The organism is Aminobacter aminovorans (genome assembly GCF_900445235.1).
Classification (GTDB): domain Bacteria; phylum Pseudomonadota; class Alphaproteobacteria; order Rhizobiales; family Rhizobiaceae; genus Aminobacter; species Aminobacter aminovorans.
The window spans coordinates 4,502,672-4,612,743 of sequence record NZ_UFSM01000001.1 but is presented as its reverse complement, the minus strand read 5'-3'; the positions used below and the strand labels follow the sequence as shown (position 1 = coordinate 4,612,743).

Here is a 110,072-nt window from a genome sequence, read left to right as displayed (position 1 = left end):
CGCTAACGGTGTCTGCGCCGTCAAGTAGGCGTTACCCCAACCTGCAGTTCGATTGAGCACGAACACGCGCGACATGCATCGTCATTATGCCGCGTGTTTGCCTTGGCCGTTGGTCTGCAGCCGGAACCAACGCGCCACCGCATCAAGTGGCGCTTCGGAGCGCCGGCTTTCCTTGATGCAGAGATAGTAGTCTTCCTTGGTAGCGACGCCACCATCGGAGATCACTTTCAGAGCGCCATCCGCCAGTTCTCTTTCAACCAGAAAGTCCGGGACCAGAGCCGCGCCCAGGCCTTGCCGGACCATTTCGAGCGCAACGATGTAGTACGACGCAAACAGCCAGTCCTGGCTGCCAGCAATTTCGAACGGCAGGATTCCTTGCTCTGCGCCGACTTTCCAATCAGCGCCGATCCTGGCCGGCTCCAGATCGGTGGTGATCAACCGTGGCGCGATCTGATCTAGAACGGGCTTTCGGCTTGATACCACCGCGACGAGCACTTCTCGCCTTACGAGCAGTGACCAGAAGCCAGGTACTTCAGGGAATGTCGTGACAAACGCATCCGCGACGGCATCGGTAAGCACGGGATCGCGCGCGTACATACACAATTGCAAGCCCACCTCGGGATTGGCGTGATGAAAGCTCGCCAGCCGCGGAACGAGCCAACCTGGAGCGAAGCTGCTGCAAACAGCCAAGCGGACAAGCTTGCGATTCCGACCGATAACCTCCGACAGCGATCTGTCGATATCGCCAAAAGCTGCCCCAAGCTTTCGCGCCAGCGCCTCTCCCGCGGGCGTCAGTACAATGCTTCTCCCCGACTTCATCATAAGGCGTTCGCCAACCTGATCGGTTAGGCGACGAAGCTGGTGGCTTACGGCACTCTGGGTTACTCCGAGTTCAGCCGCCGCCTTCGTCAACGAAAGATGACGCGCCACGGATTCGAACGTTTGAAGCGAGCGGAGATTGTTCTGCTTGCTGGTCGACATGAAACCTCGCCAACGGCATGAGCGCTGAAGCAACGTACACCGAATTTAAGCTATGGTTCGAACATACCGTCTATTGTTGCGCCGGACACTGTACGATTTAGGTCAGACGACGACATGCTCACTTAGATGTCCGCTTTTTGTGCCGGGGAAGCTGCCAGGCCGCTTCCGTGAAGAGTTTGGGGCGCCGGTAAGTATACGAAAGTCCATGAGGCAAGAACCCTCGGGCTACAGGCGATGCCTATGGTGATTTCGATTTGCGGTTGGCTTTGGCCATCACACGACCGCCGCTTGGAAGCGACAAGTTTGATGCGGTCGGACCGCTTTGCCTTTCAACCATGTGGTGTTGTCGGCTCATCGCGCGGCCGGACGCGAACCCTTCGGCGGCGATAATCAGCACAGGCACGCGTGTGGGGCCGCTGCCGGCTGAGTGCTTGCGGCTGAAGGCTGGATCAGCCCGTGCCGGGTCGTGGGGCGTTGTCTCGGTTCGTCGCCGTTTTGCCCGGTGGTCCGCGCGGTTGGTTCCATCGTTGGAACACCTCGATGATGATCATGCCCCACTGCAGCACGAACAGGGCGGGCGACAGTCGTCGGTTTCCACCGATGGTTCGTTCAGGACGGCGGGACCGCGAGCAAATGGCTGGCAAGCACGAGGCTGCCCTGGCGAGAGGAGCCGGCGAGCAGACCGCAATGGCGGATGCGGTGGAAGCCGCGTGGCAGGAGATGGAGCAGATGAACTCGTAGGTCGTGAGCGCCATCATCTGCTGCCGGTCGGCGCCGGAGCGGCGCCAATCCTAATAGCGGAAGGTGACACTGCGCTCGTCTAAGGCGATCTACCGGCGGTTCGAGATCGCGATCAGGTGCGTGTAGCGCGACAGGCAGGCGAGCAGCGCCTCCGGCCCGGCGAAGGGCGCCTTGGCGTAGACCACCCAGTGTTTTTCCGGACCGGCGACAGGTGCCGCAGGAATGCCCGCCGCTCGGCCAGGTGTGCCAGCGATCCGAAGAAGGCGAGCCGCCGGGCATCGTGCAGCGCGCGACCAGCCGGGTCAGGAACAACCGGCGGAATAGCTTGCCGAGAACCCTCATCGGGAACAGGAAGGCCGCGCGCGGTGATGTTTAACGCCTTCCGTCCGGCGCGATGCCGCCGCCCGGTACGATCATGTGGACATGCGGATGTTGTGTCAGTGCCGAGCCCCAAGTGTGGAGCACGGCGGTGATGCCGATGCGCGCCAAGGTGCTTCCGATCCGCCGCGATCGTCAGCATCGTCTCCGTTGGCAAGTTCGGCGCGAAGTGCGCCGATAGGGGAGAGCACACGCACGATGCTCCGCTCAATCTTCGAGCGCGATCTGTTGCCGGTCTGGCGAAACCGCCTGCTCACCGAAATTGCGCCCCACGACAGCTTCCTGCTCACCTCGCAATCCGCGATCAATGCGTAGGGTTTTGATCCGTGGGTTACCGAAATGGCTCTTCCGGTGGCCCACTCGAATTCTCGCCCGAAAGCAGGCGGGCCATGGCATCCTTGATCGTGTGATCATCATAGGGTTTTGAAAAGAACCTACTCCCCACAGGCAGATTGCTCTCTTCGAGAATTGTGGCGCCTGATGCAACGATCAATTTCACTGGCGGCCATCGCTCGCGGATGTAATGGGAAAGCTTGATGCCATCCATCGTCCCAGGCATCTGAACATCGGTGAATACAAGATCGATATCGGAGCGCGACTCTAAAATGCGAATTGCCTCGTCCGCATCGCGCGCCTCAAGCGCTTGGTAACCCGCAGAGAGCACCAGATCCACGGCACCCATACGAATGATCGGGCTATCTTCGACGACAAGGACGACCGCTATGCCGTTGTTCATGGCTCACTCGGTAATGAAGGGGGCCTCGCAGGCCGCAAGGGTACAGCGCTTCAGAACCAGTTCGGTTCCTAGGCTGCAGCAGAAAGGTCGGTTCGCAGGCCGGAACTTTCCTGGTGGCTGATTGTCACGACGGTGCCTGGGTCAGCGTCACTCACTTGGATTATGCTCTGCAGGTTCTTTGCGAGGGCCTCGACAATGCCAGACCCTAGTCCCGCCTTTGGTGCATCGCTCCCCACAGGCATGCCGATGCCGTCGTCGGTAACCGAAAGGGTCCAGTCATTGCCCGACGAGCGATAGTCGGTCACGATCGTGCCCGATCGCTCATCGGGAAAGGCGTGCTTGAGGGCGTTGATCACCAGTTCAGTAACGATAAGTCCCAGGCTCACGGAGACGTCCGCTTCTACCGCGCTGTTGTCAACCGAGACCTGGATCGAAAGCCGGTCAGGGTCAGCTATCATCGACGCACCGAGGCTTTGGCAAAGCTGAGTCAAATAGGTGCCGAGTTCAACCTTGCCGCCGTTGGACGTAGAGAGTTGCCGCTGAAGGGCTGCAATCGACATGACCCGGTGATGTGCGTTGTGAAGATGCCCGCGCGCTTCTTCCGACTGGACCCGACGTGCACTCTGCATCAGAACACTTGCGATGATCTGGAGGCTGTTTGCCACCCGATGCTGGACCTCCTGCAGCAGGATCGCTTTATCGCGAACCAGATCGTCTTTCAGTCGAGCCTCGGCGCGCGCATCGGTCACGTCGGTTACGGCGAGAAGCAAACGAATATGATCGATGTCACCGTCATCGAGCGTTCGCGCATTGACGACCAATTGCCGTGTCTTCTGGTTTGGTCGCTTAAGTTCGATTTCGTAGGCTTCGATATGTGCACTTCCTGAAGCGGTCGCCTTCAGCAATGACGCAAGCTTGGGCATCGCCCACTCGCCGTTCCCGAGCTCGCTGAGGCGTCTTCCGGGAACTGTAGCGGGGTCGATCTCGAAGGCCCGGCAGAACGATGCGCTCGCTGCAATGACTTTCTGGTCGTCGGACAGGAAAAGCAACGGTTCGTTAGATGATACTACAACGGCAAGGGTACTCGCCGCTTCAAAATGAACAGTCGGGGTCTTTGACATGATGTGGCCCTCAAGGGCCGAAGACTCACGGAGCAAGTCATCACTCGGCAGGAACGCCGCCGAGCAGGAAGGGCAAGCTCGACGAACACACAATAGCATCTCTGAGGCGTATCCGCGTCATATTAGTTACAGCGCTGGCGCCGGGCGCGGCGAGGGGCCGCCAGCACCGCGACCGCGGCATCGCCAAACCGACAAGCATAGTGCAAGCACAGTGAAGGAAGCCGTAGCTTTGGCACTTGCCACGGTTTGGTCCGAACCCGCTTTGCGTTCAACGAGTGATCCAGCCGGGCTTTGGTGCCGTATCAAGCTTTGAGTTCAGGTTCTCGAGAGGCTGGAGGCAAGCGATGTACGGCGGGAAATTCGGCTTGCCAGGCTTGGCAATGACACTTCTGCTTGGCTTGGCACCTGCGGCCGCAGGTGACTTTACACTGGAAGGCTATTTTGCCGGAAAAACATCGGCCGTTGGCAGCTTCAGCGCTATCAACGGCGTCAAGCGCAAGTTCACTGTCGATCTCATGGGCAAATGGAACGGCAAGACGCTGACGCTGGTTGAGGACTTCGCCTATGACGATGGCGAGCGCGACAGAAAGACCTGGCGCTTCGAAAGGGTCGCCCGGGGCAAGTACCGCGGCACACGCGAGGATGTGATCGGGGAAACGCTGGTGACGATCAGCGGCAATACCGCACGCTTCAGCTACCTTGTCGATCTCGATGCCAGCAACAAGAGCAACCGAGTGCGCTTTTACGACACGATGAGGCTGCAGGACGATGGCACAGTGCTCAATAAGGCACTTGTGACGAAGTTTGGGCTGCCCGTAGCGCTGACACGGGTGGAGTTTCGTCGCCGCTGACCGTGCAGATTCCCAGCCGGTCAGCTTACGCCCTGCCGGGCACTGTCAAGAAACAGGGAGTGGGTCTTGTCAAATCAGACACCAAGAACCCTCGCATGGGGTCTGCTGGCCACGTTGAGCCTGGCTGCCGGCGCAGCGTCGGCCGACGAACTGGATGGGCCCAAGATCAAGAAGCTGATCGCGGGAGAGACCGTGCGGCTGGACACGCCGTTCGGCATTGCCTTGCCTTTGCGCTATCGCACGGATGGCGTTGTCGTCGGGGATGTTTCGGGAATTTCGGCGGCAAGCATGTTCGCGCCAAAGGAGGAAGGCCGCTGGTGGATCGAGGGCAACTCTCTCTGCCAAAAATGGCCAAGCTGGTACAAGGGACGCCAGTTCTGCTTCAAGATCACGTCGCTCGGTGAGCGAAGGATTTCCTGGGTCCGTGACGATGGGGCCAAGGGCACCGCACGCATAGGCGACTAGATGGCCAGTGCAGAATGCCGCGTTTCGAGGCAGGCCGTGACGCTGTTGTGCTATGCATTGCCGGCTATTCCGCTGGCAGCAGTGGCACTGCCTCTCTATGTCATCGTGCCGACTTTCTATGCGCAGAATCTCGGGATTCCGATCGCTGCCGTCGGAACGGTTCTGCTAATGATCAGGCTGCTTGATGCAGCATGCGATCCGCTGATCGGCTGGCTCTGCGACCAAGTATTCATCAAATCCGGGCGCAGGCGCACATTCTTTCTGATGTCCGTACCGTTGACGGCCGTGGCCGCATTCATGGTCTTCTGGCCGCCGTCGGGCGCTGGTGTTGGCTATCTCGCCTTTTGGGGCACTCTGCTTTCGGTCGGTTATACCGCAACGATGTTGCCCTATGCGGCCTGGGGGGCGGAACTGTCGACGGACTATCGCGGGCGTTCGGTAGTGTCAGCTTTTCGCGAAGGGGCGACGCTGGTCGGAACGCTTATCGCGGTGGTGCTGCCCTTTGCTGTTGGCCTGGACAGCATAGACGGCCTCCACGGCTTGGCCGCCGTCGCCGTCTTGACGATCGTGCTCCTGCCTTCTGCCGGCTTGCTTGCCGTCAAGACCGTGCCGGAGCCGGCCAATCGTTCGACAAGGAAGCTGAGCTTGGCGGCTAGCCTGCGCTTCGTTGTCCGCAACAGGCCGTTCGTCCGGCTTATTACCGCGTTCCTTCTCAATGGCTTTGCCAACGCAATCCCGGCGACGCTGTTTCTCTATTTCGTATCCGAACGGCTCGGCGCTGCCGAACTGCGCGGCCCGCTGCTCTTCCTCTATTTCCTGTGCGGGATGCTCGGTGTGCCTTTGGCCGTCTGGCTTGCAGCAAAGGCAGGCAAGCATCGTACGTGGTGTGGCGCGATGACCGTCGCCTGCGCGGTGTTCGCCTTTGCCGGTTTCCTTGGAGTTGGCGACATCGTGCCTTTCGCCATCATCTGCGCGGCAACGGGGGTGCTTCTGGGCTTCGATCTCGCCTTGCCGCCGGCCATACAGGCCGATGTCATCGACTACGACACGGCAAGTTCGGGCGAGCAGCGTTCGGGGCTCTATTTTGCCGCCTGGGGGCTGGCCACCAAGCTATCACTCGCTCTCGGCGTCGGCTTGGTATTCCCCATTCTTGCCTGGTCGGGTTTCGACGCTACAGGCGACCAGGCCATGCCGGAGACAGCCCTCGCTACGCTGTCTGCGCTCTATGCCTGGCTGCCTATTCTGCCCAAGGCCGCAGCCATCGCCGTGATGTGGAATTTTCCCCTCGGCGAAGATGCGCAACGATCTTTGCGAGCCCGCATCGACAGCACAGGTCGAGCACATCAAGGGTCATAGCGAAGAACCAAGCGCGCCTGCGATAGTCGTCCGCTTTCCCGTCTTCACCTGCCGATGGAAAGGACCCCTGACGTCGAAAACTTTCTCCTTGATAGGCCTGTGTCCATAGGCGAGCGCTAACTTGCTCTCAGAACTCCGCCCAGCCTTCCTGCATTCCAGGAGCGGGCTTGGCCGGCTTGACGATACGCAGCGACGGCTGCTGCCGGTGTTGCCGCGCCTGGTGTGCTGCTGCCGGCATCCTTGCGGTGATCTCGAAATGCGCGACGCTGGTGGCCAGCGCCGTCGCTTCCTCGGCCAGCGCGTGCGACGCGGCGGTCGATTCCTCCACCATCGCGGCGTTCTGCTGGGTCATCTGGTCGAGCTGGTTGACGGCGTTGTTGATGCCCGACAGTCCGACCGACTGCTCTTTCGCCGAATTGGCGATATCGGCGACGAGCACGCTGATCTCGGTTACCTTGCCGGTCAGCACCTCAAGCACCTCGCCAGTCTGGCCGACGAGCCGCACCCCGGCGGCGACGCGTTCGCCTGACGAGGCGATCAGCGTCTTGATCTCGCGTGCCGCGTCGGCCGAGCGCAGCGTCAGGCTGCGCACTTCGGCGGCGACCACCGCAAAGCCCTTGCCGGCGTCGCCGGCGCGTGCCGCCTCGACGCCTGCGTTGAGCGCCAGAAGATTGGTCTGGAAGGCGATCTCGTCGATGACCGAGACGATCTGGCCGATCTGCCTTGCCGAACTGTCGATGTCGCCCATGGCGACGATCATGTCGCGCATCGCCTGGCTGCTCGACTGTGCGCTTGCCCTGGCATCCTGGGCCACCCCGTCGGCGCGCATGGCACCTGTCGTCGTCTGCGCCGTCGTCTCGGAAATCTCGACCAGCGCTGCGGCCGTCTCTTCCAGGCTCGCCGCCTGGTGCTCGGTGCGGCGGGCCAGGTCGTCGGCCGCCTGCACCAACTGGGCCGAGCCGTCGCGGATGGCACCGGCGTTGCCGTGGATGCGCCCGACGGCTTCCTCCAGCAGCTCCATGGCGCGGTTGAAGTCGTCCCTGATCTGTTCGTAGTTCGACGCGTCGAGCCCGTCGATCCTGTGGTTGAGACGGCCCTTGGCCAACTGGTCGATGGCCTGCGCCAGCGAAGCCAGCGCGGTGCGCTGCTCCTTCTCGGCGGCGTCGCGCGCGGCCTCGGCCGCGAGCCGTCTTTGTTCGGCGGTTTCGAGATAGGTCGAGATCACCAGCTCCATGTCGAACAAAGAGGCCTTGAGCAACGCGCTCAGTGCCTGCCGCGCCTTGGCCAGCCCCGGCGCCTGCAGCCCGAGCGCCTTCGGCCAGGACTGCTCGATGATGACGGCCACAAGTTGTTCGATGATCAGCGTGTAGCCGCCGACATACCAGCGCGGCTCGAGGCCGATGTCGGCATGGATGCGGCCGATCCGTTTCGCCGACTGGGTGTAGGCGTCGCCAAAATCGGCGGCAGCGATGGCGCTCCAGTGCTTCATCTGGCGCCCGTTGGCGACCTGCATCTTCTCGCGTCCGCCTGTGCCTACCCCGAAGAATTGGCGTGCCTCCTCGAAACCGGCAATGTGGTTGTAAAAGCTCTCCATCACCTTGGGCAGGGCCGCCTCGATCGCCGGCCGGACCGCGTTCAGCGCCTCGCGGGCATCGGCATCGAAGCGGACGAAGGAGAGGCGGCGGGCAATTGCGGCGTCCGCGGCGACGGAATGTTCGGACATGTTTTTCCCTCAGGTGGCAGGCAGTTGTCGGCTCTGCGTTTGCGCAAGGAGCTGCCGGCGAATGCTGTGTGGGCCGCTGGCTAGGCCCCAAATGGTTCACAATTGGTTTCTGCCAACGCATTGAAATCACATGCGAAATAATGACGCGCCAGCGATGGTTGTCATGCTGTGGCAATGCTCGCCATATGCTGGAAGCATTGTGCTTCCGCCAATGTGCGAGATGCCTGGCCCGTTGCACGGTTGGCCTCGGCTGCTTATCTCTGCCGGGCCATGTCCGACCAAGATGCCGCAAGCCTGACATCCGAACCACCCGCCAGGGGCGATCTCCGTGCGGCCTACAAGATCGACATCATTGTCATCGGCGCCGGCCAGGCGGGGCTTTCCACTGCCTACAATCTGCGAAAGCTCGGACTTCAGCCGGGTCGCGACTTCATTATCCTCGACAAGTCGCCGGAAGCCGGCGGCGCCTGGCAATATCGTTGGCCGTCGTTAACGCTGTCGACGGTCAATCGCATCCACGACTTGCCCGGCATGCAGTTCGCCGACGTCGTCGAGGAGGGCGCCACCGAGGTCAGGGCGTCGGTCGCGGTTCCGAAATACTTTGCCGCCTACGAGCGCGAGTTCGACCTGCCGGTCTATCGCCCGGTGACGGTCAAGGTTGTCTGCGATCGTGGCGAGAGGCTGCGCGTCGAGACAGACCGCGAGACCTTTTCCGTCCGCGGCATCGTCAACGCCACCGGTACCTGGGAAACGCCCGTCATCCCCGCTTTTTCAGGCGCCGAGCGCTTCAAGGGGCGGCAGCTGCACACCCGCGACTACCGCAACGCCCAGGAGTTCGCCGGTCAGCGTGTCGTCATCGTCGGCGGCGGCATCTCGGCGCTGCAACTGCTCGACGAGATATCCCAAGTCGCTTCCACCATCTGGGTAACGCGCCGGGAGCCGCAGTTCCGCGACCGTCCATTCACGCCGGACGACGGCCGTGCAGCCGTGGCGATCGTCGAGGACAGAGTGCGGCGGGGCCTCGTACCCGGCTCGGTCGTCTCGGTCACCGGCATCCCGTGGACGCCGACGCTGAAAGCCGCACGCGACCGTGGTGTGCTGAACCGCTTGCCGATGTTCAGCGAGATCACCGAGGATGGTGTGCGCTGGCCCGATGGCAGCGAACAGCGCGCCGACGTCATCTTGTGGAACACCGGTTTCCGCAGCTCCCTCGACCATCTGGCGCCGCTGCTTATCCGCGAGGAGGGAGGTGGCATCACAATGTCGGGTCGTCTGGCGACACAAGTTTCGAGGGACCCGCGCATCCACCTCGTCGGCTACGGCCCCTCGGCATCGACCATCGGCGCCAACAGGGCCGGCGGGGCCGCCGCGCGCGAGCTTGCCACCTATCTCGGGCTCGCCTGACGGACTCCTCCCTGCCAGCATGCCGCATCGAATTGATTTTTCTTCTGTTGACCTCAATTGCGCTTGAGGTTTTATGGATCGTGTCGGCTCGTAAAATGGAAAGGCCGACATGAACTTCGATTCTGAACAGCCGGCTGCTGTGGCTGGCAACGCGGCGGCTGCCGTCGCAGCGAAAACCGCCGGCTCGGGCGACCTCTTCAGCGGCAAGCATGGCATCTACACTTTCGCGCTTGCTGGCGGCGTCACGCTGCACGCCATCAACATTTACATTGCAACGACGGCCATGCCGTCAGTCGTTGCCGACATCGGCGGACTCGACTTCTATGCCTGGGCAACGACCCTGTTCGTGGTCGCCTCGATCCTCGGCTCGGCGCTGACGGCAAAGCTGCTCAACGGCAGCGGGCCACGCGGTGCCTATGTACTCGCCACGTCGATCTTCGCGCTGGGTGCGCTGACCTGCGCGATCGCACCCAGCATGTCGGTCATGCTCGTCGGCCGTGCCACCCAGGGTCTCGGAGGCGGCTTCCTGTTCGCTCTCGCCTATGCCCTGACGCGCATCGTCCTGCCCGAACATCTCTGGGCCCGCGCCATCGGGCTCGTGTCGGCGATGTTCGGCATCGCCACGCTTGTCGGTCCCGCCATAGGCGGCGTCTTTGCCGAGTATGGTGCCTGGCGCCTGGCGTTCTCGTCGCTGCTTCCTTTCTCTGTCGCCTTCGCCGTCCTCGCCTATGTCACCTTGCCGAGGAAAAGCTGGGACACCAACGAGCGCGTCGCCGTTCCCTATCTGCAGCTTGCCTTGCTCACGACTGCCGTGCTTGCGGTTTCCGCCGGCAGCCTGTCATCCGGGATGGCGTGGAACCTGACCGGGCTCGGCGCCGGCCTCGCCATCATCGTGCTGATCGCCGGCGTCGAGGCGCGTGCCGAAGCGCGCCTTCTGCCCAGAAGGGCCTTCAACGTCTCAACGCCGCTGGGCGCGCTCTATCTCACCATTGCGCTGCTGATGCTGGCAATACAGCCCGAGATCTTCGTGCCCTACCTGCTGCAGAACCTGCACGCCCAGTCGCCGCTCTGGGCAGGCTATATTGCGGCGATCATGTCCATCGGCTGGAGCCTGGCGTCGTTCCTGAGCTCGCGCTGGCAGGGACATGGCGATCGCCTCATCGTCCTTGGTCCTGTTCTGGTGCTCGCCGGCCTCGTGCTGTTTGCGCTGTTCATGCCTATCAACGGCGCCGGCGACTGGTCGCTGCTCCTGCCGATCGGCGTTGGCCTGCTGCTCGCCGGCTTCGGCATCGGCGTCACCTGGCCGGGGCTCGTAACCCGCATCTTCCAAAATGCCCCGCCGACCGAGCAGGATCTCGCCGCCGGCGGCATGACGACAGTGCAACTGTTCTTCATGGCCCTCGGCACCGCCTGCGCCGGTATGGTTGCCAACTTCGCGGGCATCGCCGATCCAGGCGGGAAAGACGGTGCCGCCAACGCCGCCGTCTGGTTGGGGGTGATCTTCGCAATCGCTCCCTCGCTCTGCGTGCTGGTAGCAGTTCGCGTCGTGCGCCTGACCGGAAAGAGGGGCTGACTGCCCAAATCTATCGGAGCGATCCTCGACAGAACTGCCTTCGATATCCTGGCAAAGCGTGCTTCTCACCTTCGCGTTCTGGACGTGCGGACTGGCCAAGCTCATCGACTTCGGCGGCAACGGGGCGATCATGGAAGGCTTCGGGCTCACGCCAGGCTGGCTGTTCAACAGGGGCAAGTCTTGCAGATCGGCGCCTCGCGATGATCATCTTCGACCGTGGCACCTGCCTCGCCATTGGCGCGCTGGCCGTCTTCAGCGTGCTGACCATTCCGATTGCCGTTCTGGGCCAAGGCGGAGAAGCCTTACGCGACATCACGGTAGCGTGGAGCATGTCTCGGCCACCGGCGGCCTTGCCTTCTACGCCATCATGTCGCGCCGCGCGACCTGGCGCTGGCCGGTCGTTGCCGGAGGAGGGTCGGCATCCGCCGGCGGTTAGGCCTGGTCGATCAGTACCTGTTCCAGCCCGGATTCGGGTGCCGAGCAGATGCATAGGATCGTCGCTTCGCCGGCGCCGACCGAGACGTAGCCATGGCCCATGGTCGAATCGATGTAGACGCCGTCACCGGCGGCAAGCCGGGTCGGCGCATAATGGTCGGTGTGGATCTCGATCTCGCCGTCGAGCACATAGGCGAATTCCTCGCCGACATGACGGACGAGCGGGCCGAATTGCTCCAGCGTACGGGCATGGATCCTGGCAACTATCGGCACCATGCGCTTGTTGACCAGATCGGTGCACAGATAGCGGTAGTCGTAGTTCCGAGTCGCCAGCTGCAGCGTGTTGGTGCCCGACACGACCGAGCGCCGCGTCCGCTCCACGCCCTTTGCCGGCTCGAAGTTGAGCAGCTCTGTGACCGGGATATCCAGTCCCGTGCAGATCTGCAGGATCTTGTCATAGGTCAGCGACATCAGGTCGTTCTCGACCTTTGACAGCGTCGAGAGTGCGAGCCCGGTGCGCTCGCTGACCTCCTGCAACTTCAGCCCATGGCGCTGGCGCATGGCGCGCAAACATTCGCTCAGTCGCGGTTGGTGGGTCACATGGTCTCCGGTCTTGGCGGCATGAGCGGCTCCATTTTCTGAAAATGGCAGGGATTTAGTGTTTACGCAAACGACTTGACGTATGCAAAAAGAAATCTTACCGATTGCATCACAAAAAAGCGGGAACGGCAAAAGTTTTGATTTTCGCAGGATAACACCTGCGTTGCAGGGCGCCTCGGGCGTGCTGCCACGGCCACTGCGGGAGGGCAGCACCATGCGTTGCGACAGCCATCAGGACGACACGGCATCGACGCCAGTCGAGATGCGCTGCGGCAACGTCTTTCCACGCACATCCGGCGCAGCGCCCAGCGCCGCCGGCAATCCGAAAACTGTAAGGGAGTGACCGGCATGACCAAGGCACCGGCCGATTTTGCCGCGCGCATCGATGCGCTGTTTCAGGATTTCACCGGCCCAGACAGCCCCGGCGCCGTCGTCGCTGTCACCGAGAACGGACGCGAGATCTTCGCCAATGCCTACGGCCTCGCCAATATCAACAATGCGGTGCCGATGGGCCGCAAGACCATCATTCGCATCGGCTCGCAGACCAAGCAGTTCACCGTCCTGCTGATCCTGATGCTGGAGGCCGAAGGCAAGCTCAGCCTGTCTGACGAGGTACAGAAGCACCTGCCTTACGTACCGCGTCTCGAACAGCCGGTGACGCTCGCGCATCTGGCGTCGAACACGTCGGGCTTCCGCGACCATCTCGAAGCGATGATCTTCGCCGGCTTGTCGATCTTCACGCCGTCCGATCGCCAGACCGGCCGCGACGTCATCTCTCGTCAGGACGCGCTGAACTTCAAGCCTGGCAGCGCCATGACCTACTGCAATGCCGGCTTCTTCATGCTGTCGGAGATCATCGAGCAGATCGAGGGCGCGACCTTCAACGAAGTGCTGCGCAAGCGCATCACCGGCCCGCTCGGCATGGACGACACCTCGCTTTTGATCCGCGACGGCGCGGCGATGCAGCGGCTCGCTGCGCACTACACCAGGCGCGAGGAAGGCTGGGCCAATCTCAACTGGGGCCTCGATTTGGGCGGCGAGGGCGGTATGATCTCGACGCTCGACGACATGATCGTCTGGCAGCAGAACCTGTTCGATCCCAAGGTCGGCACGCCCGACATGTACGAGCGCATGGCAACACCCTGCGTGTTCGACAACGGCGCCACAGGCTTCTATGGCCTCGGCCTCGTTACCGACGTCTATCGCGGACGCCGCGCCGTCGGCCATGGCGGCACGGTTGCCGGCGGCAAGTCGGAATCGACCCGCTTCGTCGATGATGGCTTCGGCGTCGTCATCATCGCCAACAACGACCAGGTCGCCTCCTTCGCGCTCGGCCGGCGCATCGCCGATATCTATTTCGGCGACAAGCCACCGGCGCCGATCGCACTCGCCCCCGGTCGCTACCGGCAGGAGGGCGGCCCCGACGTCTTCGAGATCGTTGCCAAGGATGGCGTTGCGACCTTCCTCAACGCCGGCGGCGTCGGCGGTTTCGACTTCGGTCACCAGGGTGGCGCCAAGCCCGAGCGCGCCATCACCGATCTGGTGCTCAGCCCGCGCGCCGACGGCAAGGTCGATGGTGTCTTCTGCGGCACGCCGCGCCTCTACGCGCCGCTTCTGGCCGGCGTTGCCGCCGCGCGCCCGCTGGCCGGGCGCTACGTCAACAGGGCGCAGGATCTCGAGGTCGAGATCACGGGCGACGCCTCGAAGGGCGAGTTCCGCCTGCGCTCCGGCCTCGGCGCCATGGCCGCCCCCATCGTCGCGGCCGATGTCGACCTGTGGTTTCTGCTTCAGCCCGGCACCGATATGCGCCCCGGCCTGCCGTGGAACGCGACGCTGGCGGTGACTGCCGACGGCTTCGAAATGAACTCCGACCGCATCAAGAAACTGGCCTTCAAGCGAGCCTGATCATCCACTCTACGGCGAGGTCCACCATGTCCCTACGCACTCTCACTCCCGAACAGTTCGACGCGCTGGCGCGTTCCCATCTGCGCCAGGCGACCCTTACGCGCCGCGGCTTCCTCGGTGGTGCAGCAGCCATCACGGCTGTTGCCATGCTTGGCATGCCCGGCAAGGCGCTGGCTGAGCAGACCGGCGGCACGTTGCGCGTCGGCCGTGCGGAGGAGCCTGACACGCTCGATCCGCATAAGACCACCTTGTCGGTCTCCTCGACCACGATGGACCTGATCTACGAGCCGCTGGCACGCGCCGGCTATGACGGCGAGGTCCTGCCGGGCCTGGCCGAGAGCTGGGCCTTCAGCAACGACAACAAGACCCTGACCTTCAAACTCAAGCCCGGCGTCAAGTTCCATGACGGCACGCCCTGCGATGCCGAGGCTGTCGCCTGGACAGTCGCGCGCCATCTGGCGCCCGAGGCCGCTTCGCCCAGCGCGTTCTTCCTCGGACCATTGGAGCGCGCCGAGGCGGTCGACCCGCTGACCGTCGCCTATCACTTCAAGGAGCCCTTCGTTGCCGTCTGGGTCGGCCTGACGCTCGGCTATTCCGCGCCGATTTCGCGCGCCGCCGTCGAAGCGGCAGGCGACCAGTTCGGCCGCAAGCCGGTTGGCGCCGGCCCGTTCAAGTTCGTGTCCTGGTCGACCGATCGCGGTATGCGGCTTGAGCGCAACGACGACTACGCCTCCGTTGCCGCGCCCGCGCGCATCGATGCGGTCGAGCTCTCGCACTATCCCGAGGACTCCACCCGCATCGCCGCCTTCGAAACCGGCGAGATCAACGCCATCTATGGCGGCTCCTCGGTGCCGCTCGACAGCGTGCGGCGCCTGCGTGGCAATCCCGACGCGATCATGCTCGAGCGCCCCGCCCAGATGATGCGGGCGCTGGTGTTCAACCAGAAGCGTCCGCCCTTCGACAATCCGAAGGTGCGCCGGGCCTTTGCGCATGCCATCGACCAGAAGCGGCTGATCGCCTTTGCGCTCGACGGTTTCGCCGTGCCGGCGACGTCGCCGATCGCAAGCTCCATATCAGGCTATTCGCCCAAGACCGCCGAGCTTTCCTATGGCTACGATCCGGAGAAGGCCAAGGCGCTGCTGGCCGAGGCTGGTTTCGACAAGGGCCTCAAGGTCAAGCTCGTTGCCAATGACACGCCGGTCATCCGCCGCACGGCGGAGGTAGTCCAGGCGCAGCTGCGCGAGATCGGCGTCGAAATCACAATCGAAACCCTGCCGATCGCACAGTGGGCGGCCATCACCGCACAAGGCGGGCAGGACCTGGTCATCTCGACCTATTCCTACACCGACGCCGACATCGTCTACCCGGTGCTGCACACCAAAGGCGCGCTCAACCGTGCCTTCCACGAGAATGCCGAACTCGACGGCATGATCGCCGAGCAGCGCGTGACCTCCGATCCGGCGGCGCGCCAAGCCATCCTCGACAAGATTCAGGCCAAGGTCGTCACCGAGGCTTACTGGAAGCCGCTGTTCGAACCGCTCAACTTTGCCGTCGTTGCCAAGGACGTCGTCGACGCCCGCATGAACCCCGCCGGCGAGCTGCGCATCGACCATCTCGGCATGGCCTCGTGACCCGCGCCGACGGATGCTGAGGCTGGTCGTATCGAGGCTGCTTTATGCGGCCGTCATCCTGCTCGGGGTCATCCTTGTGGTGGCCTCGCTGGTCAAGCTCGTGCCGGGTGATCCGGTCGACGTGATTGCCGCCGGCAATCCCGGCATGAGCGTCCAGGACATGGACACGCTGCGCGAGAAGATGGGGCTGACGCGCTCCGTGCCCGAGCAGTTCGTCGCTTATCTCGGCAATGCCGTGCAGGGAGACCTCGGCACCTCCATCCGCCAGGGAGTCCCGGTCACCAGCCTGATCGCCGACCGCCTCCCGGCGACTGGCGAACTCGCCTTCTGGACGCTGCTCCTGGCCTTCGTCATTGCCATCCCGCTCGGCATCGTCACCGCACTCAAGCGCAACAGCTGGCTGGATTATGCCGGCACGTTCATCGCCGTGCTCGGTGTGTCTATGCCGGGCTTCCTGCTCGCCGTGCTGATGATCCTGTGGTTCTCGATCGAGTTGCGCTGGCTGCCCGCCTCTGGTTATCGCGGCTCGGCCCTGGCCAGCATCGGCCGCGCCGTCGCCGAACGCGACATCGGCATCTTCTGGAACGCCTTCCGCTACTTCATCCTGCCGTCGATCTCGCTCGCCTTCGTTCTGGTGGCGGTCAATGCGCGGCTGATCCGTTCGGCCATGCTGGAAGTGCTGCAGCAGGATTACATCACCTTCGCCACCGCCAAGGGTGCACCGCGCCTCACCATCATCCTGCGCCATGCCTTGCGCAACGCACTGTTGCCCATCGTCACCCTGGCCGGCCTGCAGATGGGCGCGCTCCTGTCGGGCACTGTGGTCATCGAGACGGTGTTCGCCTGGCCCGGCATCGGCCGGCTCGCTGTCGATTCCATCCATGTCCGCGACTATCCGATCATCCAGGCGGTGGTGTTGGTGTCTGCGGCGCTGTTCATCTCGCTCAACCTGATCGTCGACATCCTGTACCGCTTCATCGACCCGAGGGTGCGCAATGACTGAGGCCGTGATCGTTCCCGCTGCAACGAGGCCCGTCCCGGAGCGGCGCTTCCTCGGCAGCCTCGGCCGCAGCGCCAAGGGCCTGACCGGCCTGTTCCTGATCGCCATCGTCGTGCTCTGTGCGCTCTTTGCGAAATCCATCGCCCCGCACGATCACGCCAAGCAGGTCATCGAATGGCGCTACGCCCCTGTTGTCTGGCAGGAGGGCGGCTCGACCACCAACCTGCTAGGCGGCGACAATATGGGCCGCGACATACTCAGCCGCACCGTCATGGGCGCACAGGTGTCGATCCAGGTAGCGCTGATCGTGGTGTCGATAGCACTTGTCGTCGGCGCGACGCTCGGGGCCCTTGCCGGCTATTTCGGCGGCATCGTCGACACCATCATCATGCGCATCGTCGATTTCCAGCTCGCCTTTCCGTTCCTGCTTCTGGCGCTGATCTTCATGGCCGTTCTGGGCGCCGGTTTCGCCACGCTGGTCATGGCGCTGGCGTTTGCGCTGTGGATCAATTTCGCCCGCATCGTGCGCAGCGAAACCATGCGGATCCGCACGCTCGACTATGTCGACGCGGCGATCACCATGGGCGTGTCGCAGATGCGCATCATCTTCACTCACGTCCTGCCCAACGTGCTGCCGGCGGTGCTTGTCGTCGCCACGCTCGACATCGCGCTGGTCATCATCTCCGAGGCAGCCTTGTCCTTTCTCGGTCTCGGCGTCCAGCCGCCAACGGCATCCTGGGGTGTCATGATCTCGGAAGGTCGCGACTTCCTCTACGAGCAGCCATGGATCGTCATTGCGCCCGGCATCGCCGTGTTGATCTCTTCGGTCGGCATCAACCTGTTCGGTGATTTCCTGCGCGACTATTTCGATCCCCGACTGGAGCGGATGTGACCATGACGGCCTCGCCCTTGCTTTCCGTCCACGAGCTGACAGTCGACTACCCCAGCCGCCGCGGTCCGGTCCGCGCCGTGGGCGGCGTCAGTTTCGAGGTCGCGCCCGGCTCGGTGCTCGGCGTCGTCGGCGAAAGCGGGTCGGGGAAATCCTCGATCGGCTATGCGCTCATGGGGCTGACCGATGCGTCGCATGCCATTCTCGGCGGTGCGGTCACCTTCGAAGGTCGCGACCTGTTCGCTTTGTGCAGGCGCGACTGGCGCCGGTTGCGCGGCAACCGCATCGCCATGGTGTTCCAGGATGCGATGGCGACGTTGAACCCGGTCATGCCGGTCGGCGACCAGATCGGCGAGGTGTTCCGTTTTCACCGCCCCGACATGTCGCGCAAGGCGATCCGCGCTGCCAGCCTTGAGCTGCTCGAACGCGTCGGCATCCAGGACGCTGCCCGCCGAATCGACGCCTATCCGCATCAATTGTCGGGCGGCATGCGCCAGCGCGTGGTCATCGCCGCGGCGATCGCACTGAAGCCTGCTCTGCTGATCGCCGACGAGCCGACAACCGCGCTCGACGTGACCGTACAGGCGCAGATCCTCGGGCTGATGCAGGAGCTGAGCCGCGAGCAGGGCATGGCGATGATCCTGGTCAGCCATGACCTCGACGTCGTCGGCGATGTCTGCGAGGACGTCGTGGTTATGAAGGACGGTGTCGTTGTCGAGGCGGGTCATGTCGACGACGTGCTGAGCCGTCCAAAGCATGCCTACACCATGCAATTGCTCAATGCGCGGCCGAGTTTCGGCGCCGGTCACATGCTGGCGGAGGCCGCTCATGGTTGATGACGTCCTGCTCGAAGTCAGCGGTCTTGTCCGCCATTTCACCCTGTCCGGGCGCCTTTTCGAGAAGCCGCGGCAGCTCACCGCCGTCAACGACGTCAGCTTTTCCATCCGGCGCGGCGAGGCCTTCGGGCTCGTCGGCGAAAGCGGTTCGGGCAAGTCGACGATCGGCCGCATCATCGCGCGGCTGACCGAGCCGAGCGCCGGCTCGGTGAGCTTCGATGGCGTCGACTGGCTCGCTTTGCGCGGCAAGGCTCTGCGCGACAAGCGGCGCGACGTGCAGATGGTATTCCAGAGCCCCTATGCCTCACTCGATCCGCGCTGGCGCGTGCGCGACATCCTGGCCGAGCCGCTCAAATCCTACACCGACCTCAAGGGCGCGGCACTGACCAAGCGCGCTGCCGATCTGATGCAGCAGGTCGGCCTCAACCCTGATTGGATCGAGCGCTTTCCGCACCAGTTCTCCGGCGGCCAGCGCCAGCGCATTGCCATCGCCCGTGCCCTGGCATCGGGCCCGAAGCTCCTGATCGCCGACGAGCCGGTGTCGGCACTCGATGTCTCCAGCCAGGCGCAGGTGCTGCAGCTGTTGCGCAAGATCTGCACCGAACAGGGGCTGGCGATGCTGTTCATCTCGCATGACCTGTCGGTCGTCGATCATCTGTGCCAGCGTGTCGGCGTATTGAACCACGGCGTGCTCGAAGAGGTCGGCCCGACGTCAGAAATCTTCCGCACGCCGAGGTCCGATTACACCCGCCGGCTGATCGATGCCGTTCCGGGCAAGAAGCGCCGCGCCGCCGAAAGGGCTGTCCATGCATGACATCGTGATCAAGGGCGGGCGCGTCATCGACCCCGAGACCGGCCGCGACGAAATTTCGGACATTGCCATTTCGGCCGGCCGCATCGCTGCCATCGGTGCCGATCTCGGCTCGGCGCTTGAGGTGATCGACGCAAGCGGCCTGATCGTTGCCCCCGGCTTCATCGATCTCCATGCGCACGGCCAGTCCGTGCCCGCCGACCGCATGCAGGCCTTCGATGGCGTCACCACGGCGCTCGAACTCGAAGTCGGTGCCTTGCCGGTCGCCGGCTGGTACGAGGCGCAGTCAAGGACCGCGCGCCTGCTCAATTACGGCACGGCGTCAGCCTGGGTCTTCGCCCGCAAGGCGGTGATGATCGGACTGGAACTCAAGCCCGGCGAAGCGCCGATCACAGTGATGGGACGCGGCTTCGACGATCCGCGCTGGTCGACGGACGCTGCGACCGAAGCGCAGGCAGACGAGATCGTGGCACTTACCCGTCAGGGCATCGACGAGGGCGGCCTCGGCATCGGCATTCCCGCCGGCTACGCGCCCGGCGCCGGCGCCAAGGAAATGAGCCTGATCTGCGATCTCGCCGCCGAAACCGACACGCCGACCTATACCCACATCGCGCAGATGTCGAACATCGACCCCAAGAGCTCGATCGAGGCCTATGTCACCTTGATCGGACTGGCCGGCGCCACCGGCGCGCATATGCACATCTGCCACCTCAACTCGACCAGTCTTCAGGACGTCGAGCGAGCCGCGGCGATCATTGCCCGGGCGCAGGCGCAAGGGCTCAGGATCACCACCGAAGCCTATCCCTATGGCACCGGCTCGACAGTCGTCAGCGCCGGCTTCTTCGTCGATCCGGCCTTTTCCGCCCGCACCGGCACCGGCTACGACGCCATCGAGCTTGTCGCCACCCATCGCCGCCTCGACGGCATCGACGACCTCAAGCAGGTCAGGCAGTCCGATCCCTCGGCGCTGGTGCTCTGGCACTTCCTCGACACCGAGGACAATCCGCGCCACCGCGCGCTGCTCGACGTCTCCGTCACCTATCCCGGCGGCGCCATCGCCTCCGACGCCATGCCATGGAGCCAGCCCGACGGCTCGCCCTACGAGGGCAATGAGTGGCCGCTCGGAGCCGACAAGACGGCGCACCCCAGATCCTCGGGCACCTTCACCCGCTTTCTCCGCCAGTGGGTGCGCGAGCGCGACGCCATCCCGCTTGCCCAAGCGATTGCCAAATGCACGCTCATCCCGGCGCGGATCGTCGAGAGCTGCGCGCCGCTGTTCAAGCGCAAGGGGCGGCTGCAGCCGGGCTGCGATGCCGACATCGTCGTCTTCGATCTCGCCGCCGTCGCCGACCGCGCCACCTTCGCCGAGATGAACCTGCCCGCCCAGGGCATTCGCCACGTGCTGGTCAATGGCCAGGCGGTGATCTCGGACGGCATCCTCAATCAGGCGGCAGCACCTGGGCGCCCGATCAGGCGGGGTGACCGGTGAGCGTTCCTGTCCTCGTCGTCACCGGCTTTCTCGGTGCCGGCAAGACGACATTCATCAACCAGTTGCTGCAGCGTGCCGCAGGCCGTCGGATCAGCGCCATCGTCAACGACTTCGGCGCCATCAACATCGACGCCGAATTGATCGCGGATGCCGCCGACACCGTCGTCGGGCTCAAGAACGGCTGTATCTGCTGCTCGCTGCAGGGCGACCTTCTGCGCACGCTCAAGATGGTGCTGTCCCAGCCCGTCAAGCCGGACCACATCGTCATCGAGGCCAGTGGGGTCGCCGACCCCAGGGGCATCACCGAAACGCTGATGGACCCGATCCTGTGGCACGACATCCGCCTCGATGCTGTCGTTGCCGTGGTCGACGCCGATGAGGTCGCCGCCAATCCGACCCGCCTGCGCGACGAGCTCTGGCGCGCCCAGGTCGAGGCGGCCGATTTCATCGCCCTGTCCAAGACCGGGTTGAGGGAAAGCTCCGATGAAGCACTCCGGGCGGAACTCGTCTGGCTCAACAAGACGCTGGTCTTCGAAACCGATGGCGATGCCTTGCCGATCGAGGCGCTGCTCGTCACAGACCGGACGCAGCCAGCGCCGGGCCAGGCCAAGGTCGGTGCATCGCGCTTCACCTCGATCGAATGGCAGTCATCAGGACCGGTCGCGCTCGACCGCTTCCAGGCTGCCATCGACCGGCTTGCGCCCAGGCTCATCCGCGCCAAGGGCATCGTCAGTTTCGTCGAGCGGCCGGGGCAGAGCTTCCTGCTGCAACTCGTCGGTCGCCGCGCCACCTTGCGCCCGTTCCCGAAATTCGAGCCCGATTGCCGCCTCGTCCTGATCGCCGAGGCCAGAGTACTCGACACCGAGACGGCGCATGCCGGCCTCGCCGAAATTATTGCCTCTTAATTCGCAAGCGGAGTTATCCATCATGCGTGTGTTCAGTGCCGTCCTTGCGACCGAGACCAACACCTTCTCGCCCATCCCCACCGGCCTCGGCGCCTTCGTGAATGGCGGCGACTACTATCCTGCCGGGAAGCATCCGGACCACATGACGCTTTATGGCGGCCAGCTCTGGGCAGCACGCGAACGTGGCCGCCGCGAGGGCTGGACTTTGTTCGAAGGGCTGAGCGCCTCGGCCGAGCCAGGCGGCACGACGACCCGGCACGCTTATGAGACGCTGCGCGACCAGCTGCTCGACGACCTCCGTGCCGTCCTGCCGGTCGACATGGTCTTGATGTCGCTGCACGGCGCCATGGTCGCCGATGGCTATGACGATTGCGAAGGCGACATCCTCGCCCGCATCCGCGCGATCGTCGGCCCAGACACGGTCGTCGGCTGCGAGCTCGACCCGCACTGCCACATGACTTCAGAGATGATCGACAATGTCGACATCCTGCTGACCTACAAGGAATACCCCCACACCGACGTCTATGAATGCGGCGTCCAGCTTGTCGACCTCTGCCATCGCATCGCCACCGGCCAGATCAAGCCCAAGGCAGCGCTCGTCGACACCGGCATGGTCACCTTCATCCGGACCACCACCGAACCCGGGCTGTCGATCATCAACGGCATCCGCGCCATGGAGCAGAAGGATAAGGTGCTGTCGGTGTCGATCGCGCAAGGTTTCCCCTGGGCCGACGTGCCCGAGATGGGAACGCGCGTCGTTGTCTACACAGACGACAACCAGGACCTGGCGCAGTCGCTGGCCCAGCGGCTGGCAAACGATCTTTACGTCATGCGCTCCGAGATCGTGCCGCCGATGCCCTCGATCGACGAGGCGCTCGATCAGGCCCTTGTTGCACCAGCCGGCACGGTCGTCATTGCCGACACCGCCGACAATGCCGGCGGCGGTGCCGCCAGCGACTCGACCTTCTTCCTCGCCCGCATGATCGCGCGCGGCGTCTCGGATGCCGTGATCGGCCCGTTGTGGGATCCGATCGCCGTTCGCCTGGTGTTCGAGGCGGGTGAGGGGGCGGTGCTACAGCTGCGCGTCGGCGGCAAGGTCGGCCCGCGCTCCGGCGATCCCGTCGATGTCACCTGCCGCGTCAAAGCTCTCAAACGCGGCCTCGTCATGACCGGCCTTGGCGGCGTGCCGTCGCCGATGGGCGATTGCGCCCTGATCGACTGCGGCGGCGTCGAGGTGCTCTTGGCCTCCGAGCGGTCGCAGGCGATCGACACCGACCTGTTCACAAATATCGGCTGCGATCTCGCCGACAAGCGGATGGTGGTGGTCAAGTCGACGCAGCATTTCCGCGCGTCCTACGAGAAGGTTGCCAGCGCCGTGATCTACGCTGCCTCTGAAGGCACCGTCACCTCCAATCTCGCCAGCCTGCCCTACACCAGGATCAAGCTGCCGAAATGGCCGGTGACCGCGTAGCCGGGCTGGAACAGCGGGGGATCTAGATCGCCCGCTGCAGCTTCTCGTAGCGCTTGACCAGCCGGTCTCGTTTCAGTTTCGACAGCCGCTGAATCCAGAACATGCCGTCCAACTGGTCGATCTCGTGCTGGTGGCAGACGGCGAGCAGGCCCTCCGCCTCTTCGGTGCGTTCGATGCCTTGGAGATCCTGATAGCCGATGCGCACCCGTGCGTGGCGCCTGATCTCGTCGGTCACGCCGGGCATCGAGACGCTGCCTTCGGTGTGCAGGAGCGTCTCCTCCGAGGTCCATAGTATGCCGGGGTTGACGTAGGTCCGGGCGCTTTCAGGGCCTTCGAGCTGGAGGACCACCACCCGCCTGGCGATGCCGACATGCGGGGCCGTGATGCCGATGCCGGGTGCCGCGCGCATCGTGTCGAGCAGGTCGGCTGCCAGCGTGCGCAGTTCGTCGTCAAAGGCCGCCACCGGCTCGGCGACAAGCTTGAGGCGCGGGTCGGGAAATTTCACGATTGTCCGGATGGTCACGTAAGTTCTTCGCCTCGGGCAGGACTGGGCAGGCGCATAGCGCGAAAGTCTCCGCGCTGCCAGCGACACGTATTCGGAAGCGCGCCGGCTCCCTCACTCCAGCCGCTCGATATCGCGGCGCAGCACGATCAGCGTCGTCAGGTCCTGCACGCTGGGATGGGTGGCGATGATGTCGCGCAGCGTGTTGAGGCGGTCGATCGACGGCACCTCGACCTCGACCATGAGGTCGAGCTGGCCGGTGACGGAGGACACCCGCCGTACCTCCGAGTAGCGCGCCAACTGGTCGAGCACTCCCATCGACGGCGTACTCACCAGCGTCACCATCAGGAAGGCCGAGACCAGGTTGCTATCCATTTGGCCGATATCGGCGCGATAGCCGCGAATGACGCCGCTCTTTTCCAGCGCAGCGACCCGCTCGCTGGTGGCACTTCGGGAGAGCCCGATGCGGCCGGCAAGCGTCTTCAGCGGGATGCGCGCTTCCTTCGACAGGATGCCCAGAATGTCCCTGTCCTTGGTGTCCAGTTCCTTCATCGCCCCGTTCCGATCTGTGCCGTTAAAGTGCCGGTCCATGCAGTCATAGTGCCGGTGCAACCGACGCTTTGCCGGATGCCCGATTTTTCGGCCCGTGCCAAGCTCCAGTTACAGCAATTCCGGATAGAACATGACCGACGTGACCCATCCCGCGCCCGCATTCTCCTTTGGCGAGGCCGCCGACCTGGCTTCGAGCCGGTTTGGCGTCAGTGGTCGCGTCGCAGCCCTCGACAGCGAGCGCGACCAGAACTTCAAGCTCTCGGCCGACGATGGCGCGCATTGGATCCTCAAGGTCGTCAATGCCAGCGAGCCTGCCGCCGAAAGCGAATTCCAGGTCGCCTTGCTCGATCATCTCGCGCGCACGGGCGTCGCCGCCCCCCGGCTCAAGCTGTCCGCTGACGGTGGCGCCCTTGCGGAAGCCACCGGTGCCTCAGGCGAGCGCCATGCGCTTCGGCTGGTGTCCTGGCTGCCCGGCTTGCCGCTCGCCGAAGCGGCGCGCACCCCGAAGCTGCTCGAAAATCTCGGCCGTGCGCTTGGCCGGCTCGACGGCGCGCTGCAGGGCTTCATCCATCCCGGCGCGATCAGGAGCTTCGACTGGGACATCCGCCAGGCCGGCGCCGCGCGCCAACGCCTGCACCATGTGCCAGATGTCACGGACCGCGCGCTTTTGCGCCGCCTGCTCGATCATTTCGACGTCGCCGTGGCGCCCCGTCTCGCCGGCCTGCGCGCCCAGGTCATTCACAATGACGCCAATGACTGGAACGTGCTCGTCGATCAGGACGCCCACGACCGGGTTGCCGGCATCATCGATTTCGGCGACGCGCTCTATTCGCCTGTGATCGCCGAGGTGGCGGTCGCCTGCGCCTATTCGATCCTCGATGTCGAGGACCCGATCGGCGCCGCGGCGACCCTGGCCGCCGGCTTCCATGCCGAATATCCGTTGCGCGAAGAGGAGCTCGATCTCCTGTTCGACCTCATCGCCATGCGCCTCGTCATCTCGGTCACGCTGTCGGCGCAGCGCAAGGAAAAGACCGGCGACAATCCTTATCTCGCCATCTCGGAGGCGCCGGCCTGGCGGCTGCTGCGCCGCCTCGGCGCGATGAACCGCCGGTTCGCCACCGCCATCCTGCGCCACGCCTGCGGCTTCGACGCGGTATCAGGTGCCCGCGCCGTCACCGCCTGGATCGAAGCCAACAGAAAGAGTTTTGCACCGGTGCTCGATCGTCACCCGGCAACCCTGGTCAAGGCGCTGGTGCCCTATGGCGATCCGGCTCATCCGATGACGATCACTTCGGCCGGCCAGGAGCCCGACAAGGCCACCGCCTGGTGGGATGCCTGGTGCGCCGAGCACGGTGTCGAGCTCGGCATCGGCCCCTGGGGCGAGGCACGCACGGTCTACACATCCGACATCTTCTGGTCGCGTTTCGTCGAAGGCGCCCGCCGGGTCCATCATCTCGGCCTCGACCTGTTTTTGCCGGCAGGCACGAAGGTCTACACGCCGCTTGCCGCCACGGTGAAAAGCGTCGAGATCGAGGACGATCCGCTCGGCTATGGCTGCCTGATCGCGCTCGAGCACACGCCTGAAGGCTGCCCGCCCTTCGTCACGCTGTGGGGCCACATGGCGCATGAGGCGATGGCCCGACTGAAGCCGGGCGAGACGCTCGAAGCCGGCGCGCTGGTCGGTGAAATGGGTACGCCGACTGAGAATGGCGGCTGGGCGCCGCATCTGCATTTCCAGATTTCGGCCGACCCCGATCTCGCGGCCCGCGACATCCTCGGCGTCGGCGAGGCGCGTTATCTCGACGTCTGGGCCGAGTTGTTCCCGGATGCAGCTACCCTTGCCGGCATCCCGCCGGAGACCTTCCACCAGACCGGCCGCACCCGCCCCGAGATCGTCGCCGCGCGGAAAGCCTCGCTCTTGCCCAACCTGTCGATCTCCTATTCCGAGCCGATCAAGTTCGTGCGCGGCGAGGGTGCCTGGCTGGTCGACGACCGTGGCCGCGCCTATCTCGATTGCTTCAACAATGTCTGCCACCTCGGCCACGCCCATCCCGATGTCGTCGAGGCGATCGCCACCCAGGCAGCAAGACTGAACACCAACACGCGCTACCTGCACGACGCCATCGTCACCTATGCCGAGCGATTGACGGCGACCTTGCCCGAGGGCCTGTCGGTCGCTTCCTTCGCCTGCTCCGGCAGCGAGGCCAATTCGCTTGCGCTGCGCATGTCGCGCACCTTGACCGGCAGCGACGATGCGCTGGTGCTCGACTGGGCCTATCACGGCACCACCCAGGAGCTGATCGACCTCAGCCCCTACAAATACAAACGCAAGGGAGGCAAGGGCCGACCCGCCCATGTCTTCGAGGCAACCATCCCCGACAGCTACCACGCGCCGGATGGTTGGCCGGTCGAGGAACATGCCAGGCGTTTCGCCGAAAGCATCGCCGAGCAGATCGAGACGATGCGCACAAAGGGTCGCGCGCCAGCCTTCTTCATTGCCGAATCCATCCCAAGCGTCGCCGGCCAGGTCTTTCTCCCCGAGGGCTACCTGAAAGAAGTCTACGCCATGGTGCGTGCCGCCGGCGGCTTCTGCATCGCCGACGAGGTACAGGTCGGCTTCGGCCGCGTCGGCAGCCACTGGTGGGCGTTCGAGACGCAAGGCGTTACCCCCGACATCGTCACCATGGGCAAGCCGATCGGCAACGGCCACCCGATGTCGGCATTGGTCACCACGCACGAGATCGCCGACCGCTTCAACAACGGCATGGAATATTTCAACACCTTCGGCGGCAACCCGGTGTCCTGTGCCGCAGGCCTCGCCGTGCTCGACGTCATCGAGCGCGATCGCCTGCGCGACAATGCCGCCGATGTCGGGGCCTATCTCGTCGCGCGCTTCAGGGAGATGCAGCAGCGCTACGAGGTCATCGGCGACGTCAGGGGCCAGGGGCTGTTCCTCGGCATCGAGCTGGTCACCGACCGCAAGACCAAGGCACCGGCGACCGCCTTCGCCCGCAAGGTCAATGACGGCGCCCGCGCCCGTGGCGTCTTGATCGGCACCGAGGGCCCACACGACAATGTGCTCAAGATGCGTCCGCCGATGATCTTCAGCCGTGCCAATGCCGACCATCTTGTCGGCGTGCTCGAGGAGGCGTTCGCCGCGGCGTTAGTCGAAGGCGCGTAGCTCAAGGCCCGCGCGAGGCTCTCGCGCGGAGGGAATTAACGACAGGGGAATTCACCGACTTCCGGCGCCATCGCGCCGGCGGCAAGCAGAGGCTTTGCCTCGAACACCAGAGGGAGGAAATGATGAGGACAATTTTTGCAACGGCACTATTGCTGGGCTCGGCCGCGATGGCCATGCCCGCAGCAGCCGACACCTTTGACATTGTCAAGCAGCGCGACAAACTTACCTGCGGCGTCAGCCAGGGCGTCGCCGGCTTCTCGGCGCCCGACGATGCCGGCAAATGGTCCGGTTTCGACATCGACTTCTGCCGCGCCGTGGCGGCAGCCGTGCTCGGCGATCCGGAAAAGGTCAGCTACGTGCCGCTGTCGACCAAGGAGCGCTTCACCGCGCTGCAGTCGGGTAGCGTCGACGTGCTGTCGCGCCAGACGACCTGGACGCTGTCGCGCGATTCCAGCCTCGGCATCCGTTTCGTCGGCACCGCCTATTATGACGGCCAAGGCTTCATGATCCGCAAGGCCCTTGGCGTCGACAGTGCGCTCAAGCTCGATGGCGCCACGGTCTGCACCGAGCAGGGCACCACGACCGAGCAGAACGTCGCCGACTATTTCTCGGCCCACAAGATGAAATACGAGCCGGTGGTCATCGATTCCGCCGACGGCATCGTCAAGGCCTTCGACGGCGGCCGTTGCGACGTCTACACCACCGATGCCTCCGCACTCTATGCCCAGCGTTTGAAGCTCACCGATCCTGCGGCTTATGTCGTCCTGCCGGAGATCATCTCCAAGGAGCCGCTCGGACCTGCCGTCCGCCAGGGCGACGACAAGTGGTTCAACATCGTCCGCTGGACGCTGTTCGCGCTGCTCGAGGCCGAGGAACTCGGCATTGCCAAGGACAATGCCGAAGCCGGCCTGTCCTCGGATAATCCTGCCATAAAGCGCTTCCTCGGCGCTGAGGGTGACAGCGGCCAGCAGCTCGGTCTCGATCCGCGTTGGAGCTACAACATTATCTCCAAGGTCGGCAATTTCGGCGAGATCTTCGAGCGCAATCTCGGCCAGTCGAGCGAGCTCAAGATCGACCGCGGCATCAACGCCTTGTGGAATGCCGGCGGCCTGATGTACGCCCCGCCGGTCCGCTGATCGCGTTCCTCCCCCGGGGTCGCGCGTCAGCGCGGCCCCTTTTCTTCCCGCCAGAATTTCCAGGTCGCGCGTCAGCGCGGCCCCTTATCTTCCCGCCAGAATTTCCAAGTCGCGCGTCGGCGCGGCCCCGCCTATGCTGCCTTGCGAGATTCCCGGCGCGTTCGTCGGGCCGCAGCATAGGTGCATTGATGAGCATAGCCGATCGCGTTCGCGTCAAGGATGTCAAAGTCCTGTCCGATGACTGGTATCTGTTGAAGAAGACGGTCTTCGAGTATCGCCGCAATGATGGCGAATGGCAGCTCCAGAGCCGCGAGACCTACGATCGTGGCAACGGCGCCACCATCCTGCTCTATGATTCCGTCCGCCGCACTGTCGTTCTCGTCAAGCAGTTCCGCTACCCGGCTTTCGTCAGTGGCTACGATGACATGCTGATCGAGACGCCGGCAGGCCTGCTCGACAATGCCAGCCCGGAGGAGCGCATTCGGGCCGAGACCGAGGAAGAAACGGGCTTCCGCGTCCGCGACGTCCGCCGCGTCTTCGAGGCCTTCATGAGCCCCGGCGCCGTCACAGAGCGGATCTACTTCTTCGTCGGCCGCTACGAGCCCGGCGACCGCATCTCCGAAGGCGGCGGCCACGAAGGCGAGGGTGAGGACATCGAGGTGCTCGAAGTCGGTATCGATGAGGCGCTCGCCATGGTTGCCGACGGCCGCATCTGCGACGCCAAGACCATCATGCTGCTGCAATACGCAGCCCTTCACCTCTTGCGCGGAGCCTAGCGCCGATGTCGACCATCGCCCGCGAGCTCGGCATCTCCTTCGGCACGTCGCCGACCGGACCGCTCAACGCCATCACCGACGTTCAGGCGTGGCCATCGGCCATCGCACCATTCGCTCGGGCGACCTCAACACCGGCGTGAGCGCGGTCCTGCCCCATGGCGGTAACATGTACCGCAATAAGGTGTTGGCCGCCTGCGATGTCATCAACGGCTTCGGCAAGAGCACCGGCCTGATGCAGGTCGACGAGCTCGGTTCGATCGAGACGCCGATCCTGCTCACCAACACCTTCGGCGTCGGCACCTGCGCCAACGCGCTGATCCGCGCGGCGGTTCTGGAGAATCCGGACATCGGCCGCGAGACGTCGACGGTCAATCCCGTGGTCATGGAGTGCAATGACGGCCATCTCAGCGACATCCAGGCGCTCGCCGTCACCGAGGACGATGCCCGCGCAGCGCTTGCAACAGCCGCGTCCGGGCCGGTTGCCGAAGGCAATATCGGCGCCGGCACTGGCATGAGCTGCTTCGGTTTCAAGGGTGGCATCGGCACTGCCTCGCGCCGCATCGAGTTGGCCGGCAGCGCGCATCATGTCGGCGTGCTGGTGCTGACCAATTTCGGCCGCGCCGGCGATCTCGTCCTTCCCGATGGTCGTCGCCCCGATCCGCGCAGCAGGCGAGAGGCCGAGAAGGGCTCGGTCATCGTCATCCTCGCCACTGACATCGCGATGGAACACCGACAGCTCAAGCGCGTCGTCCGCCGCTGCGGCGCCGGTCTCGCCAGGCTCGGCGCCTATTGGGGGCATGGCAGCGGCGACATCGCGCTCGGCTTCTCGACCGCCCAGACCTTCGATCATGACGAGCGTGCCGACTTCGTTTCCATCTCCGCCCTCAACGAAAACCGCATCGATCGCCTGTTCCGCGCTGCGGCCGAAGCAACCGAGGAGGCCGTGGTGAACTCGATGTGTGCAGCCGAGGTCATGCATGGCCGCGCCGGGCATGTCAGGCCGTCGCTGGCAGACTGGTTGAGAGAGCAGAGCTAGATCGCCTTCGACGGGCTCTGGAAGCAGGATTGCCGGGTTCGGAAAATAAACTTAGCATATTCCTTCTTTGTTCTTAAAAAGGAGGAAGTCATGTCGCGGCAACTCCAGTTCGACTTCGGAGCAACTTCGCTTGGTTTGCGACCACCGTCGCGTTGGCCAAGGCAGGCAAGGTCCGACGCAGACAGGCTGATGTTTCGTCTGCATCCGGCTCAGTCGGCGCAGATGGCGACGGTGGCGGACCATACCCGCCGCAGCCATGGCCTGTCCGGGAAGCCACGCGATGCAGGACAGCTGCACGTCTCGCTGGTGGGGCTTCACAACGGCGGGGAGATCGACCGAACCACGGTGCATGACGCCTCGGCCGCCGCCGCGACAGTCAGAGTGCCGGCATTCGAGCTGGCCTTCGACCGCATCGCCAGCTTCCACAACCGGGAATCGAAACCGCTGGTTCTGCTGTGCGGCAAGGGTGCCGATAAGGTGGTGGAGCTCGAACGCCGGATCATCGATGCGTTGAACCGTGCGGGGCTCCGGCTACGCCGGCGCGCCGGTTTAGTGCCCCACTGCACCGTGCTCTACGCCGACAGGCTCGTCCCGGAAACGCCTCTCGACCGGCCGATCGTCGTCCCGATCACGGAGTTTCATCTCCTGCATCGTTCGGCCAGTGGCCGCCGCCGGAGCGTCGGCAACTGGCCGTTGCTGGGCTGAGGCTCAGAGCTGCAGCGGCTGACGCGCGTTGCGCCAGAACTCCTCAGGTTCTTCCAGCAGATGTGTCAGCCCGACACGCTCGAAGGCGAGTGCCGCCTGCTCGGCGGCATCGGCGAGGATGTCCTCGGCGTCGAGATGGTCGGTCCTGCGGCTGCGCATCAACACCTTGCCGTTGACGATGACGGTGTCGACGTCGGCGGCGTTGGCGAAATGGGCGATGCGCGTCACCGGCATGACGGGCGGGTAGAGATGCGGCTTGCGCATGTCGACCAGCACGATGTCGGCCTTCTTGCCATGCTCCAGCGACCCCAGTTCCTTCTCCAGGCCAAGCGCGCTGGCAGCGTCGATCGTTGCCATCTCGATGGTCTTGCCGGGCGGCAGATAGGCCGGGTCGCGGAAATGGCGGCGGTGGTAGTGCATGCACTGCGCCATGTGGCGGAACATGTCGTAGCCGCGGTCGGGGGCGGCCGCGTCCGAACCCAGGCAGACCGTGATGCCAGCCTCGAGCAGCTCCGGCACCGGGCAGCGGCCATAGATCGACATGATGGCGCTCGGATTGTGGATGATCGACGCGCCTGTCTCCTTCAGTGCTGCGAAATCTTCCTCGGTGAGGTCGACGCTATGACCCAGAAGCGCGAACTCACCGAGGACACCAAGATCGCGCGCCAGCGCGATCGACCCGTCGCGGTGGCCGTCCTGGGTGAACAGCACGCCCTTGCGACGGCGCAGATCCATGACCGCTTCGCCCATCTCGACGACCTGCCGTCGGGCATCGGCATCCGCCACCTGGGCGGCATAATAGACCGGCATGACAAGGCACACGCCGGTGCCGCGGCCGAGCAGGTCGTTCCAGCGATCGATCAGGATTTCGCTGACCTCGAGCTGGCGCTCGAAGCCGACGGATACGTCGCGCGCCTGACCGGTCTCCGAGAACTGGCGGTAGTTTTTCGGGAAGGGCGTCCGGCCGGGGCCGACGGCCATGAAGGTGCGCAGCCCGGATTCGGTGGTCGCACCGCAATGCGCGTCGCCATAGATGGGATCGTCGGTGCGGTAGATATCGGCGCCGCCGCCGAGCAGCGTCATACCGGTGGTGATGCCGCCACGCAGGCGTTCGAGCTGGGTCATGCGCGCCTCGGCGCGCCAGAAGTCCGGCGTCGAGCCGCGCGCGTAGATCTCCTCGCAGGCGTCGAACCAGCTGTCGAGCCCGGCGCCGGCATTGCGCACCAGCCCGTGGCCGGCATGCGAATGGCTGTCGATCAAGCCGGGCATCGCCACCATTCCTGTGCCGTCGATGATGTCCCTGGCGCCGACAGGCTCGGCGTCGCCGTCGCCACCGATGGCGCTGATGCGGTCGCCGGTGACAGCGATCCAGGCGCGGTCGATCACCCGGCGTTCCGGGTCGACGGTGATCGCCGTCACGTTGCGGACGAGGATGTCTGGCTGCGTCATGTCACTGCTTTCCAAAAGTCGGCGGGCGAAATCGCATGGTTGCGGAAGTCCGAGCCGGCCTTCCGCAAGCCATGTCAAACCGGGGCTACAGCCCCAGAATGTCTTCCAGGTCGCGCGCGAGCACGCGTTCGCTTTCGAGATCGAGCTGGTTTTCGATATGGGCGAGGTGGTGGTGCATGACGGCAAGTGCCGCCTTGGCGTCGCGCGCGGTGATGCTCTGCACGATCGCCGCATGCTCGTCGGGGCCGCAGTTCTGGATTTCCTTCTGCTGGTACATCGCCATGATCAGCGACGTCCGCGAAACCAGATCGCGCAGCAGGGTGGCGAGGATCTGCGATTGCGCCAGCTCGGCGATCAGCATGTGGAACGCGCCCGAGAGCCTGATCGCACCGGCGAGGTCGCCGCCCTGGTGGGCCTTGCGCTCCTGGTCGACATGTTCGCCCAGCCGAGCGATTCCGGCGGCGTCGATGGTCGCGCACAGCCGCTCGACCAGCCTTTCCTCGATGGTGCGGCGGGCGAAGAACACATCGCGCGCTTCCTCGATCGACGGTTTGGATACGAACGCACCGCGATTGGGAACCAGTGTGATCAGGCCGTCGCGGGCGAGGTTCTGCAGCACATGGCGGATGCGTGCCCGGCTGGCGCCGAAGATGTCGGCAAGCTGCTCTTCTTTCAGCCGCGTGCCGGGGCCGATCTGCCGCTCGGCGATGGCGCTCCAGATCTTCTCGTAGATTTCCTGATCGGTGGCATGCCGCATGCCTGCTTCAGCGTCCATCCAATCCTCCTCCCGTTCGTCCCGATATGCGGCTCCAACCTATTCAAACCTAAAAGCGCGGCAAGTCAACAAATCTGTCGACAACGATTGTTGACAATAATTGGATACGATGACAGCGTGCGATGGATGGAGCCGGGAACCGACCTGCTACATGGTGGCGCGGGTCTGCCGTCCGGAAAGGTGAGGCGCCGGTGCTTCGGGAGTATGATATCGGCACCCACCACATGCTGCGGATTGCGGTCTGAGGGAGAAAAAATGGATTTCGATTTCGCCGAGCTGCCCGAAATGGACCGCTACCGGCTGCTCACCAACTTCGTCGGACCGCGCCCCATCGCGCTGGTCACCACCATCGACGAGCATGGCTGCAACAACGCCGCGCCGATGAGCTTCTTCAACGTCTTCTCACATGAGCCGCCGCTGCTCATCCTCGGCATGCAGACCCGTCCTGATGGCACCGCCAAGGACACCGTCGCCAACATCCGCCGCTCCGGCGAGTTCGTCGTCCACATGGTCGACATGGCGATTGCCAGCGAGATGATCGTCACCGGCATCAACTTCCCCGCCGACGTCGACGAGATCGAGCTCGCCGGCCTGACCAGCACGCCGTCGAAAAAGGTCGCGGCACCCCGCATCGAGGAATCGCCCTGCGCCATGGAGTGCCGTGTGTCGCAGATCCTCGATTATGGCCGCCGCACCATCGTCATTGGCGAGGTCGTGCAGATGTATGTTCGCGACGACTGCCTCGATGAGCGCGGCCGCTATGTCCGGCCCGAGGTCTACCAGCCGATCGCCCGTCTCCACGCCGACAACTACATCGTTGCCGCCGACCAGTTCGTGCTCAAGCGCCCGGCCGAGCTTTTTCCTCAAGAAGAAAAAGCCGCCAATGCCGCCCCGAAGTCGGAAAAGGTCATCGGCTGAGGCTAGAGCCTTGTCGGCCCACCCGCTCCACCGCAAGGCGTAAGCCCCCAACGACCTTGCATGGGAAGGGCGCTCGTTTCGGGCGCCCTTTCTGTTTGGGCGTCAGTCCTCGGCCGCCGCGCCAATGTTCTCGCTCAGCACGCGCAGCACGCGGGTCGCGCTTTCGATGTCGGCGTCGTCAACACCGGTAAGCACCAGGCAGCGCAGCTCGGCGACGTCGGCGAACATGCTGTCGGCCTCGCGCCGCGCCGTCGGCGTCAGAAAGATGCGCTTGGTGCGCCGGTCGCCGTCGGTGGTGCAGCGCACCACCAGCCCCTTCTTCTCCAGCCCGTCGATGAGCCCGACCAGCGAGGGCTGCTCGATCTGCATCTGCTCTGCCAGCTCGGCCTGCGTCTTGCCCTCGCATTTGGCGATCTGCATCATCAGTCGGGCGCGCGCCAGCGTCAGGCCGCGCTCCTTCACCCGCGCGTCGAACATCGTCCTGAGCTTGCGGTTGACCTTCAGCAATTCGTCAAAAAACGCGCTCTTCAGCTCGGCGCTGCTCATATCGATCCCCCTTTTGTTCTTTTGATTATCATTAGATACCTATGTAATTCGCGGCAATATCTCCGGCAAGAACCATCCTCCTAGTCCCTTCGGACGAGGCTGCGGCTTAGATCAGCGTAGGTAATGTCCATTCTCGCCAATGGAGCGGCGCAGCCGGGGATGGAGGAGGTGGGGTGTGGTCCTGCGCAATCTGGCAAAGCTCGACCTCAACCTGTTGCATGTCTTCGAGGCCGTCTACGGCGAGGCCAGCATCACCCGTGCCGCCGAAACGCTCAACGTCACCCAGCCCGCCGTCTCCAACAGCCTGGCGCGCCTGCGCGACATCTTCGGCGACCAGCTTTTTGTCCGCGCCCGGCAGGGTATCGCGCCGACGCCGCTCGCCGAAACGCTGATCGGCCCCGTCCGCGAAGCACTCACCGCGCTCGACCGCACCCTCGCCCGGCACGAGCGCTTCGATCCGCTCGCCTCCGAGCGCATCGTCTCCTTCAGCATGAGCGACTATGCCGAGGCGGTGGTGCTCGGGCCGTTCGTCGGCGAGCTGAACCGGCTGGGATCGAGGTTGACGGTCCGAAACCGTTTCCTCGCCGAGCGCGACCTGTTTCCCGGCCTGGCCTCGGGCGAGATCGACTTCGCCGTCGAGTCGCATCCGCTGGCCGAGGATGGTTTCGGCCAGCGCCTGCTGTTCAGTGACGAATTCGTCTGTGTCATGCGCCGGGGCCATCCGGCGGCGACCGAGCCCTTCACCATCGAGCGCTACATGGCGCTCAGCCACCTGCACATCTCCAATCGCCCGCGCTTTGCCAATCTGGTCGACGGCGCGCTGGCCCGGATGAAGTTGAAGCGGCAGGTGGCGGTGCATCTCGAACATTGCCTGGCCGCTGCCGCCATCCTGTCGCGCAGCGACCTCTGCCTCACCATTCCGACCTCCTTCGTCCGGCACTTCCTGCCCGAAGATGGTTTCGTTGCGCTGCCCCGGCCTTTCCGCATGCCGCCGCTTCAGACCTGGCTCTACTGGCACCCGGCCTCTGAAGGCAGCCCGGCGCATGATTGGGTTCGCGGCGTGCTCGACGATTGTTTTCCGGACGCCTGCCGGGATCACTCAGGCTGATGTCGGTCATTCGGATTGGCAATTTGCCCGGGCAAACACCGCCGACCTATAACTTGAGCCAACAGCTGAGATCGAAAACCTGTCGCTGGGGCGATGGCCGCGAGGCTGTCGCCGGGAGGATGGCGCATGCGTGCTGCGGCAAGCATCGAGGAGATTGTTGAGCGTGGGCTTTGCACCGGCTGCGGCGCTTGCGCGAGCCTGCTCGGAGGCGACGCCCTGCGCATGGATATGTCGCCTGAAGGCTTCATGCGGCCGCGCGGCCAGCGCCCGCTCGACAAGGGCGAGCAGCAGGCGGTGCTGGAGATATGTGCCGGGCGCGCGCAGCACGGCGCGGCACCAGCCGAGGCCAAGCCGCACCGCATTTTCGGCGCGATGCTGCATCTCGCCAAGGGCCATGCGACCGACAAGGAGATTCGCTTCAGGAGCGCCACCGGCGGCGTGCTCACCGCGCTCGCGGTCTATCTGGTCGAAAGCGGCGAGGTCGACGGCGTGTTGCAGATCGGCGTCGCAAGCGACAACCCGCTGCACAACGAACCGAGGTTCAACACCACGCGCGAGCAGATCGTTGCCTCTTCGGGCTCCCGCTACGGGCCGTCGGCGCCGCTGAAGGACATCGCAGCGCTGCTCGACAGCGGCCGCCGCTTCGCGTTCGTCGGCAAGCCCTGCGACGTCGCCACCTTGCGCAACCTGGCGCTTGTCGATCCGCGCGTCGACCTGCAGATCCCCTATATGCTGGCGATGGTCTGCGGCGGCAATCCCAGCATTGCCGCCACCTACAACATCGTCAGGCGCTTCGGCGAGGACCACCGCGACGTCGACGAGTTCCGCTATCGCGGCCATGGCTGGCCCGGTCGGACCTATCTGCACACGCGGCAGGGCAGGGCGCACAGCCAGAGTTATGACGAGACATGGTTCTCTAATCTCACCTACGAGCTGATGTTCCGCTGCAAGATCTGCGCTGACGGCACAGGCGAGCACGCCGACGTCGTCGCCGGCGATTGCTGGGTCATGGAGGATGGCAAGCCGAGCCATCGCGAGGCCGGCGACGGCTGGAACATGCACATTGCCCGAACCGTACGCGGCAGGCAGTTGATCGAGGATGCGCTCGTCGCCGGCTACATCCATGAGGAGGCGTTCTCCGTTGCCGAACTCGAAGCCATGCATGACGACCACGGCACCAAGAAGCGCTCGGTGCTGTGGCGGCTCGCCGGTCTCGCCCTGACCGGTCAGCCATTCCCCTGTTATGGCGGGCTTCGGGTGGTCCAGGCCGGCCTTGCCGCCAGCTGGCGCGAACGCTGGGCAGCCTTCCGCGGCACGCTCGCCCGCTCGCTCAAGCGCCGCAACCGCGAGAGCCCGATCACCTCGGGGACCTTCGTCCCGGACACCAAGACAAGCTGACAACGATCATCAAGGAGGAAACAATGTCTGTCGATCATCTGCGCGCCAAGCTCTCCGGTTCCGGGCCGGCGCTGTTTTTCCCGGATCCCGAAGTGCCGGCGATCTTCAATTTCGACCAGGGACTGGCAGCGCCCGAGACGTTTCCCACCGAGGACCTCGTTCGTCTCGCCCGCAAGGCGCTCGACGAGCACGGCGCCAAGGTGCTCGACTATTTCGACCCGGCCACCGGTTATGAGGAGCTGGTCTTCGGCTTCAAGGGCTTGCGCAAGGAGATCGCTGACCGCATTGAACGCACCCAGGGCAAGCAGCTCGGCACTCTTGGCGTCATCCTGACCTCGGGTTCGGTGCAGGGCATCGCCCTTGCCGCCAATGGCTACGTCAATCCGGGCGACGTCGTCGTCGCCGAGGCGGCGTCCTTCCCTTATGCGTTGCGCTTCATGCAGATGGCCGGCGGCGACCTGCGCACAGTGCCGGTCGACGACCACGGCATGGACATCGACAAGCTCGAAGCCTTGCTGAAAAAAGTCAAAGCCGAGGGCAAGAAGGTCAAGGTCGTCTACACCATCCCGACCTTCCAGACGCCGACCTGCACCGAGATGTCGGTGCCGCGCCGCAAGCAACTGCTTAAGCTCGCCAGCGAGCACGACTTCCTCGTCATCGAGGACAATGTTTATGGCGACCTGCGTTTCGCCGGCGAGGAGTTGCCGACCCTGCTTAGTCTCGACACCGACGAGCGCGTCATCCAGTGCGGCAGCTTCTCCAAGGTCGTGGCGCCTGCACTGCGGCTCGGCTGGATCGCCGGTCCGGCCGCAGCCATCGAACCCATCGCCGCCGTGCGCCAGGATCTCGGCGTCGGCCAGTGGCATGCCCGCGTCATGACGTCGTACATCTCGGAGGGACTGCTCGACGAGCATATCGCCGAGGTCAACAAGGTCTACAAGAGCAAGGCCGAGACGGCGGCGCGCGCCGTGCGCGACTATTGCGGCAACTACGTCACCTTCCGCATGCCGCAGGGCTCGTTCTATCTCTGGCTCGAAATCGACGAGCGCGTCGACTGGCAGCGCGCCGCCGAGCTTTCGGCGAGGGAAGGCATCTTCTTCCGCCCCGGCGAACGTTTCATGGGCGAAAGCGACGGCCGCCAGTTCCTGCGCCTTGCCTACAGCCATGTCAGCGAAGACATCATCGAGCGCGGCATCAAGAAGCTCGGCGAGATCCTCAGAGCTTGTGCCCGGGTTCCGGCATGACGCTTTCTGTTCGCACGATCGCGGGGGGACTTGTCTATCCCGAATGCCCCCGCTGGCATGACGGCCAGTTGTGGTTCGCCGACCAGCATGACGGCCTCGTCCACGTCTTGGATGCCGCCGGAATCAGGTGCGACAGCTTCGCCGTTCCCGGCGGCCCATCCGGCATGGGCTGGCTGCCGGACGGCGACCTGCTCGTCGTCTCGATGAACGACCGCAAGCTGTTCCGACGGCTTGGCGACGGCAAACTCGTGCTTCATGCCGATCTCGCCGCCGTCCACCCGTTCCATTCCAACGACATGGTCGTCGACGGTGAAGGCCGCGCCTATGTCGGCAACATCGGCTTCGACTTCTACGCCGGCCAGCCGCCGGCGCCGACGGTGCTGGCCGCTGTCGCGTCGGATGGCTCCATCAGTGTTGCCGCGGACGGCCTGATGTGCCCCAACGGTGCGGTGATTTCACCTGACGGTCGCACGCTCGTCATCGCCGAGTCGATGGCCGCCCGTCTCACCGCCTTCGACATGTCAGCCGACGGCAGCCTGTCCAACCGCCGGCTGTTCGCTGCGATCGACGGCCATGTGCCCGACGGCATCTGCCTCGACGCCGAGGGGCACATCTGGGCTGCATCGCCTTACGAAAAGACGGTGCTGCGCATCAGCCCGGCTGGCGAGATCGTTGAGCGGGTCGTCATCCCTGATGCCAACCCCTATGCCTGCATGCTCGGTGGGGCCGACGGTCGCGACCTCTACATCTGTATTGCCCCGCACCACGACCCTGAGATGACGGTGAAGCTGAGGGGAGGGCGCATCGATGTCGTCCGCGCGCCAGCATCGGGAGCAGGACGGCCATGAGCAACGTCGAACGTCTCAATCCTCCAGGCATGGCCTTCCCCGGCATGAGCCAGGCCGTCGGCTGCGGCGACTTCGTGCTCGTGTCCGGGCAGGTGGCGCTGAAGGACAAGCAGATCGTCGCGGTCGGCGATCCCGCCGGGCAGACCGAGCAGGTGTTCCGCAACATCGAGGCGGTGCTGGCCGAGGCCGGGCTGACGCTCGCCCATGTCGTCTCGCTGCGCTGCTACCTGACCAGTGCCGAAGCCTACCAGGCCTATGCCGTGGTCAAGAACCGCATCTTCGCCGACAATCCGCCGGCCGCCTCCGCCATGGTCGTCACCGCCCTCGTCCTGCCCGAGATCATGGTCGAAGTCGAGGCGGTCGCCTGGCGCCACGCGCTTGCCAAAGCTGTCGAGGTGTAGAACCTAGCCGGACCTGAAACTGGCCGAGTCGGGTCCGCCCGGCCGGCCGCGCTTGTGGAGGCCCGGTCTTGTCGATCAAAATGTACGGCATCAAGAACTGCGACACGATCAAGAAGGCCCGGACCTGGCTCGAAGGTCACGGCGTCGCCTACGACTTCCATGATTACAAGGCCGCGGGCATCGACCGCAAAAGCCTGGAAAGCTGGGTCAAGGAGTTCGGCTGGGAAACGGTGCTCAACCGCGCCGGCACCACCTTCAAGAAGCTGCCCGACACTGAGAAGGAAGGCCTCGACGCCGACAAGGCGATTTCACTGATGCTCGCTCAACCCTCGATGATCAAGCGCCCGATGCTCGACCTCGGCAGCCGCCGCCTCGTCGGCTTCAAGCCCGAGGCCTACGACGCCGCATTCCCGGAGTGATTTCTTTCGCGAAAGGAAACGGCGGGCCGCAGCCCGCGGCTGAACCTCCGCGCGGCTACTTCGCCCGTGTGCCGAACCTTGCCATCGTCGCCGCCACTTCCTCGCGCAGCCACGTCGTGAAGTCGCGCACCTTGCGGCCTGGCCGCCCCAGTCTGGAGCTGACCAGATAGTAGCCGAGCCCGCTGGCGACCGTGATGCCGAACGGCGCCACCAGCCTCCCGTCGGCCAGCGCGTCGGCCGACAGGAGCTGCCAGGCCAGCGCCACGCCCTGTCCGCCCACCGCCGCGTCGATACCGAGGATCGGGTCGGTGAAGGACGGCCCCGCCCGTTGCACAGGAAACGGCTTTGCCAGCCCCGCCGCCTCGAACCAGCGCTCCCAGCTGATCATCGTGCTCTCGTCGGCGATGACGGGCAGATGCGTGAGATCGGCCGGCTCCTTGAGCTTTGCGGCCAGCGCCGGCGCGCAGACCGGAAACACCTCCTGCGCCAGTAAAAGCTCCGCCCGTACATCGGGCCATGTGCCGTCGCCCATGCGGATGGCGAGGTCGACGTCGGAATGGTCGAGATCGACAAGCCCGGTCGAGGCGTCGATCCTGAGCTTGATTTCGGGATGGCGCTGGTTGAAGCGGTTGAGCCGCGGCACCAGGAAGCGCGAGGCAAAAGCCGGTGCCACCGACACCACCAGCACGTTGCTTACCGCCTCGTCGGCCAGCGCCACCGCGCGTCCGAGCTCTTGGAAGCCGCTGGTCAGCCGCGCACAGAACTCCGCGCCGAAAGACGTCAGCGCCAGCCCCGCGCCGGTGCGCTGGAAGATGGCGCGGCCAATCTGTGCCTCGGTGCGGCCGATCTGCTGGCTGACAGCGCTGGCCGACACGCCCAACTCCTCTGCCGCCTTGACCAGCGAGCCGCGGCGCGCGACGCTCTCCACCGCGCGGAGCCCGTTGAGATGGACGCGATTGAGTGCCTGACTTGAGATTTTCTAAACTCCGTCCGCAACATTCTTGATTGTAGCGTCAGCGTTTGTAGCGAAAATAGTGTGAAAGGATCAATGCTCAGGAGAAGTCCGATGAAGATTTTCTCAAGCCTCATTACCCTGTTGCAAGGCCAGCACGATACCCATGGCGTCGACAGCGAGCGTTTTCTCGCCTGGCTACGCGATCCGCTCTCCCATCCTGATATCGCCCGTATGGACGAACGCGAGCTCGGCGACCTGCCGCTCGGCCGTGGTTTCCGTCCCGCTTTGCCGGTGCCGGGCGAGTGCCGTGCCTAGAGCAGAACAAGGGCGTGGCCGAGCACGCCGAGAGCCGCCGCGCCAAGCGTCAGCAAGCTGAGCCCAAACCCTGCCGCCCGCTGCCATTGCGCCGCCCGCTCATGGGTGAAGTGCCAGGCATGCACAGCGCGGCCGAAGGTGAAGGTCGCGCCAAGTACGTGGATCGCAACTGTTGGCGCACCGAGCGCCGCTGCGAGACCCAGCAGCACCAGCATCACGGGGATGTTCTCGATGGCGTTGGCATGCCCGCGCATCGTCCGGCCGAGATCTGCCACCCCGCCGTCGCCGATCACCACCATGTGCTTGCGCCGCACCAGCGCCGTTGCCATGGTCAGCCACAACAGGATCAGCGCGTTCAGCGCGGCATAGAGTCCCGTTGCGGCAAGGGCTGACTGGTTCATGCGGTCCCCGAACTGGCTAAATGACCAAACTGTAATATTCCGGCGCGGAAAATCGCCACGATCCGGCCTCCATTGCAGTAGGCAGTCGTCGCAAGGGATTCCCTTGTGCCACGAAGTGTGACTTCATGCGGCCAACAGGCAATGCCCCCGTCTCCGAAAGGAACCCGGAACCGTGTTCATATCGTTCTTCCCGCAGCCGAAGCTGTTCTTTACCTCGGCTGCGGCCTGGAGCCTGGTGCTTGTGCTGTTCTGGTTCTTCGGAGGGGCGCAACTGGGCGCGCTGGTAGGCCTGCCTCCGGCCGCAGCGGGTACGCCGCCGATCATCGGCATCACGGTGTTCCTGTCGGCGCCGTTCATCTGGTTCTACATCTACTACGTCGCCGGCGTCCTGCTCTTCTATGCCTTCTGGCGCTGGTATTCGCCCCATCCCTGGCAGCAATGGTCGATCCTCGTCACCTCGGTCATCCTGTTTCTGATCTACTTCAACGTTCAGGTCAGCGTCGCCGTGAACAACTGGTATGGCCCCTTCTTCGATTACGTCCAAGGCCTGATGGGTGGCACCACCAATTCGACCAATGCCGAGTTCTACGCCGGCGCAGCCAGCTTCGCCTGGTTGGCGCTGATCGGCATGAATGTTTCGGTCGTCAACGCCTATGTGGTGCAGCACTGGATCTTCCGCTGGCGCACTGCCATGAACAACTACTTCATGCAGAACTGGAGCAAGCTGCGCCATATCGAAGGCGCCTCGCAGCGTATCCAGGAAGACACCATGCGTTTCGCCCAGATCATGGAAGATCTGGGGTCCAGCTTCGTCGCGTCGATCATGACGCTGATCGCCTTCCTGCCTGTTCTGATCGAGTTGCAGAAGCACATCACCGAACTGCCGATCATCGGCGCCGTCCCGCAACCGCTCATCCTCGCCGCGATCGGCTGGTGCTTGCTCGGCACGCTGTCGGTCATGCTGGCCGGTGTGAAGCTGCCCGGCCTGCAGTTCCGCAATCAGCGCGTAGAGGCTGCCTACCGCAAGGAGCTTGTCTATGGCGAGGACCACGCCGACCGTGCCCAGCCGGCGACTACCACCGAGCTTTTCACCAATGTGCGCAAGAACTACTTCCGGCTTTATGCGCACTACATCTATTTCAATGTCGTCCGCTACACCTACCTGCAGGCCGATAACATCTTCTCCTTCATCATCCTTGGGCCGTCGATCGTCGCGCACAAGATCACTTTGGGCCCGATGAACCAGATCTCGAATGCCTTCGGCCGCGTGACGGGATCGCTGCAGTTCCTGCTCAATTCCTGGTCGACGATCGTCGAGCTGCAGTCGGTCCACAAGCGCCTGCGCGCCTTCGAAGCGACGCTGTCGGGCGAAGCGCTGCCCGACATCGACCAGCGCTACCTCGACCAGAAGAAGACCGGTTCCGAACCGGAGAGCGAGCCGGCGTGAGTACCGGCGCCCTGGCCAGCGCAATCGCCGGGGCCAGATATCGGCATTGGATCGCCGGAGTCAGTTATCGGCAGTAATTGAGGGTGCGAGTTCTGCACCCTCAAGCGGCTTCGCATGAACACAGTTGCCATGCCGTAACGCTGATGGCACTTGCACGGTGCAGGGTCATCATCACGCACGGCCAGGTCGCGACGGGTAGGTCGTAAGCGCGCGAGCGGGGCCAACCCGCGCGTCCAGCTCACCCGCCGGTCTGCACCGGCGCCGCGTCCTTGCGCATGCCGACATAGTCGGCATAGCTGATGCATTCGACATCCGCCTTCACGCAGACCTCGCCGGCGAAGCGCTCCAGCGCACGCCAATACGCGCCGTCATTCATCAGCGTGAAGTGGAAGCCGATCTGCAAAGGAATGCGGCCGCCTTCATATTGCGTGTCGAAGGCCTTGCGGAATGCGCCGTAGGCGCGGCTTTCGTATTTTGCCGCTTCCTCGGGCTTGTCGACGCCGCCGGAGTGGCGGACGAACAGATTGTAGTCCATCGCGATGATGCGCCGCTCCGAGGGTCCTTCGGGAATCTGCGGCAGGGCAAAATCCAACATCGAGCCGTCGAGCCTGGGTTCTTCCGGCCCGCGCGATACGCCGCTGGCATTGTAGGCAAAACCCTTGTCGCGTAGCGCCGCCGTCAGCCCCTTGCTGTCGGACAGATAGGGTGCGCGAAAACCCTTCACCTGTGCCGCGATCCTCGCCCAGCCCTCCGGCTCGGGCGAGATGCCGTTGATCCTGTAGGCATCGCGCATGATTGTCGAAAACGCGTCGAACTCCTTGGTCCACTCGGCCTTGCTCCACTTGCCGCCGTCGAAATGGCCGCAGGCGTGGCTGGCGATGTCGTGACCCTCGGCGGCGGCAAGGTTGATCTGCCCGAGGCGTTCGACAACCTCCTGTCTGGTCATTGCGAAGCCGACATTCGACTTGCCGGCCGACCTGCCGGGTGCCTGGTAATTGTTGCGCGTCTCGCGCGACAACAGGAACACGCAGGAGAGGAAATAGGTGAAGCGCGCGCCCGTGCGCGCCGCGAGCTCGCGGCTACGCTGCCATTGCGCCAGATAATGGGCGCCGTCGAACGAGATCAGCACGATCTGCGGCTTCTTGACGTCCTCGACTTTGGGCGCAGGCCCGGCCATCGCGGAGGACGCGACTAATGACGCGGATACAAGAGCACTGACTGGGAACGCTTTGGTCATGTCGAACTTCGATGCAATTTCGGGGGCTTGTTCGGTATCGGGGGCGAGATCAGCCGGTAGGGGCGAAATGTGGCACGGATGCGTCCCGCCGCCTATGCGCCCATTTGGGCTAGGGAGCCGGGGTGATGGCTTCTGGGCGCTAAATACCACGGGGAGGTGCCGCAAATCTCCACTGCCGCGCTCCGTCCCAACCCCTCTGGCCTGCCGGCCATCTCCCCCACAAGGAGGGAGATTGGTCGCGTCGCTGGCGGCGCTCATCCTGCCGCTTCTACGTTGGTGATTGCCTGAGGCGTTGATGACGGCGTGATCTCCCTCCTTGTGGGGGAGATGGCCGTCAGGCCAGAGGGGGGGCGAAGGCGCATGACGTCAAAGGTTGACTTCGTAAGGCACGACCGGCTCTCACTGCACTCAGAACCCGTAGGAACCGAATTTCCGCCCCGCCCCCTTCCATGGCGGCGAAATTCCGTTAAAACGCAGGCTCAAACGGCCCCGAGGGGCAGAGGTGATTGGATAGCATGTCGGACGACAGTTTCTTTCGTGAAGTAAACGAGGAAATTCGCCAGGAGAAGGCGAAGGCCCTGTGGGACAGCTATGGCCCCGCAGCCATCGTCATCGCCGTGCTGATCGTCATCGGCACCGGCCTGTTCGTGGCCTGGGAATACTGGGTCGAAAACAAGGCCAACAATTCCGGCGACCGCTTCTCGCAGGCGCTGACGCTCGCCAATACCGGCAAGGCCGATGAAGCGCTTGCCGCTTTCGACGCGCTCGAAAAGGACGGCTACGGTGCTTATCCGCTGCTCGCCCGCATGCGTGCTGCCACCGTCCAGGCCGACAAGGGCGACTTCAAGGCGGCAATCGCCGGCTTCGACGAAGTGGCCGCCGACAGCTCTATTCCCAACGTCATTCGTGATGTCGCCCGTCTGCGCGCCGCACTCCTGCTCGTCGACAACGGCAGCTATGCCGATGTCTCGGGCCGTGTCGAAGCCTTGACCAACGACACCAACCCGCTGCGCCATTCGGCCCGCGAGGCGCTCGGCCTTGCCGCCTGGAAGGAAGGCAAGCTTGCCGATGCGCTCAAGCTGTTTGAGCAGATTTCCTCCGACGAAGGCGCGCCGCGCAATGCGCGTCAGCGCTCCAACCTCCTGGCCGAACTGATCCGCGGTTCCGGCAACGCGTCGTGATGCGGGCCCGATGGCTTTCAAGATCGCGATAATCGGCCGGCCCAACGTCGGCAAATCCACCCTTTTCAACCGCCTGGTTGGAAAGAAGATCGCCCTTGTCGACGACACGCCCGGCGTGACGCGCGACCGCCGCGTGCACGCAGCCAAGCTCTACGATCTCGTCTTCGACGTCATCGACACCGCTGGCTTCGAGGACGCCGGTGCTGCGACGCTCCAGGGTCGCATGCGGGCGCAGACCGAGATCGCCATCAAGGAAGCTGATCTCATCTTCTTCATGGTCGACGCCAAGGCGGGTCTCACGCCCGATGACCGCACCTTCGTCGAGATCGTGCGCCGGTCCGGCAAGCCGGTGGTGCTCGTCGCCAACAAGTCAGAGGCGCGTGGTGCCCAGGGCGGCGCGCTCGAGGCGTGGGAACTCGGCATTGGCGAACCGGTGCAGATCTCGGCCGAGCATGGTCTTGGCATGCCCGACCTGCGCGATGCCGTCGTCGAAGCGCTCGGCAAGGAAGTCGTCTTCGCCGATGACGAGGACGAGGCCGATGACGTCGCCGAAAGCGATGTGCTGATCGGCGAGGATATCGCCGATCCCGACGCCGAAGAGGCGCCCGCTTATGACGAGACCAAGCCGCTGCGCATCGCCGTCGTCGGCCGGCCGAATGCCGGCAAGTCGACGCTGATCAATGCGCTGATCGGCGAGGAGCGCCTGCTCACCGGGCCTGAGGCCGGCATCACCCGCGATTCGATTTCGGTCGACTGGGACTGGCAGGGCCGCAGCATCAAGATGTTCGATACTGCCGGCATGCGCCGCAAGGCCAGGGTCCAGGAGAAACTCGAGAAGCTCTCGGTGCAGGACGGCCTGCGCGCCATCCGCTTCGCCGAGATCGTCATCATCGTGCTCGATGCGACGATCCCGTTCGAGAAGCAGGACCTGCAGATCGCCGACCTGATCATCCGCGAGGGCAGGGCGCCGGTCATTGCCTTCAACAAGTGGGACCTCATCGACAACCCGCAGGAAGCGCTGGCCGAGCTGCGCGAGAAGACCGAGCGGCTGTTGCCGCAGGCGCGTGGCCTGCAGGCGGTGCCGATGTCGGCGGAGACCGGCCGCGGGCTGGAAAAGCTGATGGACGCGGTGATGAAAACGCACCGGGTCTGGAACAGCCGCGTCTCGACCGGCAAACTCAACCGCTGGCTCGAGGGCATCCTTGCCCATCATCCGCCGCCCGCCGTTGCCGGCCGCCGGCTCAAGATCAAGTACATCACCCAGGCCAAGACCAGGCCGCCTGGCTTCGTCTTGTCCTGCTCGCGCCCCGATGCGATGCCGCAGTCCTATGTGCGCTATCTCGTCAACAATCTGCGCGATGCCTTCAACATGCCCGGCGTGCCGATCCGCATGGCGCTGCGCGCCTCGGACAACCCGTTCGCCGGGCGGGCCAAGAAGAAGAAATGAAACACCGAAGGGCTCGCGCAAGCGGGCCCTTTTTGCATTGCGCCAACGTTGCGCCTGTTAACGCTCCATCAAGGTTAATGCTTCATTTTCCTCTCCAGTAGGGTGTGTTGCGTCCTGGAGAGTTTCCGTGCATCGAGGTGTTGTGAAGCGGCGGTTTGCTGCTGCCCGCGAGGGAAGACGTTCGTTCCTGGCGCCGGCCGTGATCGGCCTCGGCATCTGGCTCGGCTTTCCCACAGTCGCTGCCTATCAGGACATGACCAGCCTCGTCTCCGGCCTCGAAGGCCAGAACACGCGCTGGAGTTCCTACGTCGAGAAAGCTGCAGCCGGCTCGGTCCATGCCGCCGAAATGCCCTTCGTCGACGGCATCATCACCGGCCCGATCTCCGGCTCGGGCGTCAAGATTGCCGGCGTCGGCACCGTCTCGTTCCGCGGCAAGAAGTTCGGCTCGTCCGACCTGCCGGATGAGGACCGCATCGTCCGCGTCGACAAGAAGGCCCGCATCGTCAACATTTCAAGGGTCAGCCCGCCGAAGAACTTCACCGCCGGCTCGGTGTTCGAGCGCACCAGTTCGCTTCTGCGTCCGGCCCTCGACAGCGGCCTCAAGCTGACCTTCGCCAAGCCCGACATAAAGGGCAAGGAAATCCAGATCGCCGGCGCGTTCCACGTCAAGGAAACCGAAAAGCGTACCGCGCGCGGTGTTCCGGCAATGCTGGCCTCGCTGGTCAACAACGACAAGGCCGACATCCTTGCCACAGCTTACGCACCGGCCGCGCCCGACTATGCCAAGGCTTCGCCCTTCGAAGCCCTGCTGCGCGACGACGACGAGGCCGGCGGCCGCTTCATTCCGCCGATGGGCAAGGGTGATCACTGGTGGCTGGCCAATCCGCTGCCGGCGAGCGTGTTCTCCAAGGCCGAGCAGGCCTGCCTCGCCAACGGCATCTACTTCGAGGCGCGCGGCGAATCGGTGCGCGGCCAGGCGGCCGTCGCCCAGGTCATCCTCAACCGTGTCCGCAACCCGGCCTATCCAGGCACCATCTGCGGCGTCGTCTACCAGAATGACGGCTGGTTCAACCGCTGCCAGTTCTCGTTTGCCTGCGACGGCATCAAGGACCGCGTCACCAGCCCGTCGCACTACAAGACCGCCCAGGACGTCGCCATGGCGGTCACCGCTGGCAAGATCTTCATCCCGGAAGTCGGTTCCTCGACCCACTACTACGCCAACTACGTCAATCCCGGCTGGGCGCGCGGCATGAAGAAGATGACCAAGATCGGTCTGCACATCTTCTACCGCACCTACGGCGGCGGCTGGAGCTGAACGCATCTGGCACGGGCCCATGGAGTCGGCCAGCCGCCAGATTGCACGCGGATTCGGCGGGTCATCACGGAGCGGAGCCGCGGGCAGGATGTCGCACTTCGACAACTAGCTGATTTTCCTACATAAAATACTTAGTTAGATGGGCCTCCCCGTGGCTTGACGGGCAGAGGCCCTCTAACTATGTTGCCGGCGACTTTGAAGCGGACGAACGGATACGCTCGGACCGGGTGGGAGTTTGCAATGGCCAAGCCTTCGGGCCCAGGCGGAAATGGAAACTCCCGGCCTGAAAATCGAGCCGAGAACGATCACCGCGACGACGAACTCGAGCGCCGTCGGCAACAGCTTGAAGCAACGCTTGCGACAAGACGCCAGACTGCCCGCGAGGGGGAAAAGAGTACAGGGTCGAATGGTGTGACCGGTTACGGCCAGGCACTCAAGCTGTCCAGCGAGTTCATCGCCGGGATCGCGGTTGGTGTCGGTCTGGGGTGGATCATCGATCGGCTGGCAGGCACGTCGCCCTGGGGCTTGATCGTGTTTCTGCTGCTCGGCTTCGGCGCCGGCGTGCTCAATGTCCTGCGTTCGGCAGGAATGGTTACTGATGCCGGTATCAGGTCGCCCGACAAGCAGTCGGACGAACCGGAAAAGAAATAGCAGCGCTGCGAGGCGCAATTTAGGCGAAGGGGGGCCAGCGTGGCCAACGATCCAATTCATCAGTTTCAGATCGCGAAATTGATTCCGATCGAGATCGGCGGCCTCGACTTCTCCTTCACCAACTCGTCCGCCTTCATGGTCGCCACCGTAATCGTCGCGAGCGCCTTCCTGTTCCTGACGACGTCGAGCCGCGGCCTTGTGCCGAGCCGCCTGCAGTCGGTTTCGGAGATGTCCTACGAATTTGTCGCCTCGATGCTACGAGACGCGGCGGGTACCCAGGGCATGCGCTTCTTCCCGCTGGTGTTTTCGCTGTTCATGTTCGTGCTCGTCGCCAACCTGATCGGCCTGTTCCCTTACTTCTTCACCGTCACCAGCCATCTCATCGTCACCTTCGCGCTGGCGCTGCTGGTCATCGGTACGGTCATCGTCTACGGCTTCATGAAGCATGGCTTCGGGTTCCTGAAGCTCTTCGTGCCGCACGGCGTTCCTGGCGTCCTGGTGCCGCTGGTCGTGCTGATCGAAGTGATCTCGTTCCTGTCGCGTCCGATCAGCCTGTCGGTTCGTCTGTTTGCCAACATGCTGGCCGGCCACATCACGCTCAAGGTTTTCGCTGGTTTCGTCACCTCGCTCAGCGCATTCGGCGCTGTCGGCGTCGTCGGCTCGATCCTGCCGCTGTTCATGACTGTGGCGATCACCGGTCTGGAAGTTCTGGTCGCGTTCCTGCAAGCCTATGTGTTTGCGGTGCTGACCTGCATGTACCTCAACGACGCCCTGCACCCGGGCCACTAATTCGACGGCGGCTGCCGCCGTCTTGGATACCGCAACTATATCTTCGATCCACAAGGAGTTGGACAATGGAAGTTGAAGCAGCAAAGGCAATCGGCGCAGGCATCGCTTGTCTCGGCATGGGCGGCGCAGGCATCGGCCTGGGCACCATTTTCGGTAGCTACCTTTCGGGCGCCCTGCGCAACCCGTCGGCAGCTGACGGCCAGTTCGGTCGCCTGATTTTCGGCTTCGCCGTTACCGAAGCTCTGGGCATCTTCTCGCTCCTCGTCGCTCTGCTCCTGCTCTTCGCATAAGAGCCGCGCAAGCGAGTTGACCGGCCGCGTGTTGCGGCCGGTGGGATGACAGGGGATAGAGATGTTTGTCACGCCGGGTTACGCCGAGGAAGTCGCACCTGCGGCCGGGGAAGCTCACACCACCGACGCCGCGACTGCGCACACGGAAACGGGTGCGGAGCATGGCGGTGGTGGCTTGTTTCCGCCTTTCGATACGTCGAACTATCCGTCGCAGCTGTTGTGGCTCGCGATCACTTTCGGCCTGTTCTATCTCTTCCTGAAGAACGTCGTGCTGCCGCGTGTCGGCGGCATCCTCGAGGTGCGCCGCGATCGCATCGCCGGGGACCTCGACCAGGCTGCCCGGATGAAGTCCGAGGCGGATGCGGCGGTTGCCGCATACGAGCAGGAGCTTGCTGAGGCGAAAGCCAGGGCAAACGCCATCGGCCAGGAAGCACGCGACGAAGCCAAGGCGGAAGCCGAAGCCAAGCGCAAGGAAGTCGAAACCGGGCTCGACCAGAAGCTCACCGCGGCGGAAGCACGCATCGCTACCATCAAGGCCAACGCCATGAAGGAAGTGGGCACCATCGCCGAGGACACCGCTGCCGCGATCGTCCAGGCTCTGGGTACCGGCAAGGTCGACAAGGCTGACATCGCCGCCGCCGTCAAGGCAGCGAGCAAGTAGGAGAGGGGCCATGGACGCAACATTCTGGGCCACAGTCGCTCTCGTCATCTTCGTCGGCGTCGTCCTGTACCTGAAGGTGCCGGGCATGCTCTCGAAGTCGCTCGACGAGCGCGCCGAACGCATCCGCGCCGAACTTGAAGACGCACGCAAGCTTCGTGAAGAAGCCCAGCAGCTGCTCGCCGAGTATCAGCGCAAGCGCAAGGAAGCTGAGAAAGAGGCCGCCGACATCGTCGATATGGCCAAGCGCGAAGCCGGCCTTCTCGCCGAAGAAGCTCACAAGAAGACCGAAGAGTATGTTGCTCGTCGGACCGCACTTGCCGAACTCAAGATCGGTCAGGCTGAACGCGACGCCGTCAACGAAGTTCGCGCCAACGCTGTCGATCTCGCGGTCGAAGCAGCTCGCCAGATCTTCGCCGGCAAGGCCGACGCCAAGACCAACGCCGACCTGTTCAAGGGCTCGGTGCAGGAACTGAAGGCCAAGCTCAACTAAGCCGGACAGTCCAAGCAGATTTAAGAAAGCCGCTGGAATTTCCAGCGGCTTTTTTGTTTTCAGGGCCAGGGGCGACTGTCTTTCGGTTGGCAGGAGCCGCTCCGGCGCGGCTTGTACCTTGCTGCAGCCGCTGCTAGCCGGGTAACATGACCCAGATCGTCGAAATCGGTAAATCCCGGATACTCCGTTTCAGCCAGGACGGTGCGGCACTGCGCACGCCTGCCGAAGCCAATGACTTCATCAGCGAGGCATGGTCGAGCGAAGCTGATTTCCTCGCCATCCCCTTGGAAAGGCTTGGCCCGGATTTTCTCAAGCTCAGCAGCGGCGTTGCTGGCGAGGTGTTTCAGAAGTTCGTGAATTATGGCCTCGGCTGCGCGATCATCGGGGACATCACGCAGGCGCTGGAAGGCAGTGGCGCGCTGCGTGACTTCGTGCGTGAAACGAACAAGGGCAGGTCGATCTGGTTCGTTGCGGATTTCGCCGAACTTGACGTCAGGCTCGGGACGTCGCGGTTTCAGAGCCAGCAGGGTTAGGCGCGGGCGTTTCTGCCGCGGCCAGAGCAATTCCAGGAAAAGTGCGTAGCGATTTTCCGTCCGTATTTTGCGCAAAAACAAGAAGATAGAGCGATTGCGCGTGTCGAAGAAAGGCGGAAATACTCTAGTCCCTGAACGGGGCGAAGGAAATGCGGTGCAGGCGAAGCGATGCACCGTGCTCGATGATCGCCGCCCGGTGGCGAGCGGTGGCGTAGCCCATATGGACTTCGAAGCCGTAGCGGTTGTCGTTTGAGCCGCAGACCCACATCATGCGGTCGCGCGTGACCTTGGCAACGATCGAAGCTGCGGCGATGGATTGCGAGCGCTGGTCGCCCTTGACCAAAGCACGGCAGGTGCAGCTCAGACCGGGCGGCACGTCACGGCCGTCGGCAAGGGCCGATTTGGCGGCCATAGGCAGGCCCGCCAGTGCGCGACGCATCGCCTCGAGGCTCGCCTTGCGGATGTCGCTGCGGTCGATGCTGTCGGCCGAGACGGAGGCCACGGCGACGCCCAGCGCCTTGCGCAGCACGTCGTCGAACAGCGCGTCGCGCTGGGCAGCCGTGAGGCGCTTGGAATCATCCAGCCCCGAAGGGATATTGCCGGGGTCGAGAACGACGGCGGCTGCGACAACCGGCCCGGCGAGCGGTCCGCGTCCGGCTTCGTCAAGGCCGGCGCATGGCCACAGGCCGCCCAATATCGCTTTCGTTTCGAAGGCGAAGTCGGGCTTGTCGATGAATTCGAAGAGGGGCGGAGAATCGGAGCGCGGGCGAGCCATAGTGCGGCGATGCTCGCATCGGCCCCGATCCTCCGCAAGTCCTTCCCGGCCGATTAGGGCGGCGGTCCGGGAAGGCACCGTCAACTGGCCACGGGGAACGGCCGGACGGAATCTCTTGCACGGGCGGACGACGATGCCCGCCCAAATGTTCAAAGCAGCGTCAGCTGCAACTGGTCCTTGGGGCCGGCCTCGAAAAGGTCGGTCCTCAGCGGCGTGCGCACCGAGTTGAGGCCGAGGCGCTGGGCCGCGATCTCGAAGCGTCGGCCGATCTGCCAGGCATAGGGACCCTTGCCCTTCATGCGCTTGCCCCACTCCGAATCATAGTCCTTGCCGTCGCGCATCGAGCGGATCAGTGACAGCACGTGGCGATAGCTGTCGGGATAGTGGCGGAGCAGCCAGTCCTTGAAGATCGGGCTGACTTCGAGCGGCAGACGCAGGATGACATAGCCGGCGCTGGTGGCACCGGCGGCCTTGGCCGAGTCGAGGATGCGCTCGATCTCCTGGTCGGTGAGCCCGGGGATGATCGGTGCCACCATCACCGAGACCGGGATGCCGGCATCTGAGAGCTGCCTGATAGCCTCGAGGCGCTTGGTAGGCGTTGCTGCCCGCGGCTCCATGGTCCGCGCCAGCATGCGGTCGAGGGTCGTCACCGACAGCGCCACCTTGGCAAGGCCCTTCGCGGCCATGCGGCTGAGGATGTCTATGTCGCGCGTAACCATGGCCGACTTGGTGACGATGCCGACAGGGTGATTGCGTGCTTCCAGCACCTCGAGCACCTCGCGCATGATGCGCCAATGCTTCTCGATCGGCTGGTAGGGGTCTGTGTTGGTGCCGATGGCGATCGTGCGCGGTTGGTAGCCGTCCTTGGACAGTTCTCGGTCGAGCAGCCGTGCCGCGTCAGGCTTGGCGAACAGCTTGGATTCGAAATCGAGCCCAGCCGACAAGCCCATATAGCTGTGGGTGGGACGGGCGAAACAATAGACGCAGCCATGCTCGCAGCCGCGATAGGGATTGATCGAACGGTCGAAGGAGATGTCGGGCGATTCGTTGCGGGTGATGATGGTGCGCGGCTTTTCGACCTGAACCTCGGTCTTGAACGGCGGCAGCTCCTCGATGGTGCTCCAGCCGTCGTCGAAGACATGGCGGCTGACCGGTTCGTAACGCCCTGACGGGTTGACGCCGGCACCGCGGCCGCGCCTGCGCTCATGGTTGATGCGCAGGCCGCTTTCCTCGATCATGGCATTGGCCATTCCCGCCCCGCCACCCTTGAAAGCGGCAATATCGGCCCGTGCGATGGGTTCCATTTCGCTATCTCCCGAAGGGAAAAAGGCCGTCCGTCGATTCGTTCGGCATGAAACTATTCCTATTTTGGAAAGCAGAACAAAGCAAGAACTTTGTTGCTGGGGCGGCGAGGCTGGCGCTTCGGCCGGCTTTCCGATATGCGGCTAGATATGCTGAGCGTTCTGATCGAGACCAGGGACGACGAGGAGGGGTTGGCGCGCACGCTGGCCTCGCTGGTCGGCGGCGCTGTCGAGGGTGTCGTGCGCGAAGTGATCGTCTGCGACCTCGGTTCTACCGACCAGACCCACTATGTCGCCGAGCATGCCGGCTGCGCCTATCTCGCCAAGGGCGGTATCCAGGCGGGCATCGCGCAGGCCAGGAGCGATTGGCTGCTGCTGCTCGAGCCGGGTGCTCGTCTGGCCGAGGGCTGGACCGAAGACGCGGTGCGCCACATCAGCCGACTGGCGATTGCGGCGCGTTTCACCCGGTCGCGGGCGAGCAACCGGCCATTCTGGGAACGGGTCACATCGCGGCCACGCGCTCTGGAGCAGGGTCTGGTGATCACCAGGAAGCAGGCAGCTGTTCTGGGCCGCAATGGCGCGGACGCCGAAGGCATCGCGCGCGGGCTAGCCATGAAGACGCTCGACGCGGAAATCGTCGTCGCGCAGCGCTAGGGCAATTCCAGGAAAAGTGCGCCGCGGTTTTTCCGTACGGAATTGCCTAAGACGCAGCAGCCTCAGCTGGACCTGGCGCCGCCGCGCCTGAGGTGCTCGTCGAGCCGCGGCATGATCTCCACGAAATTGCACGGCATGTGGCGGTAGTCGAGCTGCGCCTTGAGGATGCCGTCCCAGGCGTCGCGGCAAGCGCCTGGCGATCCCGGCAGCACGAACACGAAGGTGGCGTTGAGCACGCCGCCGGTAGCGCGAGACTGGATCGTCGACGTCCCGATCTTGTCATAGGAAATGCGGTGGAACACTTCAGAGAAGCCGTCCATGCGCTTTTCGAAGATCGGCTCCAGCGCGTCGGGGGTGACGTCACGGCCGGTGAAGCCGGTCCCTCCAGTGGTGATGATCACGTCGATCTCGGCATCGAGCGTCCAGGCGGTGACCTGGTCGCGGATCTTGTCCTTGTCGTCGGTGACGATGTGACGTGCCTTGAGCACGTGGCCCGCTTCAGTGATGCGGTCGGCAAGCGTCTGGCCAGATCTGTCCTCGGCCAGGGTGCGGGTGTCGGAGACGGTCAGCACGGCGATGCGGACGGGGACGAAGGGGCGGGGATCACTTGTCCGGGGCTCACTTGCCATTTGTCTTGGGCTCCTAGGTCCGGGTCGTTGTGGCGGCACTGAACCAGCCGGGATGCTCTGCCGAGATTGCCGCTGCCGCGCGCGCGGCGGCAGCGTTGCCGTCAAAAATGCCGAAGCAGGTGGCACCCGATCCCGACATGCGGGCGAAAGAGGCGCCGGAGCTGCGAAGTGCCGCCAGCACCTCGGCAATAGAGGGCTCGACCGAGATCGCCGGAGGTTCAAGGTCGTTGCGGCTAATGGTCAGCCAGTCGAGCACGGTGTCGGCGCTGTCGAGGGGGGCAAGCGGCGGATTTTCGCGCCGCTTCAGCGCCTGGAAAACGCTCGGTGTCGCCACTGCGATGCCAGGATTGACCAGCACCATCGGCAGGCAGGGAAAATGCCGGACCGGGTCGAGTTGCTCGCCGATGCCGCGGGCGATCAGCGGATGCCCGGCCAGGCACATCGGCAGGTCGGCGCCGAGCGGCAAAGCGAGGCGGGCCAGTTCGGAGGCATCGGCCGGCAGGCGCCAGAGGCGACTCAGTGCGCGCAAAGCGGCGGCCGCATCGCTCGAACCGCCGCCGATGCCCGAGGCGACCGGCAGGTTTTTTTCCAGCGCTATGGCGACCGGCTGTGTCGTGTGTTGAGGAAAGGCAGTACGCAGCGCGTCGCGGGCCTTGAGTACCAGATTGCCGCCGTCGACCGGCACGTCGGTGGCGAAGGGGCCGTCAACGACGAAGCTTTCCTCGGCCGCCGCTGCGACCGTAATGCGGTCACCGAGTTCGGCGAAGACGACGAGGCTTTCGAGCAGATGATAGCCGTCATGGCGCCGGCCGGTGACATGCAGCGCCAGATTGATCTTGGCCGGGGCGAGTTCGGCGAGCGGGACGCTGTTGAAGGTCACGGGCTGGGTGTCAGTCTTTCTCGAGCCGGTACTCGCCGGTTTCAGGATCCTTGACCAGCGTGCCGTTGGCGCCCGTCTGGCGCTGCTTTTCGTTGCGCCGTACCTTGGCAGTCACCCGTTCGGCCTCCTTGATGAAGGAGCGGTAGCCGATATAGCCAACCACGCCGACAAGCGCGAAAAAGATGAGCTGCGGCATTTCATTCTCCTCCCTTCGGTGCCGTTTCCGGCCAGCCGGGGCAACACCCGGATGATAATCCGCCGTTTCGGCTTTTTCAAAGGCCGAACCGGCTCCACAAAGCGCGTTCTTCCGCCGCATCCACCAGGCCGGTGGCGACGGCGCCGGCAGCTTCGGGCGTGAAGCCCAGGGCGGACGAGCCGAGGCCGAGCCTGCGGCCGAACAGGCCGCGCGGTGCCGTGATGAGCTTGAGCTCGGCCTTGGCGCCATAGCGGTCCTTGAGCACCGTGCGCATGTCGCCGAGCGCATCGACGAGACCGAGTTCGAGGCCCTTCTTGCCAGACCAGAACAGACCGGTGAACAGGTCGGGGTCGTCCTTCAGCTTGCCGTGGCGGCGCTCCTTGACCATGTCGATGAAGGTGTCGTGCACTTCGAGCTGAAGCTTCTTCAGTCGCTCGACGTCTTCGGCCTTCTCCGGCTGGAACGGATCGAGCGTCGCCTTGTTGGCGCCTGCGGTATAGACGCGACGCTCGACGCCGATCTTCTTGATCAGGTCGGTGAAGCCGAAGGAGGCCGATACCACGCCGATCGAACCGACGATGGAGGATGGGTCTGCGAAGATTTCGTCGCCGGCAATGGCGATCATATAGCCGCCTGATGCCGCGACGTCCTCGACGAAGACCAGCACTTTCTTGTTCTTCTCGGCGGCAAGGTCGCGGATGCGCTTGAAGATCAGGCGCGACTGCACCGGCGAGCCGCCGGGCGAATTGATCGAGATGGCGACGGCGGGCGCGCTCGAAATCGAGAAGGCCTTTTCGATCAGCCCCGCAGTCGATGCCAGCGAAAGTGTCGGCCGCAACTGGCTGCCGCCCGACATGATCGTACCTTGCAGCCTGATGACGGGGATGACGATCTCGCCGCCTCGCATCGATCTCGGCAGCAGGCGGCGGAAGAGCTTCTTCACATAATTTCTCCGGTCTCTGGTCAGGCGGATGTATGTCTTCCCAAGACAACCGCAATGCTCAGGCGTTGTTCAATCACCGAAAAGCGACGTGCGGCCGTTGCTTATGTCGTCGGCGCGTTGCGAGAAGCTGTCGCCTGGATCGCGCAGGACCAGCGGCGGGCAGAGCGTAAGCGGCGCCCGCGAGGCACGAACGGCGCGCACTATGACGCGGATAGCAGCAGTGTCGGCGCGTGGATGCACCGGCACGATCTCAGCCTTGCCGAAGCGGCCGTCGAGGGCTGCGAGGATTGCCGCAAGCTGCTCCGGCCGGGCGATGATGGCCAGACCGCCACGCGGCTTGACCATGGCCGAGGCGGTCCTGAGCCAGCTTTCGAACAGCCCGTCCTCCATGACATGCGCCTGTCGCTTCAGCGCGTCCGGTGTCGGCCGGTGATGCGCCGGATTGAAGGGCGGGTTCATGATGACGAAGTCGATTGAGGCGTCGGCCAAGCCGGCCTCGGCGCGTGCCTTGCCCGAAAGGCCGACATCGGCGACGAGCACGGAGGCGCGGTCGCGTAGCGAGGCATTGCCGGGATGGGCGAGAGTGGCCTCGGCGAAGCGCGCCATCTCTATGCTGAGCTCGACAAGTAGCACCTTGGCCTGCCTGCAGCGCGAAGCAACCGCAAGGCCGGCGGCACCGGCACCGGCGCCGAAATCGGCAAGTCTCCCGGCGAACGCGCCGGGCACTGCGGCGGCCAGCATCAGCGCATCCATACCGGCGCGGTGGCCGCTGCCGCTGGGCTGCACCAGCCAGAAGTCGCCGCGATGGAATGCATCCACCGTATGGGGTGGCAAGTCGAGCTGTTTTGCGGGCGGCGGCGCGGCTGTCACTTCCGGCGGATTTCGTGCTCGATGCCGGCGTCGGTCAGTAATTGCCGCGCTTCGTCGGCGTCGTCGGCGTCGATCATGATGCGGCGCGGCAGGATGCCGATCGAACCGTCGAGCACGCTCATGTTCTCGTCGGCGGTGAAGCTGCCGATGCCGGCGTCGCGCAGCAGTGCCTCGACGAAGGAGATGATGACGGCGTCGTTGGTGCGGATGAGTTCGATCATGTCTGGAAATTCGCAGTTTGGAGCGGCGAAGTAAACGCTAGGTGTTGCACCGCGCCAATTCGCCACTTGCGGGCACGGTGCATGCCGCCCTAGAATCGCCTAAGAGCTACGCGCGCGACCACGCGCCTGTGTAATTTGGGAGTGTTGGCCTTGGGTGTCGTTCTCAACATCGAGAAGGGAAAGCGGGACGCTGCGTCGATCAAGGACCTGATCGACCTGACTTCCGCCGACATGGGTCGGGTCAACGAGCTGATCCTGTCGAAGGCCGGCTCTGACGTCGAGATGATCCCCGAGGTGGCCAACCACCTCATCTCCTCCGGTGGCAAACGCCTGCGTCCGATGCTGACGCTGGCTGCCGCCCAGATGTTCGGCTACTCCGGCGAAAACCATGTCAGGCTCGCGACCTCCGTCGAGTTCATGCACACCGCGACGCTGTTGCATGACGACGTCGTCGACGAAAGCGACCTGCGGCGCGGCAAGAAGACGGCGCGCACCATCTGGGGCAACCAGGCGAGCGTTCTCGTCGGCGATTTCCTGCTCGGCCAGGCCTTCCGCATGATGGTCGAAGTCGGTTCGCTCGAAGCGCTCGACATCCTGTCGTCGGCGGCCTCGATCATCGCCGAGGGCGAGGTGATGCAGCTTGCTGCCGCCAAGAACCTCGAAACAACCGAGGACGAGCACTTCGCCGTCATCAAGGCAAAGACCGCCGCCCTGTTCTCGGCTGCTGCCGAAGTCGGCCCGGTCATTGCCGGCGCGTCGAAGAACGACAAGGCAGCACTCCGTTCCTATGGCATGAATCTCGGCCTTGCCTTCCAGCTCATCGACGATGCGCTCGACTATGGTGGTTCCAGCAAGGACCTCGGCAAGAATGTCGGCGACGACTTCCGCGAGGGCAAGGTCACGCTGCCGGTGATTCTGAGCTATCGCCGCGGCACCGCTGCCGAACGCGCATTCTGGAAGAGCGCGATCGAGGACGGCGCAACCGACGATGCCGCACTGGAAAAGGCTGTCGGCCTGATGGTCAGGCACGGCGCAATCGCCGACACGATCGGCCGCGCCAGCCATTTCGGGGAAATCGCCCGCGATGCACTGGCACCGCTCGAGCAGACGCCGCAGAAGTCGGCCCTTATCGACGTCATCGATTTCTGCATCAGCCGCGTCGTTTGAGGCAGGATTTCACCTGCCGTTGGTTCGACATTGTGAATTCGTTGAGCCGGTTGTCGGATTGTGAAGCCGGTGCGGATTGAAGCGCGACCCCAAAAAGGCCATGCTTGGCACCGACAAGCGGATGCGACCCGGCCACCGGCTGGACGACCGTAGGACCTTGGTAGGAAGGATTTTCATGCGGCAGCGACGCGCGATCTGGCTGTTGGGCCTTGCGGCTCTGGCGAGCTTCACCGCCTTGACCCAGCCCGGATATGCCAAACAGCTCACCGAACCGGTCGAGATCAGTTCGTTTTCCGGCGCCTATCTCGCGGCCCGCACCGCCGAGGCCGACGACGACCTGGACAGCGCCATCGGCTATTACAAGCGTGCCTTGGCCTTCGATCCCGAAGACGCAGCCTTGCAGCAGAGCCTGATGCTGGCGCTGATTGCGCAAGGTCGCTTCGATGAATCGCTGCCTTATGCCGAGATGCTGAAGACGGTTCCCGATGTGGAGCGCTTCTCGCGCCTGGCGCTGGCCGTCGATACCTTCCGCAAGAAGGATTACGAAGGCGCGGAGAAATGGCTCAAGCTTGCGCTTGAGTCCGACCTCGACCGCCTGATCACCGGCGTCATGACAGCCTGGGCCAAGCAGGGCGAGGGCAAGGCCGGCGACGGCCTGCAGTTCCTCGACAAGCTCGAAGGTCCCGAATGGTACGAGTTGTTCAAGACCTACCACCGCGCCCTGATTGCCGAGGCGTCCGGCCAGAAGGACAAGGCGGACGAGATCTATCGCGCCACCATCGACAATCTCGGCGCCGGCAGTGCTGCCCCTGAAACCTGGATGCGCGCCGCCGAATCCTATGCTGGTTTCCTGGCGCGTACGGGCAAGAAGGCCGAGGCGCTGGCCATTCTCGACCGCGCCGACGAGTTCGCTCCCGGCAAATTGCCGATCGCATCCCTGCGCGACAAGATCACCAAGGGCGACAAGATCAGCCCTCTGGTGGCCAACCCGCAGGATGGTGCGGCCGAAATCCTGCTCAACCTGTCGACCGCGCTGAATCGCGGCGGCGGCGAACCTTTCGTCAGGCTCTATCTGCAGTACGCGCTTGCGCTGAAGCCGGAGAGCGACGAGCTTCTGGTGCAGCTCGCGGCGATTGCCGAACAGCAGCAGAACGGCGAAGAGGCGATCGCGCTTTACCGCCGCGTGCCTGCGGCCTCGCCGCTCAAGCGGCTGTCGGAACTTCAGCTCGGCCTCAATCTTGCCGATCTGAAGCGCCACGACGAGGCGATCAAGCATCTGAAGGCGCTGGTCGATGCCAATCCCGACGACATGCGCGGCTATCTAGCGCTGGGCGGCGTCTATGCTGCGACTGACAATTACCGCGCCGCCGCCGATGTCTATGACAAGGCGGTCAGCGTGCTGAAGACGCCAACCAACACCAACTGGAACGTCTTCTACCAGCGCGGCATTGCCTATGAGCGGCTGAAAGAATGGCCAAAGGCCGAGCCGAACTTCCGTCAGGCGCTGAAGCTGTTTCCCAACCAGCCGCAGGTCCTGAACTATCTCGGCTATTCCTGGGTCGATATGGACATGAATCTCGAGGAAGGTCTCGGGATGATCAAGCAGGCGGCCGATCTGCGCCCGAGCGACGGCTACATCATCGATTCGCTGGGCTGGGCCTATTATCGACTCGGCAAGTTCGAGGATGCGGTGCGCGAGCTCGAGCGCGCAGTGTCGCTGAAGCCTGACGATCCGGTGCTGAACGACCATCTCGGCGATGCCTACTGGCGTGTCGGGCGCAAGCTCGAAGCGACATTCCAGTGGAGCCATGCCCGCGACATGAAGCCGGAGCCGAAGATTCTGGCCGATGTCGAACAGAAGCTTGCCAAGGGCCTGCCGGAACTGCCGGAGAAGCCGACCGCGCTGGAAGCGCCGGCCAAGCCGATCTCGGTCCAGCCGACGGCTCCCGCGCCGGACAGCCAGAAGAAGAGCGAGCTGGAAACGCCGGCGGTTGAGCCGGAAGCCCAGGTGATCCCGGCCGCCTACAAGGTGCAGCGCGGACAATCGCTGTGGTCGATCGCCAACGACGTGCTCGGCAATGGCGACCGCTATCGCGAGATCCTCGATCTCAACCCGCAGCTGCGCGGCGATCCCGCGCGGTTGGCACCGGGTCAGGAACTTCAGCTGCCGGGCAAGTGAGCCGCACGACATAGCCGCTGCTTGACCCATATCTTCGGGCAGAATAGGACGGGGCCTCTCTGGCCCCGTTTTGCTGTGGGGCTCCAATGAACGAGCTTTGCCCGTGACCAACACCATGCCCGCCCACATGCACCCCAGCCGCTCGTTCCAGGGCCTGATCCTAACGCTGCACAACTACTGGGCCGAACACGGTTGCATCATCCTGCAGCCCTACGACATGGAAGTGGGCGCGGGCACGTTCCACCCGGCAACGACGTTGCGGGCGCTCGGACCCAAGCGCTGGAACGCCGCCTATGTACAGCCTTCACGCCGCCCCAAGGACGGCCGCTACGGCGAGAACCCGAACCGGCTGCAGCATTATTACCAGTACCAGGTCATCCTGAAGCCCAACCCGTCCAATCTTCAGGAACTCTATCTCGGCTCGCTCAAGGCGATCGGCATCGATCCGCTTGTCCATGATATCCGCTTCGTCGAGGACGATTGGGAGAGCCCGACGCTGGGCGCCTGGGGCCTCGGCTGGGAGTGCTGGTGCGACGGCATGGAAGTGTCGCAGTTCACCTATTTCCAGCAGGTCTGCGGCATCGAATGCGCGCCCGTCGCCGGCGAGCTGACCTACGGCCTCGAACGCCTGGCGATGTATGTGCAGGGCGTCGACAATGTCTACGACCTCAACTTCAACGGCCTCGAAGGCGACGACAAGGTCAGCTATGGCGATGTCTTCCTGCAGGCCGAGCAGGAATATTCCAGGCACAATTTCGAGCATGCCAATACCGCGATGCTGCTCAAGCATTTCGAGGATGCCGAAGCCGAGTGCAAAGCGCTGCTCGCTGCCGGTGCGCCTGCGGAAGGCGGCAATCTGACCCAGCACAAGATGGTGTTTCCGGCCTATGATCAGTGCATCAAGGCGAGCCACGTCTTCAACCTGCTCGATGCGCGCGGGGTGATCTCGGTCACCGAACGCCAGAGCTATATCCTGCGCGTCCGCAACCTGTCCAAGGCTTGCGGCGAAGCATTTCTGCTAACGGAAGCCGGCGGTTTGGCCGCTTGAAGGGCTCACCTTCCCTTTGTCGGGGGAGGTCGCCGTGAAGCGGCCATCAGGCAGCAGCCAGTTCCAGCCCCTCCGGAAGGCGGGGCTGCAGCGTTTCGCCATTGATCGTCTGCAACGCCTTGCGCACGCCAGGCATTCTGAATTCGGCCGGAGCCGCCACATGCATGGCGAGCAGGGCGCTGAGGCTGAGGATCTGGAACAGGGCGGAGGCGGTTTTCATCGTCGTTCGGCCAATAGGTGTCTGTCTGAGCGTGGGTCGCTCCAGCGCAGCATCCGGTTCATGGAAATCTTCGTCCCTAGGACGATTGTCCCGGCGACGGTCCGACGGCTCGACGGAATTTTACCGATGGCGTTCGGGAAGGTGACAGCGGGCGGCTGAGTTGCTATGCCGCGCTGACCATTTCCGCGTGAGCCCGTCCGATGCCCGATCTGCTTTTAGAGTTGCGTTCCGAAGAAATCCCCGCGCGCATGCAGCGCAAGGCGGCGGGCGACCTCAGGAAGATGCTGACCGACGGTCTTGTCGAGGCGGGTCTGACCTATGAGGCGGCACGCGAATACTGGACGCCGCGCCGGCTGACGCTCGACATCAGGGGGCTGACCGCCCGCTCCAAGGATATACACGAGGACCGCAAGGGCCCGAGCACTAAGGCGCCCGAGGCAGCGATCCAGGGCTTCCTGCGCAGCGCCGGCCTGGCATCGATTGCCGAGGCGCATGTCCACAGCGATCCCAAGAAGGGCGATTTCTACGTCGCCCATATTTCGAAGCCCGGCCGTTCGGCGGAGGAGATCATCGCCGAGTTGGTGCCGGCGATCGTCAAGAGCTTCCCCTGGCCCAAGTCGATGCGCTGGGGCCCGGCTTCGGCCAAGCCCGGCAGCCTGCGCTGGGTGCGCCCGCTGCAGTCGATCGTCTGCACCTTTGGACCTGAAACCGAAGAGCCCGTGGTTGTCGACTTCGAGGTCGACGGCATCCGCTCCGGCAACGTTACCTTTGGCCACCGCTTCCATGCGCCCGAGGCTATCACAGTGCGCCGCTTCGACGATTATGCCGCGAAGCTCGAAGCGGCCAAGGTCGTCATCGACGCCGAGCGGCGCAAGGAGATGATCTCCGCCGACGCGCGCAACCTCGCCTTCGCCAATGGCCTCGAGCTCGTCGAGGACGAAGGGCTGCTCGAAGAGGTTTCCGGCCTGGTCGAATGGCCGGTGGTGCTGATGGGCACGTTCGAGGACACCTTCCTCGGCATCCCGGCCGAAGTCATCCGGCTGACCATCCGCGCCAACCAGAAGTGCTTCGTCACGCGGCCGCAGGGCAGCGAGGATGCGCTCTCCAACCACTTCATCCTGACCTCGAACATCGAGGCCAAGGATGGCGGCAAGGAGATCGCCCATGGCAATGGCAAGGTGGTGCGCGCGCGCCTTTCGGATGCGCTCTACTTCTGGAACACCGATCAGGGCGACTTGCCTGACCTCGACACGTTGAAGCAGTCGGCCGAGGGTTTCGGGCTCGACCTCAAGAAGCCGCTCGACCAGCGTATGGCCCGCCTCGATCATCTCGGCGTGACCTTCCATGCCAAGCTCGGAACGCAAGGACAGCGCGTCCAGCGTATCCGCGGGCTCGCCCGCGAGATCGCGCCGCTTGTCGGCGCCGAGCCGAAACTGGCCGACCGCGCCGCAGTGCTCGCCAAGGCCGATCTGCAGACCGAGGTCGTCGGCGAGTTCCCCGAACTGCAAGGCGCCATGGGCCGCAAATATGCGCTGCTGCAGGGCGAGAGCCCGTCGGTGGCGGCCGCGCTCGAGGAGCACTACAAGCCGCAGGGGCCGTCCGACCGCGTACCCGCCGACCCGGTTTCGGTGTCGGTGGCGCTTGCCGACAAGCTCGACACGCTTGTCGGCTTCTGGACCATCGACGAGAAGCCGACGGGGTCGAAGGACCCCTATGCGCTTCGCCGTGCCGCACTCGGCATCGTCAGGATCATCTTGTCGGCGCGCGGCCGCCTGCCGCTGCAGACGCTGTTCGATGCAGCCTTGCGGCAGTTGGAGGAAGCCTCCGTCCAGCGTCGGCTTGCCGCCTTCGAAGCGTCGCAGGCAGCGATCGACAGCGGTGATGTCGACGGCGAGCAGGACGTCGACAATGCGCTGGCCGCCTATGAGGCCGAGCTGCGCAAGGAAACGATCGACCGCGCCGCTCCGCTCAAGGCTGACCTGATCGCCTTCTTCCATGACCGCCTCAAGGTCTATCTGCGCGAACTCGGCGCCCGCCATGACCTGATCGATGCGGTCATCACGCCCGAGGCCGACGATCTTCTGACCATCACCCGTCGCGTTGAAGCACTGGGCAAATTCCTCGACACCGAGGATGGCAAGAATCTGTTGGCCGGCACCAAGCGCGCAGCCAACATACTGGCGGCCGAGGAGAAGAAGGGGACAGCGGTGGCCGATGCCGTCGACCCCGGTCTTTTCCGCGAGGAAGCCGAGAAGGCGCTGTTCGCGCCGGTGAATCAGGCTGTCAACGAAGCCGGCCAAGCGATTCGGAACGAAGACTTTTCCGGCGCCATGCGCGCGCTTAGCGTGCTGCGCGAACCAGTTGATTCATTCTTCGAGAAAGTTCTCGTCAATGATGAGGACGTCGCCGTACGCGCCAACCGCCTGGCGCTGCTCGCGCGCATCCGCGCGGCGACAGATCAGGTCGCAGATTTCTCCAAGATCGCGGGATAGGATGGGGCGGCATAGCGCCGCCCTTTCCATTCAGTCGAGCAGGCGAACCTTGGCGCTCTGGCGGTAGACCTGGACCTCGATCAGCGGCTCGCCGTGGAGGATGGCGTTGCGGGTCGAGTTGCTCATCGCGCCCGGCTTGTTCAGCAACTGCTCGAAGCGCGCGCGCTTTGCGTTGCTGGTGAACCAGTCGTCGATGTCGTCTTCCTCGTCTGTCTGGATGTGCCTGTGCACATTGGCGCGATCCTGACGTACGACCTGGGCGGCGCTGTCGAGGGCATAGCCGTCGCTGGCCTGATGGTCCTTCTCCGAGAGCCGCGCGACATATGTGCCGAGCAACTGATCGGCTTGGGCCACAGCTGTGCCGGAAAGCAGCATGGCCAGGAGCCCAACTGCGATGTCGCGTCCTGCCTTCATGGATCAACCCCTTGCCCGATGTGTCGCCGCGACGGTGCACAACGATGGCGTGATGGTCAAGCCAGGCTATTCGGTTTTGACATGTGTGCTGGCCGGGTCGGTCGCGGTGCCATCGGGCGCAACGGGCAAGGGCGCCTGGTCGCCGGTCGCTGCCTGCTGGGCGGGCACGGCTTCCGCGGCAGCAGGCGCGGCAGCTGACGTTTCAGGCGACGCCGAGCCTACCTCGCCGCTGCGAATGACCATCAACTCGGGACCCATCTCGCGGCTTGTCGGCTTGGTGTCGATGGCCGCGACCTTGCCGGCGTCGAGCGACGGCGCGCCGATCGCGACGATCGACCTGGTGGCCGATTTAGGGGCCTCGACATTGACCGATGACGGGCTGGCCGCAGTGGCTTCGACAATGACGATCGAAGATGCGTGAGCCGAACCGGACATAGCGATGCCGGCAACAAGAAATGCAGCAGACAGGCGCATTTGACCCTCTGAGTTGAATCAACTTCAAGGCGAAATGTAGCAGCAGGGCGGTTGCAACCCGATTTCGAAGATGCCGCGCATTTTAGGCAATGCCGGAAATCTTGGCGGTAGCACACTTGTCGCATGGGGCCGCGCGGAGTAGGGACCGGGCATGCAACAGGAAGCTGAGACGTGGCGGAACTGATCGCAGCCGACAAGGCGATGGATGCGGCACTGGCATTGCTCGAGGCCGGCGAGGTGGTGGCCATTCCAACCGAGACCGTCTATGGCCTGGCAGGTGACGCCACCAATGGCGAGGCCGTCGCCCGCATCTTCGAGGCCAAGGGTCGCCCGCGCTTCAACCCCTTGATCGCCCATGTCGCCGACATGGCCATGGCCGAGCGTATCGGCCTGTTCGACACTCTGTCGCGCAAGCTCGCCGAAGAGTTCTGGCCAGGGCCTTTGACGCTGGTCGTGCCGTTGCGTGCCGGTTCGGGCATCCATCCGCTGGTCACAGCCGGGCTCGACACCATCGCCTTGCGCATGCCCAAGGGTTTCGGCGGAACGTTGATATCGAGGCTCGGGCGGCCACTGGCAGCGCCCAGCGCCAACAGCTCGGGCAAGATCAGCTCGACCAGCGGCGAGGCGGTGGCCAGCGATCTCGGCGCGCGCATCCCGCTCGTCGTTGATGGCGGCGCGACGCCCGTCGGCCTGGAATCGACGATCGTCAAGGTCGAGGATGGCCGTGTGCGGCTGCTGCGCCCCGGCGGTGTTCCGGCTGGTGAAATCGAGCAGGTGGCAGGCGCGCCACTGCTGCGTGGCATGACCGCCGGCATCGAGGCGCCCGGCATGCTCGCCTCGCACTATGCGCCGGGTGCTGCGATGCGGCTCAATGCCGACGCTGTCGGGGCAGGCGAGGCGCTGCTGGGTTTCGGCCCGCACCGAGCCGATGGCTGGCAGCAGGCCAGCGCCTTTCTCAATCTGTCCGAGGCAGGCGACCTGCGCGAGGCCGCGACAAATCTCTTCGCTCATCTTCAGGCGCTCGACCGAAGCGGTGCCGAACTGATCGCCGTCGAGCCGATACCGTTCGACGAACTCGGCGAAGCGATCAACGACAGGCTGGCGCGCGCCGCTGCCCCCCGTGACAATCCTCACGTCTGAAATTAGCTTCCGTCACATGATCCAGAATCTTCCCGGCCTCGATCCCGCGCTTGCCGAGCGCTTCGCTGCCATCGTCGGCGCGCGTTATGCGGTGCGCGCGGAAGGCGACATCGAACCTTATGTGCATGAGCCGCGCGGCCTGTTCACCGGTGCCAGCTCGCTGGTGCTGCGCCCCGCAAACGTCGAGGAGGTGAGCTCGATCATGAAGCTCGCCACCGAAACGGGGACCCCGATCGTGCCGCAGGGCGGCAACACCGGCCTCGTCGGTGGCCAAGTGCCGGACCGTTCGGGCGGCCAGATCGTGCTGTCGCTGTCGCGCCTCAACCGCATCCGCGAGATCGATCCGGTCTCCAACACTGTTATTGCCGAGGCCGGCGTCGTGCTCGACGTGCTGCACAAGGCAGCCGACGAGGTCGACCGGCTCTATCCCTTGTCACTTGCATCGCAGGGTTCCTGCCAGATTGGCGGTAACTTGTCGTCCAATGCCGGCGGCACCGGCGTGGTGGCCTATGGCAATGCGCGCGAGCTGTGTCTTGGCGTCGAGGTGGTGCTGCCGACCGGCGAGGTGCTCGACGATCTGCGCAAGCTGAAGAAGGACAATACCGGATACGACCTCAAGAACCTGTTCGTCGGCGCCGAAGGCACGCTCGGCGTCATTACGGCGGCGGTGCTGAAGCTCTATCCCAAGCCCAAGGGCCGCGAAGTCGCCTGGGTCGGGCTGACGTCGCCAGAGGCCGCGCTCGCCTTGTTCGACCGCGCCCAGGACATGGCCGGCAGCGCGCTGACGGCGTTCGAGCTGATCGGCCATCTGCCGATGGAATTTGCCATGCGCCACATTCCCGATGCGCGGCCGCCGCTGGAAGGCGACTGGCCCTGGCAGGTGCTGATGGAAATCTCCTCGGGCCGCTCAGCCGAGGACGCGCGCACGCTGATTGAAGATGTTCTTTCGGCCGGCTTCGAGGCCGAGCAGGTTGGCGATGCGGCGATTGCTGCAAGCGTTGCTCATGCCAACGAGTTCTGGCGGCTGCGCGAGATGCTGCCGGAAACACAGAAGGTGGAAGGCGCGTCGATCAAGCACGACATCTCGGTGCCGATCGCCAGTATCCCTGCCTTCATCGCACAAGGCGCGGTCGCCGTGGCCAGCGTCTGCCCCGAGGCGCGGGTGGTCTGCTTCGGCCACATGGGCGACGGCAATCTGCACTACAACGTTTCGCAGCCGGTCGGCATGGCGGCTGACGCGTTTCTTGCGCTCTACCGCGACATGAACAAGGCGGTGCACGATGTCGTGCGTTCCATGAACGGCTCGATCTCGGCCGAACATGGCATCGGCCAGCTCAAGCGCGATGAGCTCATTGCCACCGCCCCGCCGATCGCCATCGAGCTGATGCGTCGCATCAAGGCGGCGTTCGATCCTGCCGGCATCATGAACCCCGGCAAGACGATTTGAAGGTCTCTGGTTGTATTCCGATAACCATCGCCGAGATCAGCAAAATTTAACCCAATTTCTTAAGCGGGGCGGTAAGGTCACCCCGCTAGTGTCCTTCCTAACGAGACCGGGAAAACTGGTCCGGAGAGACCGGAAACCGGCTCTCAGGAGATAACAGGAAGGCACATCATGAACACCGGACTGAAGCCAGTCTGGGCGGGACGCAACATGCGCCTCGACCCGTTCCGCTTGCCACAGATGGTCAGCTACGCGACGCGTGACGACCTTGGCGACGTCACCTTCACCATCGATCATCGCGGCGCGGTGATCCGCCGCCTGCTGGCGCTCAGCGGCCTGCCGGCGACGATCGCGCTGCCGGCACGCGCTTTCCGCGGCGTCGCAGCCCGTGCGATGGAAGACGAGGACCTGAACGTCACAGTGACGTTGGAACTGCTGCACAACGATCCGATGCTGTCGGTGCCGCTGCTGGTTGCCGATGATCTCGACGACGTTGCCGCCGACTGGCGCGCCTGGGCCGACTATTACAGCCTGCCGATGCTGCTGATCGAGGCGGATGGCGTGGCCCGCACACTCGAGGAGTCGCTCGGTGCGGCGATCAAGACCCTGCCGGCACAGGACCGCCGGAAGGGCCGCGTCTCCAGGATGCGCAGGCCGCGTTTCCTCGCCCGCCGCAAATCGGGCACGCTCGGTGTCCGCCTCGTCATCGACGGCGAAGAGATCATCGCCCGGGCATGATGCAAATCTAGATCAGCGGCTTCAGCGCCACCCAGGCGCCGCCGCAGATCAGCCCGATGAAGATGATCCAGCCTATTTGGCCGTTCGACCTGAACAGCCTGAGACACTGGTCGGGATTGTCGATGTCGAGCACGGTGATCTGCCTGATCATGTGCGCGCCGGCGGCGACAAGACCGGCGAGTGCCGGCATCGGCACCTGAGCGATGGCAAAGGCCATCGCAAACATCATCAGTGCGCCGGCATAAAGCCCGACGAGCCAGGACTTGGTGTTTTCGCCGAAGAAGCGTGCGGTCGACTTCACGCCGACAAGTGCGTCGTCTTCCTTGTCCTGGTGGGCGTAGATCGTGTCGTAGCCGATCACCCACATGATCGATCCGAAATAGAGCAGCACGGCCGGGCCGTCTATGTCGCCGAACTCGGCGGCCCAGCCCATCAGCGCACCCCAGGAAAAGGCGAGGCCAAGCACGAATTGCGGCCAGTTGGTGATGCGCTTCATGAACGGGTAGATCGCAACGATCGCCAGCGACGAGATGCCGAGCAGAACGGCGAAGCTGTTGAACTGCAACAGCACCACCAGTCCGACAAGTGCCTGAAGCACAAGGAAGATCCAGGCCTGGCGGCGGCTGACCTGGCCGGAGGGCAGGGGACGCGAACGCGTGCGTTCGACCTGGGCGTCGATGCCTTCGTCGACAATGTCGTTATACGTGCAGCCGGCGCCGCGCATCGCCACCGCTCCGATGAGGAACAGCACCAGGAACGAAGGCGAAGGCAGCAGCGACATCAGGCTGTCGCCGGGGCGTGCATAGGCGCTCGCCGCCATCGCCGTCGACCACCAGCATGGCCACAAAAGCAACCACCAGCCGATCGGCCGGTCCCAGCGCGCGAGCTGGGCGTAAGGCCAAAGGCCACGCGGCAAGGCACGGTAGACCCAGTGCCCGCTCGGGGCGTCGGCGACCCGGCCCTGGCCGGCTTTTGATTGGATGGTTTCCATGGCGTTGGAGTGCCAGCGGCGTGGGCAGGCGTCAAGCGGACGATTTGTCCGTGATTGGCCGTGCTGCAGCTTGACCTCGACCGCCTCGGCCACTAGCGGGTGCATCACGTCCAGCATCGGCAAGAGGTCAAGCGCATGAACATCCTGCTTATCGGTTCCGGCGGCCGCGAACACGCGCTGGCCTGGAAACTTGCGGCGTCGCCGATGCTGACCAGGCTTTATGCCGCGCCGGGCAATCCCGGCATTGCCCGGGAAGCCGAACTGGTGGCGGTTGATGTCGCCGACCATGCCGCGGTCGTGGCCTTCTGCAAGGACAAGGCAATCGACCTCGTCGTCGTCGGTCCCGAAGGGCCGCTGGTCGCAGGCATCGGCGACGATTTGCGCGCTTCTGGTATTCGGGTCTTTGGCCCCTCCAGGGTGGCGGCACAGCTCGAGGGATCAAAGGGCTTCACCAAGGATCTTTGTGCCCGCTACGGCATTCCGACGGCTGCCTATGGCCGCTTCGACAATGCCGGTGACGCCCGCGCGTATGTCGAGAAGATGGGCGCGCCGATCGTCATCAAGGCCGACGGCCTCGCCGCCGGCAAGGGCGTTACGGTTGCGATGACGCTGGACGAAGCGTTGGAAGCTGTCGACGCCTGTTTCGAGGGTGCCTTCGGTGGTGCCGGCGCATCTGTCGTGGTGGAAGAATTCATGACCGGCGAGGAGGCGAGCTTCTTCTGTCTTTGCGACGGCAAGACGGCGCTGCCGTTCGGAACCGCGCAGGACCACAAGCGTGTCGGCGACGGCGATGTTGGACCGAACACCGGGGGCATGGGAGCCTATTCGCCGGCGCCCGTCATGACGCCCGAATTGATCGACCGGACGATGCGCGAGATCATCGAACCGACGATGCGCGGCATGGCTGAAATGGGCGCGCCGTTCTCGGGCGTGCTGTTTGCCGGCCTGATGCTCACCGACCAAGGTCCGAAATTGATCGAGTACAACACCCGCTTCGGCGATCCCGAATGCCAGGTGCTGATGATGCGGCTGAAGGAGGACCTTCTCGTTCTGCTCAATGCCGCTGCCGACGGCCAGCTTGCCCATGTCTCGGCGCGCTGGCGCGACGAGGCGGCGCTGACGGTAGTGATGGCGGCCAAGGGCTATCCGGGCACGCCGGAAAAGGGCTCGGTCATCTCGGGCATCGACAAGGCGGAGGCCGCGGGGACCCAGGTCTTCCACGCCGGTACGGCGATCAAAGACGGCAAGATCGTCGCCAATGGCGGGCGCGTGCTGAACGTCACCGCCTCGGGCAGCAACGTCAGCGAAGCGCAGCAGAAAGCCTACGCGGCCGTTGACATGCTCGATTGGCCGGAAGGGTTCTGCCGACGCGACATCGGCTGGCGTGCGGTCGAGCGCGAGCAGCAGAAATAATCGGCTGGACGCCGCGGCGACCGACTAGCGCTCGGCGCGGTCGCTCTCGGTCGAAGCGGTGGCGACCGGATCAAGCTTTGCTGCGTTCTGGCTGGCCACACGCACCAGTTCGTCGCCCTTGAACGCCACGAATTCCGCCATTCCGTTGGCATAGCGGCTGGGTGCCGGCTTGATCGCCGGCAATGCGCCGAGCACGGCCTTGTCCCAGCTCGAGCGCAGCGTCTCGGCAAGCAGGTCGAGCCGCACCGGATAGGCGACCGAGGCATAGGTGATGCGGCTTTCGCCCTTCAGCCCCTCATCCCTGGCGATCGGCAGCGGCACATTGAACATGAAGTCGTCTGTCGTTTCGACAAGCTGGCCGAACGGCCAGACCTGGCGCAGGCCTTCGGCGTCCATCGGCGCGACGTTGACGTCGATGTCGTTGGGGGTGCCAGCGACGCGGTAGGGGCAGCGGCGTTCGCCGCAATTGGCCTGGGCCGAGAACTGCCACAGCGAATAGCGTTGCCAGTTGCCCTTCGGAAAATGGATGCCGATCTCCGGCTTGTAGCGCGCATACCAGAGCGGTAGCCGCGACAGCAGCCGGTAGCGATAGCGGTTGTCGGCGATATAACGCGAGGTCGTGCCGTTGGTGTAGAGGATCGGATAGCGGCCGGTGCGCAGGAAGATGTGGCGCACGAACAGCTCGGCGTCCTCCAGCGACATCCATTTCGCCGGGTCGTTCTCCTCGATGTCGATCGCCATCAAATCGTCGGGGCCGGGCTCCGCGAAATCGAGAAAGTTCTCGGCCTGCTCGATCGGGTTGCCGGGGCGGCCGAGGTGGTAGGCGCCCCATTTCAGGCCGAGCGCCTTGGCGACCACCTTGCGCGTATGGAACAGCTCGCGGGCAACGGCGTGGCGTTTCCAAAGTGCCTTGCACAGCCTGTAGGCGGTTTCGTCGCCTGAGCAGGAATAGGCCGGTGGCAGGCCGTCGGAGGCCTTGTTGATGAAACCGACGATGCGCTTGTCGCCTGCCAGCTTTTGCCAGTCGATGGAATTGTATTCGTAGGCGTCGATGACCAGCGCCCGGTCGGCCTTCTTCCACGGTTCGGAGAAGTCGGAAGCCACGGCCGGCGCGGGGATGTGGCTCAGCCAAGCAGCGGTCAGCGCTGCGAGCGCGAAGCGATGAAATCTAGACGCCAGTCCCCTCAAAAGGCGATCCTCGGTGATCGATATCCGATTGTGGACCGCCATGGTTAAGGAAATGCTGATGCGTCTCCACCGCCTTCAGGTTGAAAGCGAGCGCTTCGGGGGCCAATGACTGCACTATTCGACCGCATCGTGGGAGGATTTGTCCGGCAATGTGCCTTCTGCCCGGCACTATCGGCGTTGGTGTGTGCAAGGCGCACTCAGAAAGCTGACGTTTACGTAAAAAGTCACTTCCCCTTGGCTCGGGAAGGCGGCTAGTGTGCGTGCCGGCGGTGGTGAGGCCGCATGGCAGATCGTCAGGTCGCAGGAGGAAGCGTCATGTACCGCGCCCCAGTGGAAGAGATAGCGTTCGCGCTGAAGCATGTTGCCGGCCTCAAGGCCGCCATCGATGCAGGCACCTTCGGCGACCTTGGCGAGGATCTCGTCGATGCCATCCTTGGTGAGGCCGGGCGCTTCGCCAGCGACGAGGTAGCTCCGCTCTACAAGGTCGGCGACCGCACCGGCGCCAAGCTCCGCGATGGGGCCGTCACCATGCCTCCGGGCTGGAAGGAGCTTTACAGGCACTGGACCGAAGGTGGCTGGAACAGCCTGAACGGCCCGGAGGAGTATGGCGGGCAGGGCCTGCCGACGATGATAGGCGTGGCGACGCTCGAAATGTGGAACTCGGCGTCGATGGCTTTCGGCATCGGACCGACGCTGTCGATGGGCGCGGTCGAGGCGCTGGAAAAGCACGCTTCTGAAGACTTGAAGTCGGCCTATCTGGCGAAGCTCGTCTCCGGCGAGTGGATGGGCACGATGAACCTGACCGAGCCGCAGGCGGGTTCCGATCTCGCCGCATTGCGCACCCGTGCCGAACGGTCGGGCGACGGCACCTACCGCATCTTCGGCCAGAAGATATTCATCACTTATGGCGAGCACGACTTCACCGACAACATCGTCCATCTGGTGCTGGCGCGATTGCCCGATGCGCCGGCCGGCACACGTGGCATCTCGCTGTTTCTTGTGCCGAAATTCCTGCTCAACGAAGACGGCACGCCGGGCGCGCGCAACGACGTGTTCTGCTCGGGCATCGAGGAGAAGCTTGGCATCCACGCCTCTCCGACCTGCACGATGATCTATGGCGACGGTTTCGCCAAGGGCCGCGAACCAGGTGCTGTCGGCTGGCTGATCGGCGAGGAAAACCGCGGGCTCGCCTGCATGTTCACGATGATGAACAATGCCCGCCTGCTGGTCGGCATCCAGGGCGTAGCGGTTGCCGAGACGGCGTTCCAGAAGGCGCTCGCCTATGCCAACGAGCGCCGCCAGGGCAAGGCGTCGTCCTACTCGGGCGAAGGCATGGCACCGATCGTCCATCACCCCGACGTGCAGCGCAATTTGCTGACGATGAAGGCGCTGACCCAGGCCGCACGCGCGATCGCCTATTCCTGCGCCCATGCCATCGACTTGGCGCGCCTGTCGACCGGCGCCGACAAGACCCATTGGCAGTACCGCGCCAATCTGCTGACGCCGCTGGCCAAGGCATTCTCCACCGATGTCGGCGTCGACGTCGCCTCGCTTGGCGTGCAGATCCACGGCGGCATGGGCTTCATCGAGGAGACCGGTGCCGCAGCGCTGCTTCGCGATGCCCGCATCGCCCCGATTTATGAGGGCACCAACGGCATCCAGGCCATCGACCTCGTCACCCGCAAGCTGCCGCTTGGCAATGGCGAGCATGTCTTCGGCTATATCGGCGAACTCGACGGGGTGGCCATTGCTGTCGCTGCGATGAACAGCGAAGCCTATGGCCGCACGGCGCTCATTCTCGAGCAGGCGCTCGACGATCTCCAGAGCGTCACGCGTCATCTGCAGAGGCAACTCGGCGACGGCCGAACGGACGATGTGCTGGCCGGCGCCACGCCTTATCTCAGGCTGTTTTCCTTGGTCGCTGGCGGTGCCTATCTGGCGCGCGCGGCACTCGCCGACGGTGACGAGCAGCGCATCGCGCTGTGCCGGTTCTTTGCCGAAAACCTGCTTGGCGAGACGTCAGCACTCAAGGACCGCATCACGGGCGGCACGGCAAGCCTTGCCGCCGCCGCCAAAGCGCTGATCTCGGCGTAACTTTTCTGGGACGAGGGACTGGACCGACGTGACCGACCACATTCTCATCGAGCGGCAAGGCGCCGTGCAGATCATCCGGATGAACCGTCCGGACAAGAAGAACGCAATCACCCGCGCCATGTATGCCGAGATGGCGGCGGCACTGGTCGAAGGCGACAAAGACGCGGTCGTGCGCTGCCATGTCTTTCTCGGCGTCCCGGGAGCGTTTTCGTCCGGCAACGACCTCGCCGATTTCATGGCGATCGCCACGGGTGGCGAGGGTGGCGGTGAAGTGTGGGATTTCCTGCTCGCATTGGCCAGGGCTGAAAAGCCCGTTGTCTCCGGCGTCGACGGCATTGCGGTTGGCATCGGCACGACGATCAACCTGCATTGCGACCTGACCTTCGCCACGCCGCGCACGATCTTCCGCACGCCGTTCGTCGATCTTGGGCTGGTGCCCGAGGCAGGCTCGAGCCTGATCGCGCCGCAGCTGCTTGGCCTGCAAGGCGCCTTTGCCCTGCTCGGGCTGGGCGAGGGCTTTCCGGCCGAACGCGCCTTGGCTGCCGGCTTGATCTACAAGGTCGTTGCGGAAGACGAGCTGGAGGCGGCGACACTCGCTGCTGCCGGCGAGATTGCGGCCAAGCCGCCGGAAGCGCTGAAGATCGCGCGGGACCTGATGCGCGGCGACCGGACCGAACTCGTCGAGCGCATCAAGGAAGAGGGAGCGCATTTCCGCGCCCGCCTCAAGTCGGATGAAGCCCGCGCCGCACTTGTCGCCTTCATGACGCGCAAGAAGGGCTGAAGGCCGCCTCGGGGAAAAGATGTCGGAACCGGTTGTCACAGCCAGCGCACTTCTGGTGAACGAGAGCGGGCAGGTGCTGTTTGGCCTGCGTGCCGACTGGAAGAAGGCGTGGCCGGGCCACTGGGATGCGATCGGCGGCCGTGTTGAACCTGATGAAACGCCTGACGACGCGATGGGGCGGGAAGTGCACGAGGAAGCAGGCGTCATGCCGACTGAATTCCTGTGGCTGGATTGTGTGCCCGAGCGTCGGCCCGATGTCTATGGCGATGCCTTGCATCACGTCTACGCGGTGACCGCATGGACAGGCGGTGTGCCCGAAAGCGTCTGTGACGAGCATACCGAAATCGGGTGGTTCGCGCCGGAAGAACTGGACGCGCTGACGAACCTCGCCGACATCGACTATGTGCGCCTCGCCGGGGTCGCCACAAGACAGCGGCAAGCGGTCAGCGGCGGCTAGGCGCCGCCGCTACGTGGGTCACGGATAGAGCCGGTCTTTGTCCCAGCCGCCATTGGCAGCGCGGGTGAAGACGACGCGGTCGTGCAGGCGGAAGGGGCGGTCGTGCCAGAATTCGATCTGGCTCGGTACGATGCGGAAACCCGACCAGTACGGCGGACGCGGGATTTCACCGATGACGTGCCGGGCGGTGTATTCGGCGACGGCCTTTTCAAGCGCGAAGCGGCTTTCCAGCGGACGCGACTGCTTCGACGCCCAGGCACCGATGCGGCTGCCGCGCGGGCGCGAGGCGAAATACTCGTCTGCCTCGGTGTCGGTGACGATCTCGACCGGACCGCGCACACGGACCTGGCGACGCAGCGATTTCCAGTGAAAACACATCGCCGCTTTCATGGTCGCAAGGATTTCGCGGCCCTTGGCGCTTTCGAAATTGGTGTAGAAGACGAAGCCATGTTCGTCGAATTCCTTGAGCAGCACCATGCGCACGTCAGGCAGTCCGTCGGTGTCGACGGTGGCCAGCGCCAGTGCCGTCGGATCGTTCGGCTCGCTGGCCGTAGCGTCCTTCAGCCACGAGGCAAAGAGCTGGAAAGGCTCTGCAGCCTCCGTGAAGTCACTGCTTGTTAACTCTGTGTCCGTCATAGCTTTTACTCGACCTGCCATTTACGACCGGGAGAATGCCTATTGTCGCGCTTCGCGCAAGCCTTTGAGGGCCATTGCCTCCCACAATTCGGGTTCCGATCCTTCAAGGTGTTGCTGCTGCTTGGCCTGACGACGATCAGCGCATGCGGCGCCGGTGGCTTCAGCCTCGAAAAGGCGGAAGTCGACCGCAGCCTTGTTACAAGCAAGGTTCCCGACGACGTCAACAGGACCACCGATGCGAATCGACTGTCCGACGAGACGACCATCCGCAACGCGGTATCGTCCGCCGACGTCGACGAGCTGAAAGGCCAGGCGATTCCCTGGGCGAATGCCGAGACGGGCTCGCGCGGCGCGATCACGGCCCTTGTCGAGAGCAAGGAGCGTGGCGTGCTGTGCCGCGCATTCGCCGTTTCGCGCGAGAGCTTCGACGGGGTCAGCCTGTTCAAGGGCGAGGTCTGCGCCGCCGGGTCAGGCACCTGGCAGATGCTGTCTTTCGTGCCTGTCTGACGGTTGCGGCTTTCCGCCTCTGGAATTTCTTCCTAGCCAAGCGCATATAGGAAGGAACAAACCCTTTTCTCTGTTGTGGATTGACGTATGCGCGACCCCTATGAGGTGCTGGGCGTTGCCAAGAACGCCTCGGCCAAGGACATCAAGGCGGCTTACCGCAAGCTCGCCAAGAAGCACCACCCGGACCAGAATCCGGACGATCCGAAGGCGAAGGAACGCTTTGCCGCGGCCAACCAGGCCTATGAGATTCTCGGCGACGAGAAGAAGAAGGCGGCTTTCGACCACGGCGAAATCGACGCCGAGGGCAAGGCGCGCTTCCATGGCTTCGAAGGCGCGGCAGGTGGTGATCCATTTGGTGGATTCCGCCGCCAGCAGGCGGGCCCCGGCGGGTCGCGCTTCGAGTTCCGCTCCGGCGGTCCGGGCGGCGCATCCTTCGATGCCGGCGATATCTTCAGTCAGATTTTCGGCGATTCCTTTGGCCAGCGCGGCCCTGGTGCTGCTCACGGTGCCGGAATGGGCGCTGGCATGGGCGGCGGCCCAGGTGCCCAGCGTGCGCAGCCGGGCGGCGACGTCAATGTCACGCTTGATGTCACCATCGAGGAGGCGGCGACCGCGCCCAAGGTGACGGCGATGTTCCCCGATGGCCGCAAGATGGCGGTGAAACTGCCGGAATATGTCGAGGACGGCCAGACGATCAGGCTCAAGGGCCAGGGCGAGCAGGGCCTTGGCGGTGCCGGCGACGCGCTGGTCAAGATCAGGTTCCGTCGCCATCCACGCTACCGCGTCGAGGGCAGGGACCTGCATGTCGACCTGCCGGTGAGCCTCAAGGAAGCGGTGCTCGGCACCAAGGCCGCGGTGGAAACGCCGACAGGTCGGCTGGCGGTGAAAATTCCCGAGTGGTCGAGTTCGGACAAGGTGCTGCGCCTCAAGGGCCGCGGCCTGCCGGAAAAGGCAGGCGGCCATGGCGACCTATATGCCCATGTCCGCGTCATGCTTCCGGAAGGCGGCGATGCGGCACTTGAGGAATTGCTGCGCAAGTCCCCCGACTGACACAAGGCGGACTGACACAAGGCGACTGACGCAAGGCTTGCGTCATCTTTACAGTCCATGGCCCTGGCTGCGACCAAGGTCGCATGAAAGCTTGAAGGTGCAGGTTGCCTATGCGATAGGCTCTGCAAAACATTCAAAGAATTGGAGTGCGCTCATATGGCGGGTGGACAGGGCCTGATGGCCGGCAAGCGCGGCCTTATTCTCGGCGTCGCCAACAACAGATCGATTGCCTGGGGCATTGCCAAGGCCTGCGCCGACCAGGGCGCCGAGCTTGCCTTCACCTATCAGGGCGATGCCCTGAAGAAGCGCGTCGAGCCGCTGGCCGCCGAAATCGGCGCTCTTGTCTGCGGGCATTGCGACGTCACCGACATGGCGACCATCGATGCCTGCTTCGAGACGCTCGAAAAGAAGTGGGGCAAGCTCGACTTCGTCGTCCATGCCATCGGCTTTTCCGACAAGGACGAACTGACCGGCCGCTATGTCGACACCAGCCATGCCAATTTCCTGCGCACCATGGACATCTCGGTCTATTCCTTCACGGCTGTCGCCCAGCGCGCCGAGAAGCTGATGACCGATGGCGGCTCGATGCTGACCATGACCTACTACGGCGCCGAGAAGGTCATGCCGAACTACAACGTCATGGGCGTTGCCAAGGCAGCGCTCGAGGCGAGCGTGAAATATCTCGCCGTCGACCTCGGCCCCAAGGCGATCCGCGTCAATGCGATCTCGGCTGGCCCGATCAAGACGCTTGCCGCGTCGGGCATCGACGACTTCCGCTACATCCTGAAGTGGAACGAGTACAATGCACCACTGCGCCGCACCGTTTCGATCGAGGAGGTCGGCGATTCCGCGCTCTACTTCCTGTCGCACCTGTCGCGTGGCGTCACCGGCGAAGTGCACCACGTCGATTCCGGCTACCATGTCGTCGGCATGAAGGCCGTCGACGCGCCCGACATCGCCGCCGTGAAGGACTGATCCTTCCCGCGCAGCATCGCATCGCCATGAACCCGCTCCTCTATGTCGTGCGCCATGGTCAGACGCCATGGAACGCCGAGCAGCGTCTACAGGGGCAGGCCGACATCGACATCAATACGGTCGGGCGCGAGCAGGCCGACCGCAACGGCCGACGGCTCGCCGAACTGATCCCCGATCCCGAGAATTTCGATTTCGTCGCAAGCCCGATGCGGCGCACCCGCGAGACGATGGAGCGGGCGCGCGCAGCGATGGGGCTCGATCCCATGGCCTACCGAACAGACCCGCGCCTTGTCGAAGTCAATTTCGGTGACTGGCAGGGTTTTACCTTCGCCGAGCTCGAGGCGCGCGCGCCGGGTGCCAGCACGGCACGCCAACACGACAAGTGGGATTTCGTACCGCCCGGCGAGGATGCCGAGAGTTACCAGATGCTGGCCTGTCGCATCCGTCCATGGCTCGTCGAAACCAGCCGGCCGACGGTCTGCGTTACCCATGGCGGCGTGATGCGCGCGATTTTCCGGCTGGTGGAAGACCTGCCCAAAAACAAAGCCGCGGCCCTGGAGATCCCCCAAGACCGCGTGCTGAGAGTGGAAAGTGGCCGCCTCGACTGGCTGTAAAGCCGGCGGCGCAATCTTTACTGCGGCAGTTCCATGTCGGTGATCAGGTTCTCGCCCTCGACCACGTCATAAGCGAGCAGGATGTCCATGCCCGGCTTGATGTTCTCGACATCGAACTCGCCTGGCAGCTTGTAGGACTTGCCGTTGGAAAGCGTGATGGTGGCCTTGTCCTTGTCGACCGACTTGACCTGACCTTCGGCTTCGGCAGCGAGCGCAGCGCCAGACATCATGAGCACGGCGGCAACGGCGCCAATAAGGGTACGCATTGTCGTCCTCTTTTTTCTGCGCCCCGCAAGGCGAGGCATAAACGTTAACGAGCGGTTGGAAGGAAGCAGAAACCAACCGAATGTGTCAAAACTAAAACTGCAGCGATCACGCTTTGACCACTGTTAATGCAGCCAATTGACCGTGCCGAGCTCATGCCGATGCGCAAATGATGCCCGCCGTTGGAGGGTTCGGGGCCGAAAAGCAATTTTACTTTTCAGGGGCATGCGTTAGAACGCGGCCATATCCGGAAAGGCCCGCCTGCATGTCGCACAACACCTTCGGCCATCTGTTTCGCGTCACCACCTGGGGTGAGAGCCATGGGGCGGCGCTTGGCTGTGTCGTTGACGGCTGCCCGCCCGGCATCCACTTCACGCTGAAGGACATCCAGGACGAGCTCGACAAGCGCAAGCCCGGCCAGTCGCGTTTCGTCACCCAGCGTCGCGAACCCGACGAGGTCAAGGTGCTGTCGGGAGTGATCGCGGACGAGGATGGCGAGACCCTCATTTCGACGGGCACGCCGATTTCGATGCTGATCGAGAATGTCGACCAGCGTTCAAAGGATTATGGCGAGATCGCACGGCAATATCGCCCCGGCCATGCCGACTACGCCTATGACGTCAAATATGGCCTGCGCGACCATCGCGGCGGTGGCCGTTCGTCGGCGCGCGAGACGGCGGCCCGTGTCGCTGCCGGCGCGATTGCCCGCAAGATCGTGCCGGGACTGGTGGTGCGTGGCGCGCTGGTGTCGATGGGCACCAAATCGATCGACCGGGCCAACTGGAACTGGGATTTCATCGGCAGCGCCGAAAATCCGTTCTTCACGCCGGACCCTGCCTCGGTCCAGGTCTTCTCCGACTATCTCGACGGCATCCGCAAGGCTGGATCGTCGGTCGGTGCGGTGATCGAGATCGTCGCGGAGGGCGTGCCGGCAGGCCTTGGTGCGCCGATCTATGCCAAGCTCGACCAGGACATCGCCTCCAACCTGATGTCGATCAACGCCGTCAAGGGCGTCGAGATCGGCAACGGCTTTGAGGCCGCGCGCATAACAGGCGAAGAGAATGCCGACGAGATGCGCATGGGCAATGACGGCACACCGCTGTTCCTGTCCAACAATGCCGGCGGCATTCTGGGCGGCATTTCGACCGGACAGGACGTGATTGCCCGTTTTGCCGTCAAGCCGACCTCCTCGATCCTGACGCCGCGCAAGTCGATCGACAAGGACGGCAAGGACGTCGATGTGATGACCAAGGGCCGCCACGATCCGTGCGTCGGCATCCGTGCCGTGCCGATCGGCGAGGCAATGGTTGCCTGCGCGATCGCCGACCATTTCTTGCGCCACCGCGGACAGACAGGGCGGATCTAGGTGAGTGAGGCAATGCCGCAGCCGGGCAATTCGTTCCGCTGCAAAAAAGCCTACTGCCTTGCTGCCCGAATGGCCTAATCTGCACCAGAACAACCACACGCACCGAGTGACCACGCCATGCCATACGACCAGAAGAAAGTTGTCGAAGCGCTGCGCGCTTTCGAGCGCGGCGAGATCGTGGTCGTCATGGACGATGACGGGCGCGAGAACGAAGGCGACCTGATCGTTGCCGCTGTCCACTGCACGGCGGAGAAAATGGCCTTCATCGTGCGTCACACCTCGGGCATCGTCTGCACGCCGATGCTCAAGGAAGACGCCCGGCGCCTCAACCTGACGCCGATGGTCGCCGACAACGATTCCGCCCACACCACCGCTTTCACTGTCAGCGTCGACTTCAAGCACGGCACCACGACAGGCATCTCGGCCGACGACCGCACGCTTACCGTGCGCAACCTGGCCAATCCCAATGCCGGCGGCGGCGATTTCGTCCGCCCGGGCCACATCTTCCCGCTGATCGCGCGCGAGGGTGGCGTTCTGATGCGTTCGGGCCATACCGAGGCCGCCGTCGACCTGTGCAAGCTCGCCGGCCTGCCGCCGGTCGGCGTGATTTCCGAACTGGTCAATGACGACGGTACCGTCATGCGCGGTCCGCAGGTTGCGTCCTTTGCCGAGAAGAACGGCCTGCAGCAGGTCTCGGTTGCCGACCTCATCGCCTATCGCCAGCGCCAGGAGACGCTGATCGAGCGCGTCAGCACCTTCGACATCGACACCCCGGCCGGCAAGGCCAAGGCCATCACCTACACCCTGCCATGGGACACGATGCACCATCTCGCCATCGTCTTCGGCGACATCCGCGACGGCGAAGAAGTGCCGGTGCGACTGCACACCGAGGATGTGGTGACGGACGTGTTCGGTACCAGCAACAAGCTTGCCGACATCATGAAGACCTTCGGCGAGTGCAAGCGCGGTGTCATCGTCTATCTGCGCGAGGGCTCGGTCGGCGTCTCCAGTCTCGGCCGCAACCGCCCGATTGCCGAGCGCGAAGACCACGAAGAGGCGCGCCGCCGCGAAGACGAATGGCGCCAGATCGGCCTTGGCGCGCAGATCCTCAAGGACCTCGGCATCTCGTCGATCAACCTGGTCGCCTCGCGCGAGCGTCATTACGTCGGTCTCGAGGGCTTTGGCATCTGTATCGCCAAGACCGAAATCCGCTGATTTCGCCGCGCCGGCCGGGCAAAATGCCCCGTCTAGGGGATGGATTGGCTTGTTCCCTGGGGTGATTGGCTCATGCCCCGGTTGGCTCATCCCCCCGGGGTGATTGACATCCGCCGGCTGCGGCGCATCCTCCTGCCCATCTCTTAGGGGAGAGTCGGGTATGTGGGATTTCAGCATAGGCCAGAGCCTGGCGATCATGGCACGCACCTGGCCGTTCATCGTGCTGCGCATGATCGTCTATTTCGGCATCACGCTCGCCTACATCGCGGCGATGGGAGCGGGTGCAGGCGTCGGCTACGGCGTCGGCCATATCGCGACGGACCCTGACGGGCCGGTTTCATTCGCCGTATGGGGTGGCATCGCTGGCTTCGGCGTGGTGTCGGTCGCGGTCTACTGGATCCGCGAATACATCCTCTACATCGTCAAGGCCGGGCACATCGCCGTCATGGTCCATCTGATCGACGGGCGTGACATTCCAGGCGGCCAGAACCAGATTTCCTATGCCCGCGAGGTCGTCGCCGAGCGCTTCACCGAGGCGAGTGTGCTGTTCGTGCTCGACCAACTGGTGAAGGGCGTGATCCGCACCATCACCGGCTTGATCGGCGGCATCGCCGCCTTCCTGCCAATCCCCGGCCTCGACGGGCTGGTACGGTTCCTCAACACCATCGTCCGCATGTCGCTGACCTATGTCGACGAGATCATCCTCGGCTACAACATCCGCATCGGCAGCAACTCTCCCTGGCAGAGCGCGCGGCAGGGCGTGGTGCTTTACGCCCAGAACGGCTCGACCATGATCAAGAACGCGGTCTGGCTGTCGCTCGTCGTCTGGGTCGTGTCGCTGTTCATCTTCCTGTTCATGCTGGCGCCTGCCGGTGCCATTCTCTACTTCATGCCGGGCGAAATGGGTGGCTGGGCTTTCGTGCTGGCGGTCGTCTTTGCCTGGGCGTTCAAGTCGGCGCTGATCGAACCTTTTGCGGTGGCGTCGCTGATGCAGGTCTATTTCAAGGTCATCGAAGGCCAGGTGCCCAATCCGGAATGGGACAGGAAGCTGGAAGAGGCTTCGTCGAAGTTCCGCGAGCTCAAGGAAAAGGCCTTCGGCTCGGGCGAAGCGTCGCGCTGGGACGGGTCTGCAAAGAACGTATGAACGCGAAAGGCACGGCCCGCTGGTGCGCGCCGTGCCGTAAACCGTCTACTCGGCCGGGACTGGTACGAGGCTCGATGTCGAGCGCCGAAAGCTGCCTTGCCCGACAAGGGCGACGACAAGGGCGATGAAGCCGGCGAGCATCGAAACGAAAAAGCCGCTGGCCGGACCGAGATTGTCGATGAACCAGCCCGATGCCGAGGATCCTGCCGCCATGCCGATGCCGATTCCTGTTATCGCCCAGGTCATGCCTTCGGTGAGCTTGGACGACGGAACGATCTTTTCCACCAGCGCCATCGAGATGATGATGGTCGGCGACACGGCGACGCCGGCGACGAACAGCACCACGGCTAGTGTCTGCATGCTGCCGACCATCATCAGCGGCAAGGTGGTGAGGGCTGCCAGCGCAATTGCCAGCAGCAGCTGGCGCGGCAAGGCAAGCTTGAGCTTCAGCGCGCCGAAGGCGAGGCCGGCGACAAGCGAACCGGCGGCATAGGCCGACAGCGCAAAACCGGCGGAGGCCTTGTCGCCCTGGGCTTCGGCAAAGGCGACCGCGGTCACTTCGGCGGTGCCGAAGATGGCGCCGATGGCGATCAGCGTCAGCACCAGTATCTGCATCGAGCCGAGCCAGATGACCGACTTGCCGCCCGACTTGTCCTGGGCGTGGACCGGCGGCTCCGTCGACTTCTGGGCCGCAAAGAGGAAATTGCCGACCGCAAGAAGCGTCGTGGCGACAAGTGGACCCGCTTCCGGAAAGAACCCGACGCTGAGACCGATGGCGACGATCGGACCGGTCATGAAGATGACCTCGTCGACGACGGATTCGAAGGCAAAGGCCGTGTGCAGCTTCGGCGAGCCACGGTAGATATGTGTCCAGCGTGCGCGCACGAAGGCGCTCATGCTCGGCATGGTGCCGGCAAGCACGGCAAACAGGAACAGCGTCCAGCTTGGCGCGCGATAGTGGGTCGCAAGCATCAGGCTGGAGAGCGCCACGACGGCGACGATGGTGCCGGGGATCAGGATGCGGCGCTGGCCGTAGCGATCGACGAGGCGCGACACCTGAGGCGCGATCAACGCGTTGGAAAACGCAAATGTCGCGGCTACCGCGCCGGCAAGCCAATACTCGCCGTGGGTTTCCGAGAGCATCGTGACAATGCCGAGCGTGATCATCGACAGCGGCAGCCGTGCGATGAAGCCTGTGGCGGAGAACGCCTTGGCGCCGGGCGCCTTGAAGATTTCTTTGTAGGGATTACGCATTTGGGTCACCGGGAGGGCAGATATCTGAAATTTCATATACAGTCGAGCCGCCTGAAGAGGCGGCTCGTTGGCACAGATGGGAGAGGCTTTGACGGGGGATGTGCTGCCTCATTCCGCCGCTTGTGGTCTCGCTTGCGGCAACTCGACTTCGTGCTCGCCGGCGAGTGCTTTCTGACCGAGAAGGACGACGAGTAGGGAGATCGTGCCCGCGGCCACCGACACCCAGAAGCCGTTCTGCGCGCCGAAAGTGTCGACCACCCAGCCCGCCACGAAGGCCCCCAGCGCCATGCCGATGCCGATGCCGGTCATCACCCAGGTGATGCCTTCGGTCAGCATGGCTTCCGGCACCCGCCGCTCGATCAGGCTGAAGGCCATGATGAAGGTGGGCGAGATCGCAACGCCGCTGACGAAGATGGCAAGCGCCAGCAGCGGCACGGTGTCGGCGACCAACAGGGGCAGCGTGGTCAGCGCGACGATGGCGATCGACATGGCAAGCAGGCGCTGCTTCGGTGCCTTGAGGTTCAGCGCGCCGACGATCAGGCCAACAATGAGCGAACCGGCGGCATAGACGCCGATGACAAGGCTTGCCGCGGTGGGCTGGCCGAGTTCCTTGGTGATCGCCACGGCGCTGACCTCGGCAGTGGCGAAGATTGCACCGACGAAGATGAGCGCCAGGGTGATGATCTGAACCGGGCGCAGTGCGATCGCCGAACCGACACTTGCAAGTTCAGGCGCCCTGACCTTGGGCTCGCTCGAACGCTGCAGCAGGAAAGCTGCCATGCCGACGGCCAAGAACAGCGTGCTGACCAGCATCCCCGCTTCCGGGAACAAGGCGACGCTCAGGCCGACCGAAAGCGAGGCACCGGCGATGTAGACCATTTCGTCGGCGACGGATTCAAAGGCGAAGGCGGTATTGAGTTCGGGACGGTCGCGGAAGATCTCGGTCCAGCGGGCCCGGACCATGGCCGGCATGCTGGGCATGGCGGCGGCGATGAAGGCCGAAATGAACAGGGTCCAGGCCGGCCAGTCATAGCGGGTAGCAATAAGCATGACGGCAAAGGCGAGGACGGAGATGATGGTGGTGGGGAGAGCCACTGATGTCTGGCCGAGCCTGTCGATCCGGCGCGAGATCTGCGGGGCGGCAAAGGCGTTGGTAAGCGCGAAGGTAGCCGACACGGCACCGGCCAGCCAATATTCGCCGCGCGTCTGCGACAGCATCGCGACGATGCCGATGGGCGCCATGGCGATCGGCAGGCGGGCAATGAATGCCGCCGCTGCGAAGCCTTTGTTCCCGGGAACTCTGAATATATCAGCATAAGGATTGTGCATCGGAGCACTCCTGGAATTTCGAGGGTGCGCCACTTACATACGTGGCGTATGTCAATGAGGTAATTGCATACGCAGCGTATGTCAATTACCATGGACGCCATGTCGAGAAAAATATACGCGACGTATGTGAATGGTGGCGCGGCAAGGAAAAGGCGATGAAGACGGCACACAAACCCCGAAGCGAGATGATTGCCGAAACGCGCGCCAAGCTGATCGCAGCCGCGCGCCGGGCATTTGCGACGACGGGTTATGCGAATGCGTCGATGGATGATTTTACTGCCGAGGCCGGGCTGACGCGGGGTGCGCTTTACCACCACTTCGGCGACAAGAAGGGGCTGTTCGAGGCCGTGCTCGCCCAGATCGACCAGGAGATGTTGTCGCGCCTCAATGAAATCTCGTCCAGGGCCGAGACGCGTTGGCAAGGTTTTCTCGACGAGAACGTCGCTTACATTGAAATGGCGCTCGAGCCGGAAATCCAGCGCATCGTCCTGCGCGATGGTCCGGCGGTTCTTGGCGATCCGGCGCAATGGCCCAACGCCAATGCCTGTATTTCGGCGATCACCGCGAACCTCGTCGCGCTGAAGGCGGAGGGACTTGTCCGCGACATTGATCCGGAAGCGATGGCGCGACTGATCAGCGGCGCCTCATTGTATGCCGCGCAGTGGATCGCAAATTCCGACGACCCCGGCGCGACGTCGATAAAGGCGGTGAAGGCGTTTCGCGCGCTGATGGAAGGCCTGCTTGTGGCCGGCAAGTCCGCCAACTGATCTTTTCCGCCGCAACTGGACATACCGGTGCCGCGATCCTCGGTTCCTTCTGCCGACCCGGCCGTGGGTCTGGTTCGTCAGCGGCTGCCGTTTTCCCCAGGGCTTTGACAGCTATGCGTGGTCTGGCCGGTCATTGCTGATAAGGTGCGGCGATGACCACGCGGCTCTATACGCATCCGATCTACCTCGAACACCTGACGACGCCGGGACATCCCGAGCGGCCCGACAGGCTGCGCGCCATCGAGCGCGCGCTCGACGACGAGGCTTTCGAAATGCTCGATCGCGTGGAAGCGCCGATGGGCGACGAGCGCACGATTCTCTACGCCCACCCCGAGGGTTTTGTCGAAAGCGTTCGCCGGCAGGTGCCGGAGGATGGATTAGCCAGGATCGATGGCGACACCACGCTCAGCCCGAAAAGCTGGCAGGCGGCACTGACCGCCATCGGCGCGGCCAATGCCGCTGTCGACGACGTATTTGCGGGCAGGGCCGCCAACGTCTTCGTCGCCTCGCGGCCGCCTGGGCACCATGCCGAAAAAACGACAGCGATGGGCTTTTGCCTGTTCAACAACGCGGCGATCGCAGCACGCCACGCCCAGCGCGATCATGGCGCCGAGCGCGTGGCGATCATCGATTGGGACGTGCATCACGGCAATGGCACCCAGGATATCTTCTGGGACGATCCGAGCGTGCTCTACTGCTCGACGCACCAGATGCCGCTGTTTCCCGGCACGGGTGCGAAAAGCGAGACGGGCGTTGGCAACATCGTCAATGCGCCGCTTGCGCCTGATACCGGCAGCGACCATTTCCGCGAGGCGTTCCGCTCGCGCATTTTGCCGGCTCTCGACAGATTCGCACCCGACCTGATCATCATCTCGGCCGGTTTCGACGCGCACCATCGCGACCCGCTGGCCGAAATCAACCTCACCGAAGCCGATTTCGACTGGGCGACCGGGCAATTGATGGACAGTGCGGCGCGCCATTCGTCAAATCGTCTGGTCAGTCTGCTCGAGGGCGGCTACGACCTGCACGGGCTGGCCTTCTCAGTGGCCGCCCACGTTTCTCGCCTCATGAAAGGATGATCAATGGCCGCCGAGCCTAACGACGAAATCAAGGCGCTGAGCTTCGAGCAGGCACTCGCGGCACTGGAGAAGATTGTCGACGATCTCGAGCGTGGCGACGTGCCGCTCGACCAGTCGATCAAGATCTATGAGCGCGGTGAAGCGCTGAAGGCGCATTGTGACCGCTTGCTGAAGGCCGCCGAGGACAAAGTCGAAAAGATCCGCCTGTCGCGCGACGGCAAGCCGGTGGGCACGGAGCCGCTCGACGGCGAGTAACGGACGTCCAGTTCAGTTCGCGACGGCACCGCCGTCGCGAACGTCGAAATCGCCGGGCCGGGCGGCGTAGAAGCGATCCGGCGGTGTCCAGCGGTCCGGCAGCTGGCTTTCGCCCCAGCGGGCGAGTTCCTGCACCACAGGAATGAGTGCTGCACCCCTGGCGGTCAGCGCATAGGCGCCGCGGATCGAGCCCTGGCGCGGCAATGATTGCCTGATCAAGCCGGCATCCTCCAGCCGGCGCAGTCTTTCGGCCAGGATGTTTGTCGAGATTTTCTCCGGCGTGGACAACAGGTCCGAATAGCTGGTCGCCCCCATGACCATCGCCCTGACGATCACCAGCGACCACTTGTCGCCGATGATGTCGAGCGCTGACGCGATGGGGCAGCCGGAGCGAAACTGGGTCATGGCAGCACCCTGGATTTTTAACTTGCAAAAAGCAAGTGAGAAGTGATTAGCTGTACCAAGGCTCGTCGGGGGAGGACTCGTCATGTTGCCGATAGCATCGATGACTTCAGCACTCGCGGCCGTGGCCCTGGTTGTCCTGAGCATCCGTGTCAGCCTGCGCCGCAAGAAGGTCGGCCTGAAGCTCGGCCACAGCGAGGATGTCGTTCTGATGCGGCGCATCCGCGCCCAGGGCAATTTCATCGAATATGTGCCGCTCGCCCTGATCCTGCTCGCCCTTGCCGAATACCGTCAGGCGCCGGCGGCGATGCTGTGGACGATCGCCGGATTGCTGATCGTCGGCCGTGGCCTTCATGTCGCGGGCATAGTGACAGCGCGGACGCCATTGAGCGCTCCCGGCATGGTCGGCACCTATGGAGCCTTGCTCGTCGGCGCCGCGGCCCTGGTCCTGGGATGATCGTCGCCGACCAAACGGCTTGACCTCATGGCATGTTGCGCCCAGTTATGGAAAACCCATACCGTTGGTGAAAACCCCCGGGAGCAGGCGATGTGCCGCAACATCAAGACCTTGTTCAATTTCGACCCGCCGGCGACGCATGACGAGATCCGCGACGCAGCCTTGCAGTTCGTGCGCAAGCTGAGCGGTGCGAACAGGCCTTCGAAGAAGAACGAAGAGGCCTTCAACCGCGCCGTCGACACGATCGCCGAGGCAGCGCACGAGATGCTGCATGCGATGGAAACGCATCAGCACCCGCGCAATCGCGAAGAAGAGGCGGCCAAGGCAAAGGCGCGTTCGGCACTGAGATTTGCCTGAGCGCCAGCTCTGGTGACCGCCGTGCAGCAAAAACACTCCAGGATGCGACCCAGGATGCGATAATGAGCTTCTTTCCCGCCGAAGACCCGACGCCAGGCGATGCCTTTTCCTGCGATCAGCTCGAACTGATGGTCATTCCCAACGCCAAGGATATCGATGGCTTCCAGGTGCGCCGTGCATTGCCGACGGCAAAGCGCCGCCTGGTTGGCCCGTTCATCTTCTTCGACCGCATGGGACCGGCGATCCTGAGGGCAGGGCATGCGCTTGATGTGCGTCCACACCCCCATATCGGGCTTGCGACCGTCACCTATCTGTTCGACGGCAAGATCCGGCACCGGGATTCGCTCGGCACCGAGATGGTCATTGCGCCCGGCGACGTGAACCTGATGACGGCAGGCCGCGGCATCGTCCATTCCGAGCGCACGCCGGAAGAGCTGCGCGGCGCGCCGATGTCGGTTTCCGGGCTGCAAACCTGGCTGGCGCTGCCGGACGGCAAGGAAGAGGTTGCGCCGCTGTTCGAGAACACGGCGGCAGTGCAGCTTCCGACCTTCGACGCGGACGGTGTCAGCGGCCGGCTGGTAATCGGCGCGTTCAAAGGCCTGAAGTCGCCGGTGCGCCAGGCATCCGACACGCTCTACGCCGACATCAGGCTGGCGCCCGGTGCCAGGATCAAGATCCCGGCCGACGCCGAGGAGCGCGCCATCTATACGCTCGGCGGCGAGATCGACATACTTGGCGATCGCTTCCCGATCGAACGGTTGCTGGTGTTCAAGCCCGGCGACGAGATCGTCGTGAGCTCTGAGACGGGTGCGCATTTCATGCTGTTCGGCGGCGCGTCGCTCGGCTCCAAGCGCTACATCTGGTGGAATTTCGTCTCGTCGTCGCGGGAGCGCATCGAAGAGGCCAAGAACGAATGGAAGACCGGCCGCTTCGACATCGTGCCGGGCGATGAGGAAGAGTTCATCCCGTTGCCCGAGGGCTGACGAGCAAGAGTCAGGCCGGCCCGCGTCACCGCCATGCATTTACTTTCCAAGCATGCGGTCGTATCTGCCGGGTGGTTAACCGAGTTAGTGCGGATTGATGAACGCGAAACCTGAAACGCCCCTGCTGGACAAGGTCCGCGTGCCCTCCGACCTGCGCACGCTCGATGAGGCCCAGCTGCCGCAACTGGCAAGCGAATTGCGTGCCGAACTCATCGACGTGGTGTCGCAGACCGGTGGCCATCTCGGCGCGGGCCTTGGCGTCGTAGAACTGACGGTGGCGCTGCACTATGTCTTCGACACGCCCGACGACCGCATCATCTGGGATGTCGGCCACCAGGCCTATCCGCACAAGATACTGACCGGCCGCCGCGACCGCATGCGCACGCTGCGCCAGGAGGGCGGTCTCTCCGGCTTCACCAAGCGCTCGGAAAGCGAGTACGACCCGTTTGGCGCCGCGCACTCCTCGACCTCGATTTCCGCCGGCCTCGGCATGGCGGTGGCGCGCGACCTCGATGGCGGCCGCAACAACGTCATCGCTGTCATTGGCGACGGCGCCATGTCGGCCGGCATGGCCTATGAGGCGATGAACAATGCCGGTGCGCTCGATGCCCGCCTGATCGTCATCCTCAACGACAATGACATGTCGATCGCTCCACCGGCAGGGGCAATGAGTGCCTATCTGGCGCGCCTTGCCTCGGGCCGCACCTATGCCGGCGTGCGCGAGCTTGGCAAGAAGCTGACCTCTTATCTCGGCCGCCGTGTCGACCGGGCGATCACCCGGGCCGTCGAGCATGCGCGCGGTTTCGTCACCGGCGGCACGCTGTTCGAGGAGATGGGCTTCTTCCATATCGGCCCGATCGACGGCCACAATCTCGAGCATCTCGTGCCGGTGCTGAAGAACGTGCGCGACAATGGCACTGGCCCGGTGCTGATCCATGTCGTGACCCAGAAGGGCAAGGGTTATGCCCCGGCCGAAGCCGCTGCCGACAAGTATCACGGCGTCAACAAGTTCGACGTCATCACCGGCGCCCAGGCCAAGGCGCCTGCCAACGCGCCTGCCTACACCAAGGTGTTTGCGGAAAGCCTGATGCAGGAAGCGCGCGACGACGACAAGATCGTTGCCGTCACCGCCGCCATGCCGTCGGGCACTGGCCTCGATCTGTTCGGCGAAGCGTTTCCGTCGCGCAGCTTCGACGTCGGCATTGCCGAGCAGCATGCGGTGACCTTTGCCGCCGGCCTGGCGACCGAAGGCTACAAGCCGTTCGTTGCGATCTACTCCACCTTCCTGCAGCGCGCCTATGACCAGGTCGTGCACGACGTCGCCATCCAGAACCTGCCGGTGCGCTTTCCGATCGATCGCGCCGGTTTCGTCGGCGCCGACGGCGCCACCCATTGCGGCGCCTTTGACACCGCCTATCTCGCCTCGCTGCCCGGTTTCGTCGTCATGGCTGCGGCCGACGAGGCAGAACTGCGCCACATGGTGCGCACCGCCGTCGAATATGACGACGGTCCGATCTCCTTCCGTTATCCCCGCGGCAACGGCGTTGGCGTCGACATGCCGGAGCGTGGCCAGGTGTTGGAGATCGGCAAGGGCCGGATCCTGCGCGAAGGCACCAAGGTGGCGCTGCTGTCCTTCGGTACACGCCTCAAGGACTGCCTGCTCGCCGCCGAGGAACTGGGTGCCGCCGGCCTGTCGACGACGGTTGCCGACGCCCGTTTCGCCAAGCCGCTGGACGAGGACCTGATCCGTCGCCTGGCACGCTCGCACGAAGTGCTTGTGATGGTCGAGGAAGGCTCGGTCGGTGGTTTCACCAGCCAGGTGCTCGACTTCCTTGCCCGCAACGGCCTGCTCGACAACGGCCTCAAGGTGCGGCCACTGACCATGCCGGACAGTTTCGTCGACCACGCCAACCCCGACAAGATGCATGCCGACGCCGGGCTCGATTCCGCCGGCATCGTGCGTGCCGTCTTCGCAGCCCTCGGCAAGTCGGCCCAGGCCGCCCGCGCCTGACTGGCGCTTGCGTTGCAGTCGCGCATTCGTCATTGAAGGCCATGGATAACTCTAGGCAAGCAGCCGCCAGCCTGAGGCTTGACGAATTGCTCGTCAGCCGCGGTTTCTTCGCCAGCCGTTCGCGCGCCCGCGACGCGGTGGCGCGCGGGGCCGTGACCGTCGATGGCCAGCCGGCGAAGAAGCCGGGCCAGACGGTGGCGAAGACTGCCGAAATCGCCGTCGACGACCCGGCGCAGGGCTATGTCTCGCGCGCAGCGCTCAAGCTGATCGCCGGGCTCGACCATTTCGGCTTCGATCCGGCCGGAACAACTGCGCTGGATATTGGTGCTTCGACCGGCGGCTTCACCCAGGTCCTGCTCGAACGCGGTGCAGCGCATGTAGTGGCGATCGATGTCGGCCACGGCCAGATGGACGAGCGGCTGAAATCCGATCCGGGCGTGACCTGCTTGGAAGGGCTCAATGCACGCAACCTGACGTCTGAAGATTTTGGCGGCCGGACGCCCGACTTCGTGGTCTCGGATGTCAGTTTCATCTCGCTCAGGCTGGCATTGCCTAATGCACTCCAACTGGCTGCCTCAGGTGCCAGGGCAGTGTTGCTGGTCAAGCCGCAGTTCGAGGCCGGGCGCGAGGCGATCGGCAAGGGTGGCCTGCTCAAGAATGTCGAGGACGGCCCGCGCATGGCTGAAGAGCTGCGCTCCTGGCTCGACGCCGTTCCCGGCTGGCGCGCACTCGGCATCTGCCCGTCGCCGCTCGAAGGCGGTGACGGAAATCGTGAATACCTGCTCGGTGGAGTGAAAGAGTAATGACGACACGTTTCGAAATTGCGCGGCTGGGCGCGCATGGCGACGGTGTCGTCGATGCCAATGGCGGGCATATCTTCATCCCGTTCGCGCTGCCGGGCGAAGTGGTGACAGCGGCGCGCGAGAAGGATCGCGCCCAGCTGATCTCGGTTCTCGAGCCGTCGCCGCAACGTATCGATCCTGCCTGCCGGCATTTCACCGAATGTGGCGGCTGCGCGATCCAGCATCTCGAGGACCAGGCCTATCGCGAGTGGAAGCGTGGGCTGGTCGTCCATGCGCTGAAGGGCAGGGGCATCGACGTTGCGGTCGGCGAACTGGTGGCTTGCCCGCCGCACAGCCGCAGGCGCGCCGCCTTCACCGCGCGCAACACCGAGACCGGGCTGCAGCTCGGCTACAACAAGGCCTTTTCCCATACCCTCGTCGACATCGAGGAATGCCCTGTCCTGCTGCCGGCCATCGTCGAAGCCGCCGGTACCTTGCGGCACCTTGCCGGCATCATCGCCAACACCTCGAAGCCGTTCCGGTTCCTCGTCACGGTCACCGAGTCGGGCTTCGACGTGGCGGCCAGCGATTGCGGCAAGCCGACTGAAGCGATCCGTCGAGCCGCTACCGATTTCGCCATCAGGTCGAAGATCGCCAGGCTTTCCATCGACGGCGAGATCATCGTCGAGCCGGTCAAGCCGATGCTGACCTTTGGTGCGGCGACGGTCAGCCCGCCGCCGGGCGCTTTCGTCCAGGCCGTGGCCGAGGCGGAGGGCGCGATGGTGTCGATCGTCACCGGCCACATGCGCAGGGCCAGGAAGGTCGCCGACCTGTTCTCGGGATGCGGCACCTTCGCGCTCAGGCTTGCGGCAAACTCCGAGGTCCATGCCGTCGAGGGCGATGGCCAGGCGCTCGCCGCACTTGATCGTGGCTTCCGCTTTGCCAGCGGTCTGAAGCGCGTCACAGTCGAACGCCGCGACCTCGATCGCCGGCCGCTGACCTTCAAGGAACTGAACGCCTTTGACGGCCTCGTCTTCGATCCGCCGCGTGCCGGTGCCGAGGACCAGTGCAAGCAGATCGCCCGCTCGGATGTGCCTTACGTGGCGGCGGTGTCGTGCAATCCGGCAACGCTGGCGCGGGACCTGCGCATCCTCATCGACGGCGGCTATGCGCTGAAGAGTGTTGTGCCGATAGACCAGTTCCTCTGGTCGCACCATGTCGAGGCTGTGGCGCTGTTGGAGAAGCCGAAGAAGCGGCGGTGAGGCAACCGATCCGGCCGCCATCAGGTGGACCGGCGGCTAAGCCAGGATATGCTCGACGAATTCGGGCACGATTTCCGTGGCGCGGCCATGGATGGCCTGCTCGAAGAGGTCATGGCCTTCCGACGGCTCGAGGTTGAGTTCGATCGTACGCGCCCCGGCATGGCGCGCCTGCTCGACGAAGCCGGCGGCGGGATAGACATTGCCGCTGGTGCCGATGGAGACGAAGAGGTCGCAACTTGCCAGTGCCTCGTCGATTTCGTCCATCAGGTAGGGCATCTCGCCGAACCAGACCACGTCAGGCCGCAATTGGCCGATCTCCTGGCATGACGGGCAGCGTGAGGCCCGCGACATGGCACCGTGCCAGGCATGCCCGGCGCCGCAATGCGCGCACAAGGCCTTGGTCAATTCGCCATGCATGTGGATCAGCCGCAGCGATCCGGCTCGCTCGTGCAGGTCGTCGATATTCTGCGTGACGAGCAGGAACTTGCCCCGGAACTGCCGTTCGAGCCGCGCCAATGCCACATGCGCGGCATTCGGCGCGACATCGGCAAGACCCGCGCGGCGCTGGTTGTAGAAGTCGTCAACCAGCTCCGGATTGCGGGCAAAACCTTCCGGTGTCGCCACGTCGCGGTAGTCGACCTTCGCCCAGATGCCGTCCTCGTCGCGAAAGGTGTCGACACCTGATTCGGCCGAGATACCTGCGCCGGTGAGCACGACGATCGAGGTGGGGCGGTGCATCGGCATTCTTCGTTCTGTCGGTGCGAAGCCTAGACCCGCGTGCCGCCGACAGTCATCTGGTTCATCCGGAGATGCGGCTGGCCGACGCCGACCGGCACGCCCTGGCCGGCCTTGCCGCACATGCCGATGCCGTTGTCGAGCTTCATGTCGTTGCCGACCATGGTCACGCGGTGCATGGCGTCGGGACCGTTGCCGATCAGCATGGCACCCTTGATCGGCTGGGTCACCTTGCCGTCCTCGATCATGTAGGCCTCGGTGCAGCCGAACACGAACTTGCCCGAGGTGATGTCGACCTGGCCGCCGCCGAAGGAGACGGCATAGATGCCGTTCTTGACCGAGGCGATGATCTCTTCCGGCGTCTTGTCGCCAGAGGTCATATAGGTGTTGGTCATGCGCGGCATCGGCTGGTGCGCGTAGGATTCGCGGCGGCCGTTGCCGGTCGCCTTCATGCCCATCAGGCGGGCGTTCTGGCGGTCCTGCATGTAGCCGACGAGCTTGCCGTCCTCTATCAGCACGTTGCGGGCGCTGGGTGTGCCTTCGTCGTCGACGGTGATCGAGCCGCGGCGTTCGGCGATGGTGCCGTCATCGACGACGGTGACGCCCTTGGCGGCGACCTGCTGGCCGAGAAGACCGGCGAAGGCCGAAGTCTTCTTGCGGTTGAAGTCGCCTTCGAGACCGTGGCCGACGGCTTCATGCAGCATCACGCCCGGCCAGCCGGACGACAGCACGATGTCGAAAGTGCCGGCAGGAGCGGGGATGGCATCGAGATTGACCAGCGCCTGGCGCAAGGCCTCGGTCGCGGCGCCCTTCCAGCTTTCGTCGGTCAGGAACTCGTCAAAGCTCTTGCGGCCGCCGGCGCCGTAGGAGCCGCTTTCCTGGCGGTCACCGTCGCCGACGATCACCGAAACGTTCATGCGAACCAGCGGGCGGATGTCGCGCACCACCTGGCCGTCGCCGCGTAGGATCTCGACATGCTGCCACGACGAAGCGAGCGACGCCGTCACCTGGCGGACGCGCGGGTCCTTGTCGCGCAGCCAGGCGTCGATTTCCTGCAGCAGCTTGGCCTTGGCCTCGAAAGACGGCGACGAGATCGGGTTCTCCTCGCCATAAAGATGCGTGTTGGTGCGGGCAGGGGCGGCGGCGAGCGTGCCGGAATAGCCGCCCTTGACGGCTGAGACCGCATCGGAGGCGCGCAGCAATGCCTGCTCGGACAGGTCGCTCGAATGGGCATAGCCGGTCGCTTCGCCGGCGACTGCGCGCAGGCCGAAACCCTGGTCGGTGTTGAAGCTCGCCGTCTTCAGTCGGCCATTGTCGAACATCAGCGCCTCGCCCTCGCGATATTCGAGGAAGAGCTCGCCATCGTCAGCGCCCTCGATCGTCTCGGCGACGATCTTGCGCACGCGGTCTTCAGTGATGTCGAACTGGCTGAGAAGGCTGGTCATGGCGCGTCGCCTCATATTCCAAGGGGAGTGTGTTCACCCCGATGTAGGCGACGCAGAGGCTCCGGACAATGTCTCCGGTGCCAAACGCTTACGGCAGGGCGGCGAAGCCCTCGCCGAAGCCATTGAGATCGACAGGGATGCCGATGCCTTCCTCGGGCGTCTGGAAGACGATGAAAGTCGCCGACTTGCCGGTCTTCAGCGTGTCGAGCAGCGTCTTGTCGAGGATCACCTCGGCGTAGCAGCCGTCCTGGAAGCAGCGCACGAAATAGGCGCGGCCGATGTCCTTCTGGTCGACATTGAGGCCAAGGCCGTTGGGCAGCAGCACGCCGAGCGGCGCGAGCACGCGCAGAATCTCGGCCTTGTTGTCTGCCGTGCGCAGAATGACCACCGAAAGCCCCATCTCGGGGCGGTCCTCGGCAATCACGTTCTGCATCATCACGCATTGTTCGTTGGTGGCGCCCGCAGGCGTGTCGCAGATGATCGACCATGCGCCGTGGGTGGACTTGACCGTGCCGCTCTGCTGCGCGCCGGCTTGCATGGGTACCACGCAGGCGGCAGCGACGAGCATCTTCGCCACGGTTTTGAAAAGCCCAGACTTCATGACGGCTCCATTGCGAATCACGACTATCAGGCCGTGCAGGCAGCAAGTAAATAACAAGACGGCGCCTTCGCCATCCTGCAATCTCAGGTTTTCCAGACATTCGAAGCCAATTTGGCCCGAATTGCGACGCCTTTTCAGGGCATGGCAGCACAAGCGGGGCAATTGGCCTTTCGCCTGCGCGTTCTTCACCTAGCGCCAAACGCGTCGCGGCGCCAGCCTCTGCGCCTGCGCGCAAAAATGCCGCACGGGTTAAGCCTCTGCTTCCTTGCGGTTATAAAGAGAGTATGGTTTGAACCTCCGAACGTCTCTGGGATTCCCGTCCCGGAGCGGCACGATGTCCTTGCGGCTACGCCCGCACGGAAATGGGAGATACAGAGGGCGATGAGAAAGATCTTTGCTAGCGCCGTCGCGGCGACTGCTTCCCTTGCCAGCGTCGCGGCCTATGCGGCTCAGCCGACGCCTTGGCAAACCACTTTCCAGCCGGCCGCGACCGGCATCATGGAACAGATCACCTGGTTCGAGCACTACACGCTGTGGTTCATCGTTCCGATTACGCTGTTCGTTCTTTTCCTGCTGGCCTATTGCATCTGGCGGTTCCGCGCGAGCGCCAACCCGGTGCCGTCGCGCACCAGCCACAACACGCTGATCGAGGTCATCTGGACCGTCGGTCCGGTTGTCATCCTGCTGTTCCTGGCCATTCCGTCGTTCCAACTGCTGACGGCGCAGTATTCGCCGCCGGAAGATGCGAAGCTGACCATCAAGGCGACCGCCAATCAGTGGAACTGGGACTACGAGTACCAGAATGCCGAGCCGCTCTCCTTCAACTCGGCGATGCTCGCCGACGCTGACCGCGCCGCGGCCGGCAAGGAAGACAGGGCCGCATATCCGCGCCTTCTCGCCGTCGACAATGAAATCGTCGTTCCGATCAACACGCTGGTTCGCGTGCTCGTCACCGCCAGCGACGTCATCCACGCTTTCGCCATGCCGGCCTTCGGCGTGAAGACGGACGCGGTGCCGGGGCGTATCAACGAGATCTGGTTCAAGGCTGAGAAGGAAGGCCTCTATTACGGCCAGTGCTCCGAGCTTTGCGGCAAGGACCACGCCTACATGCCGATCGCAATCCGCGTCGTCTCCGACGCACAGTACAATACGTGGCTAGCCGCCGCTAAGACCGATCTGCCGGGTGCCAACAAGGCGCTGATGGCCGAGACGGACGGTGCGGCCAAGGTCGCGGCCGCTGGCAACTGAGCCACGGTAGAATAGGGATCAGGGAACGGAGCGGAACATGGCAGGCGCTGCAGCTCACGACCATCACGACCACAAGCCGAAGGGCTGGGTTCGGTGGGTGTACTCGACCAACCACAAGGATATCGGAACGCTCTACCTGATCTTCGCGATCATGGCAGGCTGCATCGGCGGATTCCTGTCCGTCATGATGCGCTGGGAGCTCGCCGAGCCGGGCATCCAGATCTTCCACGGCCTGGCCTCGATGGTCTATGGCGTTGAAGGCGATGCGGCGATCGACGCCGGCAAGAGCATGTTCAACGCGTTCACGACGGCCCACGGTCTGGTCATGATCTTCTTCATGGTCATGCCCGCGCTGATCGGCGGCTTCGCCAACTGGATGGTTCCGATCATGATCGGCGCGCCTGACATGGCGTTCCCGCGCATGAACAACATCTCGTTCTGGCTGCTTCCGCCCGCGTTCCTGTTGCTGATCCTCTCGGCCTTCATGCCGAGCGCTCCCGGTGCTCATGGCGTCGGCGGCGGCTGGACGATCTATCCGCCGCTCTCGACCTCGGGACAGCCTGGCCCGGCAATGGATCTGGCGATCCTGTCGCTGCACATCGCTGGCGCCTCGTCGATCCTCGGTGCGATCAACTTCATCACCACCATCTTCAACATGCGCGCTCCGGGCATGACGCTGCACAAGATGCCGCTGTTTGCCTGGTCGGTGCTGATCACCGCCTTCCTGCTGCTGCTTTCCCTGCCGGTCCTGGCGGGCGGCATCACCATGCTTCTGACCGACCGCAACTTCGGCACGACCTTCTTCGCGCCTGAAGGTGGCGGCGACCCGATCCTGTTCCAGCACCTGTTCTGGTTCTTCGGTCACCCGGAAGTGTACATCCTGATCCTGCCGGGCTTCGGCATCGTCAGCCACATCGTGTCGACCTTCTCGCGCAAGCCGATCTTCGGTTACCTCGGCATGGCCTACGCCATGGTCGCCATCGGCGCTGTCGGCTTCGTCGTGTGGGCTCACCACATGTACACCACCGGCCTGTCGCTCGACACGCAGCGCTACTTCGTGTTCGCCACGATGGTCATCGCGGTTCCGACCGGTGTGAAGATCTTCTCTTGGATCGCCACCATGTGGGGCGGCTCGATCTCGATGAAGACGCCCATGATCTGGGCGATCGGCTTCATCTTCCTGTTCACCGTCGGTGGCGTCACCGGCGTGCAACTGGCCAATGCCGGTCTCGACCGTTCGCTGCACGACACCTACTACGTCGTGGCGCACTTCCACTACGTGCTGTCGCTGGGTGCCGTGTTTGCGATCTTCGCGGCCTGGTATTACTGGTTCCCGAAGATGACCGGCTACATGTACTCGGCGGCGATCGCCAACACCCACTTCTGGGTGACCTTCGTCGGCGTGAACCTGATATTCTTCCCGCAGCACTTCCTCGGCCTCGCCGGCATGCCGCGCCGCTACATCGACTATCCGGATGCCTATGCCGGCTGGAACGCGGTGTCGTCCTACGGCTCGTATATCTCGGCCATCGGCGTGCTGATCTTCCTGTTCGGTGTCTTCGAAGCCTTCTCCAAGAAGCGCGTCGCCGGTGCCAACCCCTGGGGCGATGGTGCGACCACGCTCGAATGGCAGCTGCCTTCGCCGCCGCCCTTCCACCAGTGGGAACAGCTGCCGAAGATCAAGTAAGGCACAGACTGAACTACGGAGCCGCCGGCCTGACCGGCGGCTTCGGCCAAACGGAACGACTGGACGTAAGTACGCATGGCCCTTGTCCACAACCGGTTTGACGATCAAACCATCCGCATGTCGGAAGCGACGGCGGGCGATTTCTTCGCCCTGCTGAAGCCGCGCGTCATGTCCTTGGTGGTCTTCACCGCCTTTGTCGGCATGGTTGCCGCGCCCGAGACCATCAACCCGTTCCTCGCCGTTGTCGCGATCCTGGCGATCGCCATCGGTGCGGGTGCTTCGGGTGCGCTCAACATGTGGTACGACGCCGACATCGACGCCGTCATGACGCGCACGGCGAGCCGGCCGGTGCCGTCGGGCAAGGTGACGCCGCATGAAGCGCTGACCTTCGGCCTCGTGCTCTCGGTCTTGTCGGTGATGACGCTCGGCGTCCTCGTCAACTGGCTTTCGGCGGCTCTGCTCGCCTTCACCATTTTCTTCTATGCCGTCATCTACACGATGTGGCTCAAGCGCTGGACGCCGCAGAACATCGTCATTGGTGGCGCGGCTGGTGCGCTGCCGCCGATGATCGGCTGGGCTGCCGTGACCGGGTCGGTCAGCTTCGAGAGCGTCGTGCTCTTCCTCATCACGTTCCTGTGGACGCCTCCCCACTTCTGGGCGCTCGCGCTGTTCAAGTCGCAGGACTATGAGCGCGCCGGCATCCCGATGATGCCGAATGTCGCCGGCGAAGCCTCGACGCGTCGCCAGATCTTCGCATATTCGCTGCTGCTCGCGCCCGTCGGTGTAGCGCCCTGGCTACTCGGCTACACCACCATCGGTTATGGCGTGGTTGCGATGGCGCTTGGTGCGGGCTTTGTCTGGTACGCCTGGAAGGTCCTCCAGATGCCCGACAGCGACCGTGTGATGAAGCCCGCCAAGCAGCTCTTTGCCTATTCGCTGCTTTATCTGTTCGTGATCTTTGCGGCCTATCTCGCCGACAGCGTCATCGAGCGTGTCTTTGCGCTTGGAGGTGCATGATGTCGGACAAGGATCTGGTGACCCTCACCGACAAGCAGAAGAAGGCGCGTCGCAGCCGTAACGTCGCCATCGGTCTGGCGTTGGCGGCACTCGTCATCATCTTCTACCTCGCCACGATCGCCAAGTTCGGCCCGGCCATCCTGGATCGGCCGCTATGAGCAGTGGCATGACCAACGACAAGCTGGCCGTCGATCCGAAGAAGCAGAGCTCCAACCGGATGGTTGCGGGCATGTGCGTGGCCTTCGTCGGCGGCATGGTCGGCATGGCCTATGCCGCGGTGCCGCTCTACGCCATGTTCTGCCAGATCACCGGCTATGGCGGTACGACGCAGCGTGTCGAGCAGTATTCCGACAAGATCCTCGATCGCGAGATCACTGTCCGCTTCGACGCCAATGTGTCGGGCGGCCTGCCGTGGGACTTCCAGCCCGTGGCCCGCGACGTCCAGATCAAGATCGGCGAGACGAAGCAGATCCACTACACGGCGACGAACGTCTTCGACACGCCGACCCAGGGCCGCGCGACGTTCAACGTCACGCCGGAGATCGCCGGCGCTTATTTCAACAAGGTCGAGTGCTTCTGCTTCACCGACACGACGCTGAAGCCGGGCGAAACGCTCGACATGCCGGTCGTCTTCTTCGTCGATCCGGAAATCGTCAACGTGCCTGAGATGAAGGACGTCAAGACGATCACGCTTTCCTATACCTTCTTCCCCATTGCCGGGGAAAAGCCTGTTGCTGTCGCGCCCAAGCTTGACGGCGAAGCGAAAAATGTTAATTCCGACGGAAAAGCCGGGGGCTGATATGGCAGACGCGCACGCGAAACCACAACACGACTATCACATCATCGATCCCAGCCCATGGCCGTTCCTCGCCTCGATGGGCGCGCTGATCATGGCATTCGGCGGCGTCGCCTGGATGCAGCACCTCAAGGGCGGCAGCTTTCCGGTCTTCGGCTACAACGTGGCCAGCGCCAACTACTGGATCTTCCTGATCGGCCTGCTGATCGTTCTCTACACCATGTTCGGCTGGTGGTCGGATACGATCAAGGAAGGCAATGAGGGTCACCATACCCGCGTCGTCTCGCTGCACCTGCGCTATGGCATGATCATGTTCATCGCCTCCGAGGTGATGTTCTTCGTCGCCTGGTTCTGGGCGTTCTTCGACGCGGCGCTCTTCCCGAATGAAGCGCACCAGGTCATGCGCGCCGAATTCACCGGCGGTGTCTGGCCTCCGAAGGGCATCGAGATACTCGATCCGTTCCACCTGCCGCTCTACAACACGATCATCCTGCTGCTGTCCGGTACGGCCGTGACATGGGCGCACCATGCGCTGCTGCACAACGACCGCAAGGGCCTGATCAACGGCCTGGCGATCACCGTGGGCCTCGGCATCCTGTTCTCGTTCGTGCAGGCTTACGAGTACATCCACGCTCCGTTCGCCTTCAAGGACTCGATCTACGGCGCGACCTTCTTCATGGCGACCGGTTTCCACGGCTTCCACGTCATCGTCGGTACCATCTTCCTGCTGGTCTGCCTGTTCCGCGCCATGGCCGGCGGTTTCACGCCAAAGCAGCATTTCGGCTTCGAGGCGGCTGCCTGGTACTGGCACTTCGTCGACGTGGTGTGGCTGTTCCTGTTCGCCGCGATCTACATCTGGGGTTCGGTTGGCGGCACCATCGCCCACGGCCACTGATCTATCCGGTTTCTGATGCAAGGCGGTCGCGGCAACGCGGCCGCCTTCTCTTTTTGGGCGCTTTCCCGGTGCAATCATGCGGCATGCCGACAAGCCGCTTCGCCGTTCTCATGATTGCCCTGTCTGCCTTGACTATGACCGCCCATGCGGGCGAGGTCGATCTCGTCCGCGTCGACAAGTCTGAGCGCCGGCTCGAACTTCTCTCCGGCGACAAGGTGGTTAGCAGCTACGCCATGGCGCTCGGTGCGAACCCGGTGGGGCACAAGGCAAGGGAAGGCGACGAACGCACGCCTGAAGGCCGCTACGTGCTCGACTGGCGCAATCCTGAAAGCGGCTACTTCAGGTCGATCCACATCTCCTATCCCGATGCCGACGATGTCGCTGCGGCAAAGAGGGCAGGTGTCGAACCGGGTGGAATGATTATGATCCATGGACAACCGAACGGGTACGGCTGGTGGTCCTGGCTGATGCAGCTGTTCGATTGGACGAACGGCTGCATCGCCGTTACCGACGAGGATATGGCAGAGATCTGGCAGATGGTCGCAAACGGCACTCCCATAGAGATAAATCCATGAGTGAGGACAAGGCGATCTGGCCGCCGGTCGAACCGATCGCGGCCGGGCTCAAGGGGCGCTGTCCGCGTTGCGGCGAAGGCAAGCTGTTTTCCAGCTTCCTGTCCGTCGGCAAGGAATGCGGCGTCTGCGGGCTCGACTATTCCTTTGCCGACGCCGGCGATGGACCGGCGGTGTTCGTCATCCTGATCATCGGCTTTGTCGTGGTCGGGCTCGCGCTATGGCTCGAGGTCAATTTCGGCCCTCCGCTGTGGCTTCATCTGCTGTTGTGGATTCCGTTGACCGTGGTTCTCAGCCTCGGCTCGCTGCGCCTCATCAAGGGCGTGCTGATAACGCTGCAGTATCGCAACAAGGCAGCCGAAGGGCGTTTGGACAAGGGCGAATGATCCAGCAAAAGACGATGACGGCCCCGGCGCGGCGTTCCGGGCATGTGTTGATGCTCGTTCTCGGCACGATTGCCTTTGCGCTGCTGCTTGCGCTTGGCAGCTGGCAGGTCCAGCGCCTCTATTGGAAAGAGGATCTGATTGCCCAGATCGCCGAGCGCACGAAGTCGCAGCCGCTGCCATTGGCGGAAATGGAAGTGAGGTACCGCGCCACCGGCGACGTCGACTATTGGCCGGTTACGCTTTCGGGCACCTTTGTGCATGAAGGCGAGCGACACTTCCTGGCAACATGGGAAGGCCAGTCGGGCTTTTACGTCTACACCCCGCTGAAGCTGGACGATGGCCGCTTCGCGCTGGTGAATCGCGGCTTTGTTCCCTACGATCTCAAGGACGCTGCCAAGCGTCCGGCTGGCCAGGTGACGGGACCTGTCAGCATCGTCGGGCTGGCGCGCAATCCGCTGGAAGGAAAGCCGGGTTCGCTGGTGCCTGACAACGATCTGGTGAAGAACGTCTTCTACTGGAAGGACCGGGACGCCATGGCGAAAAGCGCCGGGCTGCCTGGCGATGCCGTCGTGCTACCGTTCTTCATCGATGCCGACAAGACGCCAAATCCCGGCGGCCTGCCGGTCGGTGGCGTGACCATGGTCGACATGCCAAACAATCACCTGCAATACGCGGTGACCTGGTATGGCCTGGCAGCGGCGCTGCTGGGCGTCATGGGCGTCTGGCTGCTGCGCCGGCCCGAAGGCAAATGAGCGCCCGTGCATGATCCCGGAATTAGGGATCATGCACAATTTCAGAGTGCTACAGCGTCCTTTGCGCGTCAAAGACGACGCGCGGCGCCCTAGCCTCCCTTGACAGCAAGGGGGCACAGACATCATTTCGGCACCTGAACGAAGAAGCGGATTAGATGCTCCAGACGATTGCCAAACCGCCCCTGACGATCAGGCTCTGCCAACCGCGCGGCTTTTGCGCTGGCGTCGACCGGGCGATCCAGATCGTTGTGCTGGCGCTCAAGAAATACGGCGCGCCGGTCTATGTCCGCCACGAGATCGTGCATAACCGCTACGTCGTCGAGGGGCTCCAGAACCTTGGTGCGGTGTTCATCGAGGAACTGAGCGAGATTCCTGTCGAGCATCAGGATGCGCCCGTGGTGTTTTCCGCCCATGGCGTGCCGAAGTCGGTGCCGGCGGATGCAGTGGCGCGTAACCTCTTCTATCTCGACGCCACCTGTCCGCTGGTCTCAAAGGTTCACAAGCAGGCGATGCGCCACCAGCGCAAGGGACGCCACGTGCTGCTCATCGGCCATGCCGGCCACCCCGAGGTGATCGGCACTATGGGCCAGCTGGACGAGGGTGCGGTCACGCTGATCGAAACCGAGGCCGACGTCCGCAATTTCACGCCGGCCGATCCCGCAGCGCTCGGCTTCGTCACCCAGACGACGCTTTCGGTGGAGGACACGGCAGGCATCCTGAAGGCGCTGCAGGAGAAGTTCCCGGCGATGGAGGCGCCCGCCGCCGAATCGATCTGCTACGCCACCACCAACCGCCAGGACGCGGTGAAGGAGACGGCGCCGGGCTCTGACCTTTATCTGGTCGTCGGCGCGCCCAACTCGTCCAATTCGCGCCGCCTCGTCGAAGTCGCCGAGCGGGCAGGGGCCAAGATGTCGCTGCTGGTTCAGCGCGCGTCGGAGATCCCGTGGAACGACATCGGCGGCATCGCTACGCTGGGTCTGTCGGCGGGGGCTTCGGCGCCTGAGATCATCGTCGACGAGATCATCAACGCTTTCCGCGAGCGCTTCGAAGTGAACGTGGAACTCGCCATCACGGCGACCGAGACGGAGGAATTTCCGGTGATGCGGGTACTGCGCGACGTCGAGCTGACGCCGGCCGACATGGCCTTCGTCAACGGAAACGGCTGATGGCTGTCTATACCGACGTCGGCGAGGGCGAGCTCGAAGCGTTCCTGCGCAATTATCCGGTGGGCGAGCTGCTGTCCTACAAGGGCATCGCCGAGGGCACCGAGAACACCAACTTCCTGCTGCACACCACGACAGGGGCCTACATCCTGACGCTCTACGAGAAGCGGGTCGACAAGGCCGACCTGCCGTTCTTCCTCGGCCTGATGCAGCATCTCGCCCATAAGGGCATTTCCTGCCCGCTGCCGGTCGACGGCAAGGATGGCAACGTCATCGGCACGCTGGCAGGCCGTCCGGCCGTGATCATCACCTTCCTCGAAGGCATGTGGCTGCGCCGGCCCCAGGTCGTGCATTGCCGCGAGGTCGGCAGGGCGCTGGCCGAATTGCATGTCGCCGGCCGGGATTTCGCGATGACGCGGCCGAACGCGCTCGCCATCGATGGCTGGCGCAAGCTGTGGGATGCGGCCCATCCGCGCGCCGATGAGGTCGAGCCGGGGCTGGCCCGGGAAGTCGACTCCGATTTTGCCGAGTTCGAGAAGAACTGGCCGAAGAACCTGCCGTCGGGCGTCATCCACGCCGACCTGTTCCCGGACAATGTGTTTTTCCTCGGCGACAAGCTGTCGGGCCTGATCGACTTCTATTTCGCCTGCAACGACGCCTACGCCTACGACCTCGCCACCTGCCTCAATGCCTGGTGCTTCGAAAAGGATTTTTCCTTCAACCTGACCAAGGGCACGGCCCTGCTTGACGGCTATCAGAGCATCCGCCCGCTGAGCGGTGAGGAGAAGGCCGCGCTGCCCATCCTGGCGCGCGGCTCGGCGCTGCGCTTCATGCTGACGCGGCTCTATGACTGGCTGACGGTGCCGGATGGCGGCCTGGTGATGAAGCGTGACCCGTCGGAATATATCCGCCGCATGCGCTTCCATCGGACGATCAAGACTGCCCAGGAATACGGATTGAAATGAAGCAAGTTGAAATTTTCACCGATGGCGCCTGCTCGGGCAATCCGGGTCCGGGTGGCTGGGGCGCGCTCCTGCGCTACAAGGCCAAGGTCAAGGAGCTGTCGGGCGGCGAGGCGGAGACCACCAACAACCGTATGGAGTTGCTGGCTGCCATATCTGCCCTGAACTCCCTCAAGGAACCGTGCGAGATCGACCTGCACACTGACAGCAAATACGTCATGGACGGGATCTCGAAATGGATCCATGGCTGGAAGAAGAATGGCTGGAAGACCGCCGACAAGAAGCCGGTCAAGAACGGCGAGCTCTGGCAGGCGCTGGACGAGGCCAACAGGCGTCACAAGGTGACGTGGCACTGGGTCAAGGGCCATGCCGGCCATCCAGAGAACGAACGTGCCGACGAGCTCGCGCGTGAGGGCATGGCGCCGTTCAAGAGTGGCCGCAAGGCATAGGCCCAGAATTCTGGCAGGTTCGAGTGGGGCGCGCCGCCGCAAGGCCGCGCGCCCGTTTCAGTCTCAGAGCTGTTCGAGAATGCGGGCAGCCCCTGACTCGACGGCCTGGCCGGGTGCGCCCTCCAGGTTGAGCTGGGCAACCTTGCCGTCTTCGACGATCATCGAATAACGCTGCGAGCGCAGGCCCATGCCGGCCGCCGAGAGGTCGGTGTCGAGGCCGATGGCACGGGCGAAGTCGCCGCTGCCGTCGGCGAGGAACTGCACCTTGCCTTCGCCGCCGCTGAACCGGGCCCATGCGCCCATGACGTGGACGTCGTTGACCGAGACGACTGCAATGGTATCGACGCCGCGCGCGATGATGGCGTCATGGTTTTCGACAAAGCCGGGCAGGTGGTTGTTGCTGCAGGTCGGCGTGAAGGCGCCTGGGACCGCAAACAGCACGACCTTCTTGCCAGCAAAGATCTCATCGGAGCTGATGCTCTTGGCGCCATCGGCGGTCATCGTCTTGAACGTGGCCGCGGGCAACTTGTCGCCGATCGAAATGGTCATGAATTTCCTCGTAAGCGTAGTGTTCGAGTTGAAATCGGAAGGACGCGCACCTCACCTAGCGCAGATGTCGTCCGCGTCCAATGGCCAGCTGGATATAGGAAGCTGGACAGCCCTTTTCAGGGCTGGGGCAAAAGTCAGGGATAAGGCAAAAATCCTTCGACCGCGCCAGCAGCGCTGGTCAGTGTGTAGGGCAGGCCCCTGCCGGAGGGTTTTGTGTCGGGGCGTTCGAGCATCTTGACGGTGAACACCGCCTTGCCGCCCGCGACGTGCCGCTCCGGGGGGCCGAGGACGTAGCCGTCAACGCCGGCGACGAAGACGTCCAGTGCGTCAGCGGGGCCGGGTGCTGTTGCCACGATAGAGACGTGATCGCCTTCGGCCGGCTCCAGCGTGGCGCCAAAATCCGGCTGTGCAGCACCGGGAAGGGCGGCCAGGGCTGTCTTCACCAGGATGGCATCGCCGGGGTTATCGGGATCGGCGGCAGGGTTGACTTCGAGCTTGGCCTGCACCGGTACGCAGATCGTCTCGCAGACGCCGAGGAACACGTCAGCGGTGATGGTCGCCGGCTCGCCTGGGGCTGCGACTGTGAAGCTGACAGGCAGGCGCACGGAATGGTCGTAGCCGGCCCATTTGGCATAACCGTCATCGTGGCGGCGCGGGGCCGGGTAGGCGAAGTCAGCGCCAGAAACGTTGCGGCTTGCCGAAATATCGATCTGCGGCGGCACGCCGGAATTGCCGGGATCGCGCCAGTAGGTCTTCCAGCCGCGCTTGAGCTCGATGTCGAGCACGCCCTGGAGCTTGCCGGAAGCGTCAGGCGCCCCTGAGGTGACGAGGCGGAAACGACCACCATCGGCCTCGAACCAGGCTGAGGACGAAGCGTGGACCGGAGCTGCAGAAAGCAGTGCCGCGCAGAGGCTGATCGCGGAATGGAGCGCAATTTTCATGGCGGTGATTTGATAGCCTCTCGCGGCGTCCGCAACAGGGGGCGCCAACACATCGCATCATTTTTGCGTGACGTTGTCTGTCAAAAGATGAACGCGCCGCGCCGTGCGCCATCTTTCAAGACGGCAGGAAACGCGATACCTTCAAGCCATGGACCTCTTACGCCAGAAAAAGGGCGCCTCGCAGCGCGGTTTTCTCGACGATCAGTTCCTCATCGCCATGCCGGGGATGAAGGACGACAGGTTCTCGCGCGCCGTGATCTACATCTGTGCCCATAGCGACGAAGGCGCCATGGGCCTGATCATCAACCAGGTCCAGCCGCTGCTGTTTCCGGATCTGCTGGTGCAACTCGGTATCCTCGACGAGCAGGAAGCGATAAGGCTGCCGATGAAGGCCAAGGACTTCATCGTCCGCAATGGCGGTCCGGTCGATCGCAGCCGTGGTTTCGTGC

General features: G+C 63.9%; 115 protein-coding genes and 2 pseudogenes (2 of these 117 running past the window's edge). 80 read left to right on the top strand and 37 right to left on the bottom strand.

Annotated elements, in window-relative coordinates; genetic code table 11:
- Window positions 1-28: the 3' end of a hypothetical protein gene (locus DY201_RS22750; RefSeq protein ID WP_115733190.1), read on the top strand. Its footprint begins 266 nt before the window's first position; 28 of the gene's 294 nt are visible here — the last part of the coding sequence; its start codon lies off the left edge, out of view; it ends in the stop codon at window positions 26-28.
- Between the two features lie 56 nt (window positions 29-84).
- Here the strand turns inward: DY201_RS22750 and DY201_RS22745 are convergent, their stop codons facing one another.
- The 4 genes and pseudogenes from DY201_RS22745 to DY201_RS22725 all read right to left on the bottom strand — a co-directional run bounded on the left by DY201_RS22745 (window position 85) and on the right by DY201_RS22725 (window position 3,957).
- Window positions 85-981, bottom strand: a complete 897-nt coding sequence (locus DY201_RS22745) for a LysR family transcriptional regulator (RefSeq protein WP_115733189.1) — start codon at window positions 979-981, stop codon at window positions 85-87.
- Window positions 982-1,430: 449 nt separating this feature from the next.
- A pseudogene (locus tag DY201_RS29865) lies at window positions 1,431-2,251 on the bottom strand (IS91 family transposase); the annotation flags it as partial.
- A 180-nt stretch (window positions 2,252-2,431) separates the two neighbouring features.
- The gene (locus tag DY201_RS22730) at window positions 2,432-2,836 is read right to left on the bottom strand and encodes a response regulator (RefSeq protein ID WP_115733188.1); all 405 of its coding nucleotides are present in this window, start codon (window positions 2,834-2,836) and stop codon (window positions 2,432-2,434) included.
- A 68-nt stretch (window positions 2,837-2,904) separates the two neighbouring features.
- Window positions 2,905-3,957 carry a sensor histidine kinase gene (locus DY201_RS22725; protein ID WP_115733187.1) on the bottom strand — a complete coding sequence of 351 codons (1,053 nt, stop codon included), beginning with the start codon at window positions 3,955-3,957 and terminating at the stop codon, window positions 2,905-2,907.
- 344 nt (window positions 3,958-4,301) lie between these two features.
- On the opposite strand from DY201_RS22725, the gene DY201_RS22720 reads away from it, so the two are divergent.
- The 3 genes from DY201_RS22720 (at window position 4,302) to DY201_RS22710 (ending at window position 6,629) form a co-directional block, all read left to right on the top strand.
- Window positions 4,302-4,808: a DUF3833 family protein gene (locus DY201_RS22720; RefSeq protein ID WP_425358743.1), complete on the top strand. Its 507-nt coding sequence runs from the start codon at window positions 4,302-4,304 to the stop codon at window positions 4,806-4,808.
- A gap of 66 nt (window positions 4,809-4,874) precedes the next feature.
- Window positions 4,875-5,273, top strand: coding sequence for a hypothetical protein (locus tag DY201_RS22715; protein ID WP_245432073.1), 399 nt, complete (start codon window positions 4,875-4,877; stop codon window positions 5,271-5,273).
- Complete coding sequence (locus DY201_RS22710) at window positions 5,274-6,629, top strand: MFS transporter (protein ID WP_115733185.1); 1,356 nt, start codon at window positions 5,274-5,276, stop codon at window positions 6,627-6,629. It begins immediately after the preceding gene.
- A gap of 127 nt (window positions 6,630-6,756) precedes the next feature.
- On the opposite strand, the gene DY201_RS22705 is transcribed toward DY201_RS22710, so the two are convergent.
- The gene (locus DY201_RS22705) at window positions 6,757-8,352 is read right to left on the bottom strand and encodes a methyl-accepting chemotaxis protein (RefSeq protein WP_115733184.1); all 1,596 of its coding nucleotides are present in this window, start codon (window positions 8,350-8,352) and stop codon (window positions 6,757-6,759) included.
- Window positions 8,353-8,622: 270 nt separating this feature from the next.
- Here DY201_RS22705 and DY201_RS22700 point away from each other — a divergent pair, with 270 nt between their 5' ends.
- Together DY201_RS22700 and DY201_RS22695 are read left to right on the top strand one after the other, a co-directional pair.
- Window positions 8,623-9,756, top strand: a complete 1,134-nt coding sequence (locus DY201_RS22700) for an NAD(P)-binding domain-containing protein (protein ID WP_115733938.1) — start codon at window positions 8,623-8,625, stop codon at window positions 9,754-9,756.
- A 109-nt stretch (window positions 9,757-9,865) separates the two neighbouring features.
- Window positions 9,866-11,329: an MFS transporter gene (locus tag DY201_RS22695; RefSeq protein WP_115733183.1), complete on the top strand. Its 1,464-nt coding sequence runs from the start codon at window positions 9,866-9,868 to the stop codon at window positions 11,327-11,329.
- A gap of 432 nt (window positions 11,330-11,761) precedes the next feature.
- Here the strand turns inward: DY201_RS22695 and DY201_RS22685 are convergent, their stop codons facing one another.
- Window positions 11,762-12,364, bottom strand: coding sequence for a helix-turn-helix domain-containing protein (locus DY201_RS22685; RefSeq protein ID WP_115733182.1), 603 nt, complete (start codon window positions 12,362-12,364; stop codon window positions 11,762-11,764).
- Between the two features lie 82 nt (window positions 12,365-12,446).
- On the opposite strand from DY201_RS22685, the gene DY201_RS29595 reads away from it, so the two are divergent.
- Genes DY201_RS29595 through DY201_RS22640 form a run of 10 tightly spaced genes read left to right on the top strand, consistent with a single transcriptional unit; the run spans window position 12,447 to window position 23,301 of the window.
- Complete coding sequence (locus DY201_RS29595; protein WP_131922217.1) at window positions 12,447-12,707, top strand: hypothetical protein; 261 nt, start codon at window positions 12,447-12,449, stop codon at window positions 12,705-12,707.
- 5 nt (window positions 12,708-12,712) lie between these two features.
- Window positions 12,713-14,269 (top strand): serine hydrolase domain-containing protein, encoded by a 1,557-nt coding sequence (locus DY201_RS22680; RefSeq protein ID WP_115733181.1) that lies wholly within the window; start codon window positions 12,713-12,715, stop codon window positions 14,267-14,269.
- Between the two features lie 26 nt (window positions 14,270-14,295).
- The gene (locus DY201_RS22675; protein ID WP_115733180.1) at window positions 14,296-15,900 is read left to right on the top strand and encodes an ABC transporter substrate-binding protein; all 1,605 of its coding nucleotides are present in this window, start codon (window positions 14,296-14,298) and stop codon (window positions 15,898-15,900) included.
- Window positions 15,901-15,913: 13 nt separating this feature from the next.
- Window positions 15,914-16,903: an ABC transporter permease gene (locus DY201_RS22670; protein WP_115733179.1), complete on the top strand. Its 990-nt coding sequence runs from the start codon at window positions 15,914-15,916 to the stop codon at window positions 16,901-16,903.
- A complete protein-coding gene (locus DY201_RS22665; protein WP_115733178.1) occupies window positions 16,896-17,792 on the top strand; it encodes an ABC transporter permease in 897 nt (298 codons plus the stop codon). The genes DY201_RS22670 and DY201_RS22665 overlap by 8 nt, the downstream gene beginning before the upstream one ends.
- Window positions 17,793-17,794: 2 nt before the next feature.
- A complete protein-coding gene (locus DY201_RS29590) occupies window positions 17,795-18,625 on the top strand; it encodes an ABC transporter ATP-binding protein (RefSeq protein ID WP_115733177.1) in 831 nt (276 codons plus the stop codon).
- Window positions 18,618-19,439: an ATP-binding cassette domain-containing protein gene (locus DY201_RS29585; RefSeq protein ID WP_115733176.1), complete on the top strand. Its 822-nt coding sequence runs from the start codon at window positions 18,618-18,620 to the stop codon at window positions 19,437-19,439. The genes DY201_RS29590 and DY201_RS29585 overlap by 8 nt, the downstream gene beginning before the upstream one ends.
- Window positions 19,432-20,925, top strand: a complete 1,494-nt coding sequence (locus DY201_RS22650; protein WP_172582944.1) for an amidohydrolase family protein — start codon at window positions 19,432-19,434, stop codon at window positions 20,923-20,925. Before DY201_RS29585 ends, DY201_RS22650 begins: the two co-directional genes overlap by 8 nt.
- Window positions 20,922-21,830, top strand: a complete 909-nt coding sequence (locus DY201_RS22645) for a CobW family GTP-binding protein (RefSeq protein ID WP_115733175.1) — start codon at window positions 20,922-20,924, stop codon at window positions 21,828-21,830. The genes DY201_RS22650 and DY201_RS22645 overlap by 4 nt, the downstream gene beginning before the upstream one ends.
- Before the next feature lie 22 nt (window positions 21,831-21,852).
- The gene (locus tag DY201_RS22640; RefSeq protein WP_115733174.1) at window positions 21,853-23,301 is read left to right on the top strand and encodes a M81 family metallopeptidase; all 1,449 of its coding nucleotides are present in this window, start codon (window positions 21,853-21,855) and stop codon (window positions 23,299-23,301) included.
- A 22-nt stretch (window positions 23,302-23,323) separates the two neighbouring features.
- Here DY201_RS22640 and DY201_RS22635 read toward each other — a convergent pair whose 3' ends face one another.
- A complete protein-coding gene (locus DY201_RS22635) occupies window positions 23,324-23,824 on the bottom strand; it encodes a peptide deformylase (protein WP_115733173.1) in 501 nt (166 codons plus the stop codon).
- A 93-nt stretch (window positions 23,825-23,917) separates the two neighbouring features.
- The gene (locus tag DY201_RS22630) at window positions 23,918-24,355 is read right to left on the bottom strand and encodes an Lrp/AsnC family transcriptional regulator (protein WP_115733172.1); all 438 of its coding nucleotides are present in this window, start codon (window positions 24,353-24,355) and stop codon (window positions 23,918-23,920) included.
- Between the two features lie 130 nt (window positions 24,356-24,485).
- On the opposite strand from DY201_RS22630, the gene DY201_RS22625 reads away from it, so the two are divergent.
- From DY201_RS22625 to DY201_RS22605, 5 genes and pseudogenes are all read left to right on the top strand, one after another.
- On the top strand, window positions 24,486-27,536 hold the full coding sequence (locus DY201_RS22625) for an aminotransferase class III-fold pyridoxal phosphate-dependent enzyme (protein WP_115733171.1): 3,051 nt from the start codon (window positions 24,486-24,488) through the stop codon (window positions 27,534-27,536).
- 122 nt (window positions 27,537-27,658) lie between these two features.
- On the top strand, window positions 27,659-28,672 hold the full coding sequence (locus tag DY201_RS22620; RefSeq protein ID WP_425358742.1) for an amino acid ABC transporter substrate-binding protein: 1,014 nt from the start codon (window positions 27,659-27,661) through the stop codon (window positions 28,670-28,672).
- 188 nt (window positions 28,673-28,860) lie between these two features.
- The gene (locus DY201_RS22615; RefSeq protein ID WP_115733169.1) at window positions 28,861-29,448 is read left to right on the top strand and encodes an NUDIX domain-containing protein; all 588 of its coding nucleotides are present in this window, start codon (window positions 28,861-28,863) and stop codon (window positions 29,446-29,448) included.
- Between the two features lie 5 nt (window positions 29,449-29,453).
- Window positions 29,454-30,484: pseudogene (locus tag DY201_RS22610) on the top strand (DmpA family aminopeptidase).
- 189 nt (window positions 30,485-30,673) lie between these two features.
- Window positions 30,674-31,189, top strand: coding sequence for a 2'-5' RNA ligase family protein (locus tag DY201_RS22605; protein WP_165915797.1), 516 nt, complete (start codon window positions 30,674-30,676; stop codon window positions 31,187-31,189).
- A gap of 3 nt (window positions 31,190-31,192) precedes the next feature.
- Here the strand turns inward: DY201_RS22605 and DY201_RS22600 are convergent, their stop codons facing one another.
- Window positions 31,193-32,638: an amidohydrolase family protein gene (locus tag DY201_RS22600; protein WP_115733167.1), complete on the bottom strand. Its 1,446-nt coding sequence runs from the start codon at window positions 32,636-32,638 to the stop codon at window positions 31,193-31,195.
- Between the two features lie 85 nt (window positions 32,639-32,723).
- The gene (locus DY201_RS22595; RefSeq protein WP_115733166.1) at window positions 32,724-33,413 is read right to left on the bottom strand and encodes a GntR family transcriptional regulator; all 690 of its coding nucleotides are present in this window, start codon (window positions 33,411-33,413) and stop codon (window positions 32,724-32,726) included.
- 255 nt (window positions 33,414-33,668) lie between these two features.
- Between DY201_RS22595 and DY201_RS22590 the strand changes: the two genes are divergently transcribed.
- Window positions 33,669-34,331, top strand: coding sequence for a flavin reductase family protein (locus DY201_RS22590; protein ID WP_115733165.1), 663 nt, complete (start codon window positions 33,669-33,671; stop codon window positions 34,329-34,331).
- A 102-nt stretch (window positions 34,332-34,433) separates the two neighbouring features.
- On the opposite strand, the gene DY201_RS22585 is transcribed toward DY201_RS22590, so the two are convergent.
- On the bottom strand, window positions 34,434-34,877 hold the full coding sequence (locus tag DY201_RS22585) for a MarR family winged helix-turn-helix transcriptional regulator (RefSeq protein WP_067964711.1): 444 nt from the start codon (window positions 34,875-34,877) through the stop codon (window positions 34,434-34,436).
- A gap of 175 nt (window positions 34,878-35,052) precedes the next feature.
- On the opposite strand from DY201_RS22585, the gene DY201_RS22580 reads away from it, so the two are divergent.
- From DY201_RS22580 to DY201_RS22555, 6 genes are all read left to right on the top strand, one after another.
- Complete coding sequence (locus tag DY201_RS22580; protein WP_165915796.1) at window positions 35,053-35,985, top strand: LysR family transcriptional regulator; 933 nt, start codon at window positions 35,053-35,055, stop codon at window positions 35,983-35,985.
- A gap of 126 nt (window positions 35,986-36,111) precedes the next feature.
- Window positions 36,112-37,383 carry a Coenzyme F420 hydrogenase/dehydrogenase, beta subunit C-terminal domain gene (locus DY201_RS22575; RefSeq protein WP_165915795.1) on the top strand — a complete coding sequence of 424 codons (1,272 nt, stop codon included), beginning with the start codon at window positions 36,112-36,114 and terminating at the stop codon, window positions 37,381-37,383.
- A 23-nt stretch (window positions 37,384-37,406) separates the two neighbouring features.
- Complete coding sequence (locus tag DY201_RS22570; protein ID WP_115733162.1) at window positions 37,407-38,627, top strand: aminotransferase-like domain-containing protein; 1,221 nt, start codon at window positions 37,407-37,409, stop codon at window positions 38,625-38,627.
- Window positions 38,624-39,475, top strand: a complete 852-nt coding sequence (locus tag DY201_RS22565; RefSeq protein WP_115733161.1) for an SMP-30/gluconolactonase/LRE family protein — start codon at window positions 38,624-38,626, stop codon at window positions 39,473-39,475. Before DY201_RS22570 ends, DY201_RS22565 begins: the two co-directional genes overlap by 4 nt.
- A complete protein-coding gene (locus DY201_RS22560) occupies window positions 39,472-39,876 on the top strand; it encodes a RidA family protein (RefSeq protein ID WP_115733160.1) in 405 nt (134 codons plus the stop codon). The genes DY201_RS22565 and DY201_RS22560 overlap by 4 nt, the downstream gene beginning before the upstream one ends.
- Window positions 39,877-39,944: 68 nt before the next feature.
- The gene (locus DY201_RS22555; protein ID WP_172582943.1) at window positions 39,945-40,295 is read left to right on the top strand and encodes an ArsC family reductase; all 351 of its coding nucleotides are present in this window, start codon (window positions 39,945-39,947) and stop codon (window positions 40,293-40,295) included.
- A gap of 55 nt (window positions 40,296-40,350) precedes the next feature.
- Here the strand turns inward: DY201_RS22555 and DY201_RS22550 are convergent, their stop codons facing one another.
- Window positions 40,351-41,271, bottom strand: coding sequence for a LysR substrate-binding domain-containing protein (locus DY201_RS22550; RefSeq protein ID WP_115733158.1), 921 nt, complete (start codon window positions 41,269-41,271; stop codon window positions 40,351-40,353).
- Window positions 41,272-41,361: 90 nt separating this feature from the next.
- Here DY201_RS22550 and DY201_RS22545 point away from each other — a divergent pair, with 90 nt between their 5' ends.
- The gene (locus tag DY201_RS22545; protein WP_115733157.1) at window positions 41,362-41,565 is read left to right on the top strand and encodes a hypothetical protein; all 204 of its coding nucleotides are present in this window, start codon (window positions 41,362-41,364) and stop codon (window positions 41,563-41,565) included.
- On the opposite strand, the gene DY201_RS22540 is transcribed toward DY201_RS22545, so the two are convergent.
- Window positions 41,562-41,966 carry an MAPEG family protein gene (locus DY201_RS22540; protein ID WP_115733156.1) on the bottom strand — a complete coding sequence of 135 codons (405 nt, stop codon included), beginning with the start codon at window positions 41,964-41,966 and terminating at the stop codon, window positions 41,562-41,564. The genes DY201_RS22545 and DY201_RS22540 overlap by 4 nt on opposite strands.
- 172 nt (window positions 41,967-42,138) lie before the next feature.
- On the opposite strand from DY201_RS22540, the gene sbmA reads away from it, so the two are divergent.
- On the top strand, window positions 42,139-43,413 hold the full coding sequence (gene sbmA / locus DY201_RS22535) for a peptide antibiotic transporter SbmA (protein ID WP_115733155.1): 1,275 nt from the start codon (window positions 42,139-42,141) through the stop codon (window positions 43,411-43,413).
- A gap of 238 nt (window positions 43,414-43,651) precedes the next feature.
- Here the strand turns inward: sbmA and DY201_RS22530 are convergent, their stop codons facing one another.
- A complete protein-coding gene (locus DY201_RS22530) occupies window positions 43,652-44,650 on the bottom strand; it encodes a polysaccharide deacetylase family protein (RefSeq protein ID WP_115733154.1) in 999 nt (332 codons plus the stop codon).
- Window positions 44,651-45,165: 515 nt separating this feature from the next.
- Here DY201_RS22530 and DY201_RS22520 point away from each other — a divergent pair.
- The 9 genes from DY201_RS22520 to DY201_RS22480 all read left to right on the top strand — a co-directional run bounded on the left by DY201_RS22520 (window position 45,166) and on the right by DY201_RS22480 (window position 52,007).
- A complete protein-coding gene (locus tag DY201_RS22520) occupies window positions 45,166-45,831 on the top strand; it encodes a tetratricopeptide repeat protein (RefSeq protein WP_115733153.1) in 666 nt (221 codons plus the stop codon).
- A gap of 10 nt (window positions 45,832-45,841) precedes the next feature.
- Complete coding sequence (der, locus tag DY201_RS22515; RefSeq protein WP_115733152.1) at window positions 45,842-47,278, top strand: ribosome biogenesis GTPase Der; 1,437 nt, start codon at window positions 45,842-45,844, stop codon at window positions 47,276-47,278.
- A 127-nt stretch (window positions 47,279-47,405) separates the two neighbouring features.
- Window positions 47,406-48,593: a cell wall hydrolase gene (locus tag DY201_RS22510; RefSeq protein WP_115733151.1), complete on the top strand. Its 1,188-nt coding sequence runs from the start codon at window positions 47,406-47,408 to the stop codon at window positions 48,591-48,593.
- Between the two features lie 240 nt (window positions 48,594-48,833).
- Window positions 48,834-49,244 carry an AtpZ/AtpI family protein gene (locus DY201_RS22505; protein ID WP_115733150.1) on the top strand — a complete coding sequence of 137 codons (411 nt, stop codon included), beginning with the start codon at window positions 48,834-48,836 and terminating at the stop codon, window positions 49,242-49,244.
- A gap of 39 nt (window positions 49,245-49,283) precedes the next feature.
- On the top strand, window positions 49,284-50,033 hold the full coding sequence (locus DY201_RS22500) for a F0F1 ATP synthase subunit A (protein WP_115733149.1): 750 nt from the start codon (window positions 49,284-49,286) through the stop codon (window positions 50,031-50,033).
- Window positions 50,034-50,098: 65 nt separating this feature from the next.
- The gene (locus tag DY201_RS22495; protein WP_115733148.1) at window positions 50,099-50,323 is read left to right on the top strand and encodes a F0F1 ATP synthase subunit C; all 225 of its coding nucleotides are present in this window, start codon (window positions 50,099-50,101) and stop codon (window positions 50,321-50,323) included.
- Window positions 50,324-50,384: 61 nt separating this feature from the next.
- Window positions 50,385-50,984 (top strand): F0F1 ATP synthase subunit B, encoded by a 600-nt coding sequence (locus DY201_RS22490; protein WP_115733147.1) that lies wholly within the window; start codon window positions 50,385-50,387, stop codon window positions 50,982-50,984.
- Window positions 50,985-50,994: 10 nt separating this feature from the next.
- Complete coding sequence (locus DY201_RS22485; protein WP_115733146.1) at window positions 50,995-51,474, top strand: F0F1 ATP synthase subunit B; 480 nt, start codon at window positions 50,995-50,997, stop codon at window positions 51,472-51,474.
- A gap of 146 nt (window positions 51,475-51,620) precedes the next feature.
- Window positions 51,621-52,007 (top strand): DUF4180 domain-containing protein, encoded by a 387-nt coding sequence (locus DY201_RS22480; RefSeq protein ID WP_115733145.1) that lies wholly within the window; start codon window positions 51,621-51,623, stop codon window positions 52,005-52,007.
- A gap of 124 nt (window positions 52,008-52,131) precedes the next feature.
- Here DY201_RS22480 and DY201_RS22475 read toward each other — a convergent pair whose 3' ends face one another.
- A complete protein-coding gene (locus DY201_RS22475; protein WP_115733144.1) occupies window positions 52,132-52,782 on the bottom strand; it encodes a ribonuclease HII in 651 nt (216 codons plus the stop codon).
- Between the two features lie 149 nt (window positions 52,783-52,931).
- Window positions 52,932-54,086: a PA0069 family radical SAM protein gene (locus tag DY201_RS22470; protein ID WP_115733143.1), complete on the bottom strand. Its 1,155-nt coding sequence runs from the start codon at window positions 54,084-54,086 to the stop codon at window positions 52,932-52,934.
- Window positions 54,087-54,233: 147 nt separating this feature from the next.
- Here DY201_RS22470 and DY201_RS22465 point away from each other — a divergent pair, with 147 nt between their 5' ends.
- Window positions 54,234-54,737, top strand: a complete 504-nt coding sequence (locus tag DY201_RS22465; RefSeq protein WP_115733142.1) for a glycosyltransferase — start codon at window positions 54,234-54,236, stop codon at window positions 54,735-54,737.
- 62 nt (window positions 54,738-54,799) lie between these two features.
- Here DY201_RS22465 and moaB read toward each other — a convergent pair whose 3' ends face one another.
- The 6 genes from moaB to DY201_RS22435 form a co-directional block, all read right to left on the bottom strand.
- Window positions 54,800-55,366 (bottom strand): molybdenum cofactor biosynthesis protein B, encoded by a 567-nt coding sequence (moaB, locus tag DY201_RS22460; RefSeq protein ID WP_115733141.1) that lies wholly within the window; start codon window positions 55,364-55,366, stop codon window positions 54,800-54,802.
- A gap of 13 nt (window positions 55,367-55,379) precedes the next feature.
- Entirely contained in the window at window positions 55,380-56,246 is an 867-nt protein-coding gene (locus DY201_RS22455; RefSeq protein ID WP_115733140.1) for a 4-(cytidine 5'-diphospho)-2-C-methyl-D-erythritol kinase, read from the bottom strand.
- A 10-nt stretch (window positions 56,247-56,256) separates the two neighbouring features.
- Complete coding sequence (locus DY201_RS22450) at window positions 56,257-56,442, bottom strand: hypothetical protein (RefSeq protein ID WP_115733139.1); 186 nt, start codon at window positions 56,440-56,442, stop codon at window positions 56,257-56,259.
- Between the two features lie 76 nt (window positions 56,443-56,518).
- Window positions 56,519-57,385: a S49 family peptidase gene (locus DY201_RS22445; RefSeq protein ID WP_115733138.1), complete on the bottom strand. Its 867-nt coding sequence runs from the start codon at window positions 57,383-57,385 to the stop codon at window positions 56,519-56,521.
- A gap of 69 nt (window positions 57,386-57,454) precedes the next feature.
- Window positions 57,455-58,255 carry a tRNA1(Val) (adenine(37)-N6)-methyltransferase gene (locus tag DY201_RS22440; RefSeq protein ID WP_245432070.1) on the bottom strand — a complete coding sequence of 267 codons (801 nt, stop codon included), beginning with the start codon at window positions 58,253-58,255 and terminating at the stop codon, window positions 57,455-57,457.
- Complete coding sequence (locus tag DY201_RS22435; protein ID WP_067964652.1) at window positions 58,252-58,476, bottom strand: putative signal transducing protein; 225 nt, start codon at window positions 58,474-58,476, stop codon at window positions 58,252-58,254. The genes DY201_RS22440 and DY201_RS22435 overlap by 4 nt, the downstream gene beginning before the upstream one ends.
- Window positions 58,477-58,626: 150 nt before the next feature.
- On the opposite strand from DY201_RS22435, the gene DY201_RS22430 reads away from it, so the two are divergent.
- From DY201_RS22430 to DY201_RS22420, 3 genes are all read left to right on the top strand, one after another.
- Window positions 58,627-59,643: a polyprenyl synthetase family protein gene (locus tag DY201_RS22430; RefSeq protein WP_115733137.1), complete on the top strand. Its 1,017-nt coding sequence runs from the start codon at window positions 58,627-58,629 to the stop codon at window positions 59,641-59,643.
- Between the two features lie 175 nt (window positions 59,644-59,818).
- Window positions 59,819-61,822 (top strand): tetratricopeptide repeat protein, encoded by a 2,004-nt coding sequence (locus DY201_RS22425; RefSeq protein ID WP_115733935.1) that lies wholly within the window; start codon window positions 59,819-59,821, stop codon window positions 61,820-61,822.
- A gap of 103 nt (window positions 61,823-61,925) precedes the next feature.
- Window positions 61,926-62,870: a glycine--tRNA ligase subunit alpha gene (locus DY201_RS22420; RefSeq protein ID WP_115733136.1), complete on the top strand. Its 945-nt coding sequence runs from the start codon at window positions 61,926-61,928 to the stop codon at window positions 62,868-62,870.
- Between the two features lie 46 nt (window positions 62,871-62,916).
- Here the strand turns inward: DY201_RS22420 and DY201_RS29165 are convergent, their stop codons facing one another.
- Complete coding sequence (locus DY201_RS29165) at window positions 62,917-63,090, bottom strand: hypothetical protein (protein ID WP_165915794.1); 174 nt, start codon at window positions 63,088-63,090, stop codon at window positions 62,917-62,919.
- A gap of 200 nt (window positions 63,091-63,290) precedes the next feature.
- On the opposite strand from DY201_RS29165, the gene glyS reads away from it, so the two are divergent.
- Window positions 63,291-65,582 (top strand): glycine--tRNA ligase subunit beta, encoded by a 2,292-nt coding sequence (glyS, locus tag DY201_RS22415; RefSeq protein ID WP_115733135.1) that lies wholly within the window; start codon window positions 63,291-63,293, stop codon window positions 65,580-65,582.
- Window positions 65,583-65,612: 30 nt separating this feature from the next.
- Here the strand turns inward: glyS and DY201_RS22410 are convergent, their stop codons facing one another.
- Both DY201_RS22410 and DY201_RS22405 read right to left on the bottom strand, forming a co-directional pair.
- Window positions 65,613-65,996 carry a hypothetical protein gene (locus DY201_RS22410; RefSeq protein ID WP_115733134.1) on the bottom strand — a complete coding sequence of 128 codons (384 nt, stop codon included), beginning with the start codon at window positions 65,994-65,996 and terminating at the stop codon, window positions 65,613-65,615.
- Window positions 65,997-66,062: 66 nt separating this feature from the next.
- Window positions 66,063-66,470, bottom strand: a complete 408-nt coding sequence (locus DY201_RS22405) for a hypothetical protein (RefSeq protein WP_115733133.1) — start codon at window positions 66,468-66,470, stop codon at window positions 66,063-66,065.
- Between the two features lie 201 nt (window positions 66,471-66,671).
- Here DY201_RS22405 and DY201_RS22400 point away from each other — a divergent pair, with 201 nt between their 5' ends.
- The 3 genes from DY201_RS22400 to DY201_RS22390 all read left to right on the top strand — a co-directional run bounded on the left by DY201_RS22400 (window position 66,672) and on the right by DY201_RS22390 (window position 69,792).
- Entirely contained in the window at window positions 66,672-67,610 is a 939-nt protein-coding gene (locus DY201_RS22400; RefSeq protein ID WP_115733934.1) for an L-threonylcarbamoyladenylate synthase, read from the top strand.
- 16 nt (window positions 67,611-67,626) lie between these two features.
- Entirely contained in the window at window positions 67,627-69,057 is a 1,431-nt protein-coding gene (locus tag DY201_RS22395) for an FAD-binding oxidoreductase (RefSeq protein ID WP_115733132.1), read from the top strand.
- Between the two features lie 168 nt (window positions 69,058-69,225).
- Window positions 69,226-69,792, top strand: coding sequence for a DUF6101 family protein (locus tag DY201_RS22390; RefSeq protein WP_115733131.1), 567 nt, complete (start codon window positions 69,226-69,228; stop codon window positions 69,790-69,792).
- A 7-nt stretch (window positions 69,793-69,799) separates the two neighbouring features.
- Here the strand turns inward: DY201_RS22390 and ubiA are convergent, their stop codons facing one another.
- Window positions 69,800-70,783 (bottom strand): 4-hydroxybenzoate octaprenyltransferase, encoded by a 984-nt coding sequence (gene ubiA / locus DY201_RS22385; RefSeq protein ID WP_115733933.1) that lies wholly within the window; start codon window positions 70,781-70,783, stop codon window positions 69,800-69,802.
- Between the two features lie 135 nt (window positions 70,784-70,918).
- Here ubiA and purD point away from each other — a divergent pair, with 135 nt between their 5' ends.
- Window positions 70,919-72,196 (top strand): phosphoribosylamine--glycine ligase, encoded by a 1,278-nt coding sequence (gene purD / locus DY201_RS22380; RefSeq protein ID WP_115733130.1) that lies wholly within the window; start codon window positions 70,919-70,921, stop codon window positions 72,194-72,196.
- A gap of 24 nt (window positions 72,197-72,220) precedes the next feature.
- Here purD and DY201_RS22375 read toward each other — a convergent pair whose 3' ends face one another.
- Window positions 72,221-73,426 (bottom strand): glycoside hydrolase family 25 protein, encoded by a 1,206-nt coding sequence (locus DY201_RS22375; RefSeq protein ID WP_115733129.1) that lies wholly within the window; start codon window positions 73,424-73,426, stop codon window positions 72,221-72,223.
- Window positions 73,427-73,699: 273 nt separating this feature from the next.
- Between DY201_RS22375 and DY201_RS22370 the strand changes: the two genes are divergently transcribed.
- Genes DY201_RS22370 through DY201_RS22360 form a run of 3 tightly spaced genes read left to right on the top strand, consistent with a single transcriptional unit; the run spans window position 73,700 to window position 76,716 of the window.
- Window positions 73,700-75,478 carry an acyl-CoA dehydrogenase family protein gene (locus DY201_RS22370; RefSeq protein WP_115733128.1) on the top strand — a complete coding sequence of 593 codons (1,779 nt, stop codon included), beginning with the start codon at window positions 73,700-73,702 and terminating at the stop codon, window positions 75,476-75,478.
- Between the two features lie 28 nt (window positions 75,479-75,506).
- Window positions 75,507-76,259: a crotonase/enoyl-CoA hydratase family protein gene (locus tag DY201_RS22365; protein WP_115733127.1), complete on the top strand. Its 753-nt coding sequence runs from the start codon at window positions 75,507-75,509 to the stop codon at window positions 76,257-76,259.
- Between the two features lie 19 nt (window positions 76,260-76,278).
- Window positions 76,279-76,716, top strand: a complete 438-nt coding sequence (locus DY201_RS22360; RefSeq protein WP_115733126.1) for an NUDIX hydrolase — start codon at window positions 76,279-76,281, stop codon at window positions 76,714-76,716.
- 18 nt (window positions 76,717-76,734) lie between these two features.
- On the opposite strand, the gene pdxH is transcribed toward DY201_RS22360, so the two are convergent.
- On the bottom strand, window positions 76,735-77,352 hold the full coding sequence (pdxH, locus tag DY201_RS22355) for a pyridoxamine 5'-phosphate oxidase (protein ID WP_115733125.1): 618 nt from the start codon (window positions 77,350-77,352) through the stop codon (window positions 76,735-76,737).
- 108 nt (window positions 77,353-77,460) lie between these two features.
- Here pdxH and DY201_RS22350 point away from each other — a divergent pair, with 108 nt between their 5' ends.
- The 4 genes from DY201_RS22350 to DY201_RS22335 all read left to right on the top strand — a co-directional run bounded on the left by DY201_RS22350 (window position 77,461) and on the right by DY201_RS22335 (window position 80,498).
- On the top strand, window positions 77,461-77,859 hold the full coding sequence (locus DY201_RS22350; protein ID WP_245432068.1) for an RT0821/Lpp0805 family surface protein: 399 nt from the start codon (window positions 77,461-77,463) through the stop codon (window positions 77,857-77,859).
- An 87-nt stretch (window positions 77,860-77,946) separates the two neighbouring features.
- On the top strand, window positions 77,947-78,909 hold the full coding sequence (locus DY201_RS22345) for a DnaJ C-terminal domain-containing protein (RefSeq protein ID WP_115733124.1): 963 nt from the start codon (window positions 77,947-77,949) through the stop codon (window positions 78,907-78,909).
- A 156-nt stretch (window positions 78,910-79,065) separates the two neighbouring features.
- Window positions 79,066-79,884, top strand: coding sequence for an enoyl-ACP reductase FabI (gene fabI, locus DY201_RS22340; protein ID WP_115733123.1), 819 nt, complete (start codon window positions 79,066-79,068; stop codon window positions 79,882-79,884).
- Window positions 79,885-79,910: 26 nt separating this feature from the next.
- Entirely contained in the window at window positions 79,911-80,498 is a 588-nt protein-coding gene (locus DY201_RS22335; RefSeq protein ID WP_115733122.1) for a histidine phosphatase family protein, read from the top strand.
- A gap of 17 nt (window positions 80,499-80,515) precedes the next feature.
- Here DY201_RS22335 and DY201_RS22330 read toward each other — a convergent pair whose 3' ends face one another.
- Complete coding sequence (locus tag DY201_RS22330) at window positions 80,516-80,764, bottom strand: DUF1344 domain-containing protein (RefSeq protein ID WP_115733121.1); 249 nt, start codon at window positions 80,762-80,764, stop codon at window positions 80,516-80,518.
- A gap of 263 nt (window positions 80,765-81,027) precedes the next feature.
- Between DY201_RS22330 and aroC the strand changes: the two genes are divergently transcribed.
- The 3 genes from aroC to DY201_RS22315 all read left to right on the top strand — a co-directional run bounded on the left by aroC (window position 81,028) and on the right by DY201_RS22315 (window position 84,487).
- The gene (gene aroC, locus DY201_RS22325; RefSeq protein WP_115733120.1) at window positions 81,028-82,128 is read left to right on the top strand and encodes a chorismate synthase; all 1,101 of its coding nucleotides are present in this window, start codon (window positions 81,028-81,030) and stop codon (window positions 82,126-82,128) included.
- A 117-nt stretch (window positions 82,129-82,245) separates the two neighbouring features.
- Entirely contained in the window at window positions 82,246-83,343 is a 1,098-nt protein-coding gene (ribB, locus tag DY201_RS22320) for a 3,4-dihydroxy-2-butanone-4-phosphate synthase (protein ID WP_115733119.1), read from the top strand.
- Window positions 83,344-83,503: 160 nt separating this feature from the next.
- Window positions 83,504-84,487, top strand: coding sequence for a hypothetical protein (locus tag DY201_RS22315; RefSeq protein ID WP_115733118.1), 984 nt, complete (start codon window positions 83,504-83,506; stop codon window positions 84,485-84,487).
- Between the two features lie 45 nt (window positions 84,488-84,532).
- On the opposite strand, the gene DY201_RS22310 is transcribed toward DY201_RS22315, so the two are convergent.
- Window positions 84,533-85,741: an MFS transporter gene (locus tag DY201_RS22310; RefSeq protein WP_115733117.1), complete on the bottom strand. Its 1,209-nt coding sequence runs from the start codon at window positions 85,739-85,741 to the stop codon at window positions 84,533-84,535.
- 108 nt (window positions 85,742-85,849) lie between these two features.
- The gene (locus DY201_RS22305; RefSeq protein ID WP_115733116.1) at window positions 85,850-87,070 is read right to left on the bottom strand and encodes an MFS transporter; all 1,221 of its coding nucleotides are present in this window, start codon (window positions 87,068-87,070) and stop codon (window positions 85,850-85,852) included.
- Window positions 87,071-87,225: 155 nt separating this feature from the next.
- On the opposite strand from DY201_RS22305, the gene DY201_RS22300 reads away from it, so the two are divergent.
- The 3 genes from DY201_RS22300 (at window position 87,226) to DY201_RS22290 (ending at window position 89,171) form a co-directional block, all read left to right on the top strand.
- The gene (locus DY201_RS22300) at window positions 87,226-87,837 is read left to right on the top strand and encodes a TetR/AcrR family transcriptional regulator (protein ID WP_165915793.1); all 612 of its coding nucleotides are present in this window, start codon (window positions 87,226-87,228) and stop codon (window positions 87,835-87,837) included.
- Window positions 87,838-87,989: 152 nt separating this feature from the next.
- The gene (locus DY201_RS22295) at window positions 87,990-88,916 is read left to right on the top strand and encodes a histone deacetylase family protein (protein WP_115733115.1); all 927 of its coding nucleotides are present in this window, start codon (window positions 87,990-87,992) and stop codon (window positions 88,914-88,916) included.
- Window positions 88,917-88,919: 3 nt separating this feature from the next.
- Window positions 88,920-89,171 (top strand): exodeoxyribonuclease VII small subunit, encoded by a 252-nt coding sequence (locus DY201_RS22290; RefSeq protein ID WP_115733114.1) that lies wholly within the window; start codon window positions 88,920-88,922, stop codon window positions 89,169-89,171.
- Between the two features lie 12 nt (window positions 89,172-89,183).
- Here the strand turns inward: DY201_RS22290 and DY201_RS22285 are convergent, their stop codons facing one another.
- The gene (locus tag DY201_RS22285) at window positions 89,184-89,576 is read right to left on the bottom strand and encodes a winged helix-turn-helix transcriptional regulator (RefSeq protein ID WP_115733113.1); all 393 of its coding nucleotides are present in this window, start codon (window positions 89,574-89,576) and stop codon (window positions 89,184-89,186) included.
- Window positions 89,577-89,658: 82 nt separating this feature from the next.
- On the opposite strand from DY201_RS22285, the gene DY201_RS22280 reads away from it, so the two are divergent.
- The 6 genes from DY201_RS22280 (at window position 89,659) to DY201_RS22255 (ending at window position 95,425) form a co-directional block, all read left to right on the top strand.
- Window positions 89,659-90,030 (top strand): MAPEG family protein, encoded by a 372-nt coding sequence (locus DY201_RS22280; RefSeq protein WP_115733112.1) that lies wholly within the window; start codon window positions 89,659-89,661, stop codon window positions 90,028-90,030.
- Between the two features lie 90 nt (window positions 90,031-90,120).
- A complete protein-coding gene (locus DY201_RS22275) occupies window positions 90,121-90,387 on the top strand; it encodes a DUF2277 domain-containing protein (protein ID WP_115733111.1) in 267 nt (88 codons plus the stop codon).
- A 62-nt stretch (window positions 90,388-90,449) separates the two neighbouring features.
- Window positions 90,450-91,370, top strand: a complete 921-nt coding sequence (locus DY201_RS22270; protein ID WP_115733110.1) for a pirin family protein — start codon at window positions 90,450-90,452, stop codon at window positions 91,368-91,370.
- A 97-nt stretch (window positions 91,371-91,467) separates the two neighbouring features.
- Entirely contained in the window at window positions 91,468-93,381 is a 1,914-nt protein-coding gene (gene dxs, locus DY201_RS22265; protein WP_115733109.1) for a 1-deoxy-D-xylulose-5-phosphate synthase, read from the top strand.
- A gap of 41 nt (window positions 93,382-93,422) precedes the next feature.
- Window positions 93,423-94,184 carry a TlyA family RNA methyltransferase gene (locus DY201_RS22260; RefSeq protein WP_115733108.1) on the top strand — a complete coding sequence of 254 codons (762 nt, stop codon included), beginning with the start codon at window positions 93,423-93,425 and terminating at the stop codon, window positions 94,182-94,184.
- Window positions 94,184-95,425, top strand: coding sequence for a class I SAM-dependent RNA methyltransferase (locus DY201_RS22255; RefSeq protein ID WP_115733107.1), 1,242 nt, complete (start codon window positions 94,184-94,186; stop codon window positions 95,423-95,425). The genes DY201_RS22260 and DY201_RS22255 overlap by 1 nt, the downstream gene beginning before the upstream one ends.
- A gap of 36 nt (window positions 95,426-95,461) precedes the next feature.
- Here the strand turns inward: DY201_RS22255 and cobB are convergent, their stop codons facing one another.
- From cobB to DY201_RS22240, 3 genes are all read right to left on the bottom strand, one after another.
- Complete coding sequence (gene cobB / locus DY201_RS22250; RefSeq protein WP_115733930.1) at window positions 95,462-96,163, bottom strand: Sir2 family NAD+-dependent deacetylase; 702 nt, start codon at window positions 96,161-96,163, stop codon at window positions 95,462-95,464.
- 29 nt (window positions 96,164-96,192) lie between these two features.
- Window positions 96,193-97,605 carry a metalloprotease TldD gene (gene tldD / locus DY201_RS22245; protein ID WP_115733106.1) on the bottom strand — a complete coding sequence of 471 codons (1,413 nt, stop codon included), beginning with the start codon at window positions 97,603-97,605 and terminating at the stop codon, window positions 96,193-96,195.
- 88 nt (window positions 97,606-97,693) lie between these two features.
- The gene (locus DY201_RS22240) at window positions 97,694-98,173 is read right to left on the bottom strand and encodes an invasion associated locus B family protein (RefSeq protein ID WP_245432147.1); all 480 of its coding nucleotides are present in this window, start codon (window positions 98,171-98,173) and stop codon (window positions 97,694-97,696) included.
- Between the two features lie 414 nt (window positions 98,174-98,587).
- On the opposite strand from DY201_RS22240, the gene coxB reads away from it, so the two are divergent.
- The 12 genes from coxB to rnhA all read left to right on the top strand — a co-directional run bounded on the left by coxB (window position 98,588) and on the right by rnhA (window position 108,133).
- Window positions 98,588-99,454, top strand: coding sequence for a cytochrome c oxidase subunit II (coxB, locus tag DY201_RS22235; RefSeq protein WP_115733104.1), 867 nt, complete (start codon window positions 98,588-98,590; stop codon window positions 99,452-99,454).
- A 37-nt stretch (window positions 99,455-99,491) separates the two neighbouring features.
- Entirely contained in the window at window positions 99,492-101,141 is a 1,650-nt protein-coding gene (gene ctaD / locus DY201_RS22230; RefSeq protein ID WP_115733103.1) for a cytochrome c oxidase subunit I, read from the top strand.
- Window positions 101,142-101,216: 75 nt separating this feature from the next.
- Window positions 101,217-102,158, top strand: a complete 942-nt coding sequence (locus DY201_RS22225; RefSeq protein WP_115733102.1) for a heme o synthase — start codon at window positions 101,217-101,219, stop codon at window positions 102,156-102,158.
- Complete coding sequence (locus tag DY201_RS29160) at window positions 102,158-102,316, top strand: hypothetical protein (RefSeq protein WP_165915792.1); 159 nt, start codon at window positions 102,158-102,160, stop codon at window positions 102,314-102,316. Before DY201_RS22225 ends, DY201_RS29160 begins: the two co-directional genes overlap by 1 nt.
- Before the next feature lie 8 nt (window positions 102,317-102,324).
- Window positions 102,325-102,957, top strand: coding sequence for a cytochrome c oxidase assembly protein (locus DY201_RS22220; RefSeq protein ID WP_245432067.1), 633 nt, complete (start codon window positions 102,325-102,327; stop codon window positions 102,955-102,957).
- 1 nt (window position 102,958) lies between these two features.
- On the top strand, window positions 102,959-103,849 hold the full coding sequence (locus DY201_RS22215) for a cytochrome c oxidase subunit 3 (RefSeq protein ID WP_115733100.1): 891 nt from the start codon (window positions 102,959-102,961) through the stop codon (window positions 103,847-103,849).
- Between the two features lie 83 nt (window positions 103,850-103,932).
- Window positions 103,933-104,424 (top strand): L,D-transpeptidase family protein, encoded by a 492-nt coding sequence (locus DY201_RS22210; protein ID WP_115733099.1) that lies wholly within the window; start codon window positions 103,933-103,935, stop codon window positions 104,422-104,424.
- On the top strand, window positions 104,421-104,807 hold the full coding sequence (locus DY201_RS22205; RefSeq protein ID WP_115733098.1) for a DUF983 domain-containing protein: 387 nt from the start codon (window positions 104,421-104,423) through the stop codon (window positions 104,805-104,807). The genes DY201_RS22210 and DY201_RS22205 overlap by 4 nt, the downstream gene beginning before the upstream one ends.
- 14 nt (window positions 104,808-104,821) lie before the next feature.
- Window positions 104,822-105,559, top strand: a complete 738-nt coding sequence (locus DY201_RS22200) for an SURF1 family protein (protein ID WP_115733929.1) — start codon at window positions 104,822-104,824, stop codon at window positions 105,557-105,559.
- 155 nt (window positions 105,560-105,714) lie between these two features.
- Entirely contained in the window at window positions 105,715-106,725 is a 1,011-nt protein-coding gene (gene ispH, locus DY201_RS22195; RefSeq protein WP_115733097.1) for a 4-hydroxy-3-methylbut-2-enyl diphosphate reductase, read from the top strand.
- A complete protein-coding gene (locus DY201_RS22190) occupies window positions 106,725-107,687 on the top strand; it encodes a homoserine kinase (protein WP_115733096.1) in 963 nt (320 codons plus the stop codon). Before ispH ends, DY201_RS22190 begins: the two co-directional genes overlap by 1 nt.
- Window positions 107,684-108,133, top strand: coding sequence for a ribonuclease HI (gene rnhA, locus DY201_RS22185; protein WP_115733095.1), 450 nt, complete (start codon window positions 107,684-107,686; stop codon window positions 108,131-108,133). Before DY201_RS22190 ends, rnhA begins: the two co-directional genes overlap by 4 nt.
- A 63-nt stretch (window positions 108,134-108,196) precedes the next feature.
- On the opposite strand, the gene DY201_RS22180 is transcribed toward rnhA, so the two are convergent.
- Both DY201_RS22180 and DY201_RS22175 read right to left on the bottom strand, forming a co-directional pair.
- Window positions 108,197-108,682 (bottom strand): peroxiredoxin, encoded by a 486-nt coding sequence (locus DY201_RS22180; RefSeq protein WP_115733094.1) that lies wholly within the window; start codon window positions 108,680-108,682, stop codon window positions 108,197-108,199.
- Between the two features lie 134 nt (window positions 108,683-108,816).
- On the bottom strand, window positions 108,817-109,623 hold the full coding sequence (locus DY201_RS22175; RefSeq protein WP_115733093.1) for a protein-disulfide reductase DsbD domain-containing protein: 807 nt from the start codon (window positions 109,621-109,623) through the stop codon (window positions 108,817-108,819).
- A gap of 148 nt (window positions 109,624-109,771) precedes the next feature.
- On the opposite strand from DY201_RS22175, the gene DY201_RS22170 reads away from it, so the two are divergent.
- Window positions 109,772-110,072: the 5' end (the start) of a YqgE/AlgH family protein gene (locus DY201_RS22170; protein ID WP_115733092.1), read on the top strand. 308 nt of this gene lie beyond the right edge of the window; only the first 301 of its 609 coding nucleotides appear in the window; the start codon lies at window positions 109,772-109,774; the stop codon falls past the right edge of the window.

Excerpts from the sequence above, each read along its gene's own strand:
- pdxH (WP_115733125.1), bottom strand. The coding sequence starts at position 77,352 with ATGACGGACACAGAGTTAACAAGCAGTGACTTCACGGAGGCTGCAGAG.
- DY201_RS22725 (WP_115733187.1), bottom strand. The coding sequence starts at position 3,957 with ATGTCAAAGACCCCGACTGTTCATTTTGAAGCGGCGAGTACCCTTGCC.
- DY201_RS22390 (WP_115733131.1), top strand. The coding sequence starts at position 69,226 with ATGAACACCGGACTGAAGCCAGTCTGGGCGGGACGCAACATGCGCCTC.
- moaB (WP_115733141.1), bottom strand. The coding sequence starts at position 55,366 with ATGGCAAGTGAGCCCCGGACAAGTGATCCCCGCCCCTTCGTCCCCGTC.
- DY201_RS22300 (WP_165915793.1), top strand. The coding sequence starts at position 87,226 with ATGAAGACGGCACACAAACCCCGAAGCGAGATGATTGCCGAAACGCGC.
- DY201_RS22310 (WP_115733117.1), bottom strand. The coding sequence starts at position 85,741 with ATGCGTAATCCCTACAAAGAAATCTTCAAGGCGCCCGGCGCCAAGGCG.
- DY201_RS29595 (WP_131922217.1), top strand. The coding sequence starts at position 12,447 with ATGCAAAAAGAAATCTTACCGATTGCATCACAAAAAAGCGGGAACGGC.
- DY201_RS22260 (WP_115733108.1), top strand. The coding sequence starts at position 93,423 with ATGGATAACTCTAGGCAAGCAGCCGCCAGCCTGAGGCTTGACGAATTG.
- DY201_RS22595 (WP_115733166.1), bottom strand. The coding sequence starts at position 33,413 with ATGGACGCTGAAGCAGGCATGCGGCATGCCACCGATCAGGAAATCTAC.
- DY201_RS22540 (WP_115733156.1), bottom strand. The coding sequence starts at position 41,966 with ATGAACCAGTCAGCCCTTGCCGCAACGGGACTCTATGCCGCGCTGAAC.
- DY201_RS22530 (WP_115733154.1), bottom strand. The coding sequence starts at position 44,650 with ATGACCAAAGCGTTCCCAGTCAGTGCTCTTGTATCCGCGTCATTAGTC.
- ispH (WP_115733097.1), top strand. The coding sequence starts at position 105,715 with ATGCTCCAGACGATTGCCAAACCGCCCCTGACGATCAGGCTCTGCCAA.
- DY201_RS22180 (WP_115733094.1), bottom strand. The coding sequence starts at position 108,682 with ATGACCATTTCGATCGGCGACAAGTTGCCCGCGGCCACGTTCAAGACG.
- DY201_RS22470 (WP_115733143.1), bottom strand. The coding sequence starts at position 54,086 with ATGGAACCCATCGCACGGGCCGATATTGCCGCTTTCAAGGGTGGCGGG.
- DY201_RS22330 (WP_115733121.1), bottom strand. The coding sequence starts at position 80,764 with ATGCGTACCCTTATTGGCGCCGTTGCCGCCGTGCTCATGATGTCTGGC.
- DY201_RS22495 (WP_115733148.1), top strand. The coding sequence starts at position 50,099 with ATGGAAGTTGAAGCAGCAAAGGCAATCGGCGCAGGCATCGCTTGTCTC.
- ubiA (WP_115733933.1), bottom strand. The coding sequence starts at position 70,783 with ATGGAAACCATCCAATCAAAAGCCGGCCAGGGCCGGGTCGCCGACGCC.
- DY201_RS22480 (WP_115733145.1), top strand. The coding sequence starts at position 51,621 with ATGACCCAGATCGTCGAAATCGGTAAATCCCGGATACTCCGTTTCAGC.
- DY201_RS22720 (WP_425358743.1), top strand. The coding sequence starts at position 4,302 with ATGTACGGCGGGAAATTCGGCTTGCCAGGCTTGGCAATGACACTTCTG.
- DY201_RS22700 (WP_115733938.1), top strand. The coding sequence starts at position 8,623 with ATGTCCGACCAAGATGCCGCAAGCCTGACATCCGAACCACCCGCCAGG.
- rnhA (WP_115733095.1), top strand. The coding sequence starts at position 107,684 with ATGAAGCAAGTTGAAATTTTCACCGATGGCGCCTGCTCGGGCAATCCG.
- DY201_RS22520 (WP_115733153.1), top strand. The coding sequence starts at position 45,166 with ATGTCGGACGACAGTTTCTTTCGTGAAGTAAACGAGGAAATTCGCCAG.
- DY201_RS22730 (WP_115733188.1), bottom strand. The coding sequence starts at position 2,836 with ATGAACAACGGCATAGCGGTCGTCCTTGTCGTCGAAGATAGCCCGATC.
- DY201_RS29160 (WP_165915792.1), top strand. The coding sequence starts at position 102,158 with ATGTCGGACAAGGATCTGGTGACCCTCACCGACAAGCAGAAGAAGGCG.
- DY201_RS22465 (WP_115733142.1), top strand. The coding sequence starts at position 54,234 with ATGCTGAGCGTTCTGATCGAGACCAGGGACGACGAGGAGGGGTTGGCG.
- DY201_RS29590 (WP_115733177.1), top strand. The coding sequence starts at position 17,795 with ATGACGGCCTCGCCCTTGCTTTCCGTCCACGAGCTGACAGTCGACTAC.
- DY201_RS22215 (WP_115733100.1), top strand. The coding sequence starts at position 102,959 with ATGGCAGACGCGCACGCGAAACCACAACACGACTATCACATCATCGAT.
- DY201_RS29585 (WP_115733176.1), top strand. The coding sequence starts at position 18,618 with ATGGTTGATGACGTCCTGCTCGAAGTCAGCGGTCTTGTCCGCCATTTC.
- DY201_RS22625 (WP_115733171.1), top strand. The coding sequence starts at position 24,486 with ATGACCGACGTGACCCATCCCGCGCCCGCATTCTCCTTTGGCGAGGCC.
- DY201_RS22360 (WP_115733126.1), top strand. The coding sequence starts at position 76,279 with ATGTCGGAACCGGTTGTCACAGCCAGCGCACTTCTGGTGAACGAGAGC.
- DY201_RS22710 (WP_115733185.1), top strand. The coding sequence starts at position 5,274 with ATGGCCAGTGCAGAATGCCGCGTTTCGAGGCAGGCCGTGACGCTGTTG.
- DY201_RS22175 (WP_115733093.1), bottom strand. The coding sequence starts at position 109,623 with ATGAAAATTGCGCTCCATTCCGCGATCAGCCTCTGCGCGGCACTGCTT.
- DY201_RS22275 (WP_115733111.1), top strand. The coding sequence starts at position 90,121 with ATGTGCCGCAACATCAAGACCTTGTTCAATTTCGACCCGCCGGCGACG.
- DY201_RS22600 (WP_115733167.1), bottom strand. The coding sequence starts at position 32,638 with ATGACGCAGCCAGACATCCTCGTCCGCAACGTGACGGCGATCACCGTC.
- DY201_RS22305 (WP_115733116.1), bottom strand. The coding sequence starts at position 87,070 with ATGCACAATCCTTATGCTGATATATTCAGAGTTCCCGGGAACAAAGGC.
- DY201_RS22395 (WP_115733132.1), top strand. The coding sequence starts at position 67,627 with ATGATCCAGAATCTTCCCGGCCTCGATCCCGCGCTTGCCGAGCGCTTC.
- DY201_RS22745 (WP_115733189.1), bottom strand. The coding sequence starts at position 981 with ATGTCGACCAGCAAGCAGAACAATCTCCGCTCGCTTCAAACGTTCGAA.
- DY201_RS22270 (WP_115733110.1), top strand. The coding sequence starts at position 90,450 with ATGAGCTTCTTTCCCGCCGAAGACCCGACGCCAGGCGATGCCTTTTCC.
- DY201_RS22290 (WP_115733114.1), top strand. The coding sequence starts at position 88,920 with ATGGCCGCCGAGCCTAACGACGAAATCAAGGCGCTGAGCTTCGAGCAG.
- DY201_RS22570 (WP_115733162.1), top strand. The coding sequence starts at position 37,407 with ATGTCTGTCGATCATCTGCGCGCCAAGCTCTCCGGTTCCGGGCCGGCG.
- DY201_RS22280 (WP_115733112.1), top strand. The coding sequence starts at position 89,659 with ATGTTGCCGATAGCATCGATGACTTCAGCACTCGCGGCCGTGGCCCTG.
- DY201_RS22190 (WP_115733096.1), top strand. The coding sequence starts at position 106,725 with ATGGCTGTCTATACCGACGTCGGCGAGGGCGAGCTCGAAGCGTTCCTG.
- glyS (WP_115733135.1), top strand. The coding sequence starts at position 63,291 with ATGCCCGATCTGCTTTTAGAGTTGCGTTCCGAAGAAATCCCCGCGCGC.
- DY201_RS22200 (WP_115733929.1), top strand. The coding sequence starts at position 104,822 with ATGACGGCCCCGGCGCGGCGTTCCGGGCATGTGTTGATGCTCGTTCTC.
- DY201_RS22425 (WP_115733935.1), top strand. The coding sequence starts at position 59,819 with ATGCGGCAGCGACGCGCGATCTGGCTGTTGGGCCTTGCGGCTCTGGCG.
- DY201_RS29165 (WP_165915794.1), bottom strand. The coding sequence starts at position 63,090 with ATGAAAACCGCCTCCGCCCTGTTCCAGATCCTCAGCCTCAGCGCCCTG.
- DY201_RS22585 (WP_067964711.1), bottom strand. The coding sequence starts at position 34,877 with ATGAGCAGCGCCGAGCTGAAGAGCGCGTTTTTTGACGAATTGCTGAAG.
- DY201_RS22240 (WP_245432147.1), bottom strand. The coding sequence starts at position 98,173 with ATGCTCGTCGCTGCCGCCTGCGTGGTACCCATGCAAGCCGGCGCGCAG.
- DY201_RS22335 (WP_115733122.1), top strand. The coding sequence starts at position 79,911 with ATGAACCCGCTCCTCTATGTCGTGCGCCATGGTCAGACGCCATGGAAC.
- dxs (WP_115733109.1), top strand. The coding sequence starts at position 91,468 with ATGAACGCGAAACCTGAAACGCCCCTGCTGGACAAGGTCCGCGTGCCC.
- DY201_RS22615 (WP_115733169.1), top strand. The coding sequence starts at position 28,861 with ATGAGCATAGCCGATCGCGTTCGCGTCAAGGATGTCAAAGTCCTGTCC.
- DY201_RS22210 (WP_115733099.1), top strand. The coding sequence starts at position 103,933 with ATGCCGACAAGCCGCTTCGCCGTTCTCATGATTGCCCTGTCTGCCTTG.
- ribB (WP_115733119.1), top strand. The coding sequence starts at position 82,246 with ATGCCATACGACCAGAAGAAAGTTGTCGAAGCGCTGCGCGCTTTCGAG.
- DY201_RS22640 (WP_115733174.1), top strand. The coding sequence starts at position 21,853 with ATGCGTGTGTTCAGTGCCGTCCTTGCGACCGAGACCAACACCTTCTCG.
- DY201_RS22675 (WP_115733180.1), top strand. The coding sequence starts at position 14,296 with ATGTCCCTACGCACTCTCACTCCCGAACAGTTCGACGCGCTGGCGCGT.
- DY201_RS22370 (WP_115733128.1), top strand. The coding sequence starts at position 73,700 with ATGTACCGCGCCCCAGTGGAAGAGATAGCGTTCGCGCTGAAGCATGTT.
- DY201_RS22285 (WP_115733113.1), bottom strand. The coding sequence starts at position 89,576 with ATGACCCAGTTTCGCTCCGGCTGCCCCATCGCGTCAGCGCTCGACATC.
- DY201_RS22605 (WP_165915797.1), top strand. The coding sequence starts at position 30,674 with ATGTTTCGTCTGCATCCGGCTCAGTCGGCGCAGATGGCGACGGTGGCG.
- DY201_RS22475 (WP_115733144.1), bottom strand. The coding sequence starts at position 52,782 with ATGGCTCGCCCGCGCTCCGATTCTCCGCCCCTCTTCGAATTCATCGAC.
- DY201_RS22400 (WP_115733934.1), top strand. The coding sequence starts at position 66,672 with ATGGATGCGGCACTGGCATTGCTCGAGGCCGGCGAGGTGGTGGCCATT.
- DY201_RS22705 (WP_115733184.1), bottom strand. The coding sequence starts at position 8,352 with ATGTCCGAACATTCCGTCGCCGCGGACGCCGCAATTGCCCGCCGCCTC.
- DY201_RS22485 (WP_115733146.1), top strand. The coding sequence starts at position 50,995 with ATGGACGCAACATTCTGGGCCACAGTCGCTCTCGTCATCTTCGTCGGC.
- DY201_RS22630 (WP_115733172.1), bottom strand. The coding sequence starts at position 24,355 with ATGAAGGAACTGGACACCAAGGACAGGGACATTCTGGGCATCCTGTCG.
- DY201_RS22565 (WP_115733161.1), top strand. The coding sequence starts at position 38,624 with ATGACGCTTTCTGTTCGCACGATCGCGGGGGGACTTGTCTATCCCGAA.
- DY201_RS22680 (WP_115733181.1), top strand. The coding sequence starts at position 12,713 with ATGACCAAGGCACCGGCCGATTTTGCCGCGCGCATCGATGCGCTGTTT.
- DY201_RS22695 (WP_115733183.1), top strand. The coding sequence starts at position 9,866 with ATGAACTTCGATTCTGAACAGCCGGCTGCTGTGGCTGGCAACGCGGCG.
- DY201_RS22490 (WP_115733147.1), top strand. The coding sequence starts at position 50,385 with ATGTTTGTCACGCCGGGTTACGCCGAGGAAGTCGCACCTGCGGCCGGG.
- DY201_RS22295 (WP_115733115.1), top strand. The coding sequence starts at position 87,990 with ATGACCACGCGGCTCTATACGCATCCGATCTACCTCGAACACCTGACG.
- DY201_RS22225 (WP_115733102.1), top strand. The coding sequence starts at position 101,217 with ATGGCCCTTGTCCACAACCGGTTTGACGATCAAACCATCCGCATGTCG.
- coxB (WP_115733104.1), top strand. The coding sequence starts at position 98,588 with ATGAGAAAGATCTTTGCTAGCGCCGTCGCGGCGACTGCTTCCCTTGCC.
- aroC (WP_115733120.1), top strand. The coding sequence starts at position 81,028 with ATGTCGCACAACACCTTCGGCCATCTGTTTCGCGTCACCACCTGGGGT.
- DY201_RS22620 (WP_425358742.1), top strand. The coding sequence starts at position 27,659 with ATGAGGACAATTTTTGCAACGGCACTATTGCTGGGCTCGGCCGCGATG.
- der (WP_115733152.1), top strand. The coding sequence starts at position 45,842 with ATGGCTTTCAAGATCGCGATAATCGGCCGGCCCAACGTCGGCAAATCC.
- DY201_RS22410 (WP_115733134.1), bottom strand. The coding sequence starts at position 65,996 with ATGAAGGCAGGACGCGACATCGCAGTTGGGCTCCTGGCCATGCTGCTT.
- DY201_RS22315 (WP_115733118.1), top strand. The coding sequence starts at position 83,504 with ATGTGGGATTTCAGCATAGGCCAGAGCCTGGCGATCATGGCACGCACC.
- tldD (WP_115733106.1), bottom strand. The coding sequence starts at position 97,605 with ATGACCAGCCTTCTCAGCCAGTTCGACATCACTGAAGACCGCGTGCGC.
- DY201_RS22375 (WP_115733129.1), bottom strand. The coding sequence starts at position 73,426 with ATGGCGGTCCACAATCGGATATCGATCACCGAGGATCGCCTTTTGAGG.
- DY201_RS22560 (WP_115733160.1), top strand. The coding sequence starts at position 39,472 with ATGAGCAACGTCGAACGTCTCAATCCTCCAGGCATGGCCTTCCCCGGC.
- DY201_RS22545 (WP_115733157.1), top strand. The coding sequence starts at position 41,362 with ATGAAGATTTTCTCAAGCCTCATTACCCTGTTGCAAGGCCAGCACGAT.
- DY201_RS22505 (WP_115733150.1), top strand. The coding sequence starts at position 48,834 with ATGGCCAAGCCTTCGGGCCCAGGCGGAAATGGAAACTCCCGGCCTGAA.
- DY201_RS22650 (WP_172582944.1), top strand. The coding sequence starts at position 19,432 with ATGCATGACATCGTGATCAAGGGCGGGCGCGTCATCGACCCCGAGACC.
- DY201_RS22345 (WP_115733124.1), top strand. The coding sequence starts at position 77,947 with ATGCGCGACCCCTATGAGGTGCTGGGCGTTGCCAAGAACGCCTCGGCC.
- cobB (WP_115733930.1), bottom strand. The coding sequence starts at position 96,163 with ATGCACCGCCCCACCTCGATCGTCGTGCTCACCGGCGCAGGTATCTCG.
- DY201_RS22255 (WP_115733107.1), top strand. The coding sequence starts at position 94,184 with ATGACGACACGTTTCGAAATTGCGCGGCTGGGCGCGCATGGCGACGGT.
- DY201_RS22205 (WP_115733098.1), top strand. The coding sequence starts at position 104,421 with ATGAGTGAGGACAAGGCGATCTGGCCGCCGGTCGAACCGATCGCGGCC.
- purD (WP_115733130.1), top strand. The coding sequence starts at position 70,919 with ATGAACATCCTGCTTATCGGTTCCGGCGGCCGCGAACACGCGCTGGCC.
- fabI (WP_115733123.1), top strand. The coding sequence starts at position 79,066 with ATGGCGGGTGGACAGGGCCTGATGGCCGGCAAGCGCGGCCTTATTCTC.
- DY201_RS22435 (WP_067964652.1), bottom strand. The coding sequence starts at position 58,476 with ATGATCGAACTCATCCGCACCAACGACGCCGTCATCATCTCCTTCGTC.
- ctaD (WP_115733103.1), top strand. The coding sequence starts at position 99,492 with ATGGCAGGCGCTGCAGCTCACGACCATCACGACCACAAGCCGAAGGGC.
- DY201_RS22220 (WP_245432067.1), top strand. The coding sequence starts at position 102,325 with ATGACCAACGACAAGCTGGCCGTCGATCCGAAGAAGCAGAGCTCCAAC.
- DY201_RS22575 (WP_165915795.1), top strand. The coding sequence starts at position 36,112 with ATGCGTGCTGCGGCAAGCATCGAGGAGATTGTTGAGCGTGGGCTTTGC.
- DY201_RS22665 (WP_115733178.1), top strand. The coding sequence starts at position 16,896 with ATGACTGAGGCCGTGATCGTTCCCGCTGCAACGAGGCCCGTCCCGGAG.
- DY201_RS22405 (WP_115733133.1), bottom strand. The coding sequence starts at position 66,470 with ATGCGCCTGTCTGCTGCATTTCTTGTTGCCGGCATCGCTATGTCCGGT.
- DY201_RS22590 (WP_115733165.1), top strand. The coding sequence starts at position 33,669 with ATGGATTTCGATTTCGCCGAGCTGCCCGAAATGGACCGCTACCGGCTG.
- DY201_RS22670 (WP_115733179.1), top strand. The coding sequence starts at position 15,914 with ATGCTGAGGCTGGTCGTATCGAGGCTGCTTTATGCGGCCGTCATCCTG.
- DY201_RS22450 (WP_115733139.1), bottom strand. The coding sequence starts at position 56,442 with ATGCCGCAGCTCATCTTTTTCGCGCTTGTCGGCGTGGTTGGCTATATC.